Genomic DNA, 115343 nt, shown 5'->3' with positions numbered 1-115343 from the left:
CGCTTCTTCTCTTGGCACAGTTGAACTTATAGTTGCATTACTTCGACAGTTTAACCCTCTAGACGATAAAATAGTTTTTGATGTTGGTCATCAAACATATGCATATAAAATTCTTACCGGCAGAAAAAACACATTTCACACATTACGTGAGTGGAGAGGGATAAGCGGCTTCCCCAAAAGAGAAGAAAGCCCTTGTGACCATTTCGACGTAGGACATAGTAGTACTTCTTTATCTGCTGCTCTAGGGTACGCTAAGGCTCGAGATATACAGAATCAAGACCATCATGTCGTTGCCGTTATAGGAGATGGCGCCCTACTAAACGGGTTGGCCTTTGAAGCGTTAAACTACACAAAAGATGCTCATACAAAAGTTATATATGTACTTAATGACAATAAAATGTCAATTAGTCATCGAGTAGGGGGATTTGCCTCTCATTTAGCCAAGTTAAGCTCAAGCCCTGCATATAATAATCTTAAAAAATATATTAAGGAATCGTGCGCTTCGATTCCTCAAGGGCAATCAATAGAAAACGTATTATCTAAGTTAAAAGATCAAATAAAATCTCTAGTCAAACCTGAAAACATTTTTGACGAACTCGATATTAATTACTGGGGTCCCTTCGATGGACACAATATTCACGAAATGGAAACCGTTTTTGAAATGGCCAAAAGATACCATAAATCTGTTCTCATCCATGTAGTAACCCAAAAAGGGAAAGGGTTGCAATGTGCAGAGGAACATCCAGACACATATCACGGCGTTCCTGTGAACGGATTCGGTAATAAATCGTCTGGAACAAGTTGGAGTGCGTCTGCTACTGAGACACTTTGTGCTATGGCTGAAAAAGATTCTCGCATAGTCTGTCTTACAGCTGCCATGAAAAATGGTACGCGACTTGAAGATTTTGCATCTCGTTTTCCTGATCGTTTCTTTGATGTAGGAATAGCTGAGGAACATATGCTCACCATGGCTGCAGGCATGGCAGCAGGTGGTCTTCGTCCTGTAGTTTTTATATATTCGACATTTTTGCAACGTGCCATGGATCAACTGGTACATGACGTCGCCTTACAAAAACTTCCAGTAGTATTAGCTGTTGATAGAGGCGGATTGGTAGGGGAGGATGGAGAAACACATCAGGGACTTTTCGATATTACGTGGTGTAGATCAATCCCTAACATGCAAATGTTTATACCTCGAGACAGAGTAGACTTGGAAAGAATGTTCGAATATGGATTATCGCAAGATACTCCAGTTATTATCAGATATCCAAGAGGAACAGCGCCAGAAGAAATCAATCGTCAGGAAGATATGAAAAGCATCGTTCCTCCGTTCCGAAGTGAACTTCTTGTAGAGGGAAGAGAATGGACTCTTATCGGAATGGGGTCAACAGTGGGGTTATGTTTTGAATGCCGTCAAAAAGCAATTGAGGAAGGACTCCCCACTCCTGCTATATTAGACTTACGAAGTATAAAACCTCTGGATTGGCCTGTTATCGATTCCCATCTTATGAATGATACGTTTGTTGTCATTTTGGAAGAAGGGTATAAAAACGGAGGCATAGGTGAAGCAATTTCTTCACGAGCTGCAGAACACGGATATAAAGCAAAAGTAGCTCCTATAGGAATACCTGATATATATGTGCCACATGGAACAGTACATTTACAAAGAGAATTTTGTGGCCTTACAGCACAAAGAGTGGTGAACTGGTATAAAAAAAATGCAAAAAGAACGAGTCGATAAACTTATAGTTGAAAGAAAACTCGCCTCAACTCGAGCAAAAGCACAAGCTCTCATTCTTGAAGGGAGAGTCTTTTCTTCTCACGAAAGAATTGAGAAAGCTGGAACGCTGCTTCCTGTAGACGCTCCATTAGAAATAAAGATTAAAGAAACGGAATGGGTCAGTAGAGGTGCTTATAAACTCTTGCGAGCACTTGAGGTTTTTCCTGAAAATCCTCTTAATAAAGTCTGCATGGATCTTGGTGCATCGACAGGGGGTTTTACAGACGTGCTTCTCTCTCGTGGGGCGCGTAAAGTATACGCTGTTGATGTTGGATACGGACAGTTGGCATGGAAATTGCGCAATGATTCCAGAGTTATTGTTATGGAACGCACCAACGCTCGATATTTAGAGACAAAAGACTTTGAAGAGCCATTAGATATCATTACTATAGACGCTTCTTTTATTTCTTTAAAACTGCTTTTGCCTGTTGTAGAGAAACTTTTAGCAAAAGAAGGAAGTATAATATGTTTAGTGAAACCACAGTTTGAAGCAGGTAAAGAGCGCCTTGGTAAAGGTGGAATTGTGCGAAAAGCAGAAATACATCAGGAGATACTTGAGGAAGTTGCAGCTTTTATTGAGACAGAAACACAGCTTTATCTTATTGACGCAACATGGTCTTCTATAAAAGGACCTAAAGGGAATATAGAATTTTTGTTCTATCTCAGAAAAACAAGAGAAAATAATAGAGATATTAACTTTGAAAGTCTTGTAACAGAAAGCCATCACATTTTAAACGAATAAAAGGAAAGGGATAGAAAGGGAAGGGACACCATATGGATAAGAAAATAGGTATGCTCGTCAACACCCAAAAAAAAGGTGCCCTTGACATGGCCAGAAAACTCCTTAAATGGGGGAAAAAAAATGGCGTGACTTTTCTTTTTCCCCCTCACGAAGGCTCTATTCTTGGGGTGGAAGCCACACCTGACAACGAATGGAAAAGTAGTATTACTATGGCCGTTGTTATCGGTGGTGATGGCACCTTTTTGCGTGCAAGCAGATATGTCTTAAATCACTCTATTGCCCTATATGGCATTAACCTTGGGCATCTTGGTTTTTTAGCTTCTGGGAAACCTGAAGAAGCAGAATCAGACCTTGAACAAATTTTTCGGGGAGATTATTCCCTTCAGCAACATCGGATTCTTGAAGGAATTATATGGAGAGAAGGGCGGCGTAAGCATACCCTTTATGCGCTTAATGACCTCGTTCTGACAAAAGGAGCCTTCGCTCGAGTCATTTCAATAGAGATCCGTATTGGCAACCATTACTTTAACATGTTACCTGCAGATGGAGTTATAGTTTCCACACCAACAGGATCTACTGCATATGCACTCTCAGCTGGAGGTCCTATTGTTCCGCCTCATGTTCCTTGTATGGTATTAGCTCCTATCTGCGCACACACTCTCTATGCCCGTCCTGTAATCGTGGGGGAAAACGACATTATAAATCTCATCCCCAAGGGGAGTCACCGAGATCTGATGTTGACCCAAGATGGACAATTAGGATATGAAATATTACCTGGAGATCGTATTGAACTTTCTCTCTCAAAAGATAAATTCGTTAATGTTATAGTCTTGCCTCAAAGAACATACTTTGACCTTCTTCACGAAAAACTACAGTGGGGACAGGGAATAGTACGAAATGAAGACAAGGAGTGAGTTTGGTGCTCGAAGAGCTTTCGTTACGAAATATAGGGGGGCTTGAAACTGCCCGTTTACGTTTAACTGGCCGTTTTATTGCGATTACTGGCGAAAGCGGTGCTGGGAAAAGCAGCATAGTACGAGGGCTAGAGTTTGCCAGCGGGAAACGAGCACAAACTGAACTAATCAGGGCAGGAGAAGAAGAAGCAGAAGTTCAGGCATTGTTCATTTGTTCTGATTCTCTCTCTTTTCCAGAAGAAGTTGTTCCGGAAGAGGGGAATTTATTTATAAAGCGAGTTTTTTCTCGCAATGGGCGGGGAAAAACATATATCCAGGGGAAGCTATATCCTCTCTCTTTTTTTAATAGTATTACAGGGCCTCTTTTGCGTATACAAAGTCAATTCGCACAACTTGAACTTCTTGATTCAGAAAGGCAGAGAGATATTCTTGACAGCTGTGGGGGAGAAGGGATCGCCACTATTAAATGCAATTTACAATCTCTTTTTTCTCTGGCCGTATCTAAAGAAAAAGAACTTAGAAATATCGAAAGAAAACAAAAAGATATTATCAACCGCTATCAAAATGCAGATAAGATTCTTCAGGTCTTCAAAAATCTCGCACCAGAATCCCAAAGTGAAGAACTTTGGGAAAATCGTCTTGAAGAAATTTCTAAAAGCATTGAAGAACGCTCTAAGTTAGAACAAATTCTTGCCCGTGTAACAGGGGGAAAAACAGGTGAGGGGTTAGCAGACGCCATCGAAACATTATGTTTGGACTTAGCTCAAATCATATCTACTGAAAGTCAAGATGGACGCGCCTATCAAGATCTTGGAAATGACGCCCTTATTTACTTACAAAAACTTTCACAAAAATTGGCAGATCATCTTTCCAAATTGCCGCTGGAAGATCTTATTGACGAACGTGAAAAAATAGAAAATAAGCTGGGTACGTTACGTAAGTTGAAAAGGATCGCACAAGTAACAACCCTTGAAGAACTTATCATATATTGTAAAGAAGCCGATGCTAATCTTACATGGCTGAAAGCAAGTTATGCAGACTATGAAAAAGTTGCACAAGAAGCAAAAACGTTGAGAAAAGAAGCAAGCAGATTGGCATTGGAATTACGTAAAAAGAGAGAATTGACAGCTTCTCAGCTCGAAAAAACAGTTAATGCATCACTTAAAGAGATGGCTATGGAAGATATTTCATTTTCTATAAAACTAACTGATCTTGGAAAAATGAAAAGCTCCGGCGCCGATGATGTTTCCTTTCTTATGGCAAGTGGGACAATGCCCCCAGCACCAGTTATGAAAATTGCATCAGGTGGAGAATTAAGTAGATTGCTTCTAGCATTGCAACTTGCACTTCCTGAAGACCAGCTACCGGAAACTCTTGTTTTTGATGAGGTTGAGGCTGGACTGGGAGGAAAGGCAGCAGTACTAGCAGGATATCAGCTCAAAGAACTCTCATGTAAGTGCCGAGTAATTCTTATTACTCATGAAGCTACTATAGCTGCACTAGCTGATCAACATTTTGTCGTCACTCGTCATGAAAATCAAAGTTATATAAAAGAAATAAACGGCAAGGATCGAATATTGGAAATCGCTCGAATGCTTTCTGGAAATGCATATCTTCCTGAAGCACAAGATCATGCACGAAAACTTATAGAACAAGAGTTGACTTCTGATTCGAACAACCGTACAATGCTTAAGCTTATGTATAAATAACGCTTGGGTTGGGTTTTAAAGCGAAAGCTACCTAATGAAAACCCAGCGGGAGGAGGAAGTTTCTTTATGTACGCTATTGTTGAAACAGGTGGAAAGCAGTACAGAGTAGAGCCTGGCGATGTAGTGCGAGTTGAGACCCTTCATATTGATGAAGGCGAATCTGTCGTTTTTGACAAAATTCTTATGGTATCGAACGACAGCGATGTTCAGGTAGGAACCCCCTATGTAGACGGTGCAGCTGTAAACGCTACTGTTGTACGTCATGGACGAGCTCCAAAAATTCTTGTTTTTAAATATAAAAGCAAGAAGAATTACAGGAGAATGCGGGGACATCGTCAGAATTTCACTGAAATCAAGATTGATTCCATCAACGCCTAGTTTTTGGCGTTGAGATTTCCCCGCGATGATTACCGTCACTGTAATAAGAGAAAAGGGGGAAATCGTTTCAGTTGAAGCGAGTGGCCATTCTGGATATGCAGAAGCGGGAAAAGACATTGTATGCGCAGGAGTATCTGCGCTCATTCAAGCTTTGGCTACCGGCGTAAGTGACGTTGCTCATATTGAAAGTGCATCGTTATCAGTTGACCCTGAAAGTACAACTATGAAGATCGGGTGGCCAAGATCTCATTCAAAAGAGATTAGAATATTAACAGAAACAATTGTTTTTTCTCTTAAAGCAATCGCAGAAAGTTATGGTGTTTATGTAAATTTTGTGGAGGTGCAAAAATAATGCGCATCAGTTTCTTTGATTTGCAGTTCTTTGCTCATAAAAAGGGACAGGGAAGTACAACCAACGGCCGAGACAGCAAAAGCAAACGCCTTGGTATTAAAAAGTATGCGGGTGAAGTAGTAAAATGCGGCAACATTATCGTTCGTCAGCGTGGAACAAAAGTACATCCTGGAGTGAATGTCGGACGAGGAAAAGATGATACTCTTTTTGCCCTTTCTGCCGGAGTTGTAAAGTACACTACAAAAGGTGATAGGAAATTCGTTTCAATAGAAAACATGTAATTTTCATTACTAACAACTTTGTTGGCAACGTTATAGTGTATAAAAAAACAAGGGCCCTGATAGTAAGGCCCTTGTTTTTCATTAATACCCCGGATGGTGGTACATTATGAAATTTGTAGATTTAGTTCGTATAAAAGTTAAAGCTGGTCGAGGAGGCAATGGATGTCTAAGCTTCCGCCGTGAAAAATTTGTTCCCAAAGGTGGCCCTGATGGAGCTAATGGAGGAGACGGAGGCAACGTTATTCTTCAGGCCGTAGATGGTATTCATACGTTGACAGATTTTGAATTTGAGAAAAAATTCTCTGCAGAACATGGCGAGCCTGGTCAGGGACAAAAAAAAGTCGGGAAAACCGGTAAAGACCTTATTGTAAATGTTCCGTGTGGCACTATAGTCTATGATGAAGAGACAGGAGAACCATTAGCTGACCTTGTTGAGGCTGGTGATCAGGTTGTTGTTGCTCAAGGTGGACGAGGCGGCCGTGGAAACATGCACTTTGCATCGGCAGTTCGCCGTGTTCCACGCTTCGCTGAAAAAGGAGAAGAAGGAGAAGAGCGCAACTTAAGGCTAGAGCTTAAGCTTATAGCAGACGTGGGACTTGTAGGTTTCCCAAATGCAGGGAAATCAAGCCTATTGGCAGCTATCTCTAACGCTCGTCCCAAAATAGCAGGATACCCCTTTACGACTCTTTCCCCCAATCTAGGAATTCTTGCTGTAGATGATGAAAGAATTGTTGTAGCTGATGTTCCAGGGCTTATTGAAGGAGCTCACGACAACAAAGGCTTAGGAATATATTTCCTTCGTCATATTGAACGCACGCGTGTGCTTGTTCATGTTTTAGACCTTAGTTCAGGTACCTCCGATGAAGTTCTTCGTCAATGGGAAGTTATCTGCAATGAATTCAAAGAATATAAAGAAGATCTTCTGGAACGTCCCTATATGGTTGTGGGTAACAAAGTAGACCTTGAAAAAGGGCAAAAAAACGCCCCTGTGGTAGAATCTTTCATAAAAAGCAAGGGAATTCCTTATTACACAACAAGTGCCCTTTCTGGAGAAGGAATTACGGTTTTCATGAATGCCCTTGTCGAATTATGTCGTGAAAATCCGAGACCTCACAGCGAAACGAGGCTCTTCGAAACGATAGAACCGGAAAAAGAAATCAAAACGCCGCCGTTCAGGAAAAAAGTCGAAAAAGCAACCATAATCAAGATGGAAGACGGAAGTGGTTACAGAGTTGTTCACGCAAACCTTGAACGAATATTAAAACGTTACGATTTTGAACAGGAAGACGCTCTCTTCCATTTCGCCCGGTTACTGAAAAAGTACCGCATAGAAGAACTTCTGGAACAAGAGGGTGCTCAAGAAGGGGATACGGTTATCATAGGCGATATTGAATTCGAATATGAACCGGAACAAGTCCAAGAGTAAAGCGGAGGATTAACGGCGTGACTTTTGGCAGACATATAATCCGAACAAAAAAGATAGGCATAATGGGTGGGACATTCGACCCCATCCATTATGGCCATTTATTAGCTGCTGAAGAAAGTTTTTTCGCACTTGACCTCGACGAAGTCATTTTCGTTCCGACGGGAGATCCCCCTCACAAAAGAATGAAACGTGTTTCCTCAGCTGAGGATCGCTATACGATGACTCTTCTTGCAACACTTGATAACGCACATTTTAAGGTTTCGAGAATTGAAATCGATCGTAAGGAATCAAGTCATACGGTAGATACCTTAAGAGAAATGGGCCATTGGTATGCCCCAGATAGTGTTCAGTTTTTCTTTATTACTGGACTTGATGCTGTTTTAAACCTTACTACATGGAAAGAATATAAAGTTCTTCCAACGCTTTGCCAAATAGTGGCTATAAACCGACCTGGATACAACCAATCAGGGAAGCTGGAACGTATCACTGAATTGTTACCAGAGGAATTTAACGGGCATGTCGTTCCTTTGGAAATACCGCTTCTGTCTATTTCCAGTACGGATATTCGGCAACGAATAGAAAACGGTAAAAATATCCGTTATCTCGTTCCAGAACTTGTGGAACGCTATATTTACAAAAAAGGGTTATATAAAAGGATTGGGCGGTGAGGACAATGAAGATCACCAAAATTGCGATTATAACTGTATTAGCCATTGTATCTATTGGAGCTGGCATATTCTTTCGGCTGCAAAATATAGTAGCCCCAGAGCCTGAACATATAAAAGAAAGTATCTCGTATGACCAGGAGACAGGAAACATAAACATTCTCGTTGTCGGGATTGATGATGTTGAAGGAGGCCATCGTTCTGACACATTAGGTCTCGCTGCAATAGATATTGATAACAAAACAGTGCGCTTTATGTCGCTTCCAAGAGATACGCGAGTACAAATACCCGGACATGGCTGGCAGAAATTGAATCATGCCTACGCATATGGCGGAGTAAATCTGTTACAGCAAACAGTTATAAACTATCTGGGACTCCCTATAAACTACTACGTTCTTGTCAACTACGAAAGCTTCCCTAAAATTGTAGATATGATAGGTGGAGTAGACATAAACGTAGAGAAGAAATTGCACTATAACGATAAGGCGGGAAAATTATTCATTAACATACCTAAAGGTCTTCAACACATGGACGGAAAGACCGCGTTAGAATACGTCCGCTTCAGAAACGATGCTCTTGGAGACATTGGGCGAATAAACCGTCAACAGCAGTTTCTCAAAGCTGTTTTAGGGAAAATTCAATCGCCTGAAATGTTACCCAAACTCCCAGACTTTGCAAAAGAAATTCTAGGCCTAGTCAACACAAATATGAGCATGACACAAGCAGTTCAACTTACATCATATATGCGAGATATTTCCCATGAGAATCTGGCATTTTTTACCTTGCCTGGGAAAGCTGCCTACATTTCTAATATTAGCTATTGGTTGGGAGATCTATCTGCAACATCTACATTGCTTACAGGTCCGTTACCCGGTAAAGATGCTCTAAAAGAATCATCTGAAGCAACAGAAGCTTCTGCAACCTCAGTCACAACAGCAAGTGACGAAAACATTGTTAGCCTTATAAAAAAGATTAACATGCCTATCGCTATTCTCAATGGAGATGGGCAGGCCGGACTTAGCAAATCGGCTTCGTCGCTATTTCAAAAAGCAGGAATTGATGTCGCCTATGTTGGCAACGCAAAACATTACGATTATCATTATTCCAATATAATGTATCCTATTAAAAAGGGACAGCAGGCGCAGGAAAATGCTTCTGTGCTCAGTGAAATTTGTGGAATTTCCAACAAGCTTGTTCAAGGAGATGAAACAATCGTCTATGTAACACTTATACTCGGACACGACAAGGATACAGTATTAAATAATTTAAAGTCAGTCGACAATAAATAAAAAAGAAACGATCAGGGAGGGATTAGTAGCAGAATGAGCGAAAAGAATGAACTCATGAATCAGTATATGTTCGTCCTGGATGCTTTGGCCGATAAGAGAGGACTGGATATTACATTAATGGATCTAGAGGAAAAAGCCACAATTGCTGATACGTTCATTATCGTAACAGCAAACTCTGATATTCACATGGGGACATTGCGTAATGCCGCAGAAGAAGCCCTTGATAAAAAAGGAATGTCATCAATTATAGAAGGCCGGAATAGCACTCAGTGGTGCCTTATAGATGCAGGAAACCTCGTAATACATATCTTCAGCCGTAAGGGACGGGAATTTTACCATTTAGAAAAGGTATGGGGAGATTGTCCTTCATATTCCTACGAATATTTGGATTAGTAAATTCTATTTATTTTAAACCAACTAGAAAAGACCCAAGAGCAATATCAATATATCTTGGGTCTTTTCTTTTGTTCATACAAGAATATAGGAGAATCTACGTCCTTATTAAAGAGAAGCTACGGGAGCAAAATAAGAGAGAAGTTGTTTTTACATGGTGTCATATAATGTATCTTATGTTGCGTAAAACATGAAGAATATAAGAATCTACGCCTTAATTTAGGTTTTCTCTTTTTTCTCGAATTACCTCGAATTTATTCGTAATTATGTCTCTTTTATCTTGCATTTTTTATTCTTCGGGCTAATACACAATTCACATACACTGATACACAACACTAAGCTCGTAAATAAAGAACGTAAAGCAGGATATATCTGATATATATATCCTGCTTTACAATATTACACACAACACACAACACATAACACATAACATACTTTATCTTTTTACTGAAGTTTTATTTCATATCCCGCGCTTGAACCCAAATAATAGCATCTTGACTCAATTCTTTATCTTGATATGTAGTTTTTGGCCCAACGCCTAGCGCAGCAAATCCCCACCATCCGGAACGAGGAATCCCAAAGGTAAAGCATCCTTTTTCATCTGCTTTAATTGTCATAGTTACAAATGCATCCTGAGGAGCTTCTACATGAGCCTCTTTTGCAAATTTATTTTCATTCATAATTGGCTCATGGTTCAAATACTCTACCTCTATCTCTGCATAAGGGACTGATTTTCCTTCACTTTTTACAATGCCTCTGAATACATTCCCAGTCCAAAGGGCATAAGGCTTATCAAGTGGAACAATTTCAGCAGGAAGACCCATTTCACTATCCCAATCAGTAGGAATACCTGCAACGTTTACTATAACTTTAGTCATTTGTTGAATATAGGCATCTTCCTGAGCCTCAAAGTATGGTGATGGAACGAAACAAAAAACATAATCCCCCATGCCTTTTAAACGATATTTTAAATTATAAGCTTTTCCACTATTAGTAAGACTTGTCCAGATAATAGGGTTAATCTCTTTGATAAGATCTGTTTTATTGCCTTTATGAACTACGTACAACGATTCAGGCTGCCCCATTGTCATAGTATGTCCTGCCTCAAAGGGATGGGTGAAAACAAGCTTAAAATCTAAGTTTCCTCCCTTGTTAAGAGCACTTTCTGGCGTATATAACATCTGAAAATGGGCAGAAGCCGGAAGGGCAAAAAGACAAACCATAAGTGACGTCAACAAAACTTTTGTTGCTCTTTTCAATATCATTCCATTCCTCTCCTTACTATTTATTGCTCGCCCTCCTCCCACGAAACGAGGAAATCCTCATTCTGCAGGTTGGAAGTTTCGATATTGTAATTGTAGTATTTTTGTTACTCTCGTTACTCTTTAATGTCTTCACCTTTTATTTCTACAACATGACCAGGACCTGCATTAAAGATAACAATAAATGGGACCTCTGGTTTTTCAAAAGTAAACTCGCTGAGTTCATCCATTTTTCCTTCAACGAGAACTTTATCATTGGTATCCTTCACAGCCATTTCGACCCCAGATGCAGATGATCCGTCAGAAAAACCACCTTCACATGTAATAGTTCCATCTCCATTGAGGTAACAATAACATAGAGGGGTATGTGCAAAGGCTACTGATCCGAGAACAAAAACACTTACTGCTAAAAGCACGCCTAATACTAATTTCCGTTTCATAGGTTGGCCACCTCCTTTCCTTTTAAAGTTTTTTCGTCTATATCTGTCTCAACGACAGATCCTTTTACTTTGCCCAACAAAAATGCAGTAACTAATGCAATTGCATAAAAGACAAACATCCCTTGTGTTCCAGACAACCCAAGCCAGGTTCCACCGCTATAAACTAAAGTCGCTAATGTCATTCCAAGAAGGATAGGATATCCTAAGGCTATAAATGCCCATTTCCAGCCTCCAGCTTCTATCTTAACCATAATTAATGTTGCAATGCACGGAGGATACATGGCCATAAAAATCATTAAAGCTAGGGCGTGAAGGGGGGTAAATCCCTTTTCCTGTTCTTTCATACGCTGCGCGAGAGTCTGACCATCTTCTTTCTGTTGGTAGAGAACACCTAACGTTGCCACACTACTCTCTTTCGCCGCCAACGAACTTAAAAGAGCTACATTAACTTTCCAGTTAAATCCTGCAAATCGAGTTACAGGTTCTAAAAACTTTCCGGCCATACCAAGGAAACTTCCATGTAATGTCTCGTCACGCAAATCCATAAGCAACAATGCTCTCTCTCGCTTCATAACCTTAAAAGCTTTGTTTAAGGCTCTGCCATCTTTACCTTTTGCATTGAGTAAGGGATAAACATCACTGTACCGTTCTGCAAATCGCTGTTCAAATTTTTCTCTTCTCTCGTCAGAAGCCTTAAAGAGAGCTCGTTTTTGATTTTTGTAACGTTCCTCAATAACAAGATAACGAGTTATATCTTTATCTCTCTTAAATTGAGAAGCAAAAGGAGTATTTTGGATTTTACTTGTAAAAACATTTTTTATCTGTTCTGCTCTTTTCTGGTAAGTGTTTATTCGTTCTTCACCAACAGAGGGATAATTTGTAAGGAAAAAAACAGCAACAGCAACAATCATGATAATCGTGAGAACCTTCCTTACAAAAAGCCACGTTCTTTCTATAGAACGCATAAGAACACCGCGGATAGTCGGAATATGATATGGGGGCATCTCCAGAACGAAGGGAGAACTTGGTCTATTCTTTAAAAGCGTCAATGTCAATATTTTGGCAACGGAAAGAGCCAATATAATTGTTATTGTCGAGATAAAAAACATTGCTAACGCTTTTTCTTTAGCAAAATAGATGCTAATCAGAAGCGTATATAAAGGAACTTTAGCTAAACAATTCATCAGAGGAACAATAAGGATTGTGGCTAAACGAGCCTTTTCATCGGCAATAACACGTGTTGCCATTACTCCAGGAACAGCACAGCCTCCAACAAATACTCCCCCCAAGATAAGAGGTAACGTAGACTGCCCATGCAATCCAAAACGTCTGAAAAGCTTATCGAGAATAAAGGCCATTCTCGGCATATATCCTACGTCTTCAAGAATCGCTATCAATGCGAAAAGAATTAAAAATATAGGAATATAAATGAGCACAGAATTAATACTTGTGATGACATTCAACACAAGAGATCTAATTAATGGCTCCCTTAAGAATGTTCCTATGGGAAGAAACTTTTCTATAGCATTACGGAATCCTTCCAACAAGGGCACCATATAGTTAGTCAATTCATACCCTCCAACAATGGAGAGCTCGTATAGAAGATAAATAATGCCAGCCAAAATAAGAGGCCCCCAAATTCGGCTGCAAACCAATCTGTCAATACGATCAGTTAACGTTACAGAAACTTCTTTTGTTTTTACAACACATCGCTTCTCTATTTTTTGAGCAGCAAGATGGCGTCTGAATGCAATAAATCCTCGAGGTGTGTCATCATATTTCCTCTCAAACTCAGAGCAAATTTTGCTAACATAATTTCTTACATCTTCTGGATTTTTAAAGTTGCTCGAAACTAACTTTTGCGCTACTTCATCTTCCTCAAATAGCTTTATTGACAACCATCGAAGAGGGACCTTACTCTCTTCAATTTGTGATTGCAGTAATTTCGCAGACAAATCAGTAATATATGATTCCAAGTCTCCATAATCCACAATATGTAAATGTTCATGATCCAAATTTGAATCAAAAGCTTTAATAACGCCATCTTTTAGTTCATTTTTTCCCCGCCCCTTACTACCTACTGTTGTAATAACTGGAAGATGCAAGTTTTTTGAAAGGGCGTCAGCATCAACTTTGAGTCCTCTTTTTTCAGCGACATCCACCATGTTAAGAGCAATTAAAAGAGGGGCCCCCAGTTCCAACAATTGAAAAGTAAGGTAAAGATGCCGTTTTAAATTTGAAGCATCCATAACATTTACGACTAAAGACGGTGACTGATCAATTATAAAATCTCTCGTTATACGCTCTTCTTCAGAATATGAAGAGAGGCTATAAGTACCGGGCAAGTCTGTAAGTGAAATCTTTTTCTCTTGCCATGAAAATGCTCCCGTTTTTATAGATACAGTTGCACCTGGGTAATTAGCAACAAACTGCCTTCCACCTGTAAGCATGTTAAAAATTGTTGATTTTCCACTATTCGGCTGGCCTGCTAAAGCAACATGCATCTTTTCATGACCCATTATTTCTCTACCTCCACAAACCTTGCCTCATCATGCCGAATAGTTACGTGATGTCCATCTACTTTTATCTCCACAGGATCAACAAGAGGAGCATTACGGATAACAAAAACTTCAACACCAGGAAAAAAGCCAAGATCCATTAATCGCTGTCCTATTACACCACGAGCTCTGTTTTTATGAATTACTCCATGCTCGCCAGGCTTCATCTCATCCAATGTAATCATGCCACCAAGACCTGATACAAATGCTCTACCCACTCTTGAATTCTCTTTTCTGTAAGATCGGGTTGATTATCTTCATCTATTGCCAAGCCTACAAATTCACCTTGTATAGCAGCCTTAGAAACATTAAAGCCATAACTCTCAACAGAACATCCAGAAGAAAGAATAGCTACCCCTTTCTTAGAAAGTCTTTCGTATATTGTTCCCATACCATCAACAAAAGTATCAGAAAAGCCACACTGATCACCAAGTCCGAATAGAGCCACTGGGGTATTTTTAAAATCAAAAGTATCTATTTCATCAATAAAACTAAGCCAATCATCTTGAAGGTCTCCATATCCCCATGTAGGAGTGCCTAAAATAAGAAAATCGTATTCTTCCATATCTTCCTTTCTGGCTTCAGCCACATTTTTCAAGACGACATCATCTTTTCTCTTAAGCAAAGAAGCTATCTGTTCCGCCACTTCTTCTGTATGCCCAGTGGAAGTTCCATAAAAAATGCCTATTCGCATAACCTACTCCTCCTAACCTATAAGCTCGTCTCGATCTTCTTTTAACTGTAAATACCTTTTACATTGAAGAACTCTATCGTATCCAAGCATCGTTCCTAAAATAAAATCCTCTTCGTCTGTGTAATCACGCAACGAAACTTTATTGATCTTACGCACGACATCGATACATACTTGGTGACCAAAAAACACATTAATTTTATGGTCATTTACGGGGTATATAACGTATGGGATATTCTGATTCTGAAGACGGCGCACTATCTCTTGTTCATACCCTCTCGACGTTGTATGAAGAATAAGAGCCCGCAAGCCTTTTACATATTCATAGAGATGATGAGCAAAAATTTCATCTACCTGATAACACTGTGGCAAACATGTAATGTTTGGAAGAGGCAACTAAAACATCTCCTTAATGTTTTATATATCAAACAATGGGGATTATACTTTAATATGTTTTATATGTCAAACTTATAAAGGGGATGGGGATAATAAAAGAAGCTCGGGGTTTCCCCTGAGCTTCTTCCCTGATTGCTGATCTTATTTTATGAGCTTTGTTTTAACCTCTATGAAGGGATTGATGAATAATATCTAGCATTGATGAAGCAGAAAGAGATGCTCCACCAATAAGGGCTCCATCAATATCTGGCTGATCTAAAAGATTAGCCACATTTGCTGCTTTGACACTCCCACCATAAAGAATATGAATATCCCTATGGCATTCCATTTCATCGTCAATTCCACTTATTTCTGCAAGTAACTCTCTTGCAAAAAGACAAGCTTCTTCAGCATTTTCCGGACTTGCCGTTCTTCCTGTTCCAATAGCCCAAACAGGTTCATAGGCCCAAATTGTTTTTTTAATCTCTTCGGGAGATAGACCTTCGGCTGCACTCTGAATCTGTCGTCTGAATACATCAAAAGTCATATCTTTTTCTCTCTCTTTAAGGGTTTCCCCGAAACAAAGCACAGGACATAGATTATGACCAAGAGCTGCTTTTAATTTTTTATGAACAATCTCATCTGTTTCTCCCATGATGTGTCGCCGTTCACTATGACCAATAATGACATGGCTGCACCCTACTTCCTTAAGCATGGGGAAAGAAATCTCACCAGTAAAGGCACCCTTTTCTTCATAGAAGGCATTTTGTCCGCCTAAGCATATCCCATCGTTCTCTCCTTGTGTAAGAACACTTGCACCTGTTTGCAACAAGGTGAATGGAGGGAAAATACAAATCTCAAGAAAATTTCTATGTATTTGATCACAAATAACAGCATCCTCACAAATTTTCTCAGAGAGTTCCGTAAAAAACTTTTTCGTTTCTATGATCGTATTATTCATTTTCCAGTTGCCATAAAGATATATTTTCTTCACAGAAAAATGTTCCTCCTTTCAAAAAAAGACGGGAGCTTACGCATCCCGTCTCTATAAAACTATAGCGTCACAACTTTTCTCTATTTTATTAAAAGTAGCTCAATGCCTGGTAATACTTTTCCTTCACAAAACTCTAAGCTAGCTCCACCGCCAGTAGATACATGCGTAACCTTCTCTGCAAAACCTAATTTTTTAACGGCAGACGCCGTATCTCCTCCACCTACTACGGTAATTCCGCCATTTTCTGTACACTTTTCAACCGCTTTTGCCACAAGGCGGGTCCCCTCTGCCAAAGTCGGATTTTCAAAAACACCCATAGGACCATTCCAAAGAACAGTTTTGGCTTTTTCAATATAGCTAGCAAAAAGAGCAGCTGTTTTTGTTCCTATATCTAACCCCATATCTGCAAAAGAAATATCGTCTACCGAAACTTCTTTTCGCGGAAGTTCACTCTCTAAAGACTCCGCCACCGCTGTGTCAACTGGCAAAACGATGTCGACTCCCATCTCTTTTGCTTTTGTGAGCATTTGCTGTGCAAAATCAGCCTTATCTTCTTCGTATAAGGATTTACCAATCCCCTTGCCTTGAACAGCCAAGAAAGTATATGCCATTCCTCCACCAATAAGAATTGCGGAAGCTTTTTCAAGAAGATGGTCGATAACTCCTATTTTGTCAGAAACTTTTGCTCCTCCCAAAATGAGGACAAAAGGTTTTTCAGGAGTTTCGCTCACTGTACTGAGCATCTCTATTTCACGAGTTATCAAATTGCCCGCAAATGAAGGAAGATACTCCATTACCCCTCTTGTTGAAGCATGTGCTCTATGCGATGCGCTAAAAGCATCCATAACAAAGACATCAAAGGGGGCAGCAAGCTCTTTTGCAAAATCGAGATTGTTCTTTTCCTCTTCTGGATAAAATCTAATATTTTCCAAAAGTACGACACTGCCTTTAGGAGCAGAATCAATAGCTTTCTGCACATTTTCTCCGATGGAATCATTAACGAAGATAACGGGACAATTCAATATCTCTTTTACATTCTTTACTATATGCATAAGAGACAGGCTTTCAACTTTTTTGCCTTTAGGACGTCCTAAATGAGAGACAAGCGTTGCTTTTGCTCCCCACTCAAAAAGCTGTCGAATTGTGTTCACGTGTGCCCTGATTCGTGTTGTGTCAGAAACTACTCCCTCTTTTAAGGGAACATTGAAGTCAACACGAAGAAGAACATTTTTCCCCTCAACATCCTGACGAGAAAATTCTCGCAACTTCATTTTTTACAGCCCTTTCTTAATCATATAATTGACAAGGTCAATACAACGGCACGTATATCCCCACTCGTTATCATACCAAGCTAAAATTTTAACCATATTGCCTATAGACATTGTATGGCGAGCTGCAAAAATAGAAGAGTGTTCATCTCCGATAAAATCTGAGGAAACAAGGTCATCCTCTTCGTAAACAACGTATTTTTTCATATCACTTGTTGCGCGTTTTTTAACGGCTTCATTGATTTCCTGAGCTGAAGCTTCTTTCTTAAGCTCAGCAACAAGGTCAACAACTGATACATCAGGTGTCGGCACTCGCAAAGCAATGCCATTCAATTTCCCCTTGAGTTCGGGAATAACCAACCCTATAGCCTTTGCTGCACCTGTTGATGTAGGAACCATAGAAAGAGCTGCTGCACGTCCTCGATGTAATTTTTTATGTGAAGAATCCATAAGCTTCTGATCGTTTGTATAAGAATGAGTTGTTGTCATAAGGCCACGTTCTATACCAAACTCTTCGTTCAATATTCTGGCCACTGGAGCAAGGCAGTTTGTTGTGCATGATGCGTTAGAAACGACATGATCTTTTGCGGGGTTATATTGTTCTTCATTAACACCCATAACAAATGTTGGAATTCCATCGCCACTGCCAGGAGCTGTTATAACAACTTTTTTCGCTCCTGCTTTTATATGATTCTGAGCGCCTTCAAGATCTTTGTAAACTCCAGAAGACTCGATAACAATATCTACGCCAAGATCTCCCCAATTAAAATCTGCAGGATCTTTAATTGCTAAAACCTTAACTGTGTCACCGTTAACAATAAGGTTATCTCCATCAACCTCGACTTCGCCAGGAAAACGACGATGGATAGAATCATATTTGAACATATAGGCTCGTTGCTCGGGTGTAGTACGGCTATTTGTTGCAACTATTTCAAAAAGACCCTCCTTGTCATATTGATACATCGCCCGCAAGGCGAGTCTCCCTATACGGCCAAATCCATTAATTGCTACTCGAACCTTTTTCATCTTACAGCACCCTTTCTATACATTCATTGTATTTAAATGTTATATTCCACTTTACAGTATTATATACCGTGCGGTAATTGTTCAGCCATTGTCTTCAATTTTTGCCAACGATATTTAACAGTACTTTTACTGACTGGTTTAGATAACATCTGACCCAATTCAGTCAATGTTGCGCTAGGATATTGCATGCGAACTTCAATAAGCTCTCTCAATGTTTCAGGCAACGTATTTAAAATTCTTTCATTCTGGAAAACCTTTGCTATTTCAAGTTGCCATTCCGCAGCTTCCAATGTCTTCCGAATATTTGATGCGTCACAATTCACGAGTCTATTTGCTTTATCGCGCATTGCCCGAACGATAGCCTTTTCTTCCAATTTCAGAGAGGTATCAAACAACTTATAGTGACTTAAAAGTGTTACGATCTTTTCCTGATCGCGTAAAAGTAGCTCATACTGACCATCTACAATACGTTTTCCTACAGGGAATTGATTATTTTTCAATATGGACAAAACCAATTCCATTATTTTATAAAACCTGAAACGAAAAGCTAAGTAATAACCTGTCTTAGGAACATACAAAGAGCCACAATTGCCCCAAACACCTCTCATCCATTGCCAATCGCTCTTTTTCCTTGCATTTTCTCCCCAAAAGATAACTTCTTTCATAATAGGCTGAGGAATCCGAAGTGTTACGCTTCCACGAAAATTAGCAGGGACATTAAGCATCGATGATAAATCAAGTCTTTTTCCCCAACGTGATGACGCCCAAATTCTTCTAAGCCGCCTAAAGACCCAAAGTCTTCGTCCAGAAAGAACAAACCTGCCCTGCGACATAGTTTCGGGATACACCGTCAAAAGCCCCCAAAGGATTCCTGCCGTCTCAGAATCTATATCAGTACTAGACAATGGAGAGAAAACCCATTCATCCCACATTATTTCACTCAAGGTTTTCATAGCATTATTACACTTCTTTCATATCTCTACATATTCGCATCAGCGTCTCGGAGAGCGCCTGACTATCATGACGTACAACCGATCCCTCGTAGACCTTTACGTAATTGCTTTCTATTATCTGGCAGTTTTTTTCAAGCAGTATCTCTCTTTGAGAATCATCCAAATATAACGGGATAGCCCCTTCTTTCAAATATGCCTCTAAAAAAGGTGCAGGAATGGAACCATTGTTAACAACGATAAAATTAGGAGCGATTCCAAGTATCTTTTCGATCCATTCCACATGTTCCACTACGTTCATACCATCGGTTTCTCCAGGCTGAGACATTAAATTAGCAACATACACTCTGGGCAAAGGCGATTCTTGTATTTTCTGTGCTATTTTGGGAAGCAACAGATTCGGTAAAACACTTGTGAAAAGACTACCTGGCCCTAAAACGATAAGATCCCCTTCATCAATAGCTCTAATTACATCAGGTAATGGCTGGGGATCGGAGGGTTCAAGCCATATTCGTTTAACCTTTTGACCACATCTGCACGATGATATTTCTAATTCTCCTCGAAGAAGTTGACCATCTTCTATCTCTGCAACAAGAGAGACCGCTTCTGTGGTTACAGGTAAAACTCTGCCTCTGATAGCAAGAAGATGGTTCATTTCCTCGACAGCAAGACGAAAATCTCCCGATATTTCAGTTACAGCAAGCAAGATAAGGTTTCCAAGACTATGACCGGAAAGATCGCCCCGATCAAAGCGGAAATCAAGTATATTCCGAAGGGCATTATCGTTTTCAGCTAAAGCGACAATACAGTTTCGAACATCACCAGGAGGGAGAACTCCCCATTCTTGGCGTAAGCGCCCAGAACTCCCGCCTTCATCAGTTACAGTAACTACTGCTGTGATATTACGAGTAAAAGATTTTAATCCTTTAAGAAGAGTAGAAAGACCAGTTCCTCCTCCTAAAGCAACAATATGAGGTCCCATAGAAAGTCGATACTCTACTACCCTCGCCATAACATCAGTTTTGACAGGGGATGAGCGTAGAAACCCTGGCCATCTATCCTTCCAAGAAAGAACAAAAATCGTTAAAAAAGCAGTAAGTAATCCTAAAAAATATGCTACGCGCCAATCCATTACTCTCGCACCTGACTCCGATTTATATCTCTATGACGAATTGTGCATCGTACATTCTGTTCCTTAAAATGCTTTGCGAGCCATTCGACCGTCGCCACTGAACGATGTTGCCCTCCAGTACAGCCCACGGCTATATGAAACGGTGATTTTCCCGAAGCCAAATAAACGGGAATAAGAAAATCAAAAAACTCGTAACAACGAGTTAAAAAAAGCTGTGTTTCATCTGAAGATAAAATATAGCTTTGTACATTTAAATCTTTACCGTTGAGCGGACGCAGATGGGGGACATAGTGTGGATTGACTAAAAAGCGAACGTCCAATACAAAATCACTATCTTGGGGAATTCCGTATTTAAATCCAAAAGAAGAAAAAACGACAGAAGATGATGCTTCAGTCCGAATAAATTCAGAAATAAGTCGTTCTTTAAGCTCTCGGATAGAGAGTCCAGATGTGTCAAGAACTACATCAGCATACTCTCTGACAGGGGCCAACAAAATACGTTCACGTTGAATTCCTTCTAATATAGGGATATGATCCCCCAATGGGTGACGACGACGTGTCGTTTCGAAACGGCGAACAAGGCTCTCATTCGATGAATCCAAAAAAAGCACCTGAACTAAGGAGATAGATCTCTTTAAAGCATCCACAATAGAAAATAGATCGTTCAAAAGACGTTCTCCACGAATATCCACGACAGCAACTAGTCCTTCTTGCACTGCTCCACGATGTTGCGACAACAACCCCATAAGCTGAGGAAGCAATGCCGGAGGAATATTATCAATCGCAAAAAAACCCTGATCTTCAAGAATATTTAAGGCCGTAGATTTTCCAGCCCCAGACATTCCCGTAATAATAAGACAGCGCTGAACGCTATTATTTTTTATGTCCACATTCTTTCTCCCAATCCCGAAGAATTTCAACCCCATGCCGTATTACAGGCGCCACAGCTTCGAAACACTCTTCTGCCCCCGTTTGGCTTCCTGGTACAGCTATGATCAAGCTTTTCTTTCTCGTAACAGCCAGTCCCCGAGAAAGGATAGAACGAGGAGTGTAATAGACAGTGCGACTTCTCATAAATTCACCTATCCCTGGAATTATCTTATCAGCAATAGATTCCAGAGCTTCTGGAGTAACATCTCGACTAGAAAGACCTGTTCCGCCAGTGACAAGAATGACATGCAAATCTGCTTCGTCCACCCATTTACACAACAATTTTTCAATTTCACTCTGCTCGTCAGGGAGTATATATTGTTTCTCAACAATCCCCCCAATACGAGAGACAGCCTTTGCCAAAGCCGGACCGGCAGTATCTTCTCGCAACCCCTGACTGGCCTTATCGCTTACTGTCAAAATTCCAACATGAAGTGGTTTCCACATTTGGATATCTGAAGAGACAGAGATAAAGCCTCCCTGCTGAACAGAAAGCTTCCATAGAGAAGGAGCCTCTTCTGCATCTACACGCAAAATAACGTCACTTTCCGAGAAAGCAAGAATGTTACCCACTTCCAAATCCTGGTCAAGAGAAGCCCTCAGGACAAAGGCCGCTCCTTGAATCTCAGGAAGCAATCCAGGCTTTGTTATGAGAATATCTGACATATTTCCATTTATTGAAGATGAGCCGTCAGCACGCATATTGACATAGCATATCCCGTACTCTCTATGATCATCTTTGTTAAGAATTCCAAGAAGTTTCATTCATGTTCCCCCTCTGGCGAGTGATAATCGCCACTTTTGCCTCCACTTTTTCGAAGCAATCGAATATTATGTATTATCATGCCTTTATCAATACCCTTACACATATCGTAAACAGTTAGAGCTGCCACCATCACTCCCGTCAATGCTTCCATCTCTACTCCCGTTACTTCTTTTGCAGCAACAACGGATGTTATCTTTACTTGACTTTCTTCAGCGATCAGTTCGCAATGAACATCCACCTTGTTAAGACTTATATTATGGCAAAGAGGAATAAGATCTGACGTTTTCTTAACAGCCATAATACCAGCAATTTCTGCTATTTTCAGTACGTCTCCCTTTTCTGTCGTTCCAGCAATAAGAGCATCTCGTATCGTAGAAGGTAAAAGAACGACTCCCTCTGCACGTGCTTCCCTCAATGTGACTTTTTTACCTCCCACGTCAACCATGCGAGGATGACCAAATTCATCAAGATGAGAAAAAGTCTTCATTGTCCATTACCCTCCAATCCTAAACATATGCTCTTTTCCAGATTCTATATCAAGCCAACGACGAGGTTTTTGCCGAATGGCTTTAATAATACCTTGTCGTGTATTCTCTTCATCTCTGGAACGCAATGCATCCCGTATTTCAACTCCTTTGCCACTAAAAAGGCACGGCAAAACTTCTCCTTCCGATGTAATGCGAAGACGGTTACAAGAAGCACAAAAATGATGAGACACGGCAGCAATAATACCTAAACGTTGTCCGGTAGCTTCATTGATTAAATATCGGGCAGGCCCTGCGTTAATAGCTTCTTCTGACGCTTCCTCTCTCCAAAGTTCAGATTCCGGAAGAGATTGTATAATATCATCTGCTGATATAAAACGTTCCTTGCTCCATACCCCACCATCAAGAGGCATAAACTCTATAAGGCGAAGTAAAAGGTTTTCTTTTAATGCAAAAGCCAGAAGCTCTGTAATCTCATGATCATTTATCCCTCGCATTAAAACAGTATTGAGTTTAACTTTAGTTTTAGAACGTCCAGCTACAGATTGTATTCCTTGTATTACCTCGCTAAGACTTCCAGTACATGTTATCATCTTGAATCGTTCGGGATTTAACGTATCAAGACTAATATTGATACTCTCCAGATTTAAAGAAAGTAAATCTTCTGCTAAAGGAGCTAATAATGATCCATTGGTTGTCAAAGAGAGTGTCATTGATGGGAACATCTCTCTTACTTTTTTAAGGAAAAGGGTAAAATCTTTTCTAACTAGAGGCTCCCCCCCAGTAAATCTGATTTTTTGAGCTCCCATATCTTTCAAAACATGGCATAAGAAGAGTAAGTCTTCGTATCGAAGAATACGCCCATGGTCTATCCATGATACTCCATCTTTAGGCATGCAATATTGACACCTGAAATTGCAACGATCCGTCACAGAAATTCGAATATAATGTAAGATCCTTCCAAAGGGATCTTTTAAGAGTTCCATCGATAGCCTCCCAGCTCTTCTACCTGCAGTTTCCATTGGGAATCATGTAGAGCATCGAGGAGAGCCAAGAGACAAGGGTGATTTTCATATTCCGCAGGATAGACTAATTCATACGGTTCTTCTGTTATGGGGATAAAATCAAGGTTCAAAGCATCAGCAGCAGCTTTTATCCCCAAAGCCACATCAGCAACTCCAGCTGCAATACGATTTGCAGCATCAAAATGAGTCGTTGCTTGAATAGTATATCCATTAATTTCCTTCGTTTTCATTCCATTCTCCCTCAAGAGGGCATCGAGAAGGACGCGAGTTCCTGCACCTGGCTGACGATTAATAAAACGTGCCTGTTTTTCTGCAATATCTTTGATATCAAAAATTTCAAGTGGATTCCCCTTCTTCACAAGTAACCCCTGTTGTCGGAAAAAGAGCAAACGTCGTATCCACGTTTTCCCCTGAGAGAGTTTTTCTATATATGAATCATTATATGTTCCATTTTCAGGATCAAGAAGGTGACATGCAGCAATATGACATTCCCCTCTCGATAAAGCGGAGAGCCCTCCGAGACTACCAACAGAACGATATACAAGTTCTCCCCCTCGTCTTCGAATATATGAACCCAAGCGTTCGAAAGCTGGGTCGTTAGATCCTTGAAAGAGAAGACGACGATTCCAATCTATTTTGCGAGTTAACCAAACTACTAGTTCAGTTCCAATTGGACACTCTGCCACAGACCGAGATAATAAAACAAAACCATCAGCTTCAGACATAGCCCACATTGTACTCGATCCAGAAGAAAGAGGAAAAAATTTTTTCTTTCCATGCAAAGATACAGCCTTGACCCGAAGCCATTCGTTACGACCTGGAACAGATGAGCATGGCGCAAGGAGTTCCATTATCTCTTCTTTTGCGTTTAGGGCTTCTTTAAGCACTATGTTTTCATCAAAATCGCCCTCTGATAAGAGCTTAAGAAGAGGATAAACAAGAGACCAAGCAACCACTGCAGTTGACATGGGAAATCCTGGCAAATCAATAATAGGTGTCCCCTTCACATTTGCAGCCATTGCCGGTCTGCCAGGTTTCATTAGTAACCAATGGAAAAGCATCTTTCCTTCTTCAGATAAAATTTGAGACGTGTAATCTTTCTTTCCTTTTGCCGATCCTGCACCAATAAGAATGAGATCGTACTTTTCAACGTTTTGAAGAACAGTGTCACGAATAATTTTCGGATCGTCAGGTAGAGGTTCCACAATATCAAGAGGAAACCCCCAACGATAAAAATACCCTTTCAGCATTGTTGAATTGCTTTCGACAACTCTACCTGAGACAGCACCCTTTCTGAGCCAATCTACACCAGAGACAATCTCATCTCCAGTAGGAATAAAAAGAGTTTTAGGCACATCCCATACGGGAACAGACGAATACCCGGCAGCAAGAAAAAGCGCTGCTAACGGCGGAGAGATATAATCTCCCTCTCGAGCAATAATCTGTCCAGAAGCCACATCTTCTCCAACGGGACGTATGTTATCTCCAGTTGAGAGCGTTTTGTAGACTACTAGATTTTTATCTTCTAATGACGAATCTTCAATCATGAGAACTCCATCATATTGAAGAGGAACTTCCGCACCCGTATTAACCCATTCGTACTCACTCTGTGCGAGATGAACGGGCGTAGCTATACTCGCGGTAGCGGTTTTTTTCGTGGCCAGGGCATAACCATCCACAGCAGAAGCACTGAAATGAGGAACGTTTCTTCTTGAACAAATATCTTCGGCTAATATGTAATTCGTACAAACATCGACAGATAAGTCTCGCTTTCTCTTTATTCGAGAAAAAGTTTCTTTTAGAATCGACCATGCTTCTTCCATGGGGATGTGCTCTTTCCAATCCTTTACCATGGTATAAATTCCACCTTCTCTCCTCGCCGTACTGTTTCTACACTTTCATCTAATCGTATAAGTCCGCTGGATTCCTTTAAGATTCCAACATAGCCAGATTTTGCAGATAAAGGAGCTACTGAAGAATTAGTAAGAATAGCCGGATAAAACTTTTCGATGCCGGTAGAACCTATAATATCGGTTGTCGTTTCTAAAAGAAATGAGCTTTGCTGTATCTGAGTACCTATAAGTCGATTCAGAAGGGGAAGAAGTAAGACCTTTGCTGCAACCATACAAGAAAGGGGATGGCCAGGAAGCCCCATAACCAGTTTCCTCTCTTGAAGCGACCCAGCTATCAAGACTGGTTTGCCAGGGCTCATCCGCACGCCACGCACAATTAGTCCTGGGTCAGGGAGTGTTTCTAATATTTCCGAACAATAATCTCTGACACTTACAGAAGAACCTCCGCTAACAAGAAGGACATCAAATGAATTTAGGGCTTCATGGATAGCCTTTTCAAGGTCGCCTTTTTTATCTTTTATTATTCCTAATCGCGAAACATGAAAACCCTGAACGGAGAGTAACCCCCATAATGCCCAACTGTTAACATCTCTAATGCACCCTGGAGGGAGATTGGGTGAAGAAATATCTACAATTTCGTCACCTGTACTTAAAATGCCTATTCTAAGTTCAAGACAAGGTACTGATATTTGCCCCATAGTCGCCAATATACCCAAATTTTTAAAGGATACGAGGTCTCCACGAGACAAAACCTTTTCTCCCGTCCGTAGTTCTTCTCCCTTAAAAATCACATGTTCTCCTTGCTGTGCTGCCTTGCGTACTTCTACCCATGGTCCGCTCTCTGCCGTATATTCAAGCATAACAACGCTATCAGCTCCCTCAGGAAGAATTCCACCTGTGTGAATAATCATTGCCTCGCCAGCATGAAGGGGCCGAAACGGAAGTTGCCCCATAGGAATTTCTCCCACAAGCTTTAAATAAACGGGAGAGGAAGAAGAAGCGCCTGAAATATCTTCGCTTTGTACAGCGTAACCATCTCTTAAACTTCGCGTATACGGAGGAGAGACAACAGTGGAAAAAATATCTTTGGCTACGATATTTCCCAAAGAGGTTTGAACGTCTTTGTAGCTAAAAGAAAGGTCCCACGGAAAACGTAGGACCTCTGAAACTCTACTAATACTCTCGAAGCGATTCGATAGATCTGTTACAAAACCTGACATATCGTCACTCCTTTAATTACTTCATTAAATTATTGCAAACGCACGACCAAGATAGGGTACCCTGCTTGTTTTAATTGAGCTGCACACTTATCGGCTTCATTCCGCTGATTACCTGCCGATACCGTAACTCTATAATACGTACTATTCTTTACAACAGCTTTGGATACAAAAGCATTATACCCTTCTTTAGATACTTTTGTTTTCAAACGATTTGCCGCATCTGAACTTTTGAAAGAACCAATCTGAACGCCCCAGTTGCTATTACCTGTTGGTGGTGCAACCTTTTCTGTCTGCTCCGTTGTAGTAGCCACTATACTTGTAGCTGCTGTAGTTGTCTTTGCCGTTCCTTCAGAATTAGGCTGAGCCGTAACGGGAGCTGCTACCTGCTCTGGCACAGCAGGTGCTGGAGAAGAAGCGACAGGCGCAGCTGCAACTGGCACGCTCTCCTGCGAAGGCGCCGGACTTTCTTGAACAACAACTGGCTTATGCGGTTCCCGTGCCGGCTCAGATAAAAAGAAAAATTTTACCCCTACAATTAAAAGCCCAACTGCTATGAGACCAATTATAGGAAGCATTAAATCTCCAAAGGGCAACATAGGCTTTTTATCTCTCTGTCTGCGATTCTCTCGTGCTGACATGAAAAAACCTCCTAATATTTAAATCTCAATAAGAAAACGAGCAAGAGCCATCAGAAAGAGACCCCCGCCCGTTTTGTATAGTTCCGCAATTCTAATGAACTCACATATCCCTTTTGACGAGGGCTATTTTGACGACCGTTGAGACCTCCTAATGATAGAAGGGATATCGTATGTATTCTTAGGGACACCGCTCATTGTAAAAAGATCTTCCTCGGGAGCAGAAACTACCTCTGCTTCTTCTAAAACAACATTTGTTGACCGAGAAACTGTTTTGTTAGCGGTCACGCTTTTGACAGATTTAGGTACGCTTTTTTGTCCTTTTCCCGAAGAAAAACCTGTAGCGATAACCGTTATTCTCAGACGATCTTCCATCGTATCATCAATTGTATGCCCCCAAATTACGGTGGCATCTTCGTCAGCTTTTCCTTTTATAACTTCTGCAGCTTGCTGAATTTCATGAATTCCAATATCGCTTCCGCCAGTTATATTAAAGAGAATACCTTTGGCTCCATCCATAGGAGTCGACATAAGAGGGCTATTAATAGCTGCTTTTGCTGCCATTTCTGCTCTACTATCTCCGTGTCCTTCTCCTATCCCCATAATAGCAGAGCCCGCATTTTTCATAACTGTCCTTACGTCTGCGAAGTCCACGTTTATAAGACTGGGTTTTAAGATAAGGTCTGTTACACCTTGTACTGCCTGACGCAAAACTTCATCAGCCAGTTTAAAGGCCTCGGTCAACCCTGTCTTTTTGTCAGCTATTTCAAGAAGTCTATCGTTTTCAACAACCAGCAATGCATCTACTTTTTCTTTTAAGAAACTTACACCCTGTTCTGCATGACTTTTTCGTTTTCGTCCTTCAAAGGAAAATGGATTGGTCACAACAGCAACAACAAGAGCTCCTGTTTCTTTAGCTACTTCCGCTATAACAGGGGTAGCTCCCGTACCTGTTCCACCACCCATTCCAGCTGTAAGGAAGACCATATCGGCACCTGTTACAAGTTGACGAATTTCTTCAATAGATTCTTTCGCAGCACCTGAACCTACATCTGGATCTGCACCTGCACCTAATCCACGAGTAAGTTCTCTACCTAAAATAACTCTAGTTTTAGTCTCAGAAAGGCCCAATGCAGCCATATCCGTATTTGCAGCGATAAATTCGACCCCATCTATTCCACTTCGTATAATATGATTTAATGCATTTCCACCGCCACCGCCAACTCCGATAACTTTAATGTTTTCTCTATTAGGCCGTGTCGCATTGTCTATCTGAAATACATGCTCCATTCCGTATCCACCCCGCTATAAGTCAGAAAAGTTCTTTCATCGATTTCTTCACCATCTCGAGGAAATGGCGAAAGCCTTCTCCGTTCGCGCTTTTTGTGTTTCTCTGGTGTCCTCCTCTTTGAGCCGCCACGTAAGCGGATACACCTCCCGATCGAAGAACCTCAATTGGCGCTTCGATATACCTATAAGGATTACGCTCTTTATTTATAATATACCTAATGATTCCTGATGAAGTTGTGTACTCGCAATCATTACGTCCAGGAGGCATCTGAAAACTATCAAGAGGTTCAGCGATACGAACTGGAAGATTGAGCACCTCTGTCGTAAAAATCTCAATTCCTCCTGTTTTAGCAACACCGCCAGAAAGGACAATACCTGCCGGGAACATATGAACACTCTGATCTGCCAAACTTTTTGAAACGTGTTCTGTAAAAAGTTCCTCTAAACGACACGAAATAACATCTATTGCATCGGGAACATTGAGAACTTTTGTCCTTCCTCGCGTTTCCACTTCTATAGCGTCTTCATTTTCGTCAGAAAGAAGAGAAATCTGCTGTTTTATCATTTCTGCTTTACTAATAGGTATCTTTAAAACATAGGCTAAATCATTCGTAATATGATCTCCACCTATAGGTATAACCGCCAACCGGACAGGACGCCCATCGGCAAAGAGCGCAACTCCCGTCGTTCCTCCACCGATACAAAGAGAAACAGCCCCAGTTCGTGTCTCTTCATCAGTAAGCGAACCAAGAGCGCTTGCTAATGATTTAATAACGAGACCATTGACAGTAATTCCCGCACTTTCGACACAATTAATTATATTCTGTAATACTGATGTGGGAACGATTACAGACTGTAACTCTATCTCTAAGCGTATTCCCGTCATACCAAGAGGATCATCAATGCCGCTGTTTCCGTCAAGGGAATATTTTACTGGAATCGTATGGAGTGTCACTCTATTGGAAGGAACTGCGAGCTCACTTTGTGCAGCTTCAATAACCCGTTCTATGTCTTGGACGCCAACTTGTCGAGGAACACGACCTAAAGAAACCATTCCTCGTGATGTAACACTTGTTGCGTCTATACCACTGAAAGCTACAGTAGCTTCATCTATTTCGAAACCAACCATTTTTTCAGCATCCTGAACGGCCATACGAACGGCCTGCACCGCTTGTTCCAGATTTACAATAAGTCCCTTGCGAATACCCAAAGAAGGAGCATAACCAACACCTATAATCTGGGCATCCTGGAAACGGGAATCCCTTTCCGCGACAACAACAGATATCTTACTCGTACCTAGATCCAGCCCCACTATTATTTCTGGCTCTGTGTACATTTTATTCCCGCTCCCTTCGTACAATCAATCAGCTTTTATAATGTTCGAACTACTATCTTATCTCCATAGGTTGTATCTATCTCTACCATCTCATTTCCTTCTGGTAAATCTTTCATTACTTTAGGCAACGCTCTAGAAATGATAGGCCACCGCTGTGTATCTTCATCAAGAAGAATGCTTACTAAACGTTTCTTCCATTTTACTTCAATTACAAAGCTGTAGCTACCCGCTTTTCTACCAAACTTAACTTTATTAATAGGCGCGCCCCAGCTATTTTTTTCTATTTCATCAACCCACTGTTTCAAAGAATCGAGAGGAAGAGCACTTCGAAAAACAGAGCGTCCCTTTTCTTCTATGCCATCAATAGGAATTGGAAAGTTTTCATTTAAATGCCATACAGGAACACCTGCTTGGACAAGATCGCCATAAATGAAGTTGCTCGCTACACTTTTACCATCCCATATACGACCATCTTCTGATAAATACCAATGGGTTCCCTTCCGAACAAGCACAATCCAAACATTAAGTGGACGTGCTGAAACGTATATCTCTTTCAATGAATGTATATTAATATTAAAATATACAGGAATCTCTCGTTCTATCTTTTCTATAACCTCATCCCTCGAAAAAAAGACAACAGGGAAAAAACGCAAATTATCAGAATTAAAATGGCTCCAAAAAACCTGTTCTGAATAAGGATCAGGAAGCTCCAACTTGATATGTTTCGCTGAGAGCAGCAAGAAATTAGTTTCTATGCAATAAACTATTCCCATTATAAGAGATAGGAGTAAAAGCAGCCGCTTCACTCGTAACACCCTTGCCCACTACTCCAAGCTCGAAAAAAGCTGAACTTCGAGCTCTAAAAGATAACCCGTTTCCTCAAAAACTATTTTACGGCACTTTTCAATCAAGGCCAATACGTCTGTTGCCGTAGCGTCCCCTGTATTAAGTATGAAGTTAGCATGGGCCTCAGAGACCACTGCTCCACCAACCTTTAGCCCTTTGCACCCACATTGATCCAAAAGTTTTCCGGCACTTGTTCCTTCTGGGTTCTTAAAAATACACCCTGCACTTTTATAGCCATGCGGTTGGGCACTTCGCATTTTTAAAAATTCGTCTGTTCTAGCCCTGATAATAGTCAGGGGAACAGCTTCCATAATAAGGCAACAAGAAGCTATAGTGTGATGGAGCTCCTTAAACTGAGAATAACGATATCCCCAAGAAATATCATTTTTATCTAAGCGTCTGATCTGATGGTGCTCATCAACAACCTCAACCCACTGCAAAAGATCTGAGATTGCCTCTCCCTGTGCACCGGCATTGCCAATCAAAGCCCCTCCTAATGTACCTGGTATACCCACGGCAAACTCTAAACCCGCAAAGCCATATTTCAATCCAAAGTTAACAAGTTGCGCAAGAGGAACCCCTGCTTCTACTGTTATTAACGCTTTATCTGTTTCTCTTATCACTGAGAAAGACGAAAGATACTTTGTACAAACAACTACTCCTCCTATTATTCCATCATGGATAATAAGATTGCTGCCCCCTCCTATAATACGAACAGGGCTCTCTTCTTTTAAGGATGAAAGCGTTATAAGATCGCGTACACAAGAAGGCCAGACGCAAACTTCCGCTATTCCCCCCACTCCCAATGTCGTTAAGGATGAAAGGGGAAAGCTACTTTTGACCTGTCCTGCTACTTCCTTTTCTAAAAACGTAACGCCCCTTTGATTCATTTTTAAACCACTCGCTTCTCAAGTTCCTCTAGCAACATTTCTCCTACTGCTGGAACATCTCCAGCTCCAACAGTTACGACAACATCTCCTTCATGTGTTGATTCTTTCAATAAGGCCACAGCATCATACATATCCGAACAGAGAACACAGTTTTTATATTCTCTAAGTTGTAATTCCGTATAAATAAGATTAGAATCTACGCCTTCAAGAGGTTCCTCATCTGCAGGATAGACAGGAAGTAAAAAGAGTCTGTCTGTTTGAGAAAGGACATCTGCAAATTGCTTATACATTGCAGCTGTTCGAGTAAAGCGGTGGGGTTGAAAAACGATATTAAGTCGTCTATCTGGAAACATCTGCGACAAGGCATTGATAGTTGCAGCTACTTCACGAGGATGATGCCCATAATCATCGTAAACATCAAGTCCATTAGCAGAACCTATATATTGCAAACGACGTTTAGCACCTCTAAACGTTTTTAATGTCTTTTTTATCATCGGGAATGGAACTTCAAGACGATCTGCAACAACACAAGCAGCCAAGGCATTCATAATATTGTGATCTCCCGATACAGATAACTCTACCTCATCGACAAATTTACCATTCTTGGTAACAGAAAAAGAAACGCCACCACCTGGAACATGTTCTACGTTATATGCACCCCAATCCCAGGCGTTACCCCATCCATATGTTATTACGTCATTTTTAAGATGGTTTTGGTCCAAAATTCGCGATAACCCAACATCCTCTCCACAGAGGACAACAACACCATCATCTTTAGGATTGACTAAAAATCTGCCAAAGGCCTCTATTACACTCTCAAAGGTAGGATAGTGATTGACATGATCCCAATCGGCATTTGTTAAAACCGCTATATTAGGGTGGAAACCTTCAAAAGATCCATCACTTTCATCAAGCTCTGCTACCATATAAGGGCCTTCTCCCAGTTTCGCATTTACCCCAATGTCACAAAGCTCTCCTCCAATAGCCAACGTCGGGCTTAACCCTGACTGTTCTAATATAAGAGCAATCATGGAAGAAGTAGTTGTTTTTCCGTGGGTCCCCGCTATTCCTATTCCATACTGAGCATCAAAAATCCAACTCAGAACTTCGCCTCTCTTAGCTGTATGAATTCCTCTATTTCGTGCCTCAACAAGCTCCTCATTATCTTCTGGAATTGCGCTGCTATAGATAACAAGATCGGGAGAAAACTCGTCTAAATGTTCTTTCCCATGACGGAGCATAAAACCGATATTATCTCGAATAACTTTATCAACATAGGATGTCCAATTCATATCACACCCGCTTACATCGTACCCAAGATCTTTCAGCAAGAGGGCGAGTCCGCTCATACCAGCTCCGCCTATCCCCATGAGATGAATTCGATTAATACCTTTCAGATTTGTTATCATTAAGTCCAATTACAGACTCTCCCTTCGCGTCAACGAGATTAAAACGTCCCAGATCCTTTTACTGCTGTTACTCTCATAACTATCTGGTCGTCTCCCGTTAAGCCTCATGCAATCGTGAGCTTTTGTTATACAGTCTATGAGATGTTGTTTAAGTTCATGCTTGGACGCATGTTCATCCCACACAATATTTCCAGTCATTTGTTCAAATAAGGCTGCATTCCTCTCTTGGTGGCCATCAGAAGCGCCACGCCACGGAACGATAAGAGAAGGAACACCGAGAACCATTAATTCCGCAAGGGTAGATGCCCCTGCTCTCGCTATGACAGTATCTACAACCGAATAGATTATAGACATATCCCACTGTCTTTCAACTGCCACAATGGTATCTGTTCCAAAGCAACGTCCCTTACCGCCTACGACAAGAAAAGTTACATCGTTAAGATCAGACTCTTTTGCTAATTCACATATTGTTTGAAAGAGAGGGGTACTTGTAAGAGATCCACTTAATACACCAACGATAGGGCCTTTCGGAAAAGCTACCCCTGTATCTAGTTTACTCCAAGCTTCCTCACGGTCAACTATTTTAAATCTTCGAATTGGAATTCCTACGTGATTAAATTTACTTTTTCCCAGAGGATAGCACTCTGTCCATCCCGCAAGGATTGGAATTCCAAGCTTTTTCGCTATTCGTGTCACTTTACCAGCTATAGAATTTTGTTCATGAATTATTACAGGAACTTTGCAAAGCAAACATGCTAACATCGGAGGAAAAGAAACATATCCTCCAAAAAGAACACACACATCCGGCCGATCTTTTCTCAAAAAACGCAACATCTTAAAAAAGGCCGAAAAAAGGCTTAACGTGCGATGAATGATTTTTCTCATCTTTAATATTCCAAGAGGAGAACCTTCAACCGGCAAAATTTCAGGAGTTATCCCGCAACCTTTATATATTTCTCTTTCCAAAAGTCTTGATCCACATATATACGTAATATCGACAGGGTTATCGATATTTTCTTTCATCCAATTACCTAATGAAACAGCTGGGAAAATATGTCCGCCTGTTCCTCCTGCCACAAAAACTGCTTTTTTCATGACTGTACACCTACTATCTCTTTCGTTATGCGAACAATAAGGCCTGCTCGCACCCACATCATGAGCAAGGAACTTCCCCCATAGCTCACAAATGGCAACGGCATACCGGTTAATGGCATCAACTTCGTTACACCGCCGACATTAATAAAAAAGGGCAACAAGACAGAAATTACAAGCCCCCATAAAAGCGTTCTCATAAAAAAGTCAGAAGTATTTCTATAGACTCTATAACATCTCCACGTCCAGAACGCAAAAAGAAAAACAACTAGAAACGTTCCTATAAAGCCAAATTCTTCCCCTATTGCCGCAAAAATATAGTCCGTATGAGCAGCAGGAAGATAGTTCATTTTTTGTAGTCCTTTCCCAACACCTACACCAATAAGCCCTCCATTAGCGAAAGCTACAAGCCCCTGTATAACCTGAAATCCACTATCTAAAGGTTCTTTCCATGGATCTAAAAATGCAACATATCTACGGAAACGATAACTTTCTTTTATAATGACGGGGAAAAGAAGTGCCAGCCCCCCTGTTCCGACAATAAGAGGATATCCCCATCCCTGACTTTCTACATGCACTCCCATGCAAATAATTGATAATAGAAGCATGCCGCCTATATCAGGCTGCATAACCAACGGAAGAGCAGAAAAAGCAATCATAGCCATAGTTATAAACCAAAATTTCCGAGAAGCCGTCTCTTCCGAGCGTGATAGACATTTGGACAAATGAATAACTGTAGCGAACGACAACAGTTCTATGGGCTGAAACTGAACAGGTCCCACACTTACCCATCGCTTCGCCCCACCTGCCTCAATCCCTAGCCCTGGAATGAGCGTTAAAAAGCAAAGAAAAAAAGCTAAAATCCAAAGAGGGGCGCTCATCCTTTTCCAAACACTTATCGGTAATAAATACATGGTAAACATGGCACATAGCCCAAGAAAGCTCCATTGGACTTGCTTAAAACCAATAATAAACGGAGATCCCCACACTTCCATAGACTCCTGAGAAGTGAGAGAAACGATCATCACCAGCCCTAAACAATTAAGGACAAGGGGAATGATCCATAAAAGAGGATCTACGCGTGGTATTTTTTCGATCACAACAATCCTCCATACGCTTTGACAAGGTGCTGGAAATGTTCACCCCGTTTCTTATAACTCGGGTACATATCCCAACTTGTGCAAGCCGGAGAAAGAAGTACAGTCTCTCCGGGACGAGCTAGCTCCATTGCCCTTTTAACTGCATCTTCCATTGATTCCACCTCAACACACTGTGTAAAACCAATGTTCTCCAAAGCAGAAACAATCGCTCTTTTTTCTGCTCCAAGCACTATGGCAACTCGTGCTTCTTTTTTAACTACTTCTGCGAGAGGTGCATAATCCTCTCCTTTACCTTGTCCTCCAAGAATAACAACTTTAGATCCATGTATTGAGGCTAGCGCAGTTGAGCTTGCTGCAACATTTGTCCCTTTCGAATCATCAATATATCTAACGCTATTTATCTCTGCAACAAAAGTGCATCTATGAGGCAAAGGGACAAAATCAACAAGCTGGTCAGGAATTTTCTCACAAACTACCCCGCCAAGAGAAAGAGCAGAAACTGTCATTGCAACATTTTCTAAATTGTGTCGTCCTATAAGAGGCACATCTTTATATTCGAAAAGTAATTGTTCTTTTTCATAAGAAAGCCAGGCACCCTTTTCTTCCATTCTGATAAAAGCGTTTGTTTCGAAGACAGGTGTTTCTTTATACCAATATAAAGAAGCAACACTCAATCTATTTTGAACATTAAGAGCCTTAATATCTCTATTCTGTACAACAGCCCAACACCCTGCATTCTGTAAATGAAGTAGATTTGATTTCGCCTCAATATATTTCTCGTAGGAACCATGCCAATCAATATGATCCGGCGCAAGATTAGTAACAATAGCAACGTGGCTTTTTAAAAGGTGAGCCCAATACAGCTGGAAACTGCTCAATTCAACAACAACAAAGTCCCAATCTTGATTCGTATACAAAGAAAGAGGGTTCCCAATATTTCCAGCCACAGCCGTTTTATAACCATATTTATTCAAGAGATGTCCCGAAAGCATTGTTACCGTGCTTTTGCCATTACTTCCCGTTACACCTATTATTTTCCCTCTAATATGTGGCGCCACAAAATCTATTTCGCCGATGATAGGAATATTACGTTGCCGAGCCTCCTTCAATATCGGAACTTCTGGTGAAACACCAGAACTTACAACAATACAATCTGCTTCCAAGGCTCGGGGACTATTTTTACCGACTTCCCATTGAATTCCCTGTCTTTTAAACTCTTCTTCGCTTCCAAATGGAAGTGAATCCTTTTTTTCTGTAACAAAAACATTCGCGCCAAGAGTTTTAGCCAATTGAGCTAGTCCCTTTCCGCTCACTCCAGCACCAAGAATTGTTATATTTTTTCCCTCAACAGGCTGAATATTCTCTGTCATCGTTGTGCCTTCTTTCACCTAATCAATGAAAATTTCTATCTATAACAAAGAGTTTAAACTAATCAATATAACTGCACCTATACTATGTATTAGCCAAAAGCGCGTAACAATCTGATTCTCGCTCCATCCCAAAAGTTCGAAATGATGATGTAAAGGGCTCATTCTGAAAACTTTTCTCTTAAACTTATGGATAGCAATAAGTTGTATGGATACAGAAAGAATTTCTATACCAAATAAAAATCCCAAGGGGACAATGGCTATAAGAAAATTACTAAATACACAAAGACTTACAAGAATACCCGCAAGAAAATGTGATCCTACATCCCCCATAAAAACAGATGCCGGGTTGGCATTATACCAAAGAAAAGCAACACACATGGCAAGAGTTGCTAAAGCACACCCACGCACCAAATTATCGCCTGAAATCCATACCAAAAAGGCGATAATGGAGATAATAGTTGCTCCGATAGCCAAGCCATCAAGACCATCTGTTACATTTACGGCATTAAGCATTCCTATAGTTATAAAAGCTAATAATGGAACAGCAAGCCACCAAGAGAGCTCCATTCCAGGCCAAAGAAAGATACCATGCTTTAAAACAATCAACGCAGACCATGGGATAACAAGTAATATTTGTGCTGCAAGTTTAGAAAGGCTCGAAAGGCCTTCACTTGATCGACTTTTAAATTTAAGCCAGTCATCAGCAAAACCAATTAAAGCTGCACCCCAAGGCAATACCCAGAGTTTTAAAAGATTTCCCAATGTACCCCAGCCCATAAAAGTCATAAGAACTATAGCTATTAAAGAAGCAACAGGAAACATAACGCCACCCATTGAAGGTGTTTTTCCTTTCGTTTCGACATGAAGTTGAGGTCCATACTCTTTTTGAACCTGTGTCATATGCCAACGTCTAGACCGTTGAATCCAATCCTTTTCCAAAATAACACTACTTATCAAAATAATGACAAAGAGAAATAGCGACATCACGACTCTGTTTCCTCCATAAGAATCAATACAATTTTTTCAAGGTTGTGGATATGAGACCCTTTGAGCAAAACAGCGTCACCTTTCCCAATCATTTGAGCCAGTTCCTTGGCAAAGGGCTGAATAGCAGATAGAAGTACGATCTTATTCCTCAAAATTTCTGGTAATTTTTCCCATCCCCAACGCCATTCCTCTCCGATAAGAAAGAGAGCATCAAGAAAAGACGTCTCTCGCAGCACTTCTTCGTGCAATTGATCTTCGTCAAGCCCTAGTTCTTTCATGCTTCCAAGCACAGCTATCTTTCGTCCCACAACTGCGAGAGAAGCAAAAGTAGAAAGAGAAGCCTTCATTGATAATGGATTCGCATTATAAGCATCATCAATAATAAGAGCACCCCTATGAGTTGCAAATACGCATCCTCGTCCAGGAAGAGAACTCATCGTCTCCAAATTTTTTATAGCCTCTTCCCGAGGGTATCCCATTTCAAGATAGACAGCGAAAGCAAAAGCAATGAGTAAGGAATTATGCGATCCCCATAAGCCGCTATATATATCACTTACATGACCATCTATAGTGGATATCGTTGTTTTTAAGCGAGGCAAATTCTCAACGAGGTCAAAAGTTGTTTCTAAAACTCTAACTTCACCCCTTTGAAGTCCTACTCCAATTTTTCGATACTTCCCTGAAAAAAGAGAAACAGCATGTGCGAGCTTATCGTTATCAGCATTGTAAATAAGAGTTTTCAAAGCTGGCGTTTTCGCAATCTCCATTTTCGCAGATATAACCCCATCTATTGAACCGAGTCCTTCAAGATGTGCGGATGTAGCCTCAGTAATAATAGCCCTTGTAGGAGGAAAATAACGTACCATTTCTTCTATTTCGCCAGGTTTGTTTGTCCCCATTTCGAGGATAAGGACAGACGTGCCCGCAGGCATGCCTAAAATTGTGAGAGAACATCCTATAAGAGTATTAAAACTCTTTTCTGCTCCATAAACTAAAGGAGCCCCCTCAAAACATTTTTTAAGAAGCTCCCTTGTTGTCGTTTTGCCGACACTTCCAGTTATCGCTACAACTTCATCAGGCGAACAGGCTGAAAGATACGCCTGTGCCATTCGAGCCAAATCTGTTGTTGTATTTTCCACCTCAATAAGGGCTTGCCCTTCTTTGAGATTATTTTTTGAGAAACGATCCTTTTCTGCTATAACAAGAACTGCCCCTCGTTTAAAGGCATCTTGTATATAATCATGACCATCTTGATTATTTCCTCGAATAGCTACAAAGGCAGAACCAGGACAAACCTCTCTGCTATCAACACAAAAAAGATCAGGCAAATTTAAGTCGTCCCCCCACCATGAAACGCCTATAGACTCTGCCAAATCAGAAACTTTCCATAGCAACCATTTCAATCTAATTCCACCTCAATCCCACATCTAAAGCCCATTGCTGAATAGCTTTTGAATCGCTATATTCTATTTTTTGATCATGCATAAGTATAAAACGTTCAGGTCCTTTCCCAGTAATTACGACAACATCTCCCGCTTTAGCCATGGAAAGAGCTGTACGCACAGCCTCATTACGGTCAAGAATTCGATAATGAGGTGGATTTGTGGGTACATTCGTAATTCCCGCTTCTATTTCTTCAGCTATTTGTGACGGGTCTTCACTTCGAGGATTATCCATCGTTACAATAATAACATCTGCAAAACGTGCTGCAACCTGTCCTAAGAGAGGCCTATTGGCACTGTATCTTTCTCCTCCATGTCCAAAGACAGAAATGATCTTTCCCTGACATACCTCTCTTAATGTAGAGAGTACGTTTTCCAAAGCATCTGGCGTATGGGCATAATCGACAACTCCACAAACTTTATTGCTAAAAAAGTACTTTTCCAATCGCCCTGGAACTTGGGGCATTGTTTCCAATCCCTTTTGTATAACATCAGGAGCAAATCCCATTTTATAGCACATAGTAATAGCACCTAAAGCATTATATATGTTGAAGCGCCCCGTAAGGGGCAAGCCCAAAGCTATATGTTCATCGTTAGGAAAAGTTACATTCATATGTATTCCAGAAAGAGACATTTCAAAAGAGTTGAGAGTAATATCATGACATTTATTTTCATTAAGACCAAAAGAAAGACACCGTTCTTGGAATGCTGAAAACAAAGTCTCTCCGTATTTATCGTCTATATTTATAGCTGCACACCAATCGTCTATGACATATTCATCAAAAATTTTTTTCTTTGCAGCGAAATAATGCTCCATATCTTTATGATAATCAAGATGTTCTGGGGTTAAATTGGTAAAAAGCAAGCTCTTAAAAAGACATCCGTTCAAACGTCCCTGAATAGCCCCATGAGAAGAAGCCTCCATAACAACACTTGTACATCCATTTTTTACCATACGTGAAAGAAGACGTTGTATTTCACAACTTTCTGGCGTTGTTCTGTCTGCTTCAATATCTCTTTTACCATCTGAATATAGAATTGTTCCTATAAGCCCGCAGCACTTTTCTCCCGCCGTTTCTAAAATACTACGGACCATATATGAGGATGTACTTTTGCCATTGGTTCCTGTTATGCCATAAAGAGAAATTTTCCTGGAGGGGAATCCATAGACAGCTGCCGCTGCATATCCCATTGCCCAGCGAGCATCTTCCACGATAATCTGAGGAACTGATAAAGGTAAGGGATATTCACAAAGTAAAGCAACTGCACCTCTTTGTACTGCATCTGCGGCATATTGGTGTCCATCATGTTTTTCTCCTCTAATGCAACAGAAAAGGCTGCCATCCTTACATTCTTGCCCTTTATTAAATACATCGTGCAGAGCAACTGATGAATCTGACACATTATGAGTTTCTTTCAAAAGTTTTTTTTCTTTTAACGTCTCAAGGACAAGCTGCAAATTCGACATGGACATACTGCCTCTCTTTCGTACTCATTCTAGTTCCTATAGATTAAGTAAAGCCATATCTTCAACAATAGATTTAAAAAGTGGGCCGGCTACATCTCCACCATAATAACGTCCTTTTGATGGCTCTCCTATAACTACGAGCATAGCGTATTGAGGAGATTCATAGGGCCAGAATCCAATAAAGGAAGCCACCCATTTATTTTTTGCATAAACTCCTTTTTCCGCTACCTGCGCTGTACCTGTTTTTCCAGCCAATGTCGTCACCTGTGTATCTGCCCTTTTGCCTGTTCCATTAATAACAACATCCCTCATTACTTTTCTTACCCATGCTGCAATGGAAGGGCTAACTACCGTCCGAATAACCTCTTTTTGCCCCTTATATATAACTCGCCCCTTGCTATCTGTTACTTCTGCAACAATGTATGGGCGCAAAAGGTCTCCACCATTTACGATAGCACTTGTCGCAGTTAAAAGATGCAAAGGAGTCATACCTATTCCCTGCCCTATCGCTATATTAGCAGGCACAACTCCCCTCCATTGTTCCGGCGATGGTAAAAGGCCAGATTCAACGCCATTAAGTTCTACACCTATAGGTTGACCAAATCCCCACTCTCTAAGACTGTTATACATATTAAAAGGAGGAATGCGTAACCCTAGCTGCGCCATTCCGACATTTGAAGATTTTACCACGATATCCCCTAAAGAAAGTTTTCCCCAATTATGATATCCTGCTTCAGAAATTGAACCGTCTGCTACTTTGATTCTGTGAGGAGTTTTAAATATTTCAGAAGGATAAGTTACTCCCTTTTCAAGAGCAATCGCCACTATAACAGGCTTAAGAGTCGAGCCAGGCTCATAGACCCTACCTATAACACTGTTAAAAAGTTTTTTGGTATCAAGAAGGTCCTTTCTGTTGTTAGGGTTAAAGCTAGGGACGCTTGCCATTGCTAATATTTCACCTGTTTGAGGATTCATACAAAGAGCAGCTCCCCATCGTGCTTTATGCATATTCACTGTCTCTTCCAAACGACGTTCAACTACATATTGAATTCGCATGTCGACTGTCAGGCAAACCTTTCCCTTATGCTCTATTTTGTCAAGGTCCGATAGTGTTGTTGTCACATCTATTGCCTGACCAGAAGCATCTTTAATAAAAAATCGAATTCCTGGAGGTGAGTATAAAAACTGATCCCAAACAAATTCTGTTCCACTAAGGCCTTTATCATCAATATCGCAAAAGCCTAAAACGTGAGATAGAAGAACATTTTGTGGATAAATACGCTTCTTTTCTTGAATTCTGTAAAGGCCAGGCAAATTCAAAGCACTCATAGCATCTGCTTCTTGCTGGTTTACCTTTCTTGCTACCCAATGAAAGCGTCCAGATAGAGGTGAAGATATTTTTTTTATTACGCTAGTTGGAAGATGTTTTTTTAGTGCCTGTGCGTTAGAAGGGGCCCAGAAGGCAGGATCGATAAAGAAACTGTAAGCAGGCACTGACAATGCTAAGGGGTTCCCTTGTGTATCGACAATAGAGCCACGAGTTGTACTTACCGGTATTTCACTCCAATATTGTCTTTGAGCTTGGCGTACAACTCTTTTATCAGGTAAACAATGTACATAAAAAAGACGAATAATTACAACAATAAATAACAGAAAAACCCAAGGCCAAGGTCCTTTAAAAAAGTTTTTTTTCATCGCGTTATGTCCATGCTATTATCCAAACTTTCGTATAATTAAATTACTCTTTCGCTGTAGCTTGTGAAGAGAATAGCGAAAAAAGAAAGTCTAAACGCCCTCTATGCGAAGGGGAAAAAGCAACATTTTTCGCCTGTCCGTGTAGAGGATTAGTCATGGCAACAAGCACTTGTTCCGTTTTATTATTTGCAACCATGCCAAGATGTTGCTGCGAATATCCATAGATAGCTTCTGGAGACGTAAGAGAGGAAAGATCACGACGCATATCCACTTCTTGCATCTCATAATTTTCTATTTGAAGGTTAATATCATGAAGACGGCCTTCGAGGCGAGTAGCATAAAGCCTTAAAACGCCTAATCCCACAAAAGAAAAAACCATAACGAACATGAAAGAAACAAAGTAAGGACTTACTTTTCGTCTCGACTCACAAAACTGCTGACACGCTTGAGTATCGTACACGATCTGTCCACCTCCCCCTAAATAGAACTCTCCTTCTCTACTTTTTGGAACGCTCGCAACTTTGCACTTCTCGCTTTGTAATTTCTCTCAACTTCTTCATCGGTAGGTTTTAAGGGTCTGCGGTTTAAAAGTATTCCCAAACCTGAACTAGCCCACTCTCTCATGGCGTATTTAACGATGCGGTCTTCTAAAGAATGATAACTGACTACGACAATAACTCCTCCTGGAGCAATATTATCTATAGCAGATGAAAGGCCCTCTTCTAATTCATGCAATTCATCGTTCACATAAATTCTCAACGCCTGAAAGACCTTACGTGCAGGATGTCCACCCATTTTTCTTTGCACCGGTGCTGGTAAAGAAGCTCTGATAGCATCAACGAGTTGAAATGTTCGTTCTATTGGTCCATTTTTATCCCGAAATCTAGCTATACCAGAAGCGATACGCCTTGAATAACGCTCCTCTCCGTACTTCCAAAAGATATCTGCAAGATCTTTTTCTGAGAAAGTATTAATAATATGAGCAGCAGAAAGCACCCTTTCTTCCTGCACGCCCTCCATCCTCATATCAAGTGGGCCGTCATTCTGAAAAGAAAAACCACGCTCAGGAACGCTAATTTGCAAATTAGAAACGCCAAGATCAAAAACCACTCCATCCGGCCTCACTTTTTCTTCCATAAGCACTGTAGATAAAGAGCTAAAGGAGCATCTATGAGTAGAAACTCTGTGAGAAAAAGGCTCTAGTCTCTTCCTTGCCAAAGAAAGTGCTTCTCTGTCTCTGTCGATACCAATTAATTGAACGTCAGCAAATTCCTTTAATATCTCTTCGGCATAACCACCTAACCCTAACGTAGCATCAACAATAATGTGCGGTTCTTCTATATTTTTAAGTTTTTCAATAACTTCATTCACCATAACAGGAATATGCTCTATCATCAGAATCCCTCTATTTCTTCTGCTATTGCTGGTAACTCTTCCATGATCTGCAAGCTATAAGTGTTCCAAAGTTCTTTATCCCATAACTCTATATGATCACTTACTCCGACAAAAAGAGCATCTGATTGTAGAGATGCATGATCACGAAGCAGCTGTGGGATAAGTATTCGGCCTGCACTATCGATAGGAAGCTCGTGGGCACTTGCTAACATTACACGCATAAGTCCTCTCGATTTGCTTTTTGAGAAAGGAAGTTCTTGCAACTTTTCGAGAACTCTTGACCAATTTGACATGGGATAAATAGATACACACTGATCAATACCTATAGTGGCAACCACACATTGGCCGAGTTCCTGCCGGAATTTAGCAGGAAGAACTGTTCTACCTTTTGAGTCGACCTTGTGTTCATAGGTTCCCACCAACATGGGGATTCCTCCCACTTTATGACATTTTCTACCACTTTATCCCACATTATCACCCTTTCTAAATAACAAATAAGCCCATAGAACCATAAAAATCTCTTTTTAATGGTTCTATGGGCTTATTTTTCACCAAACTATAATAATAAGGAGCACTTTATAAGCCGGGTTCTGTATGAAAAATGGTCATTTATCTAGTAAAAACCTCGCGGTTTTTCTCAAGCGACCGTACCCAGAGGTCAGCGGGCAGCCTCATCCCTCTCTATTCGGTCTTGCTCCGGGCGGGGTTTGCCAAGCATATCAGTTGCCTGATACCTGGTGGGCTCTTACCCCACCTTTTCACCCTTACTTCAAAAAGAAGCGGTATCTCTCTGTGGCACTTTCCTTTGGTTTGCACCAACTGGACGTTATCCAGCGCCCTTGCCCTATGGAGCCCGGACTTTCCTCTACACTATAAAAGTATAGCGACCATTTAAAATACTCCTTAAGGCTTATTTTAGCATGTTTTTCTTCTTTTTGTTATTTGAATGCTGTTTATGGTATATAGTATTATTTGTTAATATAACTCAAATATTCTTATGAGGTGACATTATGCCAGAACGGAAAAATTACGACTCTCCTGAATACGACATCTTTAAAAAGAAAATAAAATCAATGACAGGTTTAGATCTTAATTCTTATAAAAATCAAATTCATCGGCGCGTTCACATGCTTATGCAGCGATGGGATGTAACATCGTATGAAATATACTACGAAATCATAAAGAAAGACGACAAGAAACTTCGTGAATTTTTAGATTATTTAACAATCAACGTCTCCGAGTTTTTCAGAAATCTTCCACGATGGCAAGACTTAGAAATGAAAATCATTCCAGAGCTTATAAAAACGAGAGGGTCAAAACGATTAAAGCTATGGAGTGCAGGATGTGCTACAGGTGAAGAACCTTATTCACTTGCAATTTTGTCTTCAGAAACAGGATTAAGTTGTCCTCCACACGTACTGGCTAGTGATATTGATGAAGGGGCTATAAAAATAGCTAAAAATGGAGTTTACCAAAAAAAGCAAACCATTAATATCCTTCAAGAGCGTATAACGAAATATTTTACTTCAATTGACAGTGAAACATTAGAGATTAAAAACGACGTTAAAAAGCGTGTTTCGTTTGAACGTATCAATCTCATAGAAGATGGATTTAAGAATGATTTTGATTTAATTTTATGCAGAAACGTCGTTATTTATTTTGAAGCTGAGACTAAAAGAAAACTTTATGAAAAATTCTTCAAGGCACTAAGGCCTGGCGGTTGTTTATTAGTCGGATCTACAGAACAGATTTTTGAACATAGAAGCATAGGTTTTGAATCTGCAGGCCCCTTTATTTATCGAAAACCACAATAAAATAAGGTAAAAAGCATAAAAAAGGAGCAGAGGCATAATAACCTCTGCTCCTTTTGTTTCTTGGGTCTAGTGAGAGCGAACGATATCTTTAATCTTCATCAACCGGCTAAGAGTCGAGCGCTCTTGTTCATCGAGCTTCATCGTTATATAACGAATCGTCTCGTTGAAGTTTGGAATCATAACATGTTCAAGAGCATTGACACGACGTCTTGTTTTTTCAATTTCTGAAGCCATAAGACGAATCGCTTTCTCTTTTGCTGCGAGTGTAATAAGTCTCGGAAGCAACTTTGAAAACTGTTCCAAAGCAACATCAAGGCTTCCTTGCGTTGTGGCAAGACCGTAGCTAAAAGGATTTCCTTCCTGTTCAACAGCATATTCCGGAACAACAACACTCATAACATTTTTCTTAGCAACACTCAAATTACAGCGAGTACCAGAAATCATGAGAGCTTGTTCCAACATTACTGGTAATGTCTGTGCCCGTGCAAGAAGGAAGCTGCGATAACATGCCATCAATTCTGACTCTAACTCCTCGCGGAGAGCTTTGGCTTCACGTGCACGTTCAAGAAACTCCTTAATCAAAGCATCCTGTTTATCTTTAAGAAGCTTATGACCGCGCTTCGCAACAACAAGTCGCTTTTTTAAACGTGATAACTCCATCCGGTTGGGGTTGACGTTCAACCGAGCCATACTTCGTCACCCCCTACTCTGTAGCAGAAACTGCTTCTTTGTTTGTCTCCTCTTCGTGCAGCCTCGGTTTAAGATACTTCTCAATGTAAGCATCGCGAATACGCTTGAGTTCCTTCACCGGGATCATCGTTAAGAGATTCCAACCTAATTCAAGAGTCTCTTTCACTGTACGATTTTCATACTCCCCTTGGCGCACGTATTTATCCTCGAACTTATCAGCAAAACTTGCGAAAGCTTTATCTTCTTCAGTTAAAGCACCTTCACCAAGAATAACTGCAAGTTCTTTTGCTTCTTTACCTCGTGCATATGCCGCAAAGAGCTGGTTCATAAGGTCAGCGTGATCTTCCCGTGTTTTCTCCTTACCAATGCCCTTATCTTTCAAACGAGAAAGAGAAGGCATAACGTCTACTGGCGGATAGATACCCTTTCTGTGAAGCCCACGGCTCAAAATGATCTGCCCCTCTGTAATATATCCAGTGAGGTCTGGAATCGGGTGCGTTTTATCATCTTCAGGCATTGTCAAAATTGGAATCTGGGTGATAGATCCTTTCTTACCTTTAAGACGACCGGCTCTCTCATACATAGTCGCAAGGTCGGTGTAAAGATATCCAGGATAACCTCTACGTCCAGGAACCTCTTTACGAGCTGCTGAAATTTCACGAAGAGCTTCGCAGTAGTTCGTCAAGTCTGTCAGAATAACAACGACGTGCATGTCCTGCTCAAAAGCAAGGTACTCTGCAGCAGTCAACGCTAATCGAGGTGTTGTAATACGCTCAATTGCAGGGTCATCTGCCAAGTTAACAAACATAACCGTTCTCTGAATAGCGCCTGTTCTTCTAAAATCTTCCATGAAGAAAGATGCTTCTTCAAATGTAATACCCATAGCGGCAAAAACGACGGCGAAATCTTCGTGTCCACTGATAACAGTCGCCTGACGAGCAATTTGTGCAGCCATACGGTTGTGAGGAAGTCCGCTTCCGGAGAATATAGGAAGCTTCTGTCCTCGAACCATTGGGTTCATTCCATCAATGGTAGAAATTCCTGTCTGAATAAATTCAGAAGGATAATCCCGAGAGAACGGATTCATAGGCATACCGTTAATATCCAACTTCTTATCTGGAAGAATCGGAGCTCCACCATCTATAGGTTCGCCTCGTCCGTTAAAAATGCGCCCCAACATATCACGGCTCACTGGCAGGGTAAGAACTTTTCCAAGGAAGCGAAGTTTTGTTTCCTTAATGTCTATACCATCTGTTCCTTCGAATACCTGAACGAGAGCTCTATCAGACGTTATTTCGAGAACACGGCCACGGCGCATTTCTCCGCTAGCTAGCTCTATCTCAACGAGCTCGTCGTAACGCACATCCTTGGTTTTTTCCACAACCAGGAGCGGGCCCGACAGTTCTGTGATAGTACTATACTCCTTAGGCAGCATCACTATCGCCCCCCACTGGTATAAGTGCATTTATCTCAGATTTCATTGTTGCATCAAGAGAATCAAGCTGAGATATTTCTTTTTCATCAACATAACGCATACGTGCAATTTGCTCACGTACAGGCAAATTGAAGACTTCATCCATTGACGCCCCTCGTTTAAGTGCATCCATACCAAGATGATGGAATATCAGTATGTTCTTCAGCATCTTAAACTGTTTTTCCATAGAAGCATATGTATCGATTTCATGGAAAGCATTCTGGTGAAGGAAATCTTCTCTCAAAGATTTCGAAGTTTCAAGAACCATACGTTCTTCCTTAGAGAGAGCGTCAACTCCAACAAGTCGTACAATCTCTCTAAGCTGATCTTCTTCTTCGAGAAGAGACATGCCTTCAACTCGTAAGCCACTCCACTCATCATCGAACTTTGTATCCCAATACTTATCAAGAGTATCCGTATAAAGAGAATAGCTCAAAAGCCAATTTATGGCTGGGAAGTGTCGCTGATAAGCCAAGCTTGCATCAAGTCCCCAGAAAACCTTTGTAACTCGTAATGTGTTCTGGCTAACAGGCTCTGAAAGGTCTCCACCAGGAGGAGAAACTGCTCCGATAGCTGTTACGGATCCCTCTCTGCCGTCTGAGCCTAAGCAAATAGCACGACCAGCTCTTTCATAGAAAGATGCAAGTCGTGTACCCAAATATGCAGGATATCCTTCTTCACCTGGCATTTCTTCAAGACGTCCGGACATTTCACGAAGAGCCTCAGCCCAACGGCTTGTAGAGTCTGCCATTAAAGCAACTGAATATCCCATATCGCGATAATATTCAGCCATTGTAATAGCTGTATAAATGCTCGCTTCTCGGGCAGCAACAGGCATATTCGATGTATTAGCGATAAGAACCGTACGTTTCATCAATGGTTCTCCAGAACGAGGGTCTTCCAACTCAGGGAATTCAAGAAGAACGTCTGTCATTTCGTTACCACGTTCGCCGCAACCAACGTAAACAACAATATCCGACTCTGCCCACTTAGCCAATTGGTGCTGAATAACTGTCTTTCCAGATCCGAAAGGACCGGGGACACATGCTGTTCCACCTTTGGCTATGGGGAAAAATGCGTCTACAACACGCTGTCCAGTGGTAAGAGGGATAATGGGCGGTAAACGACGCGCAACTGGGCGAGGTTTACGTACAGGCCAACGCTGCAACATTGCAACATTGGTTTCCTTTCCGTCTTTATTTTTAATGACAGCTACCGTTTCTTCTACAGTAAATTCTCCATCTTTAATGTCAGCAACCGTTCCTGCAACACCGTAGGGAACCATTATTCTATGCTCGACAAGAACTGTTTCTCTAACAACACCGAGAACATCTCCAGCCTTAACTGCGTCTCCGGCTTTTACGCGAGGTTCAAATTTCCATTTTTTATTTCTATCGATTGCAGGTACATCGATACCACGAGATATAAAGTGGCTTTTAGCCGCTTCTTCAATTAAGTTCAAAGGACGCTGAACTCCATCGTAAAACTGCTCTATGATTCCTGGACCTAACTCGACGCTCAAGGGTGCCCCAGTACTGATAACAGGTTCGCCTGGCATAAGACCTGATGTTTCTTCGTAGGCCTGGATCGAAGCAAGGTCACCCTTAAGTTCGATTATCTCACCTACTAGTCCTATATTACCGACTCGCACAACGTCATACATACTGGCGCCATACATACCCTTTGCGACAACAAGCGGTCCGGATATTTTTTCTATGGTCCCTTTAATGACCTTTTCCGTGGCCACAATAAATCGCCTCCAGCATAAAAGTCTATTTCACTGCAAAGATATCCATCCCAACCGCTCGTTCCACGCTATTTCGGATGGATGCTAGCCCAGCTCCAGAACCTCCCTTGAGGCCAGGAATAGGCAATACGCTCACAGGATATTCTTCATTAATACTGTCCACAACAGACATATATTTCACAAAAAGAAATTCCTGTATAAAAACAACCGCATACTTCTCTTTGGCTAATTTCAGAAGGAGAGTTGCAAACTTCTCATCATCTTCTTCAGAGATCACGAAAGGTTTAACCCCCACTGCCTGAAAAGGAAGTACTGTTTCGTATTCGCCAATGGCTGCCATTGGTTGGTTCAGTTCATTAGCCACGACGCATCAACCTCCTTGCCAGGTCTTTATCCATGCCATTTGCTACAGAAACTAGGGCTATTCTTAGATTTTTAGCCTCAATTTCTTTATTCCACAAATAACTTAAGACATTCTCTGGGGCAAAAGCACCATATTTGGCTGTTTTCAAAATCCCTGTTATGTAATCGTCCAGTACCTTCTCCATCTCAACAAGAAGTGCATTCATATCAGAACTATCCTGAATTAATGAAAGTGCCTGCCCTATGTCCGCATATGAAAGAACCCTAGTCCAGCTCTCTATTGGCTCAGAAAGCATAGCTAAAAGTTTCTCAACAGAAACAAAGCCTCCAGCGTGAAGATACGGTTCTACCGCAGTAGTGTCTTTTTCCATTCTTTTAAGACGAAGCATATTCCGCAAATTTTCCGCGTCAATCTTACCGCGTACCCACAACAACGGGGTTTCATAATCCAGTTCACGGGCCATTTTCAACATTTCTCGGAATAAGACTCCGTCTAAGAAACACTCTACATCTAGCACATTATGTGTCTGCTCCCACAAGGCCAATGCCTTGGGAAAGGCCAAATGAAGATTATAAGGAAGCAAACGGAAATCTTCACTTTCTACAGCCATAATCATGTCGTCAGTAGGAATATTTCCTAAATGGGTTAAAAGCTCAAAACGGCGATCTTCTCCTTCACGTTGAAGAATTTGACTTTTTAAAAGCACTTTCACGTTATGAAAATCATAGGGCAAACGGCATATCTCAACTAATTTAGCGTCAGGAGCAAATTTAGCAACTTCATCGTAAACATAAAGAAGCTCTGACTCTATTGCCTTGTCAAATTCAGCGTTTGTCTTAAGCTCGGCAAACCAGGAAGCATAAACAGTTTCACCTAAAACTTTCATTGCGCTATCCAAGTCGCCACTATCGATAAGTCTCTGCAGCACGCTATCATCGAGAAGGCGGTTTTCCATAGCCCGCAGGCGAGCAACTGTATATCCATACCGCACTGCTGTAGCCATGCTGCCCACCTCCCGTCTACTCAGAGAACAGCCGTTTTGCAACGTCTGCCTCTATATCTTCTCTAACCCATTTAATCAGCATATCGAAAGAACAATTCGTATCGATCTCGCCTTTTCTCAGGATAAATCCTCCAGAGATAGGGGAGGTTGCCTTGTCAAAAGTAAGAGAAGTCTTATGTTTTTCGTTATATTTATTCAGCCATTCTTCGTTGAGATTCTTCTCTTTGGCTGAGACAAACAGTGTTTCTTTTCCAGTGTCTACAGCCTTTTCAAGAAGTTTCTCGCAAAAGTCCACATACCTCTCCGCAGGAAGATTTGCCATTTCATGCAAAGCTCCATCAAAAGCATGAGATATAAGATCCTGCCGAGCCCCAAGCATTATTTTTTTCACATCGAGGTTAGCCACGATTTCACGGCGTTTAAGGACTTCGGGTTTTTCAGCGCTAAAGCGATCACTATAAGAAGACTCAATCTTACTAACTTCTGCCTCAGCAGCTTTTCGGACTTCGTCTGCTTTTTCTTTTGCAACTTCAAGTATTTTTTCAGCTTCTAATTTTGCATCTGCCTCGATTTTTACCTTTATATCTGCCAAAGACATTACTATTCACCTCTGGCTCAACGGTTAAATCTGAATGCCGTTGAGTAGGATGATGCTCATAAGAAGAGCAAGAACAGCATACGTCTCAACCATAGCCGGTAAAATAACAGCCTTACCGGTTTCTTCTGGCCTTTTCGCTATCATCTGAATACAAGCCGCAGATGTTTTTCCCTGGGCAATCGCCGAAAAATAACCTGCAATGGCGATGGGAAGGCACGCAAAGAAAATGCCAAGGCCCTGCCACACGTTAATACTAACGCTTGCTCCGCCACCGAGAAGACCTACCTTTAAAATAGCAAAGAACGCTATAAGAAGGCCGTATATGCCCTGTGTCCCAGGCAATGCCTGAAGCAAAAGGACAAGACCGAATTTACCAGGATCCTCTGTCATAACTCCGGCTCCTGTTTCACCTGCAATACCAACGCCTATAGCTGAACCTGCACCTGCAAAACCAGCGGCCAATGCCGCACCGAGAACTGCCAACATAATTCCGAGAAGATTCATACTAACAAACACTCCCCTCATTCTTTGAACTTAATATGCAACTAAGGTTCTTTTTTCTCAGGAATAGAAACAAAATTTGTATTGAGCGCTAGCGGGGCGAAGCTTCTGCCACCACCTGAATAAAACTTACTGAAGAACTCTACGTATTGCAAACGCAATGAATGGACAAACGCTCCCAAAACGTTAACAGCAACACTGAACAAATGTCCACCTAAAAGAAGAATCAACGCTAAAATCCAACCAACAAAAGGGATACCTCCAGCAAGACCTGCCAACATATTAATAATTGACGCAATGGCTGCAGAAGCAAGACCTAATGCTAGCAATCGGCTATAACTCAAAACATCTCCAAGGTAAGCTGTTACATTGTAAAGGCTGAGCACACCCGAAATGGCCTTTTGTACAATGCCGCTTTTTGCCCGACCCTGTGTCGACACAAGAATTACAGCACCTAAAATTGCTAAGATTTTACCGATTCCTCCTATACCTCCAGATAATTTTCCGCTCGCAGCTCCTCCCAAGAGCAAGAGTCCCGTGAGGAAAACTATCCATCCGCCCTGATCAGCAAAAGCTCCCATATAATCTTTTTTGCGCAGACAATCGTAAAAGGCAATAAACAGCCCAAAGAAAAGCTGCACAATACCCAATGCCAGTGATACAAAAAGTATTGTCATCGGGTCATCCATAGGATTAATCAAAACTGGGATATTTTTGAGAGGACGTAAGAACTTAAACATACCAAAAGCATCAATAAGATCTCCAAACCAGCTACCAGTTACAGATCCCACAAGAATAGTTGCAATGGCTGAGAAAATAAACAATTTGAAGAACTGTTTAGTTCCATGGGGCATGCGCTTAAACTTTTTCATGAAAAATGCGAAAAATCCAAGCATTATGAGCCCATACCCACCATCCCCTAAACACATTCCAAAAAATACGAAGAAAAATGGTGCTAAAAACGGGGTGGGGTCAAGTTCGCCATATTGTGGTACTCCATAAAGTTTCGTAAGGGTTTCGAAAGGAAGGGAAAACCCTTTATTAACCAAAAGAGTAGGAGGTTCATCTTCTGGTTCCGGATCGGAAACAACTAACTCAAGAACAGACTGATACGGAACAAGGTCCTTTTTCAATTGCTCAACTGCAGAAGAAGGAACCCACGCCTTAAGGATAACAGTTTTATCCGTAAAGCTACCATTGATCAGCGCTTCCTGTCTTGACTTGAGAATTCCCCAATAATCACTGAGAGCTCTTATTGTAGGAACCCACTTTTCAGCATTTTCTGTTACTACAGCTTGAATTTCCTGTTCTTCACGCTCCAAAGCATCTTTGCGAGCATCAAGACTGATTAACTCTTCCCCAACACTGAGTTTTAAATGAGCAGGAATATCAATGCGGGAAAATGAATATTTTGAACACACATCTAGAACTTTTTGTTCTAAATCTCTTCGATAGAAAATAGCAACCCAAGTTTCCTTTTCTTTCTCCCCATAAGAAGCAATGAAAAATTCACCGCTATCGCCTAACACTTCGCCAACAGCCTGCTTCCAGCTGGCCAAATGGTCAACAGGCATTGTCCCAACAGAACCTTTTACAAACTGGGTTCCGTTAGAAAGAAGATCAAGAGCATACGGCAACTCCGTAAGGTTTGAAAGAATAGATTTTGTTCCCTCAATTTGAGTAATTTCCGAATGAATTTCCACAAGCCTACGCTCAAGAGTACGCATTTCTTCTGCACATTTTTGAATATCTGTTTTTTCAGAAAGGTTAATAAGCTCCTGAACAGAACAATTCGGTCTTTCTCCTAACGCTCGAGCTAAAGGAGAAATCGTATCATTAAAATTTGGTTCTAAAAAACGCAGAAGGAAACGTATTTCACTGAGCAAGTTATCAATATGTTGCAAACGAGATGAAAAATGATCCCCAGAATCATCAAGCTCCTGCCGTGAAATAATTTCACAGGAACCTGACTTTTGGAGGACTGCCAGCACATCCTCAATCACTGAATTGTGAACGTAAAGTTCAAGTTTGTTAAATCTAGCCACGGCCATATCTAGCCATCACCTCTTCCGCAATCCAGGCAGCGGTTTCTTTAACTCGCCCCTGATGGCTATTTAGAAAAGCTTGCGCGCTTTCTTCACCTGTCTTGACTATTTTCTCCGCTTTAGCTTCAGCCTCCTGCTCCACTTTTTGCAAATTGTCTCGATATTGTCTGAAGGCCTTTTGTTTTGTTTCTTTAACTCGCATTTCAGCCTCATTCTTTGCTTCACTGATTAAACGAGCTGCTTCATTTTTTGCATCTTTAACCATTTGCTTTGCTTCCGATTCTGCTTTTTTGATTTCATCAGCCAGGTTCGTCGCCATACCACCCACCTCCTTCCTGCTTCAACAAAGTATTCATCAGTGTAGGCTGTATTTGAGCATAAAGCCTGAGTTATTGTAATACCCATAAAAATTTGTGTCAAACTTAACAAATTATCAAAATGTTTATAGTATGATAATTTAAACTATTAAATTTACATTTAAAGGGGATTTTTTTCACTAAGAAGGCCCGCTCCACAAAAAAATGGAGCGGACAACGGGATTCGAACCCGCGACCCTTAGCTTGGGAAGCTAATGCTCTACCAGCTGAGCTATGTCCGCGCCACCGATAGCACATTATAAACGTGGAACCTTCTTTTTGCAACACGCCCTACCCCACATTCTAAAAGAATGGATCTCATCGTTAATAATATAACACTCTTATATTTAAAATCGTTTTTATCTTTTATATATTTCACTTTTTATTTAAGGACCACTCTATCTACCAGAAATGAGCCATCTTAAGAGATATTTTTCTCTGATTACCTCGATTAGAAAACTCTGTTTCAATTTTCCCTTCTATCATCCAATCATCCGCAAATTGTTTTTCCCCTTTTAAAGATAGGAGAAGCCAGTCTCTGCTTTGTTCATTACCCTTTACAGTAAAATAATCAGAAGGAGCGCCTGCAAAAGCAACTAGGAGATCTGGATTTTCTCCAGATAATACACGTTTATAACCTGCAATAAATTGACAATAGCTATCATTAGTCCTCTTTGCGAATTCTAACCCTATAGTACCGGTTGAATACGTATTTGTTAAGCTTTTAACCTTCTGCGAATAAATTCCTGCTCCACTTTCTTCATATCCATCTTGCCAATACTTAGAAAGGACGAATGAAAAAAATGGATGAACATACCAATCTTCGCATTCCCCTTTAGAAGAAGACCATCTTGAATGAATTCCAAACTCTACATTTTTACTGTCATAATTACTTAAAGCTTCAAGCCCTAAACTTGAAATATTACGGCAAAGATCATACTTTTGCATTCCACCAGCAATATATGTCTGTAGATGAAGAGAATCTTTTTGGTAGCTTCCATATAATCCCAAACGCCAGTCTTCTTCATCACCAGATGTGAACAAGCCGTCTACTGATCCTTCTCCGTAAGCAAGCATCTTTCCAACATGCCAATATTGATTAACCTCGTTATCTCTTCCCACAACAACGTTGAAGGTTTTAGTTCGCAATTCACCTAATCCCAGCCTGGAATCACTATCAAGTTTCTTACGACCATTACTCAGTTCTCCCCACCATGAAGAATTTATACGCCGTGATGAAAAGGAGGTTTGCCCCAACACTTCATTCAAGGGAGTCATTGTAATTAAACAAGCTTGTGCCCCCCCGTAAATTTCCTCATACGCTCGACGAGCTTGTTTATCTGATAAATTATAAAGAGGATCCAGCTGCCTCTGAGTAGAAGAACCTTCGAAAGTTATAAACATCTCTTCCAAACGAGAGGCTGTATCATTTTGAATAGGCGTTAAATGCGCCAAAGAATCAAGAGAGGCAATTTTATTAATAAAAACCACTGCCTCATGTGTATCGTGAACTGCTTCTGCCTCTAAAAAAGCGGAAAAAAGGTTAGGAGCAAAAACTCCGGAAATGCCGCTGCTTGCTCGTAAAAATTGATAACGGCTATTGGGACGTAAAGCTGATTGGCTTAAAGGACGAACAGTAGTCCCATCAATATCTGCAGAACCATTAACTACGAGATGTCCATTTTCCAGTGCATCTACCACTACTTCTATAGCACCATCGCTTTCTAGGTTTCCTCTTATTGTTAAAGTACCTGGCTGATTCATTTTCCCAGGGCGCAATGTACCATGGTTAATCATATTACTTTCAAGAACACCACTTCCTGATAAGGTTCCTTCTGCTTCGCTATAGACATTAGCAACAACTGAACCGTCTATTTGTAGCTCTCCTTCAGAAACAACACTGACTCCCATATACGAATTATCTCCCGTAAGAACAAGTGTTCCTCTACCAGTTTTGTTAAGTCCGACAGGTAACCCTGCTAATGTCCCCGTAATAGCCCTTTTTTCTCCTATGTCATTGCTCCACACGCTATAATACCCATGAGTATCAATAGAGTAGAGAGCTTGAGCAATACCATATTGGATGTTTATATCGTGGGAAGATAGACGTCTGGCATTAAAAAGCCCAGGACCACGGACAGCCTTCCCCACATCTAGCAAGCCTTGTCCAAAAACTGCCTCTCTTTGAACATTATCGTAAATATTCATATGCGGTTCTACCCAAGCTAGCCAATCATCTGCTGTCAGAAAATAGCGTTTCAAAAAGTCAGCCGCCTGATAGTAATCGCGCAAATCCTGCTCTATTTGATCTGGGGAAGGACGAACATTTTCTAAATAGAGCAAATTTGCACCTCCTATAAAAGGCCGATAGTTTTCATCATATTTTGTAACAAGACTGAGTGTATATCGCGGCAAATCAAAATGATTATTTGCAGTGGAAAGAACAACATCAACCAATTGTTTTCCATTCATATAGGGAAAAGCCTGCTGCACCAAACCTAAAGTTGCACTTACATAAGGAGCTGCCATCGAGGTTCCACTCATATTTATATATCCACTACCTGTACCACCAGAATAAGCAGAATTGATATCTACACCTGGAGCAGCAATGCTATTTTCTTCAACCTTTTGAGCCAGATTTGAAAAATTAGCAACAAAAGCGGGATCACTTGTATTTTTACTGGGATCAAAGGCTACGACACTTAAGGTGTTTCCCGCTAGTTCTGGAAAATAATATGCAAGTCCCCCCTCATAACAAGGACCAAGGTGTCCATCATTTCCTGCAGCAAAAACAAGCACTTTATCGTAATCCAAAACCATTTTTCTAAAATAATCAGAAGAAAGAGGATTCATGGAAATATATTTATTTATATTATTTATTCTATCTTCCTCTGTTTTAACGTCATCAAGATAGAATTCAGAAAAAGTTCCCCAACTATTATTTATAATCTTCGCGTCTTCAATAAGATACGTTTTAGGATACAGATACCCTAATTCGTTGTCAGAAAAAGAAGTGCGTAAAGAAACTACCCCTGCATCAAAAGCCAATCCATGCATTCCTATATTATCTTTATTAGCAGCCATTATTCCCGCAACATGCGTTCCATGATCATTTTTATTCCAATCCCATGGATCCATCGAAGTAGGGTATTCCAAATGAGGATTTTTCCCAAAAAATTCCGGATGACTAAAGAGAACTCCGGTATCAGCCAGCGCTAATGTGATCCCTTTGCCTGTAAAACCAAGCGCATAGGCATCTGCAGCGTGAATAGCATCCAAACCGGTGCTATTCCAATATTCCCATGTTTTAAAATCATCAGCTGTTGAAGCTTCAACAAAAGAAACATAAAAAAACAGGAGAAATAGAGGCAAAAATATGCAAAAAAGAAAATAAGTCCACAAACGTTTGAACACAACAATACTCTCCTTAAATTAAATAGAAATCTCTCAATCCTCTCTGAATTTAATCTTACTGTATTCTATATGTTTCTAAATAAAAATTAAAGCCAAAGACAAAAAACTTGTCCTTGGCTTTTAACTTTATTCATATACATCGTTAGCTATACGTTACTTATTTTACTGTTGCTATTAAACCTATTGTGTCAAAATATTGACCATTTTCAGCTTTCATCATTTCTATATCCCTCTTGGCGTATGGGTTATCACACTCTAGCCAATCTTCCCATGCCTTTTTGTGGCAAGATAAAGACAGACTTTGTTCTATTTTTATCTTCATAGACTCTCTCCATAAAGCATGCCACCAACTTCTTGAATAAAAATTCATATCTTCTTCTTGCCAATAAGGCTTTATGACCTCAGGAACATCATTAAAAAAATCTTTTTTCAATCCAGGAATGGCAACTGCTATAATGCCATCTTTCTTAGTCAAAGGAACTATATACTCGTCTAAGAAGCCCCTTTTTGCACCAAAATAGTGATATGCGTCTACACTAATAACTACATCAAAGAAACCTTTAGCATAGGGTAATTCATGAGCATCTGCATGGATTGGAATAATTTTATGGTCAAGCTGAACAGATTTAAACCGTTCATAATTATCTGTTGCATCAATCCATAGATCTGTAGCAAACACTTCTACATCGTATATTCCTGCTAGAAAAATTGATGTTAGACCCATACCGCAACCCAAATCTAAAACACGCATCCCTGAATGTAATTCTACTGAAGCTAAAAGCTCTTCAAGAATTCTGACACAATTTGGTCCCATCATGTTTTGAAGCAAGAATTCCCTAGTAAACAAATCTTCTCTTTTGGTTTTCATTTTTGCATTCCTCTCTTATCTGTGGGGTTGTTTCTTTATACCATCTATTGAGTAAAAGAGAGACCTCCTTCATGTTTCTGAAACAAAAGAGAGCCACAAGATTTAATCTCATGGCTCTCTTCAACAAGAGTTACATTCTTTACGAGGAATATAAATATATTCTCCTTCAACATAGTTTTGAAGAATATCTAGTAAACCTTTTGGCAACCGCTCAGATGCCTTTATATAGCCCACAATGCTCCCTCCCAAATCGTTATTCTATCTATTTAGGACTGAGCAAAGGCTATTCCACGTTTACGATTTGTTTATGCAATAGCCTTTGCTACGCATAACAAACCGAATCCATCATAATAATACAAATCTCCCCTTTTAAATAATTTGTGTTAATCAACCATAATTATACTTTACTTAGAAACAAAATGCTTCTACGTTCTTTGTTGACATGAAGAAGACTCTTAAACTTTAAATTTTTCAATGACGCTTTGCATCTCTACTGCCAACTTAGATAATCCTTCACTAGACGAAGCTATTTCTTCCATAGAAGCCAACTGTTCTTCAGTGGCCGCTGAGACATTCTGTGCTTCATTTGCCGCGGTTTTGCTCAATTGATCAATCTCTTGAGCTGAACCTACAATTTGCTGACTACCCGCAGACATTTGTTCAATAGCCTTTGATATTTCTATAACTTGGCGAGATACTTCACTTACTAAAAGCGAGATTTCCCGAAAGGATTCTCCTGTAGCAGAGACAACGTCTGCACCTAATCTAACTTCCTTCGTACCAGTACTCATAGCAAGAACGGCATCATCTGTGTCTGACTGAATTTCGCCTATTAAATCAGAAATTTGTTTGGTCGCTTTTTGGGCCTGTTCTGCCAACTGTCGAACCTCTTCCGCTACTACAGCAAAACCACGTCCATGCTCTCCTGCACGTGCAGCTTCAATAGCAGCATTAAGAGCTAAAAGGTTTGTCTGATCAGCAATGCTGTGAATCGTATTGACAATCTGTCCAATTTCCTTGGATCGATCACCTAATTTTGAAATGACTCTAGCGGAAACATCAACAGTTTCTTCAATTCTATTCATTTGACTAACAGCTCTTTCGACAGCTTTATCACCATTCTCAGCACTGTTAACCGCTTGTTTTGATTGAGAAGATACTTCATTTACATCTATAGCTATTTGTTGGATGCTCGCAGATATCTCTTGAACGACATCAAAAGTATTTTTTGCTGCATCACGTTGATCTTTAGCTCCTTGTGCCATTTCTGTAATTGATACAGCTACTTGATTGGCTGATTGAGCTGATTGCTCTGAACTTAACGATAGCCGTTCAGATGCGCAAGCTACCTCTCCTGATAGATGCCGCACTTTTGAGATAATAATTCTAAGATTACTTAAAAATTGATTCACTGCTTTCGCCAAGTCTCCAAGTTCGTTTTTACTGTCTATCTTAATCTCTTGCGTTAAGTCTCCACCTTTTTGAGCAAGTATTGAAAGTTCTTGTTGTAAAACAAAAAGAGGGCCAGTGATTTTTTTAGAAAACCAATATGAAAATAAAGCAGAAATCAAGATAACAACTACTCCTATAATAATGTTTTTTGTCGCAACATTATTTATAAAAGCTAATGCAGAGCTTTTTTTCTGAACCATAACTAAATTCCAAGGAGAAGAATTTCCTGGCATTGAAACACTTCTATAAGCACAAAAATAGGCATCACCATTAATATCTGTATACTCTCCTACTCCCGTTTCTCCGTTAATAACTTTGTTAATAATGTTTTTTAATGTCGCAGAAATAGCAAAATCAACTTCTTCTGTCAATTCATTTCCTTTTATATCTCTTAGAATATGACCTTGGCTGTCTTTTTTTAATATTATTTTTTTCTGTGTTTTATAATTAAATAACTCTGCAACTTGCTCCTTATCTGGGTGAGCCACAACAATACCCTCACCATCTAAAAGATATGCGTAACTACCCGCTCCAAAGTTATATTTCTCCACCATTTTTTGAAGTGTACTTGTTTCAATATCTGCCATCATTACGCCAACTAGCTTATTTTCACGATACATTCCGTTTACAGCCGTAGTAACGGCCATATTTCCAGCAACAGAATAATAAGATTTTGTAATATAGGATTTCTTTTTGTTTATAAATTCTTTAAACCACCAACGATCAGCTCGATTAGCTAAAACACCACTCGACCGAGCTGTTTGATCCCCATTAAGAGTATGACTGGCAAGAAGCTGAAAAAAAGGATATCGTTTCACCATATGTTCCAATATACTTTTTTTATTTTCTTTATCGCCGTTGACCATGTCTCCATTTATGGCAACTTGTGCATTAAGGTTATAAGCATTCTGCATAAACTGAGCTATATTCGCAGCTAAGCTTTCAGCTAAAATTGCATTAGTCTGTTGGATATTCTTTGCGTATCCAGAAGATATCAAATAATAACTAACGGAAAGAGACAACACTATTGCAAAGATTACCAATGTGCAATTTATGAGGATAAATTGATGGCGAATAGATTTAAACATACATAGCTTCCTCCCTTTAATTTATGATAATTAGTGAAATGTGGTTGTCATTTAGATGTAATCAAGATATATAGATGTCGCGTAAAATACCTCCTAATGCATTCAGAATTCTCTTTACCAAAAACATTAAAAATTCAAAATGCCATTTTATAATAAAATTCAAAAAAAAGTCACTTAGAGTTACATCTAAGTGACTTTAGCAAGGTAATAAACTCTCTTTAAATAACGTTTGCTTTTATCGGATTAAGTCTACTTCTCTAAAACCTCCATCGACAGCCTAGTGAGACTCCCCAATCCTTACTGGTGGTGTCGCCCCACGATCTTTCGGCATCGAGGTAGATCTGGTAATTCGGCGTGTCCTTTACAAATCCAAAACCCGCTACCACCTGGTCTCCTTCAAGAGTCGTCTCAAAACCTGTGCCATCCACCCGAACCGTGCTGTCTCCCTCGAATTCCTGTATCCAGCTCACCTTCCCGTATAGCTGCTGGCTGCCTCCTGATTCGCAGGCTCTCTGTCTACCGAAGACGCCACCAACTCGAAGCTGAAGGGAACGGCTTCGATCTGCCTCTACATGAAGACCATTCTCGCTGATGTAATCGGCGCTTCCCGCCCAAAAGCCTGAGACCTCCATCTGCGGTTCCACAAAGTAACCATCTCGCGTATCGATGTGTCTGCCAACTTCTGCTGAGAGTCCGAATCCCCTGTTCTTAAAAGAACCTTTATCGTAAGAGCCGCCAAGTACCGGGGTGGTAAAACTATGATCGAAGCTGTTGTATTTGCCGATAATATCGAGATAGAAACCGTCATCTCGAAGCCAGCTCTGGTAGAGCCCGGCATAGATGCTTTCTGTATCTCCTGAACCTCCGCTGGTAAAGCTGTTATCTGCTTCGGCATATCCCAAAACAAAACCGGTAAAGCTCTTTCCATTTTTGTAACTTCGGGGACGGTCCTTCCCCACTTCTATGCCATGAATCTTCTGATCGTAGTCTGTTCCTCCAGATGGGCTTACACTGTATTTCGTTGCGTAGGTCCGTGCCCAGATATCGCCGCTGTTCTGACTTCCCATGCGAAGTTCACCCATACGCTTCTTGATGTCATTCATTTCGCTGTACCAAAGAGAATGAATGGCCGCACTTTCGTTCATAAGGCCACGAACCGGCGTCGATGGCGCATAGGTATTGTAGAGATAATAGTCTCTCTCATCTAACCCACTATGAGTAGAAGACAAGGCCGAACCTTGTGCCACACCGAAACGATAGATACCGATATCACTGCCTCCGTCAAAGGTAGCCGTGTTGGTAGCACTGTCTCCGATGTCGACAACCTTTACAACACCACTATTCCCCTCGCTGTTGTTCACAGCCACATAGTGATTGCCACTGGCACTGTTTTCAATATAGACACGGTCAGAAGTGCCGGCATGTAGGTCGGAGTTGAGATGGAAGGTGCCGTTGTTACCGGAAAGGTTGCGGACTGTCAGTGTTCGGTACGTGTCTCCGGTTGGGGCAGTAAAGCGGAAATGACCGGAACCGAAGATGAGATTTGTAAGGTTGGAGTCGCCTGGGGTTGTCCATGTGGCGTTGCTATTGAGAGTAATGTTGCCTGTCGATGCACTACCTACTCTTGTTGTGCCATAAAGCCAACTGCCATTTTCCGCAACAATATTAATTGTACCTCTATCATAAGAGGAGTTGAAAAGCATCTCACGTCCAATAATAGATTGACCATCAACCCTAACTCTAATCTGCCCCTCATATAATGTCTCAAAAGCAATTCCTGCCGACTGAATAGCAACATTATTTAAGGAGGCTATTCCCCTAGAAGTAGCCATCACAGCATGATTTTCATTTCCCGTAGTAACAATGTTTCCATTATTCATGGTAATAGTTCCTTCTATTACGGAAAGAGCCTCACTAGACGACGAATTGTTATTAACAACAATGGAAACGTCATTCAGTACAATCGACGATGAGGCATTCTCCACATGGGCTCCGTCTCCCCCTAAACTTGTGACATAGAGACTGCCTCCATTCATGGTAATCATGCCTCCAAAATAACTACCAACACCGTGACCATTAAGCCCCAAATTCTTAATAACAACGTTGTTAAGAGTAATGCTGCCATTATCCCGAGCATATGCACCACGGCCGCGTTCCATGCCTGTTTCAGTACTCCATACAGTAATCGACAAATCATTCATCGTAGCAGTTGTGTTCGAATTCTTCACGGTGAGTGCACTGCCCGTATTTGTAACAATATTGTCAGTGACCATGTGAGATTGCCCATCATCAAAAAGTAATGGCCCAGTATCCGCCCAGCTCTTCGATATCCCAGGTACCATAAGCAATGTCCAAAGCGCGTAAAAAGCTAACAAGCAGTACCCTCTTCGCCTTATCATGAAGGCCTCCTAACGAAATGACATAAGTTTATTTATTTTTAAATATATACAACTAAGTTAAAAATACGTCTAGCTTTTATTTTAACTTGTATTCTTTTTGTCCCGTTCCAGAATAGAAAATCGCCTAGACGGATGTCTCAGGCGATAATATAATATCTATATTAAATTTAACGAACATAAAATCTTTAATGTAACTCAATTTAAAATAAACAATTGAATTGATTATTTATAATTCTACCGTAACAAAGCACTTATCATCATTCCATAACGTTTTTCGAACAGAAAAAGTGGCACTTGGTTTAATGCCCTTAATCATCGCTTCTATCGGTGAGAGGCAATAAATTTGACATGGGCTACTTGCTCCCATTTTTTTGCACATAGAGCACAAGATACAGCTCATATTTACTGCAAAAAAGCCATTTTCAATATCTTCACAATTCCAACTGGCACAACCAAACAAATTTTGAACATTTACAAATGCTTGTTTAGGATCTTGAACACTAAATTTCTTAGCCAACATCGCTCCATTTTTCATTTGTTCATTGCGCTTTTGTCCCATGATTTTTTCTAATATCCCCTCGTTGCTATATCGTAAGGTTGAATCAGCAAGGGCCGCAGCATAACATAGCTGTAACATCTTGAATTTTTCTTCGAGATTCATTTTCTGACCTCCATCGTTATTTTTTAAATCTCTACAAAAGATCTTATTTGGGTAGTCAAATGCAATTAATAATGAAAGGATGATTAATGTGAATAATAACCAGTCGGAAGTAAATGTAAAACTAACAAATCAAAAAGTTCAATTCAGCGGCGTATCAAAAACTAACCCTAATCATCCGATTGTTTTTGATTACCTACCCCCTTTAGGCGATGGACAAGGCTATAAAGGTCTCGAATTATTACTTATGAGTTTTGCCGGATGTGTAAGTACAACTATTGTGTATTTATTGAGAAAAATGGGGAAAAATGTCTCGGGATTCACTATTAAAGCAATAGGGATAAATAGAGCTCAACCTTTATCGCTTCAGAAGATTGATTTTGAAGCTATTTTAGAATCTAGTGATGCTAGTGATTTGGATCTTAAAAATGCTATATTACAAGCTGAAAAATTATCTCCCGTATGGGTAACATGCAAAAACGATATTGAAGTTAATACGAAATCCAGAGTAATAAAGGTTTATTGAAATCAAATTTTTTTAACAACAAGCGATCTTATTGTATGTTTCTTTTTATAAAATCATGAATATATAAATTTGATATTTGGGTTTGTTTTGAATTGTACCACTCTGCATATTTATCCATGAAGCCATGCAATGCTTCCAATTTGAATATCTCTACATTAGACTTTTTTCGAAGCTCCCCGACGATATTGTCGACATTAAAAGAATCTTGCTCTGCAAATAGCAAAAGAGTCGGACAAAATGGCTGCAGAAAAAGATAATCACGTATACGAGAACCGTAACAACATATAATTCCGTTACACTTCACGTTCTCACAACATCGCCATGCGATAGTTGCTCCTATACTGAATCCAATAATAAAAATTTTTTCATAATTGAGCGCTAAGTGCTTTATTAAACTTTCAATTTCTTTATAAACGTCAAAGCCTACATTGCTAACAAAATATTCATACGCATCATGGGTCTCTGCATATGAAAAATTGTCGCGTCTCAACATATCTGGACAAAACACATCAAATCCTTGCCCATGAAATTCTGCACACACGTCTTCAATGAAGTTATTTAAACCATATATTTCGTGAAGAACAATAATTGCCATTGTATTATGACTTTTATATTCGTACATTCATTAACCTTTCAAAGCGAAGTAGAGATTAGAGCAACTTCGAAATAGATATTAAAAGAAACTCACAATACAAGCATATCATTCTCGTCAAATGACCAAGAAGGATTATATGCAACCTCCCAATAATAGCCATTTGGATCGATAAAATAACCGCTATAACCACCCCAGAAAACTCTTTGCGGTTCTTTGGCTATAGTTGCTCCTGCTTTTTTTGCAAGATCCATAATTTCATGTACCTCAGCCTCACTTTTCACATTGTAAGCTAAAGTAATTCCTGCAAAACCAGAAGCGATCTGTGGCGGATTCATCTCATTGATATCTTCAGCTAGAAGTTCCAATGGATATAATTCGAATTTTGTTCCGGTAGTGTTAAAGAAAATAACTTTCGGTTCATCTTCTGTTACATCAGTAGAAAAACCTAGCCCGTCACGGTAGAAACGAATTGACTGGGCCATATCCTTTACACCGAGACAAATAATACTAATCCTATTCACAAAAAAGCTCCCCTTTCACTAAAAACTTAAGAATATCTCTAGTTTAATATTTATTTTCTTAAATTATATCCAAAAAGCGGTAATCGGGTAGGAGGCTAAGCAACTAGTTGGTCAGCCGACCTCCCACAGCACCGTACGTACCGTTCGGTATACGACGCTTCCAAATATCCGCCACATTTACACCTTCTGATTTCGTGTAGCTATTGGGCTTTGACTTGTTATGCAGCCTTACCCTCAGAAGATTGCCTGATGTGATTCCTGTTCGTCAGACCGGAGGTTTGCCGCCAGCTTCCTTCAGATCCCACCTCGCGATAGACACCCTTGCTCTTGGCTATGTGCTTGCCGCTACAGGCCGCACTCGGGACTTTCACCCGTTAGATTGCGCCCATGCTGGGCGCACATAAAAAACTCCTAGCAAAACTAGGAGTTTTTAGAGCAGGTTATCTTTTTTGTAATAAAGCAACACTCTCCACATGGCTCGAGAGGACTTTTATAATGTCAACTCAACCCACTTTCGTTTAGGTAACATATTATAATAACTTCGACCGAGTTTCACCCTTATTTTTTCTATATTATAGAATAAATAACGCAAGTTCCTTAGACATATTGTTGACAGCCTAAAGGTTGTGGGGATAGATGAAATATTAAGTAATCATTTTATTAAAAGCTACGTTTAGTGCGTATAATCTATGATAGTTACACTATCGCCTAGTTTTTTAATAATTGCTTCTTTCATTTCCTTAGCGTGTGGACAGGCAAAACCAATGGGATTCCCTTTCGTAATACAAGAGCACAAAACTATTGTATCAGCACCTCTTTTAACCATTTCTGCAGCTCTTGTTACTGCTTTTTTGCCAGGGCATCCTCCGCAAGTATTAAACCCTATAATCTCAATATCTCCTTCTACTCCTTCGAATGCACACTTTTTTTCTTTAATGACTTTAAAATCTGTTGTTCCAGGACACATATCCTCTGTTTGCATACATCTAATTAATCCAACCTTCATAAAAAATTCCTTCTTAATATAATCTTTTAAAAAATAGTAACTAATTTATTTTAAAGAATTTCAAATTCATTCTTATTGAATTTTAACAATCCTTCATCTCGCATATTAGATAGCTCACGTGACAGTGCACTTCTATCTACACAAAGATAAAATGCAAGTCCTTCTCGGTTATAAGGTATTAAAAATTTTTTTGAATGATTCATTTGAACTTGTGTATTGAAAAATGCTAATAACTTTTCTCTTGTAGTACGTTTAGATAATATCTCCATTTTTTGATTCAGCATTATATTTTTTCTTGCAATCATAGAAAGCATATTTTCTATCAGATTCCAATGAAAAACACAGGCATTATTACACGTTTTGATGATTCGTTTACAATCAATAAACATTATTTCGCAATTCTCAGTGGCTTGCACTGTAATAGGACATTCATAAATATCAGCATATGCAAATGCTTCTGCAAAAATATCATTAATACCTAAATGAGAAAGAATATTGATATTACCTTCGATATCTTCTTTTATTATTTGAATGCCACCTGACAAAACTATTCCAACATAGTGAACATGAGCACCTTGTTGTATTATCAAATCCCTTTTTTTATAATAATTAACCTTTGCAGATAGGCAATTTAAAATACTTTCCAAATCATTCAAATTAAAATTATTGAACAATTCATTATTTTGTAGTTGCTTAAGATATTTCTTCATAGCTCACCTCTTATGTTGCAAATGCAACCGACATCTTATGTTCGTTATACTATACTAATACTATAAAAAACAAGGAGGACTTCAAAATGATTAGAAAAATAATAAAAATAGATGAAGATAAATGTAATGGTTGCGGATTATGTGTTACAGCCTGTCACGAAGGAGCCATTGGTATGGTAAACGGAAAAGCAAAGCTTCTTCGTGATGATTATTGTGACGGACTTGGTGACTGTTTACCGGCTTGCCCAACCAATGCAATCAGTTTTGAAGAAAGAGAAGCAGTAGCATATGAAGAGGCGGCGGTAAAGATGAATATGGAAAATAAGCAACCTGAAAATTTGGCTTGTGGTTGTCCTGGTACTCAATCAAAAACGTTCAAGCGTAATGTTATTAGTGAAACCAAGGCAGAAACATCTGCAACAATACAAACCCAATTGAACCAGTGGCCAGTACAAATTAAACTTGCTCCACCAAACGCACCTTACTTTAATAATGCTCACCTACTAATTGCAGCCGACTGTACAGCATATGCATATGGCAATTTTCACAATGAATTTATGAAAAACAAAATAACCCTTATAGGCTGTCCAAAGCTGGATGAAGGTGATTACAGCGAAAAGTTCACTGCCATACTAAAAATGAATAATATAAAATCTTTGACAGTAGTAAGAATGGAAGTTCCATGCTGTGGTGGTATTGAAAATGCTGTTAAGACAGCCCTTCAAAACAGTGGAAAACTCATTCCTTGGCAAGTCATAACAATTTCAACTGATGGCAAAATTCTTGAAGCATAATTCATAAACTATATATCTTTACACCCGCAAAGTCTAGGACACTAAATCTTGCGGGTGTTCTTATTTTTTCTATATCAAAAAGTATTCTTAATTCTTAGTTTAGACTATGATAAATACATTTGTTTCAAAAAGTTTATCCCTGCATCCGTTTTATAATAATTGTCTCTTATTTTACAAATTTCTTCCTGCGAAATTTCATCTTCATATATATTGATTAAAAAATCTGCTTCAACAAGAATTTGAAAATCTATGCCATCAATAGCTGTATATGTATGATGATGTCCTACAATAAAACACACTCTTGAAATTATAGTGTCTTCAAAATCAAGCTTTTCAAGTAATTCCTTTGCTAAAGCAGGTCCTTCAATTTGTTGATACTTTCCTGAACTCGAATTATATTTCTGCTCACTTAATTTAATTCCAATATCATGAACAATTGCTGCAATTTCTAAAACTTCTTGGTTTAAGCAATCTACCTTCTCCATCTCTCCAATTGTTTTTGCGAAGCTATATACTTTCATAAAATGATTAATTCTTTTCACATCACTTGCATAATATTTAATCATTTCATTTATTAAAACAGATTTTTTATCCATGCTGTATCCCTCCGTTTATAAAACAACTCCTGACAAAGGCTATCAATTGTCAGGAGTTATATATTGTTTATTTATTAATTTTATGACATGAATAACTTAATATCATCCTCAACTGTACCAATACCTGCAATACCGAATTTCTCAACCAAAACCTTTGCCACATTAGGAGACAAGAAGCCAGGTAGTGTTGGTCCTAGATGTATGTTTTTCACACCTAGATACAGTAATGCCAAAAGAACAATAACTGCTTTCTGTTCATACCAAGCTATATTAAAGGCAATTGGTAACTTATTGATATCGTCCAGACCGAAAACTTCCTTAAGTTTTAGTGCTATAACTGCTAGTGAATAAGAGTCATTACACTGACCTGCATCAAGTACTCTTGGAATTCCGCCAATGTCACCTAAATTCAATTTGTTATAACGATATTTAGCACAACCCGCAGTAAGTATTATAGTATCCTTTGGAAGCTTTTCAGCAAATTCTGTATAATACTCTCTTGACTTCATTCTTCCATCGCACCCTGCCATAACAAAGAACTTCTTAATTGCACCAGATTTAACAGCCTCAACAACTTTGTCCGCAAGTGCAATCACCTGATTGTGAGCAAAGCCGCCTACAATGCTTCCCGTCTCAATTTCTTCTGGCGAAGGCAGTGTCTTAGCAAGTACTATGATTTGTGAAAAGTCTTTTTTTCCATTTTCATCGGCTTCAATATGTGTGCAGCCAGGATAACCGGTAGCTCCAGTAGTAAAAATTCTGCCCCTTACTTCTTCGCTTCTAGGCGGAACAATACAGTTCGTTGTAAAAAGAATAGGGCCACGGAAGGATACGAATTCGTCAAGCTGTTTCCACCATGCGTTTCCGTAATTTCCTGCAAAGTTGTCATATTTCTTGAAAGCAGGGTAATAATGTGCAGGAAGCATCTCACTATGAGTATATACGTCAACACCTGTGCCCTTAGTTTGCTCAAGAAGCTGCTCAAGATCAGTTAAATCATGACCCGAAATAAGAATGGCAGGATTTTTTCTTACCCCGATATTTACCTCGGTAATCTCTGGATTTCCAAATCTCGTTGTATGTGCCTCATCCAACAAAGCCATTACCTTAACACCGTATTCTCCGGTCTTGAGTGTTAATGCAACAAGGTCATCAGCTGTAAGAGAATCGTCTAGTGTTGCCGCCAATGCTTCGTAAATAAAAGCATTAATGTCTAAATCCTCTTTGCCAATATTCTTTGCGTGTTCGCCATAAGCCGCCATACCCTTAAGTCCATAAATAATCATTTCACGCAAGGAACGAATGTCTTCATTCTCTGTTGAAAGCACACCCACAGATGCTGCTTTTTCAAGCATAGCTTCTCTGGAATCAACTGTGAATATTGATGCATCATGCAAATCTTTGACTTTGACAGTATTTTTCAGTTCATCTCTTAGCACTATCATTTTCTTAATTTGATTTTCAATATGACTGTCGTCAAAATTTGCGTTGGTAATAGTCATAAATAAGCTGCTTAAAACTTCATAATTAGTCTTATCCAGATTATTAATATCAACCTTTCCTTTTACAACAATATCTGAAATGCCTTTAAGCGTGTATACCAGAAGATCCTGAAGTTTTGCAACTTCTTCATTCTTTCCGCAAACACCTTTCACTGTACAACCTGTGTTTTTTGCTGTTTCTTGACATTGATAACAAAACATACTCATTTTGATTCCTCCTTAATTTTGGGGAGCTGGTGCTTTTACAACAATAAGCTCCAATGTTTCGTGGTATAAATTTTTTACATTCATTTTCGTTTGAAATGGTATTTTTAATAAAGTCCCCGCCTCATACTCATGAATTTCCTGATCATTAAGTCCTATTGAAAGCTTTCCTCTAATAACTGTCATATAAACGTTTGAATTTGAGAAATGCTCAGGAAGCCCTTCATCTTTATTAAAAATCATATGAAGATAATTTACATTTTCGTCAAATACAACTTTCTCAACAGCTTTTTCATTGCCTCTAGCCAGTTCAAATATTTGTTCAATCAATATTTAACACCTCCAACTCAAATATTATTTCAATATATTTAGCAATTAATACTACCAATCGATTTATATTTATTATACTGTTAATCTTTGCAAAAGTATGTTGCAAATGCAACAAAACTTATTATTTTTTGCAATAATCAATATTCGCTTTATAAGTATGTGCTTAAAGATGAAGATAATTTTACATATGCTTTACTATTTTTATTTTTCGGTTATCAATGCTAATAATGCCGTCAAACTGCATTTTTTTTAATTCTCTAAAAAGCGAAGGGCGCTGTACTCCGAGATAATCGGCAAATTCCTTTTTGCTGAAAGGCAAATACACTGTTTGCGATTAAGGATTCTCAAGGTTAAAAGGCGCCGCCAGATGTTGGGCAGAAAATCCTCCAATCTTGAAAATCCTTTATTTATTAATGTTTTGAGTAATCCTATTTCTCTACACTTGACATCAAGACAACACACTCCACGTGAACGGTCTGCGGAAACATGTCAAAGGGTTGAAGCTTTTCCAATTTATAACCGCCGGAATGAAGCAGAGCAACATCCCTTGCCAACGTCGCGGGGTTACAGGCTACGTAAAGGACCTTCTCTGGTTTCCATTCTAAAATCTGCTGAATAACTTTAGGGTCACAGCCACTTCGTGGAGGATCAAGGATTACAGTGTTAAAGTTTTGTTTTAAATTCGAAACGATATCTTCAGCTTTACCCTCGTAGGCAATAATATTAGAAAATTTATTTAATGCAGCATTCTTCTTTGTAGCCTCCACAGCACTTGGCCATTCCTCAATCGTAGTTAATCTCTTGAATTTTGGAGCTAAAAAAAGTGACATTGCCCCAACACCTGAATAAAGCTCCAAAGCTTCATTTTCTTCTTCTTTTTCTAAACAATCTGAGCAGAATGCAAAAAGCTGTGCAGCTTGATAACTGTTTACTTGGAAAAAAGCTGTTCCATCATAATGAATTTCTCGAGAATTCAAAATTTCTTTAAGCTCTCCCTGCCCATAAAGGATTCGAGAGTTTTGTCCTAAAATAGTGTTTCCTACTTTTGCATTTTCATTTTCTATAACGCCAACAAACGTTGCATCAGGTACTACAAAATTTTGCCACAATTGAGAAATCCTCTTGATTTCGGAATCAGACAAATGTTTCCGAACAACGTAACAAGCAAGAAGTTCACGAGAAAAGCTGCCGCACCTAAAAATAATATGACGTAAAATACCTGAATGCTTCTTTTCGTTATACCCATCTATATTCAATTTTTGTAAGGAATGTACAAAACGGCCATACATTTGGTTTAAAGCTGGCTCTAAAATAGGGCAAGCGTCTATAGGAATCAGGGAATGACTTCTTCGTTTAAAAAATCCTACTTCGTTCTTTCCTGAGCTGTTCTTTCGAACAGGAAAAGAAGCCTTATTACGATATCCCCACTCTTTGGGACTTGGAATACAAGAAGAAATAACATCTTCCACCGAGATATGGGCAATACGAGAAAACGCTTCTTTTACAATCTGAGTTTTTAGTTCAAGTTGCATTGAATAAGAACAATGTTGTAGCTGACACCCTCCGCACTCCCCGTACCATGGACAACGTGGAGATGTTCTCTGAGAATGTGGTTTCAAAATATTTTGAAGTTCGGTAACGGCGTAATGTTTCTTTTTTAAAATAACTCTTGCTTCAACTTCTTCCCCTGGCAACGCTCCAGGAACAAAGAAGACAAAGCCATCCCCTTCACGCCTTGCAATACCACTTCCATCACTACTTAAAGTATCAATCTTAAGACATACGCTTTCTTTCAAAAAAAGGTCATCCTTCCCCAAGAGTTTCACTCATATTATCATAGGCTCTTTATAGAACAAACAAACCTAAGAGGTTGAAATCTCCCCAGCCTTCTTCAGTGCCTGCTTAGCAATAATTGGTCCCAAAAGTTCATAAACTACAGTAGACCCCAATATAATGTTGCGCAATTCACTTCCCATTCCAGGAAGCGCTTCTTCTGCCAGAAGTGATAAACCTATAGCAACTCCAGCTTGAGGGATGAGGGTAAAACCTAAATATTTTTGAACCTTTTCAGGCGTTCGGGCTATTCGCGCCCCAACGTATGCTCCCAATACTTTTCCTATAACGCGAAAAACAATATATCCTATCCCCAAAACACCAACTTTTCGTAACATTGAAAGCTGTAAATCTGCTCCAGATAATGTAAAAAACGCGACAAAGATCGGAGGTGTAAAACGATCAACAACAGAAAGAACTCTATCTCGAGCATAGACGACATTAGAGACAGTGGCTCCAATCATCATAGAAACAAAAAGAGAAGAAAGAGAAAATGTAGTCGCTAATCCTATACCTAAAAAAATGGACGCTATCGTTACACAGAGAAGAGCGTCTTCCCCCTTAACTCGACCAGAAGCAAAAGATAGGAAAAGGCCTATACATAGTCCTAAAAGTAAGGAGAGGCTTACTTCACGTAAGATTCGCCCAACCACTGAAACAAGCGACACGACACTACCCGTTTGTATTAACGCTTCCGCAAAGGCAACAGAAATTCCGAACGTAAGAATAGCCACCGCATCATCCATGGCAACGACAGGAAGAAGGGTATCAACTAAAGGGCCTTTGGCTTTATATTGTCTTATAACAAGAATAGTTGCTGCAGGAGCAGTAGCTGCTGCAATAGAACCTAAAACCAAGCTAAAATGGAGCGTCTGTTTAAAAATGAAAAACATTGAAGCAGAAACAAACAAAACTGCTCCGAGCGACTCCATTAAAGTAATTCCAACGACAGACAGTCCTAACTTTCTAACATGTTTCAAATTAAATTCACTGCCTATACTATAGGCTATGAAACCAAGTGCAACTTCGGAAACAATAGAAAGAGAGGAAACAACATCTTTAGGCATTAATCTCCCTACAGAAGGACCTATTATGATTCCTGCCAATATATAGCCAGTCACATTTGGCAGTTTCATTTTTCTCACAATTTTGGACATGAGGATTCCTGCCAATATGACTATGGCAATATAGTACAAGACATGCACGAAGAATCGACTCTCCTTAGATATATATTTTTTATTGAATTACTACTCTAAATCTGGAAATTTACTTGGGGGAGCGAGGAACAAGTCCCTCGACGTGAGTTACTGGAATTGTAAATAAAATACCAACATCTGGTTTTGAAAGATCCTCTACAACTCTTTTAACTGCGTCTATTGCTGGTTGAACCTGTTCGTCGTCTAATACAACAAAGATCGTTTTATTATATGGATATTGGTCATTAATCAACATTTTTATAGAACCAAAAAGCGGAATTTTATCCACCTCTTCATGAAGAACACGAGCCATCCCCTTACTATCAATAATAGTTCCACCCTGCACTCCAATATCAAGAAATTCTTTAAAAAGACTTTCCACCTTATCAACCTTATTAAGGACTATAACTAGCATCTGCATGGCACACACTCCTTACAGTGTTATATTATTTCATACATCATACACTATAAATGAAAAGCCGACTTGACTTTAACAAGTCAGCCGGCCTTTCTGCTCGGAAACCAAGCTATTCTGCTTCTATCGAGGGGTGTGTTATTTACAAATGTAAGCTGTTTTTGAACATCTGGTAGCCTTCATCAAAGGCCTGAGAGTTCAATTCTTTAGTACCTGCCGGTACCTTCTCAAGAATGGCTTTTTTAACAGATTCTGGATGCACTACATTCTCAAGTTCAAGCACACGAGCCACAGCACCAAGGGCCACCATATTTGTTACAAGTTCTCTGCCCAGCTTTTCGCGTGCCGTACGCAAAATAGGCAAGTGATATATATAAGCATCGACCTGTGGAAAATCAGTAACAAAAGTATCGTCAAGAATGATTCTCCCTCCAGGAAGCGTATCAGAAGAAAATTCTTCACATGCCTGCTGCGTCAAAATAACCTGAAGGTTAGGTCGTGTAACTTTAGGATAATCTATCGGCTCTGTGGATATTACAACTTCTGCTTTAGACTTACCGCCTCTCGCTTCTGGACCATAAGACTGGGTCTGCACAACATAAAGTTTTTCCTCATGAAGAGCAGCTGCTTCTCCAGCTATTACCGCAGCCAAAATAATTCCTTGTCCGCCAGAACCAGCAAATCGAATTTCATACCTACTCATGATCCTTCCCCCTTACTCGTTCAATAAGAGAAAGGTACTGCTCTGTATATTCAGGAACATCCTTATTGACAAATTCACCAGTGACAATCTTCCCAACAAGCTCTTCGGGCGACATATTCTTTGCCTTCACAAGAGATACGCTGTTCTCTTTAAAGAAGTTAATATTATCAATTGGTGTTCTCCGTTTATTTCTTCGACCAAACTGTGTATGACAACTTGATACAATTTCTATAACCGAAAATCCTTTTTTCTTTATACCGTTAACAATATACTGCTCAGCTAACTTTGGATTTGCAATTGTGGCACGAGCTACATAAGAAGCTCCAGCACCTTCTGCTAAACGACAAATGTCAAAAGGAGGATCTATTGCTCCGTAAGGAGTCGTTGTTGCTAGAGCACCTTGGGGTGTCGTCGGAGAAGCCTGCCCACCAGTCATACCATAAATATTGTTGTTCATGACTATAGCTGTAATGTCAATATTTCGTCGGCAAGCATGAATGAAATGGTTTCCTCCAATAGCTGAACAATCTCCATCACCCATAACATCGACAACGGTAAGAGAAGGATTAGCTAATTTAATACCTGTTGCATATGCAAGCGAACGACCGTGGGTTGTGTGTACGGTGCAAGCATCAATATATCCAGGCATACGACTAGAACAGCCTATTCCAGAAGCTATGACAGTCTGGCTTTTCTTTTTATCAAGATCCACAAGCGCACGAAGCAGCGCATGCATAATGATTCCATGGCCACATCCAGGACACCAAATGTGAGGGAAAAACCGTGTTCGTAACCAACTCATTACTTCCTGACTTGGCATCTTAGGCCACCTCCTCTATAGCAGAGAGAATGTCTGAAGGTTGGAAGAGCTCGCCATTTACCAAGTTCTGAGGTACAACTTTAGCTTTTCCATGAACGGCTCTTTCTACTTCAAGAACCATCTGCCCACAATTTAACTCAGGAACAAGAATTGTTTTTGCTTTTCGAGCAAGACGCTCAATTTCTTTATCAGGGAAGGGCCAAAGAGTGATCGGTCTGAAATAGCCTACGTGAAGCCCTCTGCTACGAGCCTCTCGAACTGCTCTAAGACTTGATCTGGCCACACTTCCATAAGAGACGACGATAACATCAGCATCATCAACATTTTCAGTTTCATACTCTACGATATCATCTCTGAAGCGATCGACTTTCCTCATCAAACGAAGCATTTTATTCTCTATTTCGTCTGAATTATTCGTTGGGAAACCCCAATCGTTGTGCGTTAATCCCGTTACATGCCATGTATAACCATCACCAAAAGAAGCCATGCACGGCAGATCATCCTGAGGATCTGGACGATAGGGAACAAATTTTTCAGGTACATCGACTGGACGTTTTCTATTCACTATAGGATACGAACCAACTTCAGGAAGAACAATTTTCTCTCTCATATGGCCTAATACTTCATCGCTCATGATGAGAACCGGCTGTCTAAAACGTTCAGCAGCATTGAAAGCTCTGATTGCTAACTCAAAGCATTCCTGAACGGAACATGGAGAATAACAAATAGTAGCGTGATCTCCATGAGTTCCCCAGCGAGCCTGCATAACATCCTGCTGGCTTATTTTTGTAGGAACTCCCGTTGAAGGGCCACCTCTCATAACATCAACAATGACTACAGGAATTTCTGCCATATAAGCAAGTCCTAAGTTTTCCTGTTTCAAAGAGAATCCCGGACCTGATGTTGCCGTTAAAGCTTTTTTCCCTGCGATAGAAGCCCCAATAATTGCCGCCATTCCTGCAATTTCGTCTTCCATCTGGATAAAACGGCCATTAAGACGAGGCAACTCTGTAGCCATAATTTCTGCTATTTCCGAGGAAGGGGTAATAGGATAACCAGCAAAAAAGCGGCAACCAGCAGCGAGAGCTCCATACGCTAACGCCTCATTTCCTTGCCAAAAACGAACCTCAGGCATCCTCTTTTCCCTCCTTTACAGTTACTGCAAAATCTGGGCAAGTATTTTCACACTGCCTACAACCAATACAATCTTCAATTCTTTCAACTTGAGCTTTGCGCTGCTCATTAAAACCTAAAACTTTTTTGGGGCATATATTAATGCACAATCCACATCCTTTGCACCATGCCCTATTAATTATTACTTCGTGTTTTTTGGGCAAAGCCGCCACCTCCCAAAGAGATAGGGAATTAAAAAACAAATAGTTGTTTTTTGAAAAACCCAGTATGCCAAGCATACTGTTTTCGGTTTTTTTATTCAAGCTCTTATTTGTTTTTCTCTTTTTTATCTTTTTTTATTTTTATGGTAAAAAAGATAAAAACTATTGATCTTTTAAGCGATTTATATAAGTCGCTTAAAAGATCAATTACTTATTTTTAATATTCTTTTGAAACGTCCCGAAATCTGGATCTCTTAAGTAAAGTGGCCTTACTTGTTCTGGAGACACTTCTCTAGCTTTATATTGAGTTCCTAAGTAAGCAAGAATTCCTCCTGAAACAATGCAATGAACAAGTGGATATTCCGGCGTTTCAGAAAAAAGTTCTGCAATTCTTTTCACATCATCACAAAGGCAACAAACATTATTATCCTGTTCGTTATGTAACCTGCTAATTTCACCCCGAATATCATCTATTTCGAAAAAGGAAGGATGAATAAGTTCTTTCTGCAAGCCGTCGTCTTCTCCACAATATGCCGCAGCATAAACACCACCGCGACCAGCCCAAACCAAAGGAACTGCTGTGATTCCAAATTTTGAAGCAGAATATGCCATTACTTCAAGGGTAGAAAGAGGAATAACCGGGATATCTAATCCCTTTGCTAATGCACAACCGTAAGCAATGCCTACTCTAACACCAGTAAAATAACCAGGACCAACAGTAAGAGCAACAGCAGAAATATCTTCTAAAACTATATTTTGCATAGTGAGCATATGCTCAACAAGTTCCGGTAGTTTTGAAGCCTGCTGTCTTCCTATATTCAAATTCATCTCTGACAAAATTACGCCATCTACGGCAAGCCCAAGATTTGTCCATCGAGTGCAACAATCTATTCCTAATATAATTTGGCTCATGATTTTGACTCCTCTAGCTCTTTATATAAAGCATGCAATTTCTGGCAGGCCTTTTCCCCTTTAGCTTCAAAAGATATCCGTCGAACATTTTCACTTACCCTATCAAAGAATAATATCCACGTATCTTCTGGGGGAAGGACATTTAATCGATCTGGCCATTCTATGACCATGACAAAACCATCATCAAGATACTCACTTAGACCAAGGTCATATTCTTCTCCCTTTTCAAGACGATATAAATCAACATGAGCAAGAGGAAGTCGCCCGTTATATTCGTTGATAAGAGTAAAGGATGGACTTCGTACTCCCCTGGCCCCCAATCCTTCTCCAAGCCCTCGTACAAGCATAGTTTTACCTGCGCCTAGATCCCCATAAAGAAGAATACTTAACCCCGGATAAACATGGTCCGACATGTATATACCAACTTGTTTCGTCTCTTCAGGGGATGCTGTCGTTATTTCCACCTTGTCCGCCTCTTTCTTTCTATTTTTTGCTTTTCCCTATAACATAAAAAAGGATAAGTGTTCCCGCTATTAATGACCCCATAACCAACAATGCAGAGCCCACAGGCCAATCTTTATGGAGCTGCTTCATTCCCAGCATCCAGAAAGCTGCCATAAGAAAGGCAATAAACGTCATGTGTAATCCCCGCATACGCGCTTTTTCGGTTTTCCTTTTCTCCTCTTCCCAATCAACTTTTCGTCTTCTCATGTCCGCCTCTCAAGCCATGAAGGATTGAAGGAATTTCCATTGCTATTTCACGAGACAACAATCCATCAATACCTTGTTTTTGAGCAAGATTGCGACCTGCTCTTCCATGTACCCAGGCCCCTAAAGAAGCAGCATAAAGAGGCGAAAAATGTTGAGCTAAAAAGGTTCCCACAATTCCAGAGAGAACGTCTCCAGATCCAGGTATGGAAAGTTCGGGGCCTCCTTCTTGAACAACAATAGACTGACATTCTGTACAAATAACAGTTCCGTAACCTTTTAAGATAACTGTTCCCCATTCATTAGCAAGTTGTCTTGCTGCGTAAAGACGCGAAGAAGCTATATCTTTGGAAGAAATTTCAAGAAGCCTTGCAGCTTCACCTTCATGAGGAGTTAAAAGAACATCATCTCTTTTTTTGAGTGATGTCCTCAATTCTGCTAGCCAAAACAACCCGTCTCCATCCACAAGAAGAGGATGAGGCCAATTATTCCACATATATTCTATCAAAGCGCCACTCCAACGATCGCGCCCCAGCCCAGGGCCAACGACAGCAGCTGTTCCTCGATCTGCCCAGCAAAGAAGTTCTTCGAAATTTTCATGAGCCAAAGGTGTAAAAACGGCTTCTGGAACAAAAGAAGTCCCCTCATTGCACACTTCGTTACTACTTGCGACAATGACAATACCACAACCGCTCTTAAGGGCCCCTACCGCAGAAAGCAAAGGTGCTCCTCTGTAATGACGACTTCCACCCACTATAAGAAGTGTTCCCCTACCACCCTTATGAAGGGTGCATTTCCGTTTCGGCAAAAGATCAATGCTATCTTTTTCTTCCCAGATGCTAAGATTCGCCTTTGGGGGAAGAACAGAAGAAGGAGGAACTCCTATCGATACAACATCGACATAGCCCGTATGTGCCGCTGCTGGCATTACTCCCAGCCCCGTCTTCATGGCAAGCATAGTAATGGTAAGAGAAGCCGATACACAAGGAGAATAAATCTCTCCTGTCTCAGCATTAATGCCGCTTGGAATATCAATCGCAATAATATTTTCCTTATCCTCTAACAACGTTATGATTCGTGCAATTTCTCCTCTGGGATTTCCTCTACTCCCCGTTCCTAGAAGACAATCAAGAATTACATCATTTTCAGATATAGCCAATGTAATCTCTTCGCCTGTCATTGTATCTGAGCAGCGCATAGGAACATTGAGTTGCGCTAATATATCTAAATTAGTTCGCGCATCACCTTTAATCTTTTCTGGAGGTGCCGTTAAAATAACTGTTGGAGAAAACCCCCAACGCACAAGATGCCTAGCTATAACATAGCCATCCCCGCCGTTATTTCCAGGACCGGCAAGAACAAGAAATTTTTTGGCACGTGGAAAAAAGCGATGTGCAGAAATTGCAGCTTCCAATCCTGCATTTTCCATGAGAACTATTCCTGGTATTTTTAAATTTTCTATAGAAAGAATATCTGCTTTCCGAATTACATTTGGATCATATAGATATTTCACCTGAAACCACCTCCACAATAATAAAGGCGATAGCATAGTCACCATCATGAGAAAGACTAATATGTACCGTTACATTTTGTTCTTCAACCCATTGCTCTATTACAGGCGAAAAACATGGCACAGGAGCGGATGACGTGCGCTGAAGCCAAAATCCTTTAAAGATAACTTTAAAAAAATCAAGACCTGTAGCTTTAGCAAAAGCCTCTCGTGCCGCAAAAGATGCCGCAAGATGACGTGCAGGGTTCGCTTTAGACATGGCATAGTCATACTCAGCCTGATGAAAAACGCGCTTTAAAAGATGCTCGTTATAAAGTAATTTCTCCATTCGAGATATTCGACAAAGGTCAACACCGATTCCCTTGATCATAAAAGCCCTCCCCTTCTCTTGCTTCTTTTATACCACGCTATTTTAAAAAACACCTAATTGGCACAGAAATCTTTTGTGATAGGATACAATTTAGGGTAAAAGAAACTAAATATGCTGCATGAGGAGGGAAGAAACGATGAGACAGATCCTTTCTCAATCAACACTAGACCAATTAGTGCACCGAGCCGTTGAAAAAAAATATATTTACGGAGCTGTTTTTTACGTATCATCTGCTGATAAAAGTGTTGATTTGATAAGTGCCTCTGGAAATATGCACGAAGACAGCCCATATTTTATTGCGAGCATTAATAAGCTCTTTATATCCTCCATTATTCTAAAACTCGCTACAACAAAGACTTTGAATTTAAACGATAAAATTTCGAAATATCTCTCCGATGAAATTCTTCAAGGCTTACATGTTTACAGAGGGAAGGAGTATTCTTATACCCTTTCTATTGCTCATCTTATGTCTCAAACATCAGGACTTCCTTGTTACTTAATTGACAAGCAAAGCGATGGGAAGAAATTCATGGAAGAAATTGAAGCAGGAATTGACCAACAGTGGCCTATTAATAAAGTCATAAAAAAAGTAAAAGGGATGAAACCACATTTCCCACCTGGAGAAAAAAACCGAGCAAAATACACAGATACAAATCATCAAATTCTAGGGCTCATTATAGAAAATATTACAGGGGAACCTATACGTATCGTTTTAAAAACTTTATTTCGCGAATTAGGCCTCTCTCAAACCAAGGTATACGAAGAAGGTATAAGTGAGAAATTTATTCCTATCCGATATAAATCTAAAATAATGCACATCCCCATGTTTCTTAACTCTACACAAAACGACATTATTTCTACAGCAAGAGACCAAATGGCGTTTTTAAAAGCATTTTTCGACGGCTATTTTTATCCCAAAGAACACCTTTATGAATTAGAAAAATGGAATAAAATATTTTTCCCCTTTTACTATGGTGTAGGAATAGAAAAATTTTCTCTACCCCGTATTTTTTCTCCCTTCCATCCTGCTTCTGTAATGATAGGACATTGTGGGTCTACGGGCGCAGTAGCTTTTTATATCCCCAAAGAGCAACTGTATATTACAGGAACAATAAACCAGCAGGCAAAACCGAATGTAGCTTTTCAAACAATGATAGGAATCATACAGGCAACGAAAAAAGCCGTCCTCTAACGAAGACGGCTTAATTTCTCTAAAATGGTGGGTGGTAGAGGATTCGAACCTCTGACCTCTTCCGCGTCAAGGCTATAGTCATTTTTCTGACCTTTTGACCTTTTCGAAAGCTAGTAACCATCGGCTTTTAGCTCACATTCCCTCTTGAAATTCCGCGTTCAAGACTACTTCCATATTGAAAAAAACAGAATATGTAAAACCATGTTAAAATTATTTTAATGTCAAGGTACTACATATAGTATTCATTTCTTGTCTTTGCACACTAGTGGTAGCGTATCGGCTAATTACGCTTTTTACGATATTGTTTTTCATTTTACATGAAAAAACATGTTACGTATTTTTACAATACGCTGAAAACACGAGTAAACAGCAGATTACTCTACTTAAGAGTTAAAAATCAAAGATATATATGCTCCATTCGGTCTAGTTATGCTTAGTGATAACTTGTCGTCAACACGCAATAGGAAAAGTTGGTATAATAGTAACATGTCTGAAGTGTGCAAACCAATAGGGAGTTCGTCCAGTGCTGGGCGGGCTCCTTTTTTTATGCCCGAAAAGGGGGTGAAAAATTGAATACAATAATCATGAAGCTTTTGCGTGAGCGAGGTATCGGTCGAAAAGACCTTTGGCTAGCTGTTGGAGGGAATCGGAGCCGTGTCTACGAAGTTTCCAAAGGTGCGAGACAGGCGACAAGACCCCTACGGGAAAAGATAGCTCTTTTTTTCGGAGAAGAAATCGACCATCTTTTCGATGAGTCAGGCATGGCAAAAAAGCAATAAAAAAACCGCTCACGGGCGATGAGCGGAGGCAAGGAAAAAATCCTAATCATAAGGTGATTATACATGAAAAACGAAATAATTAAAAGTTTTTTCAATTCGAGCGGTAAAGTTTTTGCAACTCTAACAAGCGATGGAATCCTCACAAAAACAGAGTACGAAAAAGATCGTTTGAGAATTTATGGAAATAGGGCTCACGCCATAGACACGAGCCTTTTTGACGAAGTTTTGAGTTCGGGTGGAAAAGTTCTTCATTTGAAGGAAAAAAGTCTCACTGGGAAAAGTCGATTATGGAGTATCTCTTTGAAAACGCTCGAAAGAGCCCAACGCCGGCAACTCCGAGGTCTCGAGCGAATTATTATCGAGCTTGAAAAATGCACGCTCGTCAGCGGGCAACCTGAATTGTGGTATTTGGAGAAACGAAAGAAGTTAGAAGAGCGGCTCGTTGCTCCCAAAAGCGAGCAGATGGTACTTTTTGCTCCACGAAATGAACTTTTTTGCCGCTTAAGATACGAAACCGAGGGCGTTCGCTGATGTCTGTTCGTATCGGCATTTTCCCGAGCGATTGTTGGTTGGCATTGTCTCAAGAACTGTCTTCCGAAGAAATGTTAATTTACTGCTATTTATGGACGTGCAATCATCGAAAATTACAAGGAGCCTTCAAGCTCCCGCTCCTGTACACCACCGCAGACCTGTTTTCTTTGAGTAATGGCGACCCCTCAAGAATCGTAAATCTTTTTGAAAACCTTGAAGCGAAAAACTTGATCGTCTATGACGGCTCGACGCAAGAGGTTTTAATTAGAGATTACATGAGCGTTCAAAGCCAACTCCAGCCATCGACCAGAAAAGAAAGTAAGCAAATTAGCGAGGCGGTTCTTCGTGGCGTCGTTAACGGAATTGATGAACTTCGAAGCGAGAAAATCAAATCAGAGTGGCAAGGAGAAGCGAGAAATACACCTGTCCTTCTCTCGGAACTTGAGCGGCAAGGCTTTTCGGAGTGGTTCGAAAATTTAACCCAAGGCGAAACGAGAACCTTTTTTGAAGGTTCATCGAACCTTCGGAGTGGTAGTGGCTTTGGTCTTGGCAATGGACTTGGCAATGGAAATGAGACTGGCATGTCTGTAGGTCATTCTTTTGTATGCACAAAAGGAGACCCGCCAGCATGAGTGGGCTTTGGGAACGATTAAAACAAAAGCCCTCTTTGGAAGACGAGACTCTTTTTATCGTAGCTAGTCCATATTTGAAGCCGATTATACAACTCCATGGAATTCATTTAACCCAAAAAGCACTTGAACTCTTGAAGAGCTACATCAAAACATTCGAGCGAGTCTACGGAATACGCCACCCACCAGTAGTGAGGAGCCATTTTTACGAGGTGTTAAAGCGGCTTTTGCCATTAATGGCGCAAGAAATTCCGACAGAAGCACTCCAAAAGGCATTACTTGAAAACATTTTTGATCGGGGGTGTGGTGATGGCAACCTTTGGCAGGCGATTGAAAGACTTCCCTATCGGTTGATGAAATTGAATCACATCGATGAATCTTTGCTTTTTAACAAAGACGGCGAATATGAGCCAGAACTATTCGAGGAATAAAAATATTTTAAATTAGGAGGAACACAATGTTAAATTTGCATTTATTCGAGAAAAGTTTTAAAGATATTAAAAATATTGTTGACCAGTTTTCATGTAGTGCGAGCGAGATCCGGCGCGTCTATTCTCCAGAAATGCAAAAGATTAAAATTGAGAGGTTGGAGCAAGAAGCCCGTGACAGCCTTCAAATCGAATTTAATCTCGTGAACCATCTCATCAAAAAAGATCGAGAAGGCTTGCGACGACCCGAACCGACATTCGACTGGCAAAAACGATTGTACTTTCGAGAAGCACTAAAAGATTTTTCTGGTGATTTTAGTGATATTTACAAAAAGGCAAAAGACGGAGGAAATGCCGAAAAAACCGCCGAAATCGTCTCAACTTGTTTCGAGCGAGGCGACGAATTCCAAAAAAAGCAACTCATTGAAACGATGGTCGAGGCGGTCACCGAGGAAGAAAAAGCTCAAATTAAAAATGCCGTTGAAGTCGACCAAATCGACTTGATCTTCCAAAAAGTCAATCTGGCGGCGATTGGCTCGGTTGAGAACGAAATCCCCTATTCAGGTCGTTACGGCGGCTTTTACGCCGACCAAGAGCAGACAAACCCATTTTTTGGTTTCGAAGAACGGGTCGACAGTCTCTTGCCGGTGGAAATCCGCAAACATGCCCTCAAGGCGGTTGATGATTAATGAAGTCCGAGAACTTTTTTGCCGATTTGGAAACTCAACAAGAAGAAATCGAACGAATTCGAGTCGAAATCGAGCGATTGACCGGCAAGTCTCCGAGACCCCCAGAATACGAAGATAAATTCTAGTTTACTTTATCTTTAAAAACTGAATTCACGGAGACTAGAAAAAAAGGAAATGCTATAATGAATTTGCCAACTTGCACGCCACGAGAAGCCCCCCAATTACTGGGGGGCTCTTCGTTTCTCGGTAACCGACCCGCCAGAATGGCTCACAGCATGCCTAACTTTTAAAAGAGGTATGAATAGTCGTTTAGCGCAAGCCTTTTCAATGTGGCGGTGGCTAGGCGGCTCATAAACGAGTTAGGCAAGATCAACCTCTTGTATTTCGTATCTTAGAGGGCTTTAGAATCCGTGAAACAACGTTCGCTTGCGAATGGGCAACTTTTAGATCACGGAGGTCTAGATGTTCATAAAAAGCACTTGTTGTCTTAATGTCCGTATGTCCGAGAAGTTGGGCGGTCAAGGCAATATTCCCCGTGTTCCGTAAAAATTCTGTAGCACAAGCATGACGTAAGCCGTGTATTTTCATGTGACTTCCTAACTCTTTGTTTTTTCTTCCAACCTGTCTTCCAAAGTTTTGAGGTGTAAGGGGTTCTCCTTGTTCCGTTGGGAAAATATATGGGGTTTTCCATTCTTCGGGAATCAATGCCATAAATTTTCTAATCTCTTGAGAAACTTGCGGCGATATCGGAACAATCCTTCCTGTTCTGACCTTTGATGTTTCTGGGCGAACAGTGAGGGTCATTCCTTCCATATCGAAGTCATCACGCTGTAAGCCACACAGTTCACCACGCCTCAACCCCGTATCATAGGCAACAAGTAGCATGACTTTCAACCTACGGTCAGTAAACCTTTTAGGGTTCAGAGAGTCGAGAAAATCTTTCACATCTTCAAGAAGGGGAAGGTTAGCCTTCTTTCTTGGCATGGGGTTTTTAATTCCTCTCATAGGGTTCTCTTCCAATACCCCCTCTTCTACAAGAAACGTAGAGAAAACTTTCAGCGTCTTTATTCGTGAAAAGCGTGTCCATTGGTTTTCGGGTTCCGATATGTACTCAACGATGGCTCGTCGTGGCTCTTTAAGAAACAATGGAAATCTTCTTATTAATGGAGTTATGATCGAGCGGTAATTGCTTATGGTGATCGGTGAAGCTCCTTCTGCTTTTCGAATGGAGCAGAAAGTATCAAGAGCGGTTACGGCGTTTCGATATGGTGTCCGTAAAACCTTGGTAGTGTTCATCATAAAAACCCTCCTTTTTTCTAAAAGAGGGTAAATGTCAGCTAAAGCTAGTGTAAAAAGGCGTGTTTTATGACTACTTCCCAATAGCAAAAAGGCTTTCAGGCAAAAAGCCCGAAAGCCAGTAGCTATCAAATGGTGGGTGGTAGAGGATTCGAACCTCTGACCTCTTCCGCGTCAAGGAAGCGTTCTTCCCCTGAACTAACCACCCGACGAAACGGTATTCTACAGGTCTTGGCCTGAAATGTCAATAACATAAAAGAGCTAAAAAGGAGTTAAACTAGTTTTAACTGTTCTTCTTTTTCTCTCCCAACTCTTTTCCTCGGCGTGTAGCTTCTGTAATGGCACGTATAAAAGCTGCTCGGACTGCCCCTTCTTCCAATTGATAAAGCCCTTCAATAGTTGTTCCTCCCGGAGTGACAACGCCGTCTTTAAGATCCGCTGGGTGCCTTCCTGTGTCTAAAACCAACTTTGCAGCCCCAATCATTGTAGCGGCTGAAGCCTTCAATGCTAAATTCTTAGGAATTCCAACACGGAGTCCTCCGTAGGTCAACGCTTCAAGCACTGTAAACATATACGCCGGCCCTGACCCAGATATACCCGTAATAGCATCAAGATTCGGTTCTATTGTTTCTTCACTTTCTCCCAAAAGATCAAAGAGAGATTTCGCGACGTTTCTATCTTCATCCGTTGCACCCAAAGATGATGTATATGCTGTAAAAGCAGCATTAACAGATGCGCAAATATTTGTCATTCCTCGAATCCATCGAGCCGCTGGTGCTGCTTCCATAAGCTGTTCCAAACGTAGGCCAGCTGCCATGGAAAAACAAAGTTTATTCGATAAATTCGTAGCTAAAGAGGCAATTACTGGTAATTGAATATGAGGTTTTAAGGCAAAAACGACAACATCTGCCCTATTAATCGCTTCCTCACTATCAGCAATGTAATGAACGCCCTCTTTCTCTAAGGCTTCCACTTTCTGTCTATCTTTGTCATAGGCAAAAACAGTGCATTTCTTATGGGCCCAACCCTGTGCCACAGAACCGCCCAACATTCCAGCACCAATGACGGCTATTGACTCTACATTTTTATTCACCATGACCATCTACTCCTTTTCCCCTGGCCCACTCAAACATTCCCAGTGCCGCAGCAACACTGGCATTGAGAGAGCCGGTTTTGCCCGTTATAGGAATACGAACTAACATATCACATCGTTCAGCAACAAGACGGGACAATCCCTCTCCTTCCGCCCCAACGACAAAAACAGCCTTATCAGGATAAGTTGCTTCCCAAAGTGTCTGTTTTGCATTATGGTCAAGACCTACAACCCAAAACCCTTCGCCTTGAAGCTGCACAATCGTCTGCGCTATATTTGTCACAGAAATCATGGGGAGACGCAAGGCTGCCCCTGCACTTACTTTGACAACAGTTCCTCCTGGCAAAGCAGAACGTCTTTTAGGATAAATAACAGCTGTTGCTCCAGCAGCTTCCGCAGATCGAATAATAGCACCTAAATTATGAGGATCAAGGATATGATCAAGAACGACAAGAAGAACTGGTGTCTTATTTGATGCAATCGTTGGTAAAAAATCATCCAATTCTAATTGATCTACAGCAGTAATCTTAGCTACGACACCTTGATGATTCTCTCCAATACACATAGTATCAAGAACCATCGGTGCAACCTTTTGAAATGTTACTTTTGCAGAACGGGCAAGAGTTGTCACTTCTCCAGAAAAAGATGGGTGAACTCTCTCAGAAATCCATAATTTCAGACACTTTTGAGGAGAATAACGCAATAAATCAAGAATGGGTTGACGCCCCCACATAAGGTCATCTAGTTGCTGCTCTCCTTGTTCTTTATTTTTTTCTTTGCTTTTGTCTTTGTCTTTATTTATGTCACGATGTCTCATATCGCGATCTTTAGAATTCTTAAAACTTTTCGTGTTACGATGCTGTTTTGCGCTCATAATGTTCATCCCTTTCAAGCTGTCTGGCATATTCATGAAGATATGCAGACGTGTATCCCTCTCTGCTCTTTATTATTTCTTCAGGAGTTCCTTGGCAGACTATTTTTCCTCCCTCCATACCACCCTCGGGCCCCAAGTCGATAATGTAGTCAGACGATAACAAAACATCCAAGTTATGTTCTATCGTTACAACTGTATTCCCCTGATCGACTATTCGATGCAAAATCTGGAGCAATTTCTTTACATCGGTATAAAAAAGCCCTGTTGTTGGTTCGTCAAGAAGATATAATGTCGGCCCAGTAAAACGTTTACTTAGTTCTTTTGCTAATTTTACCCTTTGCGCTTCTCCCCCACTCAACGTTAATGCTGACTGGCCCAAACGGATATAACCCAAGCCCGCATCTTGTATGAGGGCTAGTTTTGAAGCTATTCGAGGTATATCTTTAAAAAACTCTGATGCCTCATCCACTGTCATATTAAGCACATCTGATATATTCTTCCCTTTATAACGAACTTCGAGCGTTTCTCTATTGTACCGTGTACCTCCGCAAACCTCACAATCTACATAGACATCGGGCAAAAATAGCATGGAGACCTTGACAGAACCAGCACCGCCGCAAGCTTCACATCGTCCCCCACGAACATTAAAACTAAACCGCCCAGGAGCATAACCTCGTATTTTAGACTCTGGAAGCTCAGCAAAGAGTTCCCGAATAAGAGTAAAAAGCCCTGTATACGTTGCGGGGTTCGACCGCGGAGTCCGCCCAATAGGACTTTGATCTACAAGCACAACATTTTTAAAGACTTCGGCGCCTTCTATTTTAAGGTGTTTTCCTGCCCTCTCTCTAAAATCTCTGTCAAGAATACGCTTCATTCCTTTATATAAAACATCGTAAAGGAGGCTGCTCTTTCCCGATCCCGAAACCCCGCTAATGCATGTAAAAACACCAACTGGTATAGGAACATCAATATTTTTCAGATTATGATGGGCAACTTTTTTTAGCGTGAGCCAATTGGAAGGTCGCCTGAGATTCTCTCTCCGAACACATCCCGACACCTCTCCTCGAAGATATGGACCTGTCAAAGCCTTGCTGCTTTTAACCTCTTCTGCCGTTCCAGAATTAATAATTTCTCCACCTAATTCACCAGCCCCAGGCCCCATTTCCACAATAGCATCAGCTGCAAGCATTGTTTCCCTATCATGCTCTACAACAACAACAGTGTTGCCCAAATCCCGAATAGATCTGAGAGTGCGCAAAAGACGATCTGTATCTCTAGAATGAAGACCTATCGTCGGCTCGTCAAGAACATAAAGAACGCCGCTAAGCTTCGAACCTATCTGCGTAGCCAGACGAATACGTTGACTCTCTCCTCCACTTAGAGTATCGGCTCGTCGTAAAAGGGAGAGATAACCCACTCCCACATCAATAAGAAAAGAAAGCCTCTTTTCGAGTTCAATCATGACTTGCCCCATGATTTTCTTTTCATTATCAGTAAACTCCATCTCTTTCAAAACGGGCAAAAGCCGGTCAACTGGCATTTCAACGAGCTCTCCAATAGTGTAATTTTTGAGCTTTACCATCAAAGCTTCTGGACGAAGACGAAGTCCGTGACATGTTTGACATACATCTTCTATACGATATCCCGCTAACTCGTCCATGACACTTTCAGATTCAGTCTCTTTCCAACGATTTTCAAGCCAAGAAAGCAACCCTTCGTATTTTCCCATATATTGACGACGTTCTCCTCGATCCGAAAAAAACATTGGAAGCCGCTCGTCACTACCGTACAGGATAAAATGCCGAACTTCTTCGGGAAGCTTTTCATAAGGCAAAGACATATCCCATCCTTTCGTCTGGGAGAAGGTGTAGAGTTTACTCAACATATAGTGTTTTTTCTTCCAAGGAAGAAGTGCGCCTTCTTCAACCGAACGGACTGGGTCTACGGCATGTTCCTCACAAAAATGCTCATGGCTGCCTAGTCCAGAACACTCTGGGCAGGCTCCGAAGGGGCTATTGAAGGAAAAAAGTCGTGGCTCTATTTCTGGAAGAGAAATGCCACAATCAGGGCACGCATAATTTTCTGTAAGAAGCTGCTCCTCTCCCCCCTCTGTAACGAGCAGAACATAGCCGCCAGAGAGAGAAAGAGCAGATTCGACAGCTTCGCTGATGCGGCCTTTACGATCTTCCAGAACCTTTAAACGATCTATAACAACTTCAATAGTGTGTCTCTTATTTTTATCAAGAGGAATTTCTTCTTCAAGCCAAAAAGTAGTGCCATCCACTCGAACTCGCATAAACCCTTTTTCTCTATTTTGTGCAAAGAGATTTTTAAACTCGCCTTTTTTCCCTCGAACCTGAGGGGCAAGTATTTCTAAACGCTTTTCTGGATAGTTGCGGAAAATAATATCGACAATTTCATCTAAGGAATGCCTGACCACAGCCTTTCCACACGATGGACAATAAGGAATTCCTAAACGGCCATAAATCAATCGCAAATAGTCGTAAACCTCGGTAACTGTTCCCACTGTTGAACGAGGATTATGTGAAGTTCCTTTTTGTTCAATGGATATAGCTGGGGATAGACCTGATATATCGTCTACATCTGGTTTCTTTTGTACACCAAGAAATTGTCTTGCATATGCAGAAAGAGATTCAACGTAACGTCGTTGCCCTTCCGCATATAACGTATCAAAAGCTAAAGATGATTTTCCTGACCCCGAAGGCCCGGTAATAACTACTAATTTATTCTTTGGAAGTGTAACGTTTATATTTTTGAGATTGTGCTCTCTTGCTCCTCTTATGCTGATGAGATGCAACTCGTTGCCACTCCTTCCCTTTCGAATCTGTTAATATATCACGAATTTGCGCCGCTTTTTCAAAATCAAGTTTTTCAACAGCTTCCCACATTAATCGCTCAAGATCAGCATGGGTATATTCTTCTATGTCCTTTCCTCTCTTTTTACCTCGTTTACTCTTAACTAATTCTATATCCTCCATAAGCTCTTCTGGCAAAAGACTTTGTACCGACTTATAAATAGATTGAGGAATTATTCCATGCTCATCGTTAAAGCGCATCTGTATCTCTCTACGACGCCGCGTTTCCTCCACAGATGTTTTTATACTTTCAGTTTTTTCATCGGCATAAAGAATAACTTGCCCGCCAATATTCCTCGCAGCCCTTCCCATAATCTGAATGAGCGAACGATGAGACCGCAAAAATCCTTCCCTATCAGCATCAAGAATAGCAACTAACGATACTTCAGGGAGATCCATACCTTCTCGTAACAAATTAACTCCTACGAGTACTGAAATCTCTCCGTTTCGAAGATCTCGGATGAGTTCAGCCCTTTCAAAAGTATTTAATTCAGAGTGTATGTACTTTACTCTAAACTGAAGTTCTGCAAGATATTCAGCCAAATCTTCAGATGACTTCTTCGTTAAAGTTGTAACAAGTGCTCTTTCACCTCGTTCAGTTACTTCCCGAAGTCTATTAACGAGATCATCAACTTGTCCCGTTGCTGGACTTACAATAATTTCAGGGTCGACAACTCCCGTTGGTCGTATAATCTGCTCTACAAGACTACCAGACACTTTACGCTCCCAATCCCCTGGAGTAGCTGAAATAAAGATAGCCTGATGAAGATTTTTTTTAAATTCCTGCCAGTTCAGAGGCCTATTATCCAAACAGGAAGGAAGGCGGAATCCATTCTCAACTAAAGTGAGTTTTCTGGCTCTATCTCCATTGTACATTCCTCGCACCTGAGGAAGCGTAATATGAGATTCGTCGATAACCATAATGAAATCATCAGGGAAAAAGTTAAGGAGAGTTCCAGGAGGCTCACCAGGCTTACGACCATCAAGATAACGAGAGTAATTTTCTATGCCTGAACAATATCCTGTCTCAGCCAACATTTCCATATCGTATCGAGTTCTCATTTCTATACGCTGTGCCTCAAGGAATTTTCCCTGCGCTTTAAAAGAAGCAACCTGTTCGTCCAACTCTTGCTGGATCTGGTCCATAGCCTTATCAATGGCATCCCTGCTTGTTATATAGTGTTGAACGGGGAAAACTGAAGCCTTTTCTAAAGACCGTAAAGAATGCCCGCTTACGGGATCAATGTCATCTATTCGTTCTATTTCATCGTCATAAAAAGCAATTCTAATGGCAGTCTCACTATAAGACGGATAAATCTCTATAACGTCGCCTCGTGCCCTGAATTTACCGGGCTCAAGAATCATATCATTTCTAGCGTAATAGTTATCGAGTAATCGTTCCATAAAATTGCGACGATCCCATTTTTCACCAACAGAAAATGGGAAGATAACCTCTTCGTACATTTCCTTTTTTCCCAAGCCATAAATACATGATACGCTCGCAACAACAATTACATCTCTTCGCTCTATGAGAGCTTTCGTCGCTGCTAATCGTAATCTTTCAATACGATCGTTAACGGAGGCATCCTTTTCTATATATGTGTCACTTGACGGGATATAAGCTTCGGGCTGGTAATAATCATAATAACTTACAAAATAATGAACTGCATTGTCAGGGAAGAATGATTTAAATTCAGAGTAAAGTTGCGCAGCTAAAGTCTTATTATGTGCAAGGACAAGAACTGGACGATCGAAGTGGGCTAAAACATTGGCAACAGTAAAAGTCTTACCACTTCCGGTAACCCCTAAAAGGGTTTGGAATCGTGTATTTTTCTCTATGGAAGAAATTAATTGTTCTATTGCTTCAGGCTGATCCCCTGAGGGAGGCCAATCAGATCTCAATTTAAAAATTTCAGCCATGATGTACCAACTCCCTTTCTCCTTAGTCTATCATTCATGGCAGTAAAAAAAAGCGTGCCTGCAAGGAGTAGCAGACACGCTTAAGGTCGTTAAAGTAAAACTATACGGGGTTGCCGGCAACTTCAGGTTTAGCGCTGCCTTCATGCTGCGCTTCTTTTATTTCTTCTGTCTCAGTCTCTTTTGTCTGAGCATAATTCTGCTCTTTTACTTCTTCCTCCTGAGGTGCCAATCCCAATAGTTCATCAAGTTCCTTACCTTCTATAACTTCTTTCTCAAGGAGTGTACTCGCTACCATTTCAACTTGATCGTTCTTTTCAGTCAATATCTGTTTAGCCTTTTCATAACAACCGTCAATGATAGCTTTAACTTCTTGGTCGATCATATAGGCTACGTTATCACTATAATTTTTATCTTCAGTAATATCGCGTCCCAAAAAGACTTCCTGATGTTTATGACCAAGTTTAACAAGTCCAAGAGTATCGCTCATACCAAATTCGGTAACCATTCTTCGCGCAATTTGGGTAGCTCTCTCTAAATCGTTACCTGCACCAGTCGTAACATTTCCAAAGATAAGTTCCTCAGCAACACGTCCACCAAGAAGCACCGTAATTTGATTGAGCAATTCGGTTTTAGACATCAAGAAACGATCTTCCACCGGCAATTGCAACGTGTATCCCAAGGCCATGTGACCACGAGGAATAATAGAAATCTTATGCACTGGGTCGCAATCTGGTAAATATTTAGCAACAAGAGCGTGGCCAGTCTCATGATAAGCAATAATCTTCCGCTCTTTATCACTTACAAGGCGGCTCTTTCGTTCTGGTCCAGCAATAACTCGGTCAATACCTTCCTCAAACTCCGCCATAGTAACAAGATTCTTACCTGCCCGTGCGGCTAAAAGGGCCGCTTCATTCACAAGATTCGCTAAATCTGCACCTACGAAACCTGGAGTACGACGTGCTACAACGCCGAGATCAACATCATCTGCTAACTTCTTACTTCGAACGTGAACAGCCAATATTTCCTCGCGTCCCTTAACGTCTGGACGATCTACAACTATATGTCTATCGAAGCGACCAGGACGTAATAATGCTGGATCCAATATATCTGGTCTGTTTGTTGCCGCAATAAGAATTATCCCTGTTGATTCGTCAAAACCATCAAGTTCAACCAAGAGTTGGTTAAGAGTCTGTTCTCTTTCATCATGTCCACCACCAAGACCCGCACCACGATGACGTCCAACAGCGTCCATTTCGTCAATAAAAATGATACAAGGCTGGTATTTTCGTGCCTGCTCAAAAAGATCTCGAACACGAGCTGCACCAACACCAACAAACATTTCAACAAAATCAGATCCGCTTACACTAAAGAAGGGAACATCTGCTTCTCCCGCTGCAGCTCGAGCCAGTAAAGTTTTACCTGTACCAGGAGGTCCCAATAACAATACACCTTTAGGTACTCGTGCCCCCAACGCTCTGAATTTGCCAGGATCACGAAGAAACTGAACGACCTCACTTAACTCTTCTTTAGATTCATCACAACCAGCAACATCTGCGAACGTTACTTTCGGACGATTATCAAGGAAAAGCTTAGCTTTGCTCTTGGCAAAACTCATCACCTTGCCACCGCCACCTTGCATATTGTAAAGGAAGAATATCCACACTCCAATTAGAAGCAAGGTAGGGAAGAAGGAAGATATCATAGTAGCCCACCACGGCGTTTTTTGAGGGGCCTCTACTTGCACGTTAACGCCCTTGCTAGCTATTTCCTTTGCAAGATCTCCAGCACCAACAACTTCGGCCTGGAAACTTCTTCCATCTATAAAACGACCCGATATTGTATTTTCTTTAATTGTAATACTCTTAACTTGTCCCGTATCTACTGCTGTTAGGAACTCGGAATACGTAATCGCTTCAGATTGTTGTGGCCCATGCGCCGGAGATAAAAAAACGTTTACGAGGCTTACAACAAGCACAACGAGAATCAGGTACAATCCGAGGTTCTTAATCAATCGCCCCACTAAATATCGCCGCCTCTCATTGAATTACCCACTTCGGGGCTATCCGTATTTGTTTCAACTATATGAATAGATGGCAAATTTCGCCATTTTCCTGCATAATCCAATCCATACCCTACCACGAACTTATCAGGAATATCAAATCCTTTATAATCTACTTTCACTGGAACCTTTCTGCGTTCTTCTTTATCGAGGAGCACACAGACACGAACACTTTTTGGCTGACGTTCTTGCATCATACGAATAAGATACGACAATGTCAGACCGGTATCAACAATATCCTCAACGATGAGAACGTTCTTTCCCTTTATGCTAGTATCCATATCTTTTATTATCTTGACTATTCCACTTGTTTTAGTCGAATCACCATATGAAGATACAGCCATAAATTCCATAATAACATCAACATCTTTATCAATGTGCCGAATAAGATCGGAAAGGAATACAACAGCTCCTTTTAAAATCCCTACTGTTACCAGTTCTTCCCCTGCATATTCTTTGCTTATCTCTGTAGCAATCTCTTTTACTCGCTCTTGAATCGTCTCTTCAGACAAAAGTATATCTGAAACTTCATAGTTCATTTTATTGTTATCCCTCCAGAGCTGAAGAATGTGGCTCCAGCCTCAAAATTATCCATGGCCCACTCCAGGAATTTTTATTTGAAAACTCTTTGCTTGGCGTGGAAAAATCTTCAATAATTGGAATCCATCGCCATCTATCTTTATCACCAAAAAATGGCCATATTTTCTCTAACCACCAGGGGATTTTCTTCAATGTATTTTTTTCTGCCATTCCTCTTTTAGACGTTAAAGAAGAAAGAGAAAGACAAGAATCATTTCTCAAGGGATATACTCCCCAAAAAACCTTCAGAGAAGAATTCAAATGCTTAGGAACTGATTGTTTTTTTTCCCACGAAACAGACCAAACACCCCAATACGCCCGACCTTCCTCATCGTCAAAAGTCAACTCCAGTGGTGTAGCGTGAGTATTATACAGGAGTTTTGGATTTATCCATACCATAAAACCTGAACCGCAACAAATAAAAACTCTATTTTCCCATTGAAACAACCAACGTCCAGATTTTCTTATTGTTGACACTAAAGAGTTTAGTCTATTTCTTGTTAAAGTTTTTAAATTCAGATCTCTGCCTACGGCTCGTATAAACCAGGCAATTTCCTGATCCGAAAGAGAACGAATAAAAGCCAAATCTGCTGCGTAGAAAGAAAAAGGGAAATCACGTTTCGCCCATTGGAGAAGGAGCGCTCCCTGTTCCTCTTCTCTTTGTCTGTATTCTTGCATATCCTGAGCTAAATCTACAAGGTGTTGTCGCGTAGAAGGATTTATAGTTTTTTCCAACATAGGGATAACTTCATGACGGATTCGGTTCCGCGCGTACACAGTATCAGAATTTGTGGGGTCAGTTCTCCATGTAATGCCTCTCGCTGTTAAAAGGCGCTGCAAGTCTTCCCTCCACCAATTAATAAGAGGACGAACATATTGCTCTCGAACTTCAGGAATTCCGACAAGGCCAAAGGGGCCTGAGCCGCGACAAAGGTTGAAAAGAAGGGTTTCCGCCACATCATCAGCAGTATGACCCAAAGCAACAATTTCTGCTTGACATGAAGATGAAACATATTCAAGAAAGTCATAGCGTATTCTACGCGCTCCTTCCTCAAGCGTTTCACCCTTTTCAAGGAGTTGGGGAACAGCTACATGCTTTATTTGAAGATCGCAATGCCACTGCTTTGCAAGAGCTTTTACAAAGTCAGCATCTTCAAAAGAACTTTTTCCACGAATACCGTGTTCTAAATGGGCAACTACAACTTTTCCAGGCCAAAACTGAACAAAGAACCACAATAGCGCTACAGAGTCGCTACCTCCAGAGACAGCAACAACTGCAGGACCTTTTTTTCCTGCCCAGCCTTGTTTTTGAGCAACGGCCCAGAATTTACTACGTAAGTAAGGAAGAGATAATTCATATGGAAGTTGTTTTTCAATATTTTCTGTCATATCACACTACCACCTCCCACACAAGAGGTGAAACAAAAATGGCGGGAGATGAGTCTCCCGCCTTTAGTTTTTATATTTGGTGGCGGTGACTGGAATCGAACCAGTGACACTGCGGGTATGAACCGCATGCTCTAGCCATCTGAGCTACACCGCCAAATTGGTTGCGGGGGCAGGATTTGAACCTGCGACCTTCGGGTTATGAGCCCGACGAGCTTCCTGACTGCTCCACCCCGCGATAATCAACACATTGTATATACTAACTCGGTTGCCTTAACTTTGCAACTTCCTGCAACATGTTTTGCAACTTTTACGTGGTGGGCGAGGCGGGACTTGAACCCGCAAGAGCTAACGCTCGGGGGATTTTAAATCCCCTGTGTCTGCCGTTCCACCACTCGCCCTTGCTGCGAGGACAAGGGGAATTCTACATGACTCATGAGTTGTTGTCAAGTATGAAAGTTGTTCCGGTGACTCATTGCGGAAATGAAAGAATATATGGAACAACAACAATTACGACTTCATTTCGATCCCTTTCAACATATTGAGACGAAAATATCGACTTCAGAATTGGGATATCTCCTAAAACAGGGAACTTGTAATGGTTTTTCCTTTTCTGCTCCTTAAACAGTCCACCGATAACAAAAGGTTCTCCATCACGAATACGAACATGCGTCTCAACTTCTCTTGTACTTGTTTCAGGGTATAACTCTCCCCTGGCCCCTTCCCTCCACGAAATAACCTCTCCTGTTTGTATTGCTAATTTGATTGTTATAACTCCATCCCTTCCTACAAAAGGTGTTATTTCCAATTGGGGACCAACTTCTTCTGAAATATATGTGGGATTTCCTGCTTCATCACGAGTCGAAACATATGGATACTTTTGAACAAGACGTATACGAGCACGTGTTCCTTCTACAGTTATTACAGAAGGTTTGGCTAAAACATGGCCGCGCTCATCTTTTTCAAGCATGGTAAAAAGTGCATCCAACTTTTTAACGGCGCCGGAAAGTGGAGGATCTTCGTCCGCAAGCTGTTTCCTAGAACTTTTACTATATCTTATTTGTCCAAGGCTCCCCTTGCCATTATATGTAAGCATCCAATTTTTATAGATAGAATCAAGGCAAGAAGCAACTTCTTCCGATGCTCTATCTGATACTTCCACTATCCGTGCTTCTATCATTACCTGATTTCCTGGCCGATCTATAAGATCTATATAATGCTTCACGCTCTCCAATTGTTCACTATCTCCTGTGATATAGAGAGTATTAAGACGTTTATCTTCTATAATTTTCTTAATGCCTGTTGCTTGTTTTAAAATTTTTGCCACATCTTTTACGTTACTATAAGCCAATCTGAAACGTTCAGTATTTTTTGTCCTGAAAATATTCTCTAGATGCTCCGTTGTGCCTATAAAAAGTGTCTTTTCACCTAACATAGCAAATCGTAAATTATGCGACTTTAATAAATAAGAAAAAGCTTCCATAGCAGGTATATCTTCTAAAACTAATGTTATTTCTTTTTCAGGTACTGAATCATCTACAATTAAATTTAAATTCCAATACTCGGCAAAAAGTCTAAAAACATCGGATAAAAGAGCTCTACGGAGGGAAATAGAAACAGGATCCGATGTAAGTTTATTTTTTCCTTTTTGGGGCTTATTATCATCGTACATCTGATTATCGTTTCGCTTCTTAAGTATAAGAATTCTTTGAGGCAGCTGTTGATTTATTTTACTTTTCCAAGAAAGAGATAGATCGTTGGAATGAACTATCGTCATCTCTATATCATTTCCCTTTTGCTGTGCTTTGATGGAAGAAAGAAGGGGGAAATTGTACATACGTTTCCACTGCGAAGACGGGAGAGTAACCTGTTCCCAAAGCAACACTGTCATGTTAGGATGTTCCTCCGCTATCTTTGGACACGGTAGGTTTTCTCCCGATACGCGTATATACAGATTTTGAGATCCAACTTGTTGAACAGAAAGGCCTCTCATGACAGATATTTCTGCACCGTAACTTTCAGAATTTAATATAAAGAAACTTATAACAAATATTAAAAAAAACTTCTTTCTGACACGGGGAAATGGGGTTTTTCTAATCATTTCGTGTCCCTTTTAAGCTCTTCTTATCATCACGTAATTCTTCTATGTTGAGTTTTGAAAAATTCGATAATAACGTTTCTTTTTCGAGCATGATTCCTTTCATTTCATCAACATGATCAACAAGATAAAAAGTGCCCTTAGCTCCTTCAAGACATCCGGAAATAGTAAATGTTTCCTGGGTAGTTTTTTGTGAACCTTGTCTTTCCACATATGAATATTCCTGTTTTAAAAAGGGAGTTTTTCTACGATGAGTAGGAAAAAGTTGATGGGCGCAGTTTTCTCCCTCTCTTTCTTTTTGAAGAACACTATTTATTTTTTGGATCAATCGTTGATTATATGAATGACAATTGACGCTATCTTCTGCGGGAATAGCACACGAAGATTGTTCTTTGATAGATCTCTGGTAATAAGACGGCAACCCAAACTTTACGTTATAAAATAAAATACAAATGGCAATTCCCCAAAAAAGAGAAAGAAAGCTCTTTACAAAAATGGGTAATGATTTATCCATGAACGGCTTCACCTCTACGTTCTTTCAAGTAAACTTGCAATACCGTACAATTCTTTTTGGATTTTAATTCTCCAGACACAATAAAGTAGGGGCATCTATTTTCTTCACATCTTTTTAAAAAATAAACACAATCAGAATAGAGACCTTCCAGTCTAACTTTTATCTTTTTTCCATCTGAATTTTGTATAACATCACAAGCCAAGAAACTACAATCCTTTATTATTTTTGAAATCCATGCCAATGGGATTTGATTTTTATTTGTTGTATATTCAATCAAACTGCTTTTATTTAATATAGAGTATATTTTTTCGAATTGTTTGTTATCTTGGAGTAAAAAAGCAATACTTTGTTTTATCATTTTTTCCTCATTAGAATATTTCAGATACATATCATGTTTTTCCAGTAGCTGACTGTAAAGAGTTCTTAAGGAAATAGACATATACAAAGAAAACAAAACTATGCACGAAAAGAATATAAACTGGAGCAAACTTTCTTTTTTCATGATTTTTCTTCCTTTGCCATTAATAAAAACTTCATTTTAAAAGAATGCATCTTTTCTTTTTTTGAAAAATACGGAATCTCTATTTTTATATATCTGAATTCTGCAGACATATCATTACGCCAATTAAGAATTTCGTCGACTTTTCCCTCTCCAATAAGTAAAAGTTTGCTATCAGTAAAAGTAATGGAATCTAAGGTAACACTATCAGGAATAGAACAAAGAAGGTAATCCAAAATATAAGAATAATGGAAGGGATCTCTTCGCATCAAACTTAAAATTGATATACATTTTTCTCTCAGTTCAAGCTGCTCCTGCTCTAATTTGTTATGGAGAGTCGACAAATTTCTTATTCTCTTTCTCTTGAGCAATATCGCTTTATCGAACTCAGTAACATCTCGATGGAAGTTATAAGCAGCAAAAGTCCCTGTGACTATAAACAAAAGGAAAAAGCTCAAAAACCCCCAACGTTTAAACGTTGTATAAAGCGACGTTTTACCACTTCGAGAATGTGACTGAAGAAGATCTAATTTGATGTGCACAAAAAATCCCTCAACGCTAAACCTAAAGCTATTTCATATCCGACGATAGATTGGCCCTTGTCGTCTAAACTCCACATATTCTGCAAAGGGGGAAGCTCTCTCATATTAGTGGAAAAAGTTTTGAGAATAGCTTTTTTATCCTTTAATGCATGAGATACCCAAAACCAATGGGGGTTTTCGGGAAATGAATAATAAGGATTTTCATCTCCCAATAAGCCTTCTTCATCAAAGTCAATTAGCTCTGAAGAAATAACCCCCTCAGGAGAAATGTAGATTTTAATTACGTTATTACCCTTGGGACAAAAGACAGAAAGAGGTAAATAATCATCTTGATAAGGCCCTTGTAGCCCTCTTAGAAGTGCAAGTTGAGGAGGTTCAAGGCACGAGGCGCCTAATTTACATCGCTTCAATATTTTTAAAAATTTACTGACTGTTTTTCTAGAAGTCAGAGCGACCAAAAGTAACGATTCAGAAGAATCTTCTTGCTCTTTATAACAATAACTATCAAAACACAGATCTTCCCATTTTTTCTTTAATCTCCTTTGACATTCCCAACGAATTGATTTTTCAAGTTCATTTCTTTGCATAATCGGGAATTTCAATGTTTCAAAATATGTCTCTCTTATAGGCAAAGCACAGTTGAGCAAAGAGTTATGAGGAATCCCCATTTCATTCTTTATTTCCTTTATACGCGTCACCCAATCATCGAAAGTTTTAAAAAGCAAATTTTCTCTCGGAATAGTTTTTTTACATACCTTTTGCACAGCAAGATAGCCACCTTCCCACCCGAGAGATATATATCGAATCCAATTATTTCCGATATATAACCCACTCAATGGCATTTTTCTTTTCTTTTTTTTAAAGAAAGAAACAAACACTATTTATCCCTTCTTATTTATCGTTATTAGAATAGAATGACCATGTTTTTTCACATTTTTCGTTGTCAAATAAATTACGGATCATACACTCAACAACATAACGTACAGATTTTTCGGACGCTATTGAACGTAAATGATAGACAGCTGATTTTTTCCCCTCTATTGATTGAGCCGATAGAATAGAAAGATCAATTTTTACATGAACATCTTTACTATTAAAGGATGCTATATGAGCAGGTAGTTTGATATTACAGCTTTGCTGCTCTTTGCATAAAGGGGAAATATTTCCCTCTATCCAAAGTATTGCTCGGTTTATTCCTGAAACCGCAGCACAATGTAATCTGACTCCTCTATCAAAAGTTTTATTTACTTGTAATTTCTCGCTTAAGATTTCAAAAAGAAACGGAAAAAACAAGAGAAAAACTGATAAAAAAAGTAAGACGAATATAAAAATAAATCCCTTGTTTTGATCTACATGTTTCGAAGATAAAGGCCTGTCTTTATCTTCGAAGATTCTACTCCATGATTTTCCTTGCTTTGAACTTTTACACATACCTCAAGTACTCTCCTCTGACGGTCATATGTAAATAAAATCTTAGAAATACCATTTATAACAGGTTGAGTACTCTGCTTTGTGACATCATGAAAATAAAGGGCATCTTTCTTCCTTCGAGGTCCATTTTTAACATAAAATCTGGACGCTCTAAGAAAATGCAGCGAACTTCCTATAGGAATAGTTTGAATATCCTGGGAATCTTCTGCAAGTGTGAGGATTCTCCCTGAAAGATTTACAACTCGAAAGGGACGTGAAGCCCCTGGGAAAATAATCCAATTTACCGTTCTCATAGCCCTTCCTCCAAAGGTGGGCTCCACTTTGTTCCTATTAGGGGAAACAGAGAGTTTAACACGATGCTGAGAAGGAACTACTTCTACCACTTGTATACGAGATGGTATGGCATAAAGACACCTTAACTCATTTCCCCAATCTTTGCTCATACAAGTCGCTGCCTTATTAGGAACAATTTGTAACGGTGATTTCCAATAAGAAATTGAAGGAATATCTTTAAATAGCTCCGTAAAATTTTCTGATGGAGAAATACCCAATCCAGTATTAAGAATTTGTGGAAGGATAAACGAAAACACATGGGAAATTTTAACCTGAACTCTATATCCTTCTCGTATTCTGTAAATAATCCTTCCGGCGCTTCCTATTCCCTGCATAAATAAATTTGAGAAAAAAACAGTTATTGATAAAGCTATTATTACCTCAATAAATGTATGCCCATGAGAAAATATTTTTCTCTTTTTCCTGCGACTAATACCAAAAGAATATTTCATATAAACAGTTATTTCTATAAAGTTCATTTAAATTATAAGTAGATATTTTCACACAACCTTCTCCCCCTTTCGGGAAATGCTCCTCGCAGACATACAAACCGTTACATTGCATAGCAGATTCATTTGCTTCAACTAAGTACAAAACGGCAAGACCAGACATAAAGACTTTTCTACTTTTCTCTTGAGCTTTACTCAATATATAAAAATTGCTCAATATACCTGCTATAAGAGGGATAAGTATAGCTACGCTCACAACTATTTCTATAAAAGAGGCACCGCATGATTTTTTCCCTATTGCACCTTTACCCATACCCACGGTCCTTTTTCTGGATCATAAGGCGATACTGGTGGCTGGGATGACGATGAATTATAAAGTCCCGTCTCTGAAGCTTGCTTCTCAAGCTGTAATAATATGTTCTTATTAAACGGCCCTGTCCCAATGTATATTGAATCATCTTCCGTACAAATTACATATTGATTTTCATCAATACGAGAATCTAAATATGGTTCAAGAAGAGTCAAATCAGAAAGTAACGCTTCGTGGTCTCCAAAATCCACTGAATACATAAGATAGGCTAATTTCAATGTATTTAAATCGGAAGTAATTCGCACAGCCTTTGCCGAAACAACAGCTTTTCTCGCTGCTACAATAATTCCACCAGACAAAAGCCCGACCACTAAAAGAACGACAAGTAGTTCTATTAACGAAAAGCCCAATCTTTTTGCGGATAAGGACTTCATCACATATCTCCCCTTTCTAAAAGGATATATTTTGAAAAGTTTTAAACAATGGTAAGAATAATGCACTGATAAAAATAAGAAGAAAAACTCCTAGGCATGTTATCAAAATAGGCTCTATAAGAACCTCCAAACGTTTCATGTTTTGTTGTGAATCTTCATTGAGTTGAACAGATATCTGAATTAAAGATTCTATTAATGTTCCTGAACGTTCAGAAAGAGCTAAAATAGGGACAATAAGAGGGGGTAAATACTCTTTTTGAGTTAGTAGTGCTTGAGACAAAGAATGCCCCAAAGAAATATGTTCTGCAACAATAGAAAAGCTCTCTCTTATTTTTTTATTGCCAGAAATTTCTCCCGCAAGTTTTAATGCCTTTAAAAGAGGAATTCCCGATTTTAAAAGCACAGCTAACATCTGAAAGCTTCTGGCAAGGGATATGTTTCTGCATATTCTGCTTTTTGATAGCAACCAATGCCATGCACCTTTTCCTATAGATACATTGCATATATGATTGATACAATATATTGTTGCAATAATAGCGCCCCCACCAATAACACCAACGCTGCATATAATTTTTATCACTTTAAGAGAGATAGAAAATAATGGCGAAAATACTATTCCCAAATCATTTAGTGTTGATTCTAATTGCGGCAAGACTTTAAAAAAAAGGATATTAATTACAACAAGAGATACTAATGCAACAAAAGCAGGGTAAAAAAAGGCACTGAATAACCTCTTTTGAAAGGTTCTTTTCCACCTAAAATGGGAAGTTAAGTGTTGAAGTACCGTCAGCAATTCTCCACTTTCTTCACCGGCACGGATAATAGAGATAACCCCTATTGGCCATTTCCCTGAAAGGTGAAGGGATTCACTAAGGGAGTGCCCGTGCAATAATTTCTCATTTACACGCTTTACTAATCGGCTAACTAAAGGTTCTTCCATCTCTTTCTCTAAGAGGCAAAGAGCTTGAGAAAGAGTTCCTCCCATGGAAAGCATTGCAGAAAGATGATTAAAAAAAAGAGATAAATGAGTCAGAGAAAGGGTAACGCGCTTCTCTTTTTTAATCACTAAACGAATTCGCTTTTTGAGAGAAATAACAAAGAGGCCACTCTCGTGAAGGATGGCTAAAGCCTGTTCCTCAGAATCAGCCTTTAATGAACCTTCTGTCTTTTGCCCAGTTGAGGTGCGTGCAGTATATGAAAAGGTCAATTTAATACCTCATTAGGCATAGGCATATCCGAAGAAAGTGACGCAATTTCTTTCATCGTAGTCAAACCTTTTCTGACCTTCTGTATTCCATCTTCTAATAAAGATTCCATTCCTTCTTTATGTGCTTGCTCTCGAATAAATTGGACAGGAGTTTCTTGAAAGAGCAGTTTTCTAATTGCATTGGAAACATATAAACATTCAAAAACTCCTATTCTGCCTGAAAAACCTGTTCCACCACAAGAAGGACATCCAATTAGAGATTTATTGCTTTCCACGTTATTTTTGCAATGGGGACAAACTCTTCTTACAAGGCGTTGAGATATAACTGCTTTAAGTGCCGATACGACAAGAAAGGGAGGCACGCCCATTTCCATAAGGCGCAAGGGGGCACTTGCAGCATCTTCCGTATGCAAGGTTGATAAGACCAAATGTCCAGTAAGTGCCGCTCGCACAGCAAGGTGAGCCGTTTCTGTATCTCTTATCTCGCCGACAAGTATCACATCAGGATCTTGTCGAAGAAGAGCACGCAAAACTACGTTGAAGCTACGCCCTGCTTTTTCATCAACTTGTATTTGATTTACTCCCCAATGAGTTCTTTCAATAGGATCCTCTATAGTAGTTACATTTAATGAATCGGCATCAATTTCATCTATTAAGGCATGTAGTGTTGTTGTTTTGCCACTACCAGTTGGTCCCGTGACAAGAAGGAGTCCTTCACGTTTTGAAAGCAGTTTAAAAATAAGGGTCATAACTTCTTCCTTTAGTCCGAGTTGGTCTATATTTGTAGGAATATATGAAGACCCCAAAAGGCGTAAAACTACCTTTTCGCCATAAAGAGTTGGAATAGAAGCGACTCTTACATCAAGGGGGGATTGTTTTTTTTGAAGACAAAATCGACCATCTTGAGGTCGCCTTTTATCAGATATATCCATTGACGACATGACTTTTATTCGTGAAATCACCGTTGAGTGAAAAGAGGAAGAAAAAACGTATTCTGTGTGACAGAAACCATCTACACGAAATCTAACGCGACTCCAATCGGAAAGTTGTTCGATATGAATATCAGAAGCTTGTTTTTCCACAGCTTCATGTAATATGCAATCAACAAACTTTACTGCGTCATTTGAAGAGAGAGAGGAACTCTCTTTAAGTTTCAGAGAAAAACGTAATCGTTCAATGGAAGTACGGATTCTGGTTAATGGTGCTAAAAAAGCAACAATATCAAACTTATGAAGATCAAGTTTCGTAATAATATTTTTAGGTAAAAAGGGATCAAAAAGGGCTATAACCAATTTATTTTCCTCAGAGGAAAATAATAACGGCACTATATCCATATCTATCATGCTTTTATAAGGAAACAACTCTTTAAATTCACTTATCGGTGGAAATAAAGGAAGGTATGCTTCGGGCATATGAGTAGCTGCCTTTATGCAAGAAAAAATATCTTCTTCTTTGTGGGGAAAGTACTGTAAAAGAAGTCTAGCAAGTAAAAAAGGAGCTTTCTTATTGTAAAAAGAAACTTTTTGTTGAAGAAAATCATGAAATTCTTCTATGTGAGAAAGAAATATGCAAAATCTATTCCACGATAAATCAGAAACGATCACAAACACCACCCGCATCCAATCGATGCTAAAACCATACCATATGTAATCATTTCTTTCAGAATGGAAAAGTCGGGAAGTCTGTAAATAAGAGGGAAGATGAATATTTAATCCTATTTCTTCGCAGCGCCGATGTAAAAACACGTTTTTTCGAAGAAGATCACAATGAAAGGATAAAAAAAGATCTCTGGCGGCGACCTACTCTCCCACAGATAGCCTCTGCAGTACCATCGGCGCTGGAGGGCTTAACTTCCGGGTTCGGCATGGAACCGGGTGTGACCCCTCCGCTATTACCACCAGAGATCTCAAACTTTTATTCTTTCGTACTCTAAACACAGAAATCGAGGAAAGAAAACCAAGAGAAAGTGAGAATAAGGCCTCGATGTATTAGTACCGGTCAGCTAAGAGCCTCACAACTCGTACACTCCCGGCCTATCTATCCTGTCGTCTTCAGGACACCTTACTTCCCTATCGGAATGGGGTATCTCATCTTGGAGGCGGCTTCCCGCTTAGATGCCTTCAGCGGTTATCCGACCCGAACATAGCTACCCGGCTTATGCAGCTGGCGCTACAACCGGTACACCAGAGGTTCGTCCACTTCGGTCCTCTCGTACTAGAAGCAGATCTCCTCAAATACCCTACGCCTATGGTGGATAGGGACCGAACTGTCTCACGACGTTCTAAACCCAGCTCACGTACCGCTTTAATGGGCGAACAGACCAACCCTTGGGACCTGCTTCAGCCCCAGGATGCGACGAGCCGACATCGAGGTGCCAAACCCTGCCGTCGATAGGAACTCTCGGGCAGGATCAGCCTGTTATCCCCGGGGTAGCTTTTATCCGTTGAGCGACGGCCCTTCCACTCGGAACCGCCGGATCACTAAGACCAACTTTCGTTCCTGCTCGAAACGTCTCTCTCACAGTCAAGCCACCTTATACCTTTGCGCTCTCTATGGGCGATTTCCATGCGCCCTGAGGTGACCATTGCGCGCCTCCGTTACTCTTTAGGAGGCGACCGCCCCAGTCAAACTGCCCACCTGACACTGTCCTCTGTGTCGTTTCAGACCTCAAAGTTAGAACTTCGGCATGTCAAGGGTGGTATCCCAACAACGGCTCCTGCAAAACTGACGTCCTGCATTCTCAGCCTCCCACCTATCCTGTACATAACAGACCAAAATCCAATATCAGGCTACAGTAAAGCTCCACGGGGTCTTTCCGTCCCACCACAGGTAACTGGCGTCTTTACCAGTACCACAATTTCACCGGGTCCCTCGTTGAGACAGTGCTCAGATCGTTACACCATTCGTGCAGGTCGGAACTTACCCGACAAGGAATTTCGCTACCTTAGGACCGTTATAGTTACGGCCGCCGTTTACTGGGGCTTCATATCAAAGCTTCGCTTACGCTAACCTCTCCATTTAACCTTCCAGCACCGGGCAGGTGTCAGTCCCTATACTTCGGCTTGCGCCTTATGCAGAGACCTATGTTTTTAGTAAACAGTCGCCTGAGCCTGGTTTCTGCGACCACCCTTAGCTCTGTATCGTATATACACATCACCAGAGTGGCACCCCTTCTCCCTAGGTTACGGGGTCAACTTGCAGAGTTCCTTAACGAGGGTTTTCCCGCTCACCTTAGCCTTCTCAGCTAGCCCACCTGCGTCGGTTTCGGGTACGAGCAGCTTAAGACCTCCCTAGAGGCTTTTCTCGACAGCCGAGCTTCAATGACTTCGGTTCCGTAGAACCTCCCCTTCAGGTCTCAGAACTAACATCGCGGATTTGCCTGCAATGCCTTCCTACTCCCTTGGACCGGGTATTCCATCACCCGGATCACCTAGCTTTCTGTGTCACCCCTTCAGTAATAACGGTCTCAGGCTGGGGCAGGAATGTCTACCTGCTATCCATCGACTACGCTCTTCAGCCTCGCCTTAGGTCCCGCCTAACCCTGGGTGGATGAACCTTCCCCAGGAACCCTTGGGCTTCCGGTGAGTACGTTTCTCACGCACTTCTCGTTACTTATGCCGACATTCTCACTTCCATACAGTCCACACGACCTCTCGGTTCGGCTTCACCCCGTACAGAACGCTCCCCTACCGATAGTTGATACTCATCAATTATCCCGCAGCTTCGGCAGTATGCTTAGCCCCCTACATTTTCGGCGCAAAAGTCCTCGACCAGTGAGCTGTTACGCACTCTTTAAAGGGTGGCTGCTTCTAAGCCAACCTCCTGGCTGTCCAGGCACTCTCACATCCTTGCCACACTTAGCATACACTTTGGGACCTTAGCTGACGGTCTGGGCTGTTTCCCTCACGACCACGGACCTTCTCACCCGTAGTCTCACTCCCGCAATACAGTTATGGTATTCGAAGTTTGGTTGAATTTGGTAGGACCCCAGTCCCCCGCATCCATCCAGTGCTCTACCCCCATAACTGAACTCGCAAGGCTGCACCTCAATGCATATCGGGGAGAACCAGCTATCACCGCACTCGATTAGCTTTTCACTCCTATCCACAGCTCATCCAAGTCTTTTTCAACAGACAATGGTTCGGTCCTCCATCCGGCTTCACCCGGACTTCAACCTGGCCATGGATAGATCGTACGGCTTCGGGTCTATTAAACGAAACTCGCGCCCTATTCAGACTCGGTTTCCCTACGGCTCCAGTGCTAACGCACCTTAACCTCGCTACGTCTAATAACTCGTCGGCTCATTTTACAAAAGGCACACCGTCACGCGCCATACATCGCTGTATGGTTGCGCTCCGATTGCTTGTAGGCACACGGGTTCAGGTCTATTTCACTCCCCGCCAGGGGTGCTTTTCACCTTTCCCTCTCGGTACTGATTCACTATCGGTCACCAGTAGTATTTAGCCTTGGATGATGGTCCACCCTGATTCAACCGGAATTCCACGTGCTCCGGCCTACTCGGGAGATGTCTACAGAGTACATTTCCTGTCACCTACAGGGCTGTCACCTTCTATGGCGTGCTTTCCCAACACACTTCAACTAGAAAATGTATTGATAACTCTGTCGTGAGCCTGCGGACTCACTTTGACATTCCCTCGACCCCAAATACACAACGACCGCAGTCTTGACATGTATTCGGTTTAGGCTCTTCCCCTTTCGCTCACCACTACTCAGGGAATCTCTTCGATTTCTCTTCCTCCGGCTACTGAGATGTTTCACTTCGCCGGGTTCCTTCCCTTACGGGATGCCTGTACTCCTACAGGCGGGTTGCCCCATTCGGATATCTGCGGATCAATGGTCGCTTGCACCTCCCCACAGCTTTTCGCAGCTTGCCACGTCCTTCATCGGCTACTGGTGCCAAGGCATCCACCGTATGCCCTTTATACCTTATTCTCTTACTTTCCCTCGATTACTTCCCTCTATTCCTATGTCAAGGTACAAAAGCGAAACTTTATATTAATTTCTATTTGGTTTACAAATGGTGGAGATGATCGGATTCGAACCGACGACTTCCTGCGTGCAAGGCAGGCGCTCTCCCACTGAGCTACATCCCCAAAAAAAATGGTGGGCCGAAGAGGATTTGAACCTCTGACCTCACGGTTATCAGCCGTGTGCTCTAACCAACTGAGCTATCGGCCCATCACAAGATGGGAAAAAAACAGTGCGTAAAGAAAAGCTTAGCATAGCCTTTAAAAAAAAGCTATTGTTTCTCCTTAGAAAGGAGGTGATCCAGCCGCACCTTCCGGTACGGCTACCTTGTTACGACTTCACCCCCCTCACCAGACACACCTTCGACGGATCCTTCCATTGCTGGTTAAGCCTCCGGCTTCGGGTGCACCCAACTCGGGTGGTGTGACGGGCGGTGTGTACAAGGCCCGGGAACGGATTCACCGCGGCTTGGCTGATCCGCGATTACTAGCGATTCCTCCTTCATGTAGTCGAGTTGCAGACTACAATCCGAACTGAGACCGACTTTGTGGGATCTGCTTGCCTTCGCAGGCTTGCTTCCCGCTGTATCGGCCATTGTAGCACGTGTGTCGCCCTAGGCATAAGGGCCATGATGACTTGACGTCGTCCCCACCTTCCTCCAGCTTGTCGCTGGCAGTCCATCCAGAGTCCCCGACTCTACTCGCTGGTAACTGGATGCAGGGGTTGCGCTCGTTGCGGGACTTAACCCAACATCTCACGACACGAGCTGACGACAGCCATGCAGCACCTGTGTACGCTCTGTACCCGAAGGTACAGTCCTTCACCTTTCAGATCCGTACCACGTACATGTCAAACCTAGGTAAGGTTCTTCGGTTTGCATCGAATTAAACCACGTGCTCCACCGCTTGTGCGGGCCCCCGTCAATTCCTTTGAGTTTCAATCTTGCGATCGTACTCCCCAGGCGGAATGCTTATCGCGTTAACTCCGGCACGGATGCCTCTCGACACCCACACCTAGCATTCATCGTTTACGGCCAGGACTACCGGGGTATCTAATCCCGTTCGCTCCCCTGGCTTTCGCGCCTCAGCGTCAGTTGCTGGCCAGTAAGCCGCCTTCGCCACTGGTGTTCTTCCCGATATCTACGCATTTCACCGCTACACCGGGAATTCCGCCTACCTCTCCAGCACTCTAGATACCCAGTTTCAACCGCATACATGAGTTGAGCTCATGCCTTTTACAGCTGACTTAAATATCCGCCTGCGCGCCCTTTACGCCCAGTAATTCCGGACAACGCTCGTCCCCTACGTATTACCGCGGCTGCTGGCACGTAGTTAGCCGGGACTTCCTCGTATGGTACCGTCACTTCCTTCTTCCCATACAACAGAGGTTTACGACCCAAAGGCCTTCTTCCCTCACGCGGCGTCGCTGGGTCAGGCTTGCGCCCATTGCCCAATATTCCCCACTGCTGCCTCCCGTAGGAGTCTGGACCGTATCTCAGTTCCAATGTGGCCGGTCACCCTCTCAGGCCGGCTACCCGTCATCGCCTTGGTAAGCCCTTACCTCACCAACTAACTGATAGGACATGAGCCCCTCCTTCAGCGGATTACTCCTTTCACCTCTCGGCATATGGGGTATTAGCAGCCGTTTCCAACTGTTGTCCCCCTCTGAAGGACAGGTTCTCATGCATTACTCACCCGTCCGCTACTAAGAACACATCATCTCTCCTCCGAAAAGTCGTGATGATATGCCTCCGTTCAACTTGCATGTGTTAAGCACGCCGCCAGCGTTCGTCCTGAGCCAGGATCAAACTCTCCATGAATTTCTTGTATTGGCTCGCTTTACATTTACGCACTGTATTCTCTTTTCAAGCTTCGTTTGTTTTTCAGCTCGTTGCCCTAACCGGCAACGGCGAAAAATATACCACGCCTTTGAATGGAATGCAAGCCCTTTTTCAACTTTTTATAAAAAAACTTTTGAGATGGTATAATTCTTCCATTGAAGTTGGCAGTACACGATATAGTTATTATATTGAAAGTATAGTGTTGCCCATGTATAGAGGAGGCTTCAGCAATGACACAAAAAGAATCAACGCCAGAAGAAAAGAAGAAGACTAAGAAATCATCATATTCTGGCAAACCCAGTTTCCTTCGAAAAATAATTTTACTGTTCCTTTTGGTCGTATGTGCAAGCATAGCAGTTATTTCCGTTTGGGGAGCTTTATTTGTCAGAGAAATTTCGGAAGAGCTGCCGACGACTACTCAAATATTAGCTCATAAAGAGAGTGTTGCAAGCACTGTTTATGATCGTGATAATCAAGTTATAGCACGTTTATTTACAGAAAATAGAAAGCCAGTACAACTGAAAGATGTTTCTCCATGGATGATAAAGTGTACATTGGCTGCAGAAGACTCTTCTTTTTATCAACACAGTGGAATCCGCCTCCCTGCCATAGTACGTGCATTGATGGTCGACATATTGCATCGTGGCGCTAGACAGGGAGGAAGTACCATTACCCAACAATTGGCGCGTAATCTTTTCTTGACTCATGAAAAAACCATAAAAAGAAAAGCAAAAGAGATTATGCTGGCTATCCGAATGGAACAGCTTTTTTCAAAAGACAAAATTTTAGAGATGTACCTTAATACCATTTACTTTGGACACGGAGCATGGGGTGTTGAAACAGCAAGTAAAACATATTTTGGGAAAGAGGTAAAAGACCTCAATCTTCACGAAGCAGCTGTAATGGCTGGCCTGATAGCTGCACCAGAGCGTTATAGCCCACTAAACAATATGGGAAATGCTAAGAAACGACAGGGCTATGTTCTGGGACGTCTCGTTGATTTGGGATGGATTAACAGTGAGACTCGCGATGCTGCCTATAAAGAAGAAATCGTATTAAAACATACTCCCAATAAAGTCACAGAATACAATAGAGCTCCTTACTTTGTTGCGCACTTGCTTTTTAATTATTTGTTACCTAAATATGGAGCAGATCTCGTTTACAGTGGTGGAATGGAAATACATACGACGCTGGATTTAGATCTGCAAGAAGAGGCTGATGCTTCCATTCAAACGTTGAAGAGCCAAGGGGCTCTCATTGCCATGGACCCTCTCACAGGAGAGGTGTTAGCCATGACAGGCGGCAAAGATTTCTCAAAGAGTAAATTCAATCGGGTTACACAAGCTTATCGTCAACCTGGTTCTGCTTTTAAACCTTTTGTTTTCGCAGCAGCCTTAGAAAAAGGGATATTGCCAACAGATCATTTTCTTGACGCTCCCCTCTCATACGATATTCCTGGAGAAGAAAAGAAATGGGAACCAGGAAACTATAGCAATAAATATAACGGAGAAGTAACGGTACTTGATGCCCTCATACACTCATACAATACTGTGGCTGTACGAATGGCAGATCTCATAGGAGTAACCAATGTTGTACATATGGCTCGAAGTGCAGGGATTACGTCTCCACATTTGCCTTATGACCTTTCTTTAGCACTGGGAACAGCGAGTATAACACCCATGGAAATGGCTGTCGCCTTTTCTACTTTTGCAAATGGAGGACATCTTGTAAGCCCCTTCATGATTCGTGAAATCCGATCAAGCAATGGTGATGTTCTCGAATTTCATACTCCCGAAGTCAAGGATGGGATTTCTCCGACAACAGCTGTTGTCATCCGATCACTTATGGAAGATGTTGTTCAAGCTGGAACAGGTCGACGGGCACGCATTCCTGGCTGGGAAACTTTTGGAAAAACTGGAACAACAAATGATTACAGCGACGCATGGTTTGCTGGCGGAGTTCCTGGACTCGTTACAATCGTTTATGCTGGTAACGATGATCATAAACCATTAGGAAGGAATGCGACTGGAAGTGCTATCGCCGTTCCCGTCTGGAAACGTTTCATGGAAAAGGCCGTGAAGGTTCTTCACCTTCCTCAATCATTCGACATTCCAGAAGGCCTTTCTGTAGAAGCAGTACAAATATGCAGAGAATCAGGCTTTTTAGCTAGCCCTAACTGCCCTGCCGCTACTATTTTCTTACCTACGGGGTCAATACCGACAACAATATGCCCTCTTCACGGGGGAGAATTATTTGCCAGTCAAAACGATCCTCAAGCACCCAGACTCTATCTACTTCCGCAAGATGAGGAACATTATTACACATATGCAACTTTTCCAAACGGCAATATTCCTTGGACGTTCCCTGGAACAGAAGGCACAGAACCAGGTCTATCTCCCCTACAAAAGCAGCCTATTCCATCCCAGAAGCCTGCTGAAGAGTCCAATGTTCCCACGGGAGATGCAAAACCCTATGAAAATGATCCAAGCCCTGCTAAGACCATTGAAGATAGGTATCAGGATCTTTTAAAGCAGTATGGCATTACAAACTAAGAGATAATGACGATGGAAGCAAAAAAAGAGGGCTGAAATTAATTTCAGCCCTCTTTTTTACGCTAGTGTTTTGGATTTCTTTTCTATTTGCTATTCCTAATGCTATTAAGGATAATACGCTGTTCAACAGCAGCTACGAGTTTTCTTGTATATGCAACTGTATCAGGATTGACACTCATGCTGTCAATTCCCTCTTTAACGAGGAATTCTGCAAAATCAGGATAAAGAGAGGGACCCTGGCCACAAATTGAGCACGTCTTGCCATATTTATGAGCAGCCTGAATAAGTATTCGAATAGCGCGCTGCACAGAGATGTTGCGCTCATCAAAATACCCCATGTTATTTAGAATTCCTGAATCTCTATCCACTCCCATAACAAGCTGAGTAAGATCATTACTGCCGATACTGAAACCGTCAACCATCTGCGCAAATTCTTCAGCTGCAAAGACAACAGAAGGAACCTCAGCCATGATCCAAAGCTTAAAGGAGGAACTTCTTTCAAGCCCTTCAGAGCGCAGTATGTCAAGAACACGCTCAAGTTCCCAGGTAGTACGAACAAAAGGAAGCATCATCCAGACATTGACAAGACCATATTCTTCTCTTACCTTACGCATAGCCTGGCATTCCAGTCTGAATCCAGCTTCGTACTCTGGAGAAATGTAACGGGAAACGCCACGCCAACCAATCATCGGGTTATTCTCTACAGGTTCAACTTCTTCTCCACCTTTTAACCCTCTGAATTCGTTGGTTCTAAAATCGCTCATGCGAACAACAACGGGACGAGGGTAAATAGCTTGTGCCACAGTCGTTATACCTTCAGACATCTTATCTACAAGCAGTTTTCCTTGCCCTGTTTTTACAAGATACATGGGGTGAATCCCAACCATATTTGTAAATAT

At 40.7% G+C, this 115343-nt stretch carries 107 protein-coding genes, 7 tRNA genes, 3 rRNA genes and 1 other RNA gene (2 of these 118 running past the window's edge); 21 read left to right on the top strand and 97 right to left on the bottom strand.

Features of this window, described 5'->3' with window-relative positions; all coding sequences use genetic code 11:
* The 11 genes from dxs to rsfS all read left to right on the top strand — a co-directional run.
* Nucleotides 1–1741, top strand: the 3' portion of a protein-coding gene (dxs, locus tag ACZ5GY_RS04240; protein ID WP_323401561.1) for a 1-deoxy-D-xylulose-5-phosphate synthase. It extends 131 nt beyond the left edge of the window; only the last 1741 of its 1872 coding nucleotides appear in the window; the start codon falls outside the window, past its left edge; it ends in the stop codon at nucleotides 1739–1741.
* Nucleotides 1719–2522, top strand: coding sequence for a TlyA family RNA methyltransferase (locus ACZ5GY_RS04235; RefSeq protein WP_307880067.1), 804 nt, complete (start codon nucleotides 1719–1721; stop codon nucleotides 2520–2522). Before dxs ends, ACZ5GY_RS04235 begins: the two co-directional genes overlap by 23 nt.
* Nucleotides 2523–2554: 32 nt before the next feature.
* Complete coding sequence (locus ACZ5GY_RS04230; protein ID WP_213691502.1) at nucleotides 2555–3436, top strand: NAD(+)/NADH kinase; 882 nt, start codon at nucleotides 2555–2557, stop codon at nucleotides 3434–3436.
* 5 nt (nucleotides 3437–3441) lie between these two features.
* Complete coding sequence (locus ACZ5GY_RS04225) at nucleotides 3442–5145, top strand: AAA family ATPase (protein ID WP_213691501.1); 1704 nt, start codon at nucleotides 3442–3444, stop codon at nucleotides 5143–5145.
* A gap of 66 nt (nucleotides 5146–5211) precedes the next feature.
* Nucleotides 5212–5523, top strand: coding sequence for a 50S ribosomal protein L21 (gene rplU, locus ACZ5GY_RS04220; protein ID WP_213691500.1), 312 nt, complete (start codon nucleotides 5212–5214; stop codon nucleotides 5521–5523).
* Nucleotides 5524–5548: 25 nt separating this feature from the next.
* Nucleotides 5549–5875, top strand: coding sequence for a ribosomal-processing cysteine protease Prp (locus tag ACZ5GY_RS04215; protein ID WP_213691499.1), 327 nt, complete (start codon nucleotides 5549–5551; stop codon nucleotides 5873–5875).
* The gene (rpmA, locus tag ACZ5GY_RS04210; RefSeq protein WP_307879433.1) at nucleotides 5875–6156 is read left to right on the top strand and encodes a 50S ribosomal protein L27; all 282 of its coding nucleotides are present in this window, start codon (nucleotides 5875–5877) and stop codon (nucleotides 6154–6156) included. Before ACZ5GY_RS04215 ends, rpmA begins: the two co-directional genes overlap by 1 nt.
* A gap of 106 nt (nucleotides 6157–6262) precedes the next feature.
* The gene (gene obgE / locus ACZ5GY_RS04205; RefSeq protein ID WP_464112033.1) at nucleotides 6263–7582 is read left to right on the top strand and encodes a GTPase ObgE; all 1320 of its coding nucleotides are present in this window, start codon (nucleotides 6263–6265) and stop codon (nucleotides 7580–7582) included.
* A gap of 17 nt (nucleotides 7583–7599) precedes the next feature.
* On the top strand, nucleotides 7600–8250 hold the full coding sequence (gene nadD, locus ACZ5GY_RS04200) for a nicotinate-nucleotide adenylyltransferase (protein WP_307879435.1): 651 nt from the start codon (nucleotides 7600–7602) through the stop codon (nucleotides 8248–8250).
* Between the two features lie 5 nt (nucleotides 8251–8255).
* Nucleotides 8256–9536: an LCP family protein gene (locus ACZ5GY_RS04195; RefSeq protein WP_213695312.1), complete on the top strand. Its 1281-nt coding sequence runs from the start codon at nucleotides 8256–8258 to the stop codon at nucleotides 9534–9536.
* 33 nt (nucleotides 9537–9569) lie between these two features.
* Nucleotides 9570–9929, top strand: coding sequence for a ribosome silencing factor (gene rsfS, locus ACZ5GY_RS04190; protein ID WP_213691496.1), 360 nt, complete (start codon nucleotides 9570–9572; stop codon nucleotides 9927–9929).
* A gap of 455 nt (nucleotides 9930–10384) precedes the next feature.
* Here the strand turns inward: rsfS and ACZ5GY_RS04185 are convergent, their stop codons facing one another.
* The 34 genes from ACZ5GY_RS04185 to rnpB form a co-directional block, all read right to left on the bottom strand.
* The gene (locus tag ACZ5GY_RS04185; RefSeq protein ID WP_213691495.1) at nucleotides 10385–11194 is read right to left on the bottom strand and encodes a DUF4198 domain-containing protein; all 810 of its coding nucleotides are present in this window, start codon (nucleotides 11192–11194) and stop codon (nucleotides 10385–10387) included.
* Between the two features lie 113 nt (nucleotides 11195–11307).
* Complete coding sequence (locus ACZ5GY_RS04180; RefSeq protein WP_213691494.1) at nucleotides 11308–11631, bottom strand: hypothetical protein; 324 nt, start codon at nucleotides 11629–11631, stop codon at nucleotides 11308–11310.
* Nucleotides 11628–14150, bottom strand: a complete 2523-nt coding sequence (gene feoB / locus ACZ5GY_RS04175) for a ferrous iron transport protein B (protein WP_464112032.1) — start codon at nucleotides 14148–14150, stop codon at nucleotides 11628–11630. Before feoB ends, ACZ5GY_RS04180 begins: the two co-directional genes overlap by 4 nt.
* Nucleotides 14150–14374, bottom strand: coding sequence for a FeoA family protein (locus ACZ5GY_RS04170; protein WP_464112031.1), 225 nt, complete (start codon nucleotides 14372–14374; stop codon nucleotides 14150–14152). The genes feoB and ACZ5GY_RS04170 overlap by 1 nt, the downstream gene beginning before the upstream one ends.
* Nucleotides 14371–14883: a flavodoxin gene (locus ACZ5GY_RS04165; RefSeq protein WP_213691492.1), complete on the bottom strand. Its 513-nt coding sequence runs from the start codon at nucleotides 14881–14883 to the stop codon at nucleotides 14371–14373. The genes ACZ5GY_RS04170 and ACZ5GY_RS04165 overlap by 4 nt, the downstream gene beginning before the upstream one ends.
* Before the next feature lie 12 nt (nucleotides 14884–14895).
* A complete protein-coding gene (locus ACZ5GY_RS04160) occupies nucleotides 14896–15276 on the bottom strand; it encodes a DUF2023 family protein (protein ID WP_323401564.1) in 381 nt (126 codons plus the stop codon).
* Nucleotides 15277–15436: 160 nt separating this feature from the next.
* Nucleotides 15437–16249, bottom strand: coding sequence for a triose-phosphate isomerase (gene tpiA / locus ACZ5GY_RS04155; RefSeq protein ID WP_213691491.1), 813 nt, complete (start codon nucleotides 16247–16249; stop codon nucleotides 15437–15439).
* A gap of 80 nt (nucleotides 16250–16329) precedes the next feature.
* On the bottom strand, nucleotides 16330–17520 hold the full coding sequence (locus tag ACZ5GY_RS04150) for a phosphoglycerate kinase (RefSeq protein WP_464112030.1): 1191 nt from the start codon (nucleotides 17518–17520) through the stop codon (nucleotides 16330–16332).
* Between the two features lie 3 nt (nucleotides 17521–17523).
* The gene (gap, locus tag ACZ5GY_RS04145; RefSeq protein WP_213691489.1) at nucleotides 17524–18543 is read right to left on the bottom strand and encodes a type I glyceraldehyde-3-phosphate dehydrogenase; all 1020 of its coding nucleotides are present in this window, start codon (nucleotides 18541–18543) and stop codon (nucleotides 17524–17526) included.
* 59 nt (nucleotides 18544–18602) lie between these two features.
* Nucleotides 18603–19496, bottom strand: a complete 894-nt coding sequence (whiA, locus tag ACZ5GY_RS04140) for a DNA-binding protein WhiA (protein ID WP_213691488.1) — start codon at nucleotides 19494–19496, stop codon at nucleotides 18603–18605.
* A 7-nt stretch (nucleotides 19497–19503) separates the two neighbouring features.
* Complete coding sequence (locus ACZ5GY_RS04135; RefSeq protein WP_213691487.1) at nucleotides 19504–20625, bottom strand: gluconeogenesis factor YvcK family protein; 1122 nt, start codon at nucleotides 20623–20625, stop codon at nucleotides 19504–19506.
* Entirely contained in the window at nucleotides 20625–21515 is an 891-nt protein-coding gene (gene rapZ, locus ACZ5GY_RS04130; protein ID WP_213691486.1) for an RNase adapter RapZ, read from the bottom strand. Before rapZ ends, ACZ5GY_RS04135 begins: the two co-directional genes overlap by 1 nt.
* On the bottom strand, nucleotides 21499–22320 hold the full coding sequence (locus ACZ5GY_RS04125) for a MogA/MoaB family molybdenum cofactor biosynthesis protein (RefSeq protein ID WP_213695305.1): 822 nt from the start codon (nucleotides 22318–22320) through the stop codon (nucleotides 21499–21501). Before ACZ5GY_RS04125 ends, rapZ begins: the two co-directional genes overlap by 17 nt.
* Complete coding sequence (gene moaC, locus ACZ5GY_RS04120; protein WP_213691484.1) at nucleotides 22317–22808, bottom strand: cyclic pyranopterin monophosphate synthase MoaC; 492 nt, start codon at nucleotides 22806–22808, stop codon at nucleotides 22317–22319. Before moaC ends, ACZ5GY_RS04125 begins: the two co-directional genes overlap by 4 nt.
* Before the next feature lie 6 nt (nucleotides 22809–22814).
* Nucleotides 22815–23792 carry a GTP 3',8-cyclase MoaA gene (gene moaA, locus ACZ5GY_RS04115; RefSeq protein ID WP_464112029.1) on the bottom strand — a complete coding sequence of 326 codons (978 nt, stop codon included), beginning with the start codon at nucleotides 23790–23792 and terminating at the stop codon, nucleotides 22815–22817.
* Complete coding sequence (locus tag ACZ5GY_RS04110) at nucleotides 23780–25684, bottom strand: substrate-binding domain-containing protein (RefSeq protein WP_464112028.1); 1905 nt, start codon at nucleotides 25682–25684, stop codon at nucleotides 23780–23782. Before ACZ5GY_RS04110 ends, moaA begins: the two co-directional genes overlap by 13 nt.
* The gene (locus ACZ5GY_RS04105) at nucleotides 25678–26904 is read right to left on the bottom strand and encodes a molybdopterin molybdotransferase MoeA (protein WP_213695302.1); all 1227 of its coding nucleotides are present in this window, start codon (nucleotides 26902–26904) and stop codon (nucleotides 25678–25680) included. The genes ACZ5GY_RS04110 and ACZ5GY_RS04105 overlap by 7 nt, the downstream gene beginning before the upstream one ends.
* A 29-nt stretch (nucleotides 26905–26933) precedes the next feature.
* Complete coding sequence (locus ACZ5GY_RS04100; protein ID WP_213701514.1) at nucleotides 26934–27542, bottom strand: SPOR domain-containing protein; 609 nt, start codon at nucleotides 27540–27542, stop codon at nucleotides 26934–26936.
* 123 nt (nucleotides 27543–27665) lie between these two features.
* On the bottom strand, nucleotides 27666–28829 hold the full coding sequence (gene ftsZ / locus ACZ5GY_RS04095) for a cell division protein FtsZ (protein WP_213695300.1): 1164 nt from the start codon (nucleotides 28827–28829) through the stop codon (nucleotides 27666–27668).
* Nucleotides 28830–28851: 22 nt separating this feature from the next.
* Nucleotides 28852–30165: a cell division protein FtsA gene (ftsA, locus tag ACZ5GY_RS04090; protein ID WP_213701513.1), complete on the bottom strand. Its 1314-nt coding sequence runs from the start codon at nucleotides 30163–30165 to the stop codon at nucleotides 28852–28854.
* A gap of 35 nt (nucleotides 30166–30200) precedes the next feature.
* The gene (locus ACZ5GY_RS04085; protein WP_464112027.1) at nucleotides 30201–30938 is read right to left on the bottom strand and encodes a hypothetical protein; all 738 of its coding nucleotides are present in this window, start codon (nucleotides 30936–30938) and stop codon (nucleotides 30201–30203) included.
* 51 nt (nucleotides 30939–30989) lie between these two features.
* Nucleotides 30990–31901: a UDP-N-acetylmuramate dehydrogenase gene (gene murB / locus ACZ5GY_RS04080; protein ID WP_213701511.1), complete on the bottom strand. Its 912-nt coding sequence runs from the start codon at nucleotides 31899–31901 to the stop codon at nucleotides 30990–30992.
* A 2-nt stretch (nucleotides 31902–31903) separates the two neighbouring features.
* Nucleotides 31904–33310 carry a UDP-N-acetylmuramate--L-alanine ligase gene (murC, locus tag ACZ5GY_RS04075; RefSeq protein ID WP_464112106.1) on the bottom strand — a complete coding sequence of 469 codons (1407 nt, stop codon included), beginning with the start codon at nucleotides 33308–33310 and terminating at the stop codon, nucleotides 31904–31906.
* A gap of 9 nt (nucleotides 33311–33319) precedes the next feature.
* Nucleotides 33320–34405, bottom strand: coding sequence for a UDP-N-acetylglucosamine--N-acetylmuramyl-(pentapeptide) pyrophosphoryl-undecaprenol N-acetylglucosamine transferase (locus ACZ5GY_RS04070; RefSeq protein WP_213701510.1), 1086 nt, complete (start codon nucleotides 34403–34405; stop codon nucleotides 33320–33322).
* Complete coding sequence (locus tag ACZ5GY_RS04065; RefSeq protein WP_213695295.1) at nucleotides 34402–35502, bottom strand: FtsW/RodA/SpoVE family cell cycle protein; 1101 nt, start codon at nucleotides 35500–35502, stop codon at nucleotides 34402–34404. Before ACZ5GY_RS04065 ends, ACZ5GY_RS04070 begins: the two co-directional genes overlap by 4 nt.
* Nucleotides 35499–36872: a UDP-N-acetylmuramoyl-L-alanine--D-glutamate ligase gene (gene murD, locus ACZ5GY_RS04060; protein WP_213695294.1), complete on the bottom strand. Its 1374-nt coding sequence runs from the start codon at nucleotides 36870–36872 to the stop codon at nucleotides 35499–35501. The genes ACZ5GY_RS04065 and murD overlap by 4 nt, the downstream gene beginning before the upstream one ends.
* Nucleotides 36873–36911: 39 nt before the next feature.
* A complete protein-coding gene (gene mraY / locus ACZ5GY_RS04055) occupies nucleotides 36912–37856 on the bottom strand; it encodes a phospho-N-acetylmuramoyl-pentapeptide-transferase (RefSeq protein ID WP_464112105.1) in 945 nt (314 codons plus the stop codon).
* A complete protein-coding gene (locus tag ACZ5GY_RS04050) occupies nucleotides 37856–39262 on the bottom strand; it encodes a UDP-N-acetylmuramoyl-tripeptide--D-alanyl-D-alanine ligase (protein ID WP_464112026.1) in 1407 nt (468 codons plus the stop codon). The genes mraY and ACZ5GY_RS04050 overlap by 1 nt, the downstream gene beginning before the upstream one ends.
* 1 nt (nucleotide 39263) lies before the next feature.
* Nucleotides 39264–40769, bottom strand: coding sequence for a UDP-N-acetylmuramoyl-L-alanyl-D-glutamate--2,6-diaminopimelate ligase (locus ACZ5GY_RS04045; protein ID WP_464112025.1), 1506 nt, complete (start codon nucleotides 40767–40769; stop codon nucleotides 39264–39266).
* Between the two features lie 36 nt (nucleotides 40770–40805).
* Nucleotides 40806–42464 (bottom strand): peptidoglycan D,D-transpeptidase FtsI family protein, encoded by a 1659-nt coding sequence (locus tag ACZ5GY_RS04040; RefSeq protein ID WP_213695291.1) that lies wholly within the window; start codon nucleotides 42462–42464, stop codon nucleotides 40806–40808.
* 43 nt (nucleotides 42465–42507) lie between these two features.
* Nucleotides 42508–42924 carry a hypothetical protein gene (locus ACZ5GY_RS04035; protein ID WP_213699180.1) on the bottom strand — a complete coding sequence of 139 codons (417 nt, stop codon included), beginning with the start codon at nucleotides 42922–42924 and terminating at the stop codon, nucleotides 42508–42510.
* Between the two features lie 17 nt (nucleotides 42925–42941).
* On the bottom strand, nucleotides 42942–43859 hold the full coding sequence (rsmH, locus tag ACZ5GY_RS04030) for a 16S rRNA (cytosine(1402)-N(4))-methyltransferase RsmH (protein ID WP_213695289.1): 918 nt from the start codon (nucleotides 43857–43859) through the stop codon (nucleotides 42942–42944).
* A complete protein-coding gene (gene mraZ, locus ACZ5GY_RS04025) occupies nucleotides 43859–44284 on the bottom strand; it encodes a division/cell wall cluster transcriptional repressor MraZ (RefSeq protein WP_213692059.1) in 426 nt (141 codons plus the stop codon). The genes rsmH and mraZ overlap by 1 nt, the downstream gene beginning before the upstream one ends.
* Before the next feature lie 139 nt (nucleotides 44285–44423).
* Nucleotides 44424–44762, bottom strand: an RNA gene (rnpB, locus tag ACZ5GY_RS04020) — RNase P RNA component class A.
* Nucleotides 44763–44869: 107 nt separating this feature from the next.
* Between rnpB and ACZ5GY_RS04015 the strand changes: the two genes are divergently transcribed.
* The gene (locus ACZ5GY_RS04015; RefSeq protein WP_213695288.1) at nucleotides 44870–45673 is read left to right on the top strand and encodes a CheR family methyltransferase; all 804 of its coding nucleotides are present in this window, start codon (nucleotides 44870–44872) and stop codon (nucleotides 45671–45673) included.
* Between the two features lie 66 nt (nucleotides 45674–45739).
* On the opposite strand, the gene ACZ5GY_RS04010 is transcribed toward ACZ5GY_RS04015, so the two are convergent.
* The 15 genes from ACZ5GY_RS04010 to ACZ5GY_RS03940 form a co-directional block, all read right to left on the bottom strand.
* On the bottom strand, nucleotides 45740–46363 hold the full coding sequence (locus ACZ5GY_RS04010) for a V-type ATP synthase subunit D (RefSeq protein ID WP_213692057.1): 624 nt from the start codon (nucleotides 46361–46363) through the stop codon (nucleotides 45740–45742).
* A 13-nt stretch (nucleotides 46364–46376) separates the two neighbouring features.
* Nucleotides 46377–47798, bottom strand: coding sequence for a V-type ATP synthase subunit B (locus ACZ5GY_RS04005; RefSeq protein ID WP_213695287.1), 1422 nt, complete (start codon nucleotides 47796–47798; stop codon nucleotides 46377–46379).
* On the bottom strand, nucleotides 47788–49584 hold the full coding sequence (locus ACZ5GY_RS04000; RefSeq protein WP_213699179.1) for a V-type ATP synthase subunit A: 1797 nt from the start codon (nucleotides 49582–49584) through the stop codon (nucleotides 47788–47790). The genes ACZ5GY_RS04005 and ACZ5GY_RS04000 overlap by 11 nt, the downstream gene beginning before the upstream one ends.
* A 25-nt stretch (nucleotides 49585–49609) precedes the next feature.
* The gene (locus ACZ5GY_RS03995; protein ID WP_213692055.1) at nucleotides 49610–49948 is read right to left on the bottom strand and encodes a V-type ATP synthase subunit F; all 339 of its coding nucleotides are present in this window, start codon (nucleotides 49946–49948) and stop codon (nucleotides 49610–49612) included.
* Nucleotides 49941–50951: a V-type ATPase subunit gene (locus ACZ5GY_RS03990; protein ID WP_213695285.1), complete on the bottom strand. Its 1011-nt coding sequence runs from the start codon at nucleotides 50949–50951 to the stop codon at nucleotides 49941–49943. The genes ACZ5GY_RS03995 and ACZ5GY_RS03990 overlap by 8 nt, the downstream gene beginning before the upstream one ends.
* Nucleotides 50952–50967: 16 nt before the next feature.
* Nucleotides 50968–51549, bottom strand: a complete 582-nt coding sequence (locus ACZ5GY_RS03985; protein ID WP_213695284.1) for a V-type ATP synthase subunit E — start codon at nucleotides 51547–51549, stop codon at nucleotides 50968–50970.
* A 24-nt stretch (nucleotides 51550–51573) separates the two neighbouring features.
* A complete protein-coding gene (locus ACZ5GY_RS03980) occupies nucleotides 51574–52053 on the bottom strand; it encodes a V-type ATP synthase subunit K (protein WP_213690404.1) in 480 nt (159 codons plus the stop codon).
* 41 nt (nucleotides 52054–52094) lie between these two features.
* Entirely contained in the window at nucleotides 52095–54101 is a 2007-nt protein-coding gene (locus ACZ5GY_RS03975) for a V-type ATP synthase subunit I (protein ID WP_213701508.1), read from the bottom strand.
* Nucleotides 54088–54414: a cell envelope biogenesis protein TolA gene (locus ACZ5GY_RS03970; RefSeq protein WP_213690406.1), complete on the bottom strand. Its 327-nt coding sequence runs from the start codon at nucleotides 54412–54414 to the stop codon at nucleotides 54088–54090. Before ACZ5GY_RS03970 ends, ACZ5GY_RS03975 begins: the two co-directional genes overlap by 14 nt.
* 203 nt (nucleotides 54415–54617) lie before the next feature.
* Nucleotides 54618–54693 (bottom strand) — tRNA-Gly (locus tag ACZ5GY_RS03965).
* A gap of 160 nt (nucleotides 54694–54853) precedes the next feature.
* Nucleotides 54854–57865 carry a S8 family serine peptidase gene (locus tag ACZ5GY_RS03960; protein ID WP_464112024.1) on the bottom strand — a complete coding sequence of 1004 codons (3012 nt, stop codon included), beginning with the start codon at nucleotides 57863–57865 and terminating at the stop codon, nucleotides 54854–54856.
* Nucleotides 57866–58022: 157 nt separating this feature from the next.
* The gene (locus ACZ5GY_RS03955) at nucleotides 58023–58733 is read right to left on the bottom strand and encodes an SAM-dependent methyltransferase (protein WP_464112023.1); all 711 of its coding nucleotides are present in this window, start codon (nucleotides 58731–58733) and stop codon (nucleotides 58023–58025) included.
* 455 nt (nucleotides 58734–59188) lie between these two features.
* The gene (locus tag ACZ5GY_RS03950) at nucleotides 59189–61273 is read right to left on the bottom strand and encodes a methyl-accepting chemotaxis protein (protein ID WP_464112022.1); all 2085 of its coding nucleotides are present in this window, start codon (nucleotides 61271–61273) and stop codon (nucleotides 59189–59191) included.
* Between the two features lie 257 nt (nucleotides 61274–61530).
* On the bottom strand, nucleotides 61531–63672 hold the full coding sequence (locus ACZ5GY_RS03945; RefSeq protein ID WP_464112021.1) for an autotransporter outer membrane beta-barrel domain-containing protein: 2142 nt from the start codon (nucleotides 63670–63672) through the stop codon (nucleotides 61531–61533).
* A gap of 226 nt (nucleotides 63673–63898) precedes the next feature.
* Nucleotides 63899–64333 (bottom strand): L-2-amino-thiazoline-4-carboxylic acid hydrolase, encoded by a 435-nt coding sequence (locus ACZ5GY_RS03940; RefSeq protein WP_213691260.1) that lies wholly within the window; start codon nucleotides 64331–64333, stop codon nucleotides 63899–63901.
* Between the two features lie 88 nt (nucleotides 64334–64421).
* Between ACZ5GY_RS03940 and ACZ5GY_RS03935 the strand changes: the two genes are divergently transcribed.
* Entirely contained in the window at nucleotides 64422–64856 is a 435-nt protein-coding gene (locus ACZ5GY_RS03935; protein WP_213691259.1) for an OsmC family protein, read from the top strand.
* 28 nt (nucleotides 64857–64884) lie between these two features.
* On the opposite strand, the gene ACZ5GY_RS03930 is transcribed toward ACZ5GY_RS03935, so the two are convergent.
* The 4 genes from ACZ5GY_RS03930 to ACZ5GY_RS03915 form a co-directional block, all read right to left on the bottom strand.
* Complete coding sequence (locus ACZ5GY_RS03930; RefSeq protein WP_213701504.1) at nucleotides 64885–65478, bottom strand: dienelactone hydrolase family protein; 594 nt, start codon at nucleotides 65476–65478, stop codon at nucleotides 64885–64887.
* 62 nt (nucleotides 65479–65540) lie between these two features.
* On the bottom strand, nucleotides 65541–65972 hold the full coding sequence (locus ACZ5GY_RS03925) for a VOC family protein (protein WP_213699227.1): 432 nt from the start codon (nucleotides 65970–65972) through the stop codon (nucleotides 65541–65543).
* Nucleotides 65973–66645: 673 nt separating this feature from the next.
* Nucleotides 66646–66978: a CGGC domain-containing protein gene (locus ACZ5GY_RS03920; RefSeq protein ID WP_138205290.1), complete on the bottom strand. Its 333-nt coding sequence runs from the start codon at nucleotides 66976–66978 to the stop codon at nucleotides 66646–66648.
* A 50-nt stretch (nucleotides 66979–67028) separates the two neighbouring features.
* Nucleotides 67029–67688 (bottom strand): Crp/Fnr family transcriptional regulator, encoded by a 660-nt coding sequence (locus tag ACZ5GY_RS03915; protein WP_464112020.1) that lies wholly within the window; start codon nucleotides 67686–67688, stop codon nucleotides 67029–67031.
* Nucleotides 67689–67774: 86 nt separating this feature from the next.
* Here ACZ5GY_RS03915 and ACZ5GY_RS03910 point away from each other — a divergent pair, with 86 nt between their 5' ends.
* Nucleotides 67775–68482 (top strand): ATP-binding protein, encoded by a 708-nt coding sequence (locus ACZ5GY_RS03910; RefSeq protein WP_464112019.1) that lies wholly within the window; start codon nucleotides 67775–67777, stop codon nucleotides 68480–68482.
* Nucleotides 68483–68586: 104 nt separating this feature from the next.
* On the opposite strand, the gene ACZ5GY_RS03905 is transcribed toward ACZ5GY_RS03910, so the two are convergent.
* The 16 genes from ACZ5GY_RS03905 to acpS form a co-directional block, all read right to left on the bottom strand.
* Entirely contained in the window at nucleotides 68587–69078 is a 492-nt protein-coding gene (locus ACZ5GY_RS03905) for an HD domain-containing protein (protein ID WP_213692009.1), read from the bottom strand.
* 80 nt (nucleotides 69079–69158) lie between these two features.
* Nucleotides 69159–70787, bottom strand: coding sequence for a hydroxylamine reductase (gene hcp / locus ACZ5GY_RS03900; RefSeq protein ID WP_323401580.1), 1629 nt, complete (start codon nucleotides 70785–70787; stop codon nucleotides 69159–69161).
* Between the two features lie 12 nt (nucleotides 70788–70799).
* Complete coding sequence (locus ACZ5GY_RS03895) at nucleotides 70800–71114, bottom strand: cupin domain-containing protein (RefSeq protein WP_195509941.1); 315 nt, start codon at nucleotides 71112–71114, stop codon at nucleotides 70800–70802.
* Nucleotides 71115–71295: 181 nt separating this feature from the next.
* On the bottom strand, nucleotides 71296–71439 hold the full coding sequence (locus ACZ5GY_RS03890; RefSeq protein ID WP_464112018.1) for a helix-turn-helix domain-containing protein: 144 nt from the start codon (nucleotides 71437–71439) through the stop codon (nucleotides 71296–71298).
* Nucleotides 71440–71542: 103 nt separating this feature from the next.
* Entirely contained in the window at nucleotides 71543–72910 is a 1368-nt protein-coding gene (gene rlmD, locus ACZ5GY_RS03885; protein WP_213690768.1) for a 23S rRNA (uracil(1939)-C(5))-methyltransferase RlmD, read from the bottom strand.
* A 66-nt stretch (nucleotides 72911–72976) separates the two neighbouring features.
* Nucleotides 72977–74152, bottom strand: coding sequence for a cation:proton antiporter (locus ACZ5GY_RS03880; protein WP_307879453.1), 1176 nt, complete (start codon nucleotides 74150–74152; stop codon nucleotides 72977–72979).
* A 61-nt stretch (nucleotides 74153–74213) separates the two neighbouring features.
* A complete protein-coding gene (locus ACZ5GY_RS03875) occupies nucleotides 74214–74564 on the bottom strand; it encodes a P-II family nitrogen regulator (protein ID WP_213690770.1) in 351 nt (116 codons plus the stop codon).
* 136 nt (nucleotides 74565–74700) lie between these two features.
* A complete protein-coding gene (locus ACZ5GY_RS03870; RefSeq protein WP_307879454.1) occupies nucleotides 74701–75261 on the bottom strand; it encodes a 2-oxoacid:acceptor oxidoreductase family protein in 561 nt (186 codons plus the stop codon).
* Nucleotides 75254–76081: a 2-oxoacid:ferredoxin oxidoreductase subunit beta gene (locus tag ACZ5GY_RS03865; RefSeq protein WP_213690771.1), complete on the bottom strand. Its 828-nt coding sequence runs from the start codon at nucleotides 76079–76081 to the stop codon at nucleotides 75254–75256. The genes ACZ5GY_RS03870 and ACZ5GY_RS03865 overlap by 8 nt, the downstream gene beginning before the upstream one ends.
* A 1-nt stretch (nucleotide 76082) precedes the next feature.
* Nucleotides 76083–77216, bottom strand: a complete 1134-nt coding sequence (locus tag ACZ5GY_RS03860) for a 2-oxoacid:acceptor oxidoreductase subunit alpha (RefSeq protein WP_213690772.1) — start codon at nucleotides 77214–77216, stop codon at nucleotides 76083–76085.
* Nucleotides 77209–77418 (bottom strand): 4Fe-4S dicluster domain-containing protein, encoded by a 210-nt coding sequence (locus ACZ5GY_RS03855; RefSeq protein WP_213690787.1) that lies wholly within the window; start codon nucleotides 77416–77418, stop codon nucleotides 77209–77211. Before ACZ5GY_RS03855 ends, ACZ5GY_RS03860 begins: the two co-directional genes overlap by 8 nt.
* Before the next feature lie 204 nt (nucleotides 77419–77622).
* Nucleotides 77623–78327 carry a tRNA (adenosine(37)-N6)-threonylcarbamoyltransferase complex dimerization subunit type 1 TsaB gene (tsaB, locus tag ACZ5GY_RS03850; protein ID WP_213690773.1) on the bottom strand — a complete coding sequence of 235 codons (705 nt, stop codon included), beginning with the start codon at nucleotides 78325–78327 and terminating at the stop codon, nucleotides 77623–77625.
* Nucleotides 78324–78791: a tRNA (adenosine(37)-N6)-threonylcarbamoyltransferase complex ATPase subunit type 1 TsaE gene (gene tsaE, locus ACZ5GY_RS03845; protein ID WP_213690774.1), complete on the bottom strand. Its 468-nt coding sequence runs from the start codon at nucleotides 78789–78791 to the stop codon at nucleotides 78324–78326. Before tsaE ends, tsaB begins: the two co-directional genes overlap by 4 nt.
* A gap of 19 nt (nucleotides 78792–78810) precedes the next feature.
* On the bottom strand, nucleotides 78811–79038 hold the full coding sequence (locus tag ACZ5GY_RS03840) for a hypothetical protein (protein WP_213690775.1): 228 nt from the start codon (nucleotides 79036–79038) through the stop codon (nucleotides 78811–78813).
* Nucleotides 79019–80548, bottom strand: coding sequence for an NAD(P)H-hydrate dehydratase (locus tag ACZ5GY_RS03835; protein WP_213701861.1), 1530 nt, complete (start codon nucleotides 80546–80548; stop codon nucleotides 79019–79021). The genes ACZ5GY_RS03840 and ACZ5GY_RS03835 overlap by 20 nt, the downstream gene beginning before the upstream one ends.
* A complete protein-coding gene (gene acpS, locus ACZ5GY_RS03830) occupies nucleotides 80532–80915 on the bottom strand; it encodes a holo-ACP synthase (protein WP_464112017.1) in 384 nt (127 codons plus the stop codon). The genes ACZ5GY_RS03835 and acpS overlap by 17 nt, the downstream gene beginning before the upstream one ends.
* A 136-nt stretch (nucleotides 80916–81051) precedes the next feature.
* On the opposite strand from acpS, the gene ACZ5GY_RS03825 reads away from it, so the two are divergent.
* The 6 genes from ACZ5GY_RS03825 to ACZ5GY_RS03800 all read left to right on the top strand — a co-directional run bounded on the left by ACZ5GY_RS03825 (nucleotide 81052) and on the right by ACZ5GY_RS03800 (nucleotide 85163).
* Nucleotides 81052–82107, top strand: coding sequence for a serine hydrolase domain-containing protein (locus ACZ5GY_RS03825; protein ID WP_213690778.1), 1056 nt, complete (start codon nucleotides 81052–81054; stop codon nucleotides 82105–82107).
* Nucleotides 82108–82676: 569 nt separating this feature from the next.
* On the top strand, nucleotides 82677–82886 hold the full coding sequence (locus ACZ5GY_RS03820; RefSeq protein WP_464112016.1) for a hypothetical protein: 210 nt from the start codon (nucleotides 82677–82679) through the stop codon (nucleotides 82884–82886).
* A gap of 63 nt (nucleotides 82887–82949) precedes the next feature.
* Nucleotides 82950–83417: a hypothetical protein gene (locus ACZ5GY_RS03815; RefSeq protein ID WP_464112015.1), complete on the top strand. Its 468-nt coding sequence runs from the start codon at nucleotides 82950–82952 to the stop codon at nucleotides 83415–83417.
* A 167-nt stretch (nucleotides 83418–83584) separates the two neighbouring features.
* Nucleotides 83585–84049 (top strand): hypothetical protein, encoded by a 465-nt coding sequence (locus ACZ5GY_RS03810; RefSeq protein WP_464112014.1) that lies wholly within the window; start codon nucleotides 83585–83587, stop codon nucleotides 84047–84049.
* Complete coding sequence (locus ACZ5GY_RS03805) at nucleotides 84046–84477, top strand: hypothetical protein (RefSeq protein ID WP_464112013.1); 432 nt, start codon at nucleotides 84046–84048, stop codon at nucleotides 84475–84477. Before ACZ5GY_RS03810 ends, ACZ5GY_RS03805 begins: the two co-directional genes overlap by 4 nt.
* Nucleotides 84478–84503: 26 nt before the next feature.
* Nucleotides 84504–85163: a hypothetical protein gene (locus tag ACZ5GY_RS03800; protein ID WP_464112012.1), complete on the top strand. Its 660-nt coding sequence runs from the start codon at nucleotides 84504–84506 to the stop codon at nucleotides 85161–85163.
* A 369-nt stretch (nucleotides 85164–85532) separates the two neighbouring features.
* On the opposite strand, the gene ACZ5GY_RS03795 is transcribed toward ACZ5GY_RS03800, so the two are convergent.
* From ACZ5GY_RS03795 to ACZ5GY_RS03665, 27 genes are all read right to left on the bottom strand, one after another.
* Nucleotides 85533–86462, bottom strand: a complete 930-nt coding sequence (locus ACZ5GY_RS03795; RefSeq protein ID WP_464112011.1) for a tyrosine-type recombinase/integrase — start codon at nucleotides 86460–86462, stop codon at nucleotides 85533–85535.
* 130 nt (nucleotides 86463–86592) lie between these two features.
* Nucleotides 86593–86667: transfer RNA gene (locus tag ACZ5GY_RS03790), tRNA-Val, on the bottom strand.
* Nucleotides 86668–86742: 75 nt separating this feature from the next.
* Complete coding sequence (gene proC / locus ACZ5GY_RS03785; protein ID WP_213696044.1) at nucleotides 86743–87555, bottom strand: pyrroline-5-carboxylate reductase; 813 nt, start codon at nucleotides 87553–87555, stop codon at nucleotides 86743–86745.
* Nucleotides 87545–88426 carry a 23S rRNA (guanosine(2251)-2'-O)-methyltransferase RlmB gene (gene rlmB / locus ACZ5GY_RS03780; protein WP_464112010.1) on the bottom strand — a complete coding sequence of 294 codons (882 nt, stop codon included), beginning with the start codon at nucleotides 88424–88426 and terminating at the stop codon, nucleotides 87545–87547. The genes proC and rlmB overlap by 11 nt, the downstream gene beginning before the upstream one ends.
* Nucleotides 88404–91244, bottom strand: coding sequence for an excinuclease ABC subunit UvrA (gene uvrA / locus ACZ5GY_RS03775; RefSeq protein ID WP_213690781.1), 2841 nt, complete (start codon nucleotides 91242–91244; stop codon nucleotides 88404–88406). The genes rlmB and uvrA overlap by 23 nt, the downstream gene beginning before the upstream one ends.
* A complete protein-coding gene (gene uvrB, locus ACZ5GY_RS03770; RefSeq protein WP_213690782.1) occupies nucleotides 91171–93222 on the bottom strand; it encodes an excinuclease ABC subunit UvrB in 2052 nt (683 codons plus the stop codon). The genes uvrA and uvrB overlap by 74 nt, the downstream gene beginning before the upstream one ends.
* Nucleotides 93223–93322: 100 nt before the next feature.
* Nucleotides 93323–95242: an ATP-dependent zinc metalloprotease FtsH gene (gene ftsH / locus ACZ5GY_RS03765; RefSeq protein ID WP_213690783.1), complete on the bottom strand. Its 1920-nt coding sequence runs from the start codon at nucleotides 95240–95242 to the stop codon at nucleotides 93323–93325.
* A complete protein-coding gene (hpt, locus tag ACZ5GY_RS03760; protein WP_213690784.1) occupies nucleotides 95242–95820 on the bottom strand; it encodes a hypoxanthine phosphoribosyltransferase in 579 nt (192 codons plus the stop codon). The genes ftsH and hpt overlap by 1 nt, the downstream gene beginning before the upstream one ends.
* A gap of 7 nt (nucleotides 95821–95827) precedes the next feature.
* Nucleotides 95828–97249 carry a tRNA lysidine(34) synthetase TilS gene (tilS, locus tag ACZ5GY_RS03755; RefSeq protein ID WP_213690785.1) on the bottom strand — a complete coding sequence of 474 codons (1422 nt, stop codon included), beginning with the start codon at nucleotides 97247–97249 and terminating at the stop codon, nucleotides 95828–95830.
* Between the two features lie 77 nt (nucleotides 97250–97326).
* Nucleotides 97327–97403: transfer RNA gene (locus tag ACZ5GY_RS03750), tRNA-Met, on the bottom strand.
* 4 nt (nucleotides 97404–97407) lie between these two features.
* Nucleotides 97408–97484: transfer RNA gene (locus ACZ5GY_RS03745), tRNA-Met, on the bottom strand.
* Between the two features lie 77 nt (nucleotides 97485–97561).
* A tRNA-Leu gene (locus ACZ5GY_RS03740) sits at nucleotides 97562–97647 on the bottom strand.
* A gap of 71 nt (nucleotides 97648–97718) precedes the next feature.
* On the bottom strand, nucleotides 97719–99137 hold the full coding sequence (locus ACZ5GY_RS03735; protein ID WP_464112009.1) for a type II secretion system protein GspD: 1419 nt from the start codon (nucleotides 99135–99137) through the stop codon (nucleotides 97719–97721).
* 202 nt (nucleotides 99138–99339) lie between these two features.
* The gene (locus ACZ5GY_RS03730; RefSeq protein WP_464112008.1) at nucleotides 99340–99858 is read right to left on the bottom strand and encodes a hypothetical protein; all 519 of its coding nucleotides are present in this window, start codon (nucleotides 99856–99858) and stop codon (nucleotides 99340–99342) included.
* Complete coding sequence (locus tag ACZ5GY_RS03725) at nucleotides 99851–100360, bottom strand: hypothetical protein (RefSeq protein ID WP_213691767.1); 510 nt, start codon at nucleotides 100358–100360, stop codon at nucleotides 99851–99853. The genes ACZ5GY_RS03730 and ACZ5GY_RS03725 overlap by 8 nt, the downstream gene beginning before the upstream one ends.
* Complete coding sequence (locus tag ACZ5GY_RS03720; RefSeq protein ID WP_213695925.1) at nucleotides 100357–100899, bottom strand: hypothetical protein; 543 nt, start codon at nucleotides 100897–100899, stop codon at nucleotides 100357–100359. Before ACZ5GY_RS03720 ends, ACZ5GY_RS03725 begins: the two co-directional genes overlap by 4 nt.
* Nucleotides 100884–101663, bottom strand: a complete 780-nt coding sequence (locus tag ACZ5GY_RS03715; RefSeq protein WP_213695924.1) for a hypothetical protein — start codon at nucleotides 101661–101663, stop codon at nucleotides 100884–100886. Before ACZ5GY_RS03715 ends, ACZ5GY_RS03720 begins: the two co-directional genes overlap by 16 nt.
* A gap of 127 nt (nucleotides 101664–101790) precedes the next feature.
* Nucleotides 101791–102330: a hypothetical protein gene (locus ACZ5GY_RS03710; RefSeq protein WP_213691764.1), complete on the bottom strand. Its 540-nt coding sequence runs from the start codon at nucleotides 102328–102330 to the stop codon at nucleotides 101791–101793.
* Nucleotides 102249–103142: a hypothetical protein gene (locus tag ACZ5GY_RS03705; protein WP_464112007.1), complete on the bottom strand. Its 894-nt coding sequence runs from the start codon at nucleotides 103140–103142 to the stop codon at nucleotides 102249–102251. The genes ACZ5GY_RS03710 and ACZ5GY_RS03705 overlap by 82 nt, the downstream gene beginning before the upstream one ends.
* Before the next feature lie 264 nt (nucleotides 103143–103406).
* Complete coding sequence (locus ACZ5GY_RS03700) at nucleotides 103407–103856, bottom strand: prepilin-type N-terminal cleavage/methylation domain-containing protein (RefSeq protein WP_213691761.1); 450 nt, start codon at nucleotides 103854–103856, stop codon at nucleotides 103407–103409.
* 16 nt (nucleotides 103857–103872) lie between these two features.
* A complete protein-coding gene (locus ACZ5GY_RS03695; protein WP_213691760.1) occupies nucleotides 103873–105063 on the bottom strand; it encodes a type II secretion system F family protein in 1191 nt (396 codons plus the stop codon).
* Nucleotides 105060–106667, bottom strand: coding sequence for a GspE/PulE family protein (locus tag ACZ5GY_RS03690; protein WP_213695915.1), 1608 nt, complete (start codon nucleotides 106665–106667; stop codon nucleotides 105060–105062). Before ACZ5GY_RS03690 ends, ACZ5GY_RS03695 begins: the two co-directional genes overlap by 4 nt.
* Nucleotides 106668–106849: 182 nt before the next feature.
* Nucleotides 106850–106965, bottom strand: a 5S ribosomal RNA gene (gene rrf / locus ACZ5GY_RS03685).
* A gap of 66 nt (nucleotides 106966–107031) precedes the next feature.
* Nucleotides 107032–110016: ribosomal RNA gene (locus ACZ5GY_RS03680) — 23S ribosomal RNA — on the bottom strand.
* 86 nt (nucleotides 110017–110102) lie between these two features.
* A tRNA-Ala gene (locus ACZ5GY_RS03675) sits at nucleotides 110103–110177 on the bottom strand.
* A gap of 8 nt (nucleotides 110178–110185) precedes the next feature.
* Nucleotides 110186–110262: transfer RNA gene (locus ACZ5GY_RS03670), tRNA-Ile, on the bottom strand.
* Nucleotides 110263–110340: 78 nt separating this feature from the next.
* Nucleotides 110341–111871, bottom strand: a 16S ribosomal RNA gene (locus ACZ5GY_RS03665).
* Together the 16S, 23S and 5S rRNA genes with 2 tRNA genes alongside form the textbook arrangement of a ribosomal RNA operon.
* Before the next feature lie 251 nt (nucleotides 111872–112122).
* Here ACZ5GY_RS03665 and ACZ5GY_RS03660 point away from each other — a divergent pair.
* Nucleotides 112123–114444: a penicillin-binding protein 1A gene (locus ACZ5GY_RS03660; RefSeq protein ID WP_213690701.1), complete on the top strand. Its 2322-nt coding sequence runs from the start codon at nucleotides 112123–112125 to the stop codon at nucleotides 114442–114444.
* An 83-nt stretch (nucleotides 114445–114527) separates the two neighbouring features.
* Here ACZ5GY_RS03660 and ppsA read toward each other — a convergent pair whose 3' ends face one another.
* On the bottom strand, nucleotides 114528–115343 hold the final stretch of the coding sequence (ppsA, locus tag ACZ5GY_RS03655; RefSeq protein ID WP_213695637.1) for a phosphoenolpyruvate synthase. 1572 nt of this gene lie beyond the right edge of the window; only the last 816 of its 2388 coding nucleotides appear in the window; the start codon falls outside the window, past its right edge — the gene reads right to left on this strand; the stop codon is at nucleotides 114528–114530.

This window comes from Aminobacterium thunnarium, assembly GCF_055390565.1.
Note: the sequence above shows the minus strand (reverse complement) of the source record. Positions and strands in the feature narration are given on the sequence as shown.

Coding starts and splice junctions, on each gene's coding strand:
- whiA (WP_213691488.1), bottom strand. CDS start 19,496: ATGAAAACCTTGAGTGAAATAATGTGGGATGAATGGGTTTTCTCTCCA.
- moaA (WP_464112029.1), bottom strand. CDS start 23,792: ATGGAACTCTTAAAAGATCCCTTTGGAAGGATCTTACATTATATTCGA.
- ACZ5GY_RS04085 (WP_464112027.1), bottom strand. CDS start 30,938: ATGGGAATAGTTTATTGCATAGAAACTAATTTCTTGCTGCTCTCAGCG.
- ACZ5GY_RS03945 (WP_464112021.1), bottom strand. CDS start 63,672: ATGATAAGGCGAAGAGGGTACTGCTTGTTAGCTTTTTACGCGCTTTGG.
- ACZ5GY_RS03735 (WP_464112009.1), bottom strand. CDS start 99,137: ATGACAGTGTTGCTTTGGGAACAGGTTACTCTCCCGTCTTCGCAGTGG.
- ACZ5GY_RS04135 (WP_213691487.1), bottom strand. CDS start 20,625: ATGGATTGGCGCGTAGCATATTTTTTAGGATTACTTACTGCTTTTTTA.
- ACZ5GY_RS04180 (WP_213691494.1), bottom strand. CDS start 11,631: ATGAAACGGAAATTAGTATTAGGCGTGCTTTTAGCAGTAAGTGTTTTT.
- ACZ5GY_RS03705 (WP_464112007.1), bottom strand. CDS start 103,142: ATGAACTTTATAGAAATAACTGTTTATATGAAATATTCTTTTGGTATT.
- ftsZ (WP_213695300.1), bottom strand. CDS start 28,829: ATGGAGCATGTATTTCAGATAGACAATGCGACACGGCCTAATAGAGAA.
- ACZ5GY_RS04015 (WP_213695288.1), top strand. CDS start 44,870: ATGCCAGAACGGAAAAATTACGACTCTCCTGAATACGACATCTTTAAA.
- ACZ5GY_RS03805 (WP_464112013.1), top strand. CDS start 84,046: ATGAGTGGGCTTTGGGAACGATTAAAACAAAAGCCCTCTTTGGAAGAC.
- ACZ5GY_RS03700 (WP_213691761.1), bottom strand. CDS start 103,856: ATGAAGTCCTTATCCGCAAAAAGATTGGGCTTTTCGTTAATAGAACTA.
- ACZ5GY_RS04170 (WP_464112031.1), bottom strand. CDS start 14,374: ATGATTACATTGGATGAGATGAAGCCTGGCGAGCATGGAGTAATTCAT.
- ACZ5GY_RS04215 (WP_213691499.1), top strand. CDS start 5,549: ATGATTACCGTCACTGTAATAAGAGAAAAGGGGGAAATCGTTTCAGTT.
- ACZ5GY_RS04165 (WP_213691492.1), bottom strand. CDS start 14,883: ATGCGAATAGGCATTTTTTATGGAACTTCCACTGGGCATACAGAAGAA.
- ACZ5GY_RS04195 (WP_213695312.1), top strand. CDS start 8,256: ATGAAGATCACCAAAATTGCGATTATAACTGTATTAGCCATTGTATCT.
- ACZ5GY_RS03795 (WP_464112011.1), bottom strand. CDS start 86,462: ATGATGAACACTACCAAGGTTTTACGGACACCATATCGAAACGCCGTA.
- mraY (WP_464112105.1), bottom strand. CDS start 37,856: ATGTCGCTATTTCTCTTTGTCATTATTTTGATAAGTAGTGTTATTTTG.
- mraZ (WP_213692059.1), bottom strand. CDS start 44,284: ATGTTGGTGGGAACCTATGAACACAAGGTCGACTCAAAAGGTAGAACA.
- tsaB (WP_213690773.1), bottom strand. CDS start 78,327: ATGAGCCAAATTATATTAGGAATAGATTGTTGCACTCGATGGACAAAT.
- ACZ5GY_RS03970 (WP_213690406.1), bottom strand. CDS start 54,414: ATGGCGACGAACCTGGCTGATGAAATCAAAAAAGCAGAATCGGAAGCA.
- ACZ5GY_RS04125 (WP_213695305.1), bottom strand. CDS start 22,320: ATGAAACTTCTTGGAATTCTTAACAAAGATGATCATAGAGAGTACGGG.
- rplU (WP_213691500.1), top strand. CDS start 5,212: ATGTACGCTATTGTTGAAACAGGTGGAAAGCAGTACAGAGTAGAGCCT.
- ACZ5GY_RS03955 (WP_464112023.1), bottom strand. CDS start 58,733: ATGAAAACCAAAAGAGAAGATTTGTTTACTAGGGAATTCTTGCTTCAA.
- ACZ5GY_RS03950 (WP_464112022.1), bottom strand. CDS start 61,273: ATGTTTAAATCTATTCGCCATCAATTTATCCTCATAAATTGCACATTG.
- ACZ5GY_RS04150 (WP_464112030.1), bottom strand. CDS start 17,520: ATGAAGTTGCGAGAATTTTCTCGTCAGGATGTTGAGGGGAAAAATGTT.
- ACZ5GY_RS04005 (WP_213695287.1), bottom strand. CDS start 47,798: ATGCTGCCTAAGGAGTATAGTACTATCACAGAACTGTCGGGCCCGCTC.
- ACZ5GY_RS03840 (WP_213690775.1), bottom strand. CDS start 79,038: ATGAGAAGACGAAAAGTTGATTGGGAAGAGGAGAAAAGGAAAACCGAA.
- rpmA (WP_307879433.1), top strand. CDS start 5,875: ATGCGCATCAGTTTCTTTGATTTGCAGTTCTTTGCTCATAAAAAGGGA.
- ACZ5GY_RS04100 (WP_213701514.1), bottom strand. CDS start 27,542: ATGTCAGCACGAGAGAATCGCAGACAGAGAGATAAAAAGCCTATGTTG.
- rsmH (WP_213695289.1), bottom strand. CDS start 43,859: ATGATAGAGCATATTCCTGTTATGGTGAATGAAGTTATTGAAAAACTT.
- murB (WP_213701511.1), bottom strand. CDS start 31,901: ATGAATCAAAGGGGCGTTACGTTTTTAGAAAAGGAAGTAGCAGGACAG.
- ACZ5GY_RS04045 (WP_464112025.1), bottom strand. CDS start 40,769: ATGTCGAATTTGCAGCTTGTCCTTGAGACGTTAAAAGAAAAAAAACTT.
- ftsA (WP_213701513.1), bottom strand. CDS start 30,165: ATGTACACAGAGCCAGAAATAATAGTGGGGCTGGATCTAGGTACGAGT.
- ACZ5GY_RS03815 (WP_464112015.1), top strand. CDS start 82,950: ATGAAAAACGAAATAATTAAAAGTTTTTTCAATTCGAGCGGTAAAGTT.
- rsfS (WP_213691496.1), top strand. CDS start 9,570: ATGAGCGAAAAGAATGAACTCATGAATCAGTATATGTTCGTCCTGGAT.
- ACZ5GY_RS03865 (WP_213690771.1), bottom strand. CDS start 76,081: ATGCCAAGTCAGGAAGTAATGAGTTGGTTACGAACACGGTTTTTCCCT.
- ACZ5GY_RS03905 (WP_213692009.1), bottom strand. CDS start 69,078: ATGGATAAAAAATCTGTTTTAATAAATGAAATGATTAAATATTATGCA.
- hcp (WP_323401580.1), bottom strand. CDS start 70,787: ATGAGTATGTTTTGTTATCAATGTCAAGAAACAGCAAAAAACACAGGT.
- gap (WP_213691489.1), bottom strand. CDS start 18,543: ATGAAAAAGGTTCGAGTAGCAATTAATGGATTTGGCCGTATAGGGAGA.
- murD (WP_213695294.1), bottom strand. CDS start 36,872: ATGACAGAGAATATTCAGCCTGTTGAGGGAAAAAATATAACAATTCTT.
- ACZ5GY_RS03825 (WP_213690778.1), top strand. CDS start 81,052: ATGAGACAGATCCTTTCTCAATCAACACTAGACCAATTAGTGCACCGA.
- ACZ5GY_RS04230 (WP_213691502.1), top strand. CDS start 2,555: ATGGATAAGAAAATAGGTATGCTCGTCAACACCCAAAAAAAAGGTGCC.
- ACZ5GY_RS03985 (WP_213695284.1), bottom strand. CDS start 51,549: ATGTCTTTGGCAGATATAAAGGTAAAAATCGAGGCAGATGCAAAATTA.
- moaC (WP_213691484.1), bottom strand. CDS start 22,808: ATGAAGACTTTTTCTCATCTTGATGAATTTGGTCATCCTCGCATGGTT.
- acpS (WP_464112017.1), bottom strand. CDS start 80,915: ATGATCAAGGGAATCGGTGTTGACCTTTGTCGAATATCTCGAATGGAG.
- ACZ5GY_RS03860 (WP_213690772.1), bottom strand. CDS start 77,216: ATGCCTGAGGTTCGTTTTTGGCAAGGAAATGAGGCGTTAGCGTATGGA.
- ACZ5GY_RS04235 (WP_307880067.1), top strand. CDS start 1,719: ATGCAAAAAGAACGAGTCGATAAACTTATAGTTGAAAGAAAACTCGCC.
- ACZ5GY_RS04105 (WP_213695302.1), bottom strand. CDS start 26,904: ATGTCAGGTTTTGTAACAGATCTATCGAATCGCTTCGAGAGTATTAGT.
- ACZ5GY_RS03915 (WP_464112020.1), bottom strand. CDS start 67,688: ATGAAGAAATATCTTAAGCAACTACAAAATAATGAATTGTTCAATAAT.
- ACZ5GY_RS04185 (WP_213691495.1), bottom strand. CDS start 11,194: ATGATATTGAAAAGAGCAACAAAAGTTTTGTTGACGTCACTTATGGTT.
- ACZ5GY_RS03975 (WP_213701508.1), bottom strand. CDS start 54,101: ATGGCCGTGGCTAGATTTAACAAACTTGAACTTTACGTTCACAATTCA.
- ACZ5GY_RS03710 (WP_213691764.1), bottom strand. CDS start 102,330: ATGTGTAAAAGTTCAAAGCAAGGAAAATCATGGAGTAGAATCTTCGAA.
- ACZ5GY_RS04110 (WP_464112028.1), bottom strand. CDS start 25,684: ATGGTAAAGGATTGGAAAGAGCACATCCCCATGGAAGAAGCATGGTCG.
- ACZ5GY_RS04070 (WP_213701510.1), bottom strand. CDS start 34,405: ATGAAAAAAGCAGTTTTTGTGGCAGGAGGAACAGGCGGACATATTTTC.
- proC (WP_213696044.1), bottom strand. CDS start 87,555: ATGGTGAATAAAAATGTAGAGTCAATAGCCGTCATTGGTGCTGGAATG.
- ACZ5GY_RS03990 (WP_213695285.1), bottom strand. CDS start 50,951: ATGGCTACAGCAGTGCGGTATGGATATACAGTTGCTCGCCTGCGGGCT.
- rlmB (WP_464112010.1), bottom strand. CDS start 88,426: ATGAGCGCAAAACAGCATCGTAACACGAAAAGTTTTAAGAATTCTAAA.
- hpt (WP_213690784.1), bottom strand. CDS start 95,820: ATGAACTATGAAGTTTCAGATATACTTTTGTCTGAAGAGACGATTCAA.
- feoB (WP_464112032.1), bottom strand. CDS start 14,150: ATGGGTCATGAAAAGATGCATGTTGCTTTAGCAGGCCAGCCGAATAGT.
- ACZ5GY_RS03920 (WP_138205290.1), bottom strand. CDS start 66,978: ATGAAGGTTGGATTAATTAGATGTATGCAAACAGAGGATATGTGTCCT.
- murC (WP_464112106.1), bottom strand. CDS start 33,310: ATGATAACAAATCTGAAAGGTATTAATCGAATTCATCTCATGGGGATA.
- ACZ5GY_RS03730 (WP_464112008.1), bottom strand. CDS start 99,858: ATGGATAAATCATTACCCATTTTTGTAAAGAGCTTTCTTTCTCTTTTT.
- ACZ5GY_RS03980 (WP_213690404.1), bottom strand. CDS start 52,053: ATGAATCTTCTCGGAATTATGTTGGCAGTTCTCGGTGCGGCATTGGCC.
- ACZ5GY_RS03660 (WP_213690701.1), top strand. CDS start 112,123: ATGACACAAAAAGAATCAACGCCAGAAGAAAAGAAGAAGACTAAGAAA.
- ACZ5GY_RS03940 (WP_213691260.1), bottom strand. CDS start 64,333: ATGAATCTCGAAGAAAAATTCAAGATGTTACAGCTATGTTATGCTGCG.
- ACZ5GY_RS03725 (WP_213691767.1), bottom strand. CDS start 100,360: ATGAAAAAAGAAAGTTTGCTCCAGTTTATATTCTTTTCGTGCATAGTT.
- ACZ5GY_RS04040 (WP_213695291.1), bottom strand. CDS start 42,464: ATGAAAAAAAACTTTTTTAAAGGACCTTGGCCTTGGGTTTTTCTGTTA.
- ACZ5GY_RS03910 (WP_464112019.1), top strand. CDS start 67,775: ATGATTAGAAAAATAATAAAAATAGATGAAGATAAATGTAATGGTTGC.
- tilS (WP_213690785.1), bottom strand. CDS start 97,249: ATGACAGAAAATATTGAAAAACAACTTCCATATGAATTATCTCTTCCT.
- uvrB (WP_213690782.1), bottom strand. CDS start 93,222: ATGGCTGAAATTTTTAAATTGAGATCTGATTGGCCTCCCTCAGGGGAT.
- ACZ5GY_RS04010 (WP_213692057.1), bottom strand. CDS start 46,363: ATGGCTCGGTTGAACGTCAACCCCAACCGGATGGAGTTATCACGTTTA.
- ACZ5GY_RS03870 (WP_307879454.1), bottom strand. CDS start 75,261: ATGAGTAGGTATGAAATTCGATTTGCTGGTTCTGGCGGACAAGGAATT.
- ACZ5GY_RS03800 (WP_464112012.1), top strand. CDS start 84,504: ATGTTAAATTTGCATTTATTCGAGAAAAGTTTTAAAGATATTAAAAAT.
- ACZ5GY_RS03930 (WP_213701504.1), bottom strand. CDS start 65,478: ATGTACGAATATAAAAGTCATAATACAATGGCAATTATTGTTCTTCAC.
- ACZ5GY_RS03875 (WP_213690770.1), bottom strand. CDS start 74,564: ATGCAGATGCTAGTTATAGTCCTTAATAAGGTTGATAAGGTGGAAAGT.
- obgE (WP_464112033.1), top strand. CDS start 6,263: ATGAAATTTGTAGATTTAGTTCGTATAAAAGTTAAAGCTGGTCGAGGA.